This is a genomic window from Bombilactobacillus sp. ESL1094, assembly GCF_058107425.1.
The window spans coordinates 230,687-346,029 of record NZ_JBYLUM010000001.1; the positions used below are offsets into that span (position 1 = coordinate 230,687).

The window sequence follows — 115,343 nt, forward strand, 5'->3', positions numbered from 1 at the left end:
TATGATTTCAACCACGGCCATGATTGAAGCGGGCAAAGTTTATGGCAACTTAATGGTTGACGTCCAACCAACCAATGAAAAGTTAGTCGATCGCGCTCAAAGAATTATCTGCGAAGCTACTGACTGCGACCAAGAAACCGCCATCCAGACCTTTGAACAGGCGCACCATCGCCCTAAAGTGGCTATTGTCATGATCTTAACTGGCTTAGATGAAATGGCTGCCTTAAAAGCGCTCAAAGCTAACGAGGGGCGGATTGCCAAAACAGTGCAAGCAATTTTAAATTAGGGGGAACATTATGAGTGTCCAAAGAAATATTGATGGAATTTATTCTAAACTGTCTAAATCTGAACGCCGATTAGCTGATTATTTAAAACAATTTCCCCAAGAAGTCATCACGATGAATGTGCACGACTTTGCGCAAGTCGCACAGACTAGTCCCGCTACTGTCAGCCGCTTTGCTCGAAATCTAAGCTTCGACAATTATAATCAGTTAAAATTACAATTAGCCTATGATCTCTCACAAGATGTTGATGCTGACCAAATTATTCAGGCTGATATTCAAGAAAACGAAAGTATTCTTTCCATTAAAAATAAACTCTTACACGATACACAGCGTTCTTTGAAAGAAACCGTTGAGCAGATTCGCAGTAAAGTAGTCTTAAACTTAGTTGAAGAATTAAGTAAAACTCAAAAAATTATGGTTTTTGGTGTCGGCGCTTCTAATTTAGTGGCTCAAGATATTGCTCAGAAATGGGCACGCCTTGGCATCGCCACCAGTTATAACGATGATATTAACCAATTTTTACCACTGGTCGTTAACTCTAACGAGCAAAATAGTTTACTCTGGCTAGTTTCCAATTCAGGCGAATCACCAGAAGCCATTGCCATGGCGCAGTATGCCCGCAAATCGCACATTCCTGTCGTCACGATGACGGCTTTTGGCAAAAACACTTTGACTAAATATGCCGATATTGGGCTGCAAACTTCGCATCCGATTGAAAGTAGTATGCGGATTGCTGCCACCGATTCACTGCAAACTCAGCTGTTTTTGGTCAATATCATTTATTACGCTTATGTCAGTCAAAATTATACCCCAGCTAAATTAAGTGTGGAGCGTTCACGGACAGCTATTGATACATATAAGGCTGCCGTCAAATATACTTTAAAAAGATAAATTCTGCTTGACTAATTGACTAAAAAAGCAACTTTCAAACTTGAAAGTTGCCTTTTTTATTAGCTGACTTTAATTAATCAACAATCACTAATGATTTAATAGCTTGGCGTTGATCCATTGCCTGATAAGCTGCATCAATTTGATCCAAATCAAACCGCTTGGTAAACACTTTTCCTGGATGAATATCCCCATCTAAGACTGCTTTTAATAAGAATTGTTTATCATAAGTGGTTACGGATGCCGGACCACCAGCCACATTAACATTACTAAAGAAATAATCAGAAAATTGTAAATCACCGTCATGTGGTACCCCAACGCGGCCGACAGTTGCCCCGGGACGCGCAACTTGCATGGCTGTCGTCATGGATAATTTAGTCCCCACACATTCTAAAACAGCATCAGCTCCCGTTTGATGGGTTAATTCCAGCACTTTCGCCACAGCTTGCTCACCACGTTCAGCCACAATATCCGTGGCGCCAAATTCTAGAGCTAATTTTTGCCGATCTTCATGTCGACTCATAGCAATAATCTGCTTAGCACCCCGCATTTTGGCCGCAATCACACCGCATAAACCGACCGCACCATCACCAACAACCACAGCGCTATCACCCGGTTTAACCCGCGCACTCTTGGCAGCATGATAACCGGTCGCCATGACATCAGCCAACGCTAACAAGGAATTCAACATTCCATCACTGTAATCTTCATATTTACCTGGAACTTTAATCAAATTCCATTCACTGTGCTGACTTAAAATATATTGCCCCTGCATTCCGTTTCTTAATTGCCCGTGATTAACTTGACAACTAGCATCATAACCTGCTAAACAAGCCGCGCAATGGCCACAACCATGCGTAAACGGCACAATAACAAAATCACCAGGTTTAACAGTCGTAATAGCATTACCCGTAGCTTCCACCACGCCTAAAGCTTCATGACCAGTATTATCAGAATTGGCTGGCCGAGGATCTAAACCGCGATATTTCCACAAGTCCGAACCGCAAACACAAGCTCGTTTAACTTTGATTAAAACATCATCATCCGCTTGAACTTGAGGTGTGGGTACCTCTTGCACTTCCACGTGTCCTGGTTTCACAAAAATTGTTGTTTTCATAAACGCCATTCTCCTTTAATTATAATTAATGATAGTTTAAACCTTAGAGCTGGCTCCAAGTCAACTATTATTCTGCTTTGGACTTCATTTTAAAGGCAAAAAATGCCCGCAACACTTTTGCGGACATTTTCGAGATTTAATATTAAATTTAAAAGCGTTTCAGGTATTGATCACGTTCCCATTGCGAAACTGTTTGGCGATAAGCGCCCCATTCTAACTCACGGGAATCAATAAAGCTCTTATATAAATGATCACCCATTGATTGCTTAACCACTGGGTCTTTTTTCAATGCCTTCACTGCATTATGCAAAGTTGATGGCAAATCAAAAATTTGATTATCCTGCCGCTCGGCTTCCGTCATTTTGTAGATATTACGGTTCACTGGCGGAACTGGTGTCGTTTGCTTTTGAATACCTGATAAACCACTATACAAAATAGCAGCAATCGCTAAATACGGATTAGCTGTTGGATCAACACTCCGCATTTCTAAGCGAGTTCCATTACCACGAGCCATTGGTACCCGGATTAATGGTGAACGATTCTTTCCAGACCAAGCAATATAAACTGGGGCCTCAAAACCAGGAACCAAGCGTTTGTAGGAATTAACTGTTGGATTATTAATCGCTGTTAGTGCTTGGGCATGTTGCAACAAGCCACCTAAGAAATACATTGCAGTTTGTGACAATTGATTTTGCGTACTTGGATCGTAAAAGGCATTACCATCTTGATTAAACAAAGACATATTAATATGCATACCGGAACCATTAATGCCTTCAAGTGGTTTTGGCATGAAGGTGGCATGTAAGCCATGTTTCCTGGCAACGGTACGCACAACTAATTTAAAAGTTTGAATGTTATCTGCTGCTTCAATAGCATCAGCATATTTAAAATCAATTTCGTGTTGACCAGGAGCAACTTCATGGTGACTAGCCTCAACTTCAAAGCCCATCTTTTCTAATTCCAGCACAATTTCGCGCCGACAATTTTCACCTAAATCTACCGGTTCAAAATCAAAATAGCCGCCGTTATCATTTAAGTTCAACGTCGGTTGGCCCTGATCATCTAATTTGAATAAGAAGAACTCTGGTTCTGGTCCAATATTAAAACTCGTGAAGCCCATATCATGCATTTTTTGGACAATGCGGCGTAAGTTATTGCGTGGATCACCAGCAAACTCTTCGCCATCAGCCGTATGAACATCACAAATTAAGCGTGCTACTTTACCATGTTCTGATCCCCAAGGGAAAACTAACCAAGTGTCCAAATCAGGATATAGTAACATATCACTCTCTTCAATGCGCACAAAGCCATCAATTGAAGAACCATCTAAAGTGGCCTTATTATCTAAAATCATATCCAATTGATCAACTGGCATTTCCACATTTTTTAAAATACCGTTAATATCTGTAAACATTAATCGTAAAAATTCGACATGTTCTTCTTTTGCCATTTGGCGAATATCTTGAGCAGTATACTTCTTTGACACCATAAAACCAATCGTCTCCTTAATTAAAATGAATTATTCGAGTCTTGGTTATTCAAGCGACCCACTTGTAACATTTCCTGTGACAAGATTTTGCGGACAGCTGAATCACTCATTGTCTCAGTAGCAGATAAGCAATAATTTTCCGGTTCCTTTTTAGTTAGGACACGAACCACCTCGTGCATATTCATCCCCGAAGACAAATAATCTTTGACTTCTAGCAAGCGATCAACATCATTAAGCGAATACTGTCTTTGATTTCCCGCACTTCGCTGTGGTTTAACCAATTGAAAATCTTCATAGTATCGTAACTGTCGTGGTGTTAATCCTGTTAACTTAGTGACTGTGCCTACCGTTAATACTGCTAAGTTGCGCCGAATACTTTTCTCACTCATGCTTTACAACCTCGAACATATAGCTACCTTATCAATTAAAAAAAGCCTTGTCAACATTTCATGTTAGCAAAGCTTACATCTATTAAAAATATTACAAAATTTCGGCACAAGCATGCGCAATGGCAATCTTCGCATGCGCATAAGTCAAACCACCTTGTAAATAAATCGCATACGGTGGCCGTAGAGGGCCATCAGCTGATAGTTCAATCGTTGATCCTTGCACAAAAGTTCCTGCGGCCATCACAATTTGGTCTTCATAGCCATCCATGGCACTTGGTACTGGATCAACAAAGGAATCAATCGGTGAATATTTTTGAATCGCTTTCGCAAATTGGACCATTTTCTCAGGGCTACCTAAGATAATCGTTTGAATCAAATCCGTGCGCGGTTCATCAAAGCGCGGGGTCACTTGAAAACCTAATTCTTCTAGCAAGGCCGCCGCAAAAATCGCCCCTTTAATCGCATTACCAGTTGCTTGTGGTGCTAAGAAAAAGCCTTCAATCATCCAACGTAAATTACTCCCCGTGGCGCCCTCATGACGCCCAATACCCGGAGCAGTTAAGCGAATAGCACTGCGTTCAATTAAATCTTCACGTCCCGCTAAATAACCACCTGTCGTTGCTAAGCCCGCACCAGCATTTTTAAATAAAGAGCCCGCCATTAAATCGGCACCGACTTGCGTAGGTTCAATTTCTTCCGAAAATTCACCATAACAATTATCCACAAAAACAATTACTTCTGGAAGACGTTGTTTGACAAAGGAAATCATTTCCTTAATTTCCGCAACTAAAAAACTCGGCCGTGGATCGTAACCCCGTGAGCGTTGAATCGCAACCACATCCGGTTGAAATGTTGTTAACTTTTGCGTCAACTTTTGATAATCAACTTTTCCCTCGGCAGTTAAGGTCACATAATCAAATTGCACACCGTACTCTTTTAAACTGCCAACGCCACTGCCCGTTAAACCCACTACTTCTTGCAACGTGTCATAGGGTTTACCTGTGATATACAATAACTTTTGCCCTGGCTTTAAGCAGCCAAAGAGCCCCACTGCTAACGTATGCGTACCCGAAACAAATTGCGGACGCACCAAAGCTGCTGGCGCCTGAAAAACTTGCGCATAAACAGCATCCAAGACTTCGCGCCCTTCATCATTATTGCCGTACCCTGTGGAACCAAATAAATGACTCTCAGCAACTTGTTGGTCTTGAAAAGCCTGCAAAACTTTGGCTTGGTTATTTTCCATGCGTTGATCAATGACTTGTAAATATGGTTGAATTTTTTGATCAACTTGTTGTATTGCGCTTTGAACTTTTTGTGGTAATTCTTCTGTCCAATTCATTCTCATTCCTCCAAAAAATGTTGTATTACTTGTTGTACCACCGATACTTGTTGTGGATTTTGCAACAAATCGTACCACTGTAGCGTTAATTGATGCCGAAAATAGGTTAATTGGCGTTTGGCAAAGCGCCGTGAATTACGCTTAATTAACTCAATCGCCGTTGGTCGGGAAATTTCACCTTGAAAATAAGAAAACCATTCTTTATAACCGATAGCGGCCTGCGCCTGTGGCACCTGTTCTTGTTGTTGATACAACCAGTCAGCTTCTTGTTCTAAACCTTGCTCAACCATCAAATCAACCCGATGATTAATTCGTTGATACAAAACCGGACGGGCCGTCGTCAAGCCAATAATTAAAAAGCGTTGTGGCACAGCTGCTTGCTGTTGCTGACTAAACTGATGCCCAGTTAAATCATAAACCTCCAAAGCGCGGATGACTCTACGAGTATTAGCCGGAGCAATTTGTTTGGCAGCCAGTCGATCTCGTTGTGCCAACAAGTCCCACAAATATGTAGCTCCAAAACGCGCTAGTAGTTGCTCATAATGCTGTCTAATCTTCAAAGACTGCTCCCGACTCGCTGCTCCTCCCAATTGTAAGTTCTGTGTCAAGGCTTTAATATAAAAACCAGTTCCGCCTACCACCACTGGAACATGCTGCCGTTGATTTATTTCAGTAATTAACTGTTGAGCAGCTTGTTGAAACTCGTAAACCGTGTAACTTTGTTGCACATCACGAATATTCAATAAATGATGCGGAATTCCCTGCTGTTGCTCTGGTAAAATTTTAGCGGTACCGATATCCAAATGCCGATAAATTTGCATCGAATCACCAGAAATAATCTCACCATGAACTTGGTGGGCTAACTGTAAACTCAGATCAGTTTTCCCCACCGCAGTAGGACCGACAATGACGATTGCTTTTTGAACCATTATTACTCCTTGGTCTCCAAAATTAATCAGGAATTTTAGTTGAAATTGCAACAGAGTTTGTTAATAATTAAGAGTAGATAAAAGGAGGTCAAGCTGATGAAAAGAAAAGGTATCGTTCCAGGTATTATAATTGGTTCCTTAGCCACTGCAGGAGCCGTGGTGGGTTCAGCATTAACTTATCATCATAAAGTTATCCAACCGATCGATCAAGCAGAAGATCGAATTGATGAAAACCGGCGTAAAGCCAACCGCAAAGCACATTCTGCCCATATTAGTTAAAAAGGAACTATTATAAAGAAAAAATGTTCGTAGCAATACGAGCATTTTTTTGTACCAGCTTTATTTTTTTATCCTAGACAAAAGCTAATCTGAACCTCCTGGCTTAAGTATCAACCTAAAACTATTACAACTTCGTAGTCTTTTTGGTTTTGCCATTCCATTCATTAAAACCATGTTTCAACCATTTAACATTACTGAAACCTTGTTTCTTAAGTTTAATAGCCGCCCGAATGCTTAACGTGTTTCCTTGTTCATAAAGATAAACTGGTAAATCGGGACGTAATTCTGAAATTAACATTTTTAACTGTGTATAAGGTAGATTGCGCGCTCCCAAGATATGTCCTGAATCAAAATATTTTTTTTCACGCAAATCAATCAGCTGTGCTTTACGCATAGTGGCTTCAAACTCTTCTTCTTCCAAGGCACCACCTAATTGTCGGGCGCGCAACCAATAATACAACCATGAGATTCCATAATATAGAGCAATAACAACAATAACTAACAGTAATGAATTTAAAAACGACACATCTACACCTCACACAATAATTATGATTAAATACTAATAATGTTGTTACAAGCACACATTAATTAAACTAATGTGGTTGCACAACTAACGATGCCGCACCAATAACCCCAGCTTCATTACCTAAAGTAGCTAACCGTAATGAAGTAGTCCTTTTAACAGCCGGAAAAACAAACCGTTCATAAGCAGCTTGCACTTGTTCTAATAAATAATTACCGGCATTAGAAACACCACCGCCAATAATAATATACTTGGGATTTAACGTCATTGCAACATTGGCCAAAGCTAATCCCAGTTGTTCACACACTTGGTGGACAACCATTTGTGCCAAGGGGTCCGCTTTCTGGGCTAAATCAAAAACATCTTTAGAAGAAATCATTTGCCCATCATCAATTAAAGCTTTTAACTGCGCAGGCCCCGCATACTCTTGTGATAACTTTTGCGCCGTGCGCACAATTCCCGTGGCGGAAGCCACAGTTTCCAAGCAACCTTTTTTACCACAAGTACATAAAAAGCCGTTCGGATCAATTGTTAGGTGACCAATTTCACCAGCGGCGCCACCAACACCATGCACGATTTGGTTATTAACGATCATGCCGCCGCCAACACCAGTTCCTAAAGTAACAAACGCCACGTCAGCTGCATTATCGCCTGCTCCTTGCCACCGTTCGCCTAAAGCTGCCACATTAGCATCATTTTCAACAACGACTTTTAAGTCCGTTTCCCGTTCCAGCTGTTCCTTTAACGGCATGGGACGGTCCCAATTTAAGTTAAACGCACTATCAACTTGACCAGTCTCATAATTGACACTACCCGGCGTACCAATGCCAATTCCTAAAAATTGGTCAGCAGACATTTGATATAACTGCAAATGCTCATTAATGGAAGCACTAATACTCGGAATAATATTATTACCATCATTCAAAATATCGGTCTGAATACTCCAACGTTGTTGAATCTCACCTTGTGGCGTTAAGATAGCAAACTTGATAGTCGTTCCACCTAAATCCACGCCAATTACCTTTTGATCAATCATATTAGCCTTTCCCTTCTTCAATTCGATGTTCCCGATGTAAAACTGCTTTACAAGTAATGAAAGTTGGTTGATCAATTACTTGTTCATGGTATAAGCGATCCAATTCAATTGCCATTAACTCAATATCCCAAATCCGTTTACCAACATAGACATAGATGCCAAAACGTTTTAACACTTGTTGCACATCGTACAGTGTTTGAATATTCGTTTCCTTCATCCGCGTTGCACTCCTAAATAGCTCAAACCAAGGGCCAAAATAACTAACAATCCACCACAAAATAATCTTTTACTGAGTGCTAAACCACTGGTCTGATGAGGCACGGGGATCAATCCAGCTAATAAAATACCACTAATCACGCCGCCGATATGACCCCAAAGATCAATTTGCCCCATGAACAGATCCGTAATTAAATTCAAAACAATTAAAACGATAAATTGTTTGGACCACGATTTCACAGCCGGATTATTGGCAAAAATAAAGCCCAAGGCTGCAAAAATCCCAAACAAACCAAATAAACTCGTACTAGCACCTGCAGCTAGAGCATTAGCATTACCAAAGGCCCAACCAAATAAATTGCCACCAATTCCACTCACTAAGTACATTATTAAAAAACGTCCTGAACCATAGAGGCGTTCTAACTGAACCCCTACAAAATAGAGTGTTAACGAATTAATAATTAAATGTGACCAGCCGATATGGACAAAAATGGGCGTTAGCAAACGCCACCATTGGCCTTGGGCAATGAGACCGTTAAACCGTGCTCCCGCACTGATCAGAGTTTGCGTATTAAAGCTTCCACCATTGAATGTTTCCCATAAAAAAACACCAATCTGCACAGTCAGTAGACCATAAGTTGCCCATGTAAGCTGCCGCCAATTTGGTTTCAAGATAGTTACCTCATTTATTATTTCCAGACTATCAATAGTTTAGCATAGAATGAGCACAATAATTTAATTATTCTAATTAGATAGCGATTACAATTCTCAAAAAGAAAAAACAACAGGTTAAACCTGCTGTTGTTTTACTTAGTTTCCCGATGTAAAGTTGTTTTACGTTCACGAGGGCAATATTTCTTTAATTCCAAGCGATCAGGATTGTTCCGCTTATTCTTGCTAGTTAAATAATTGCGTTCGTGACATTCAGTACATTCAAGTGTAATATTTACGCGCATAATTCATGAACTCCTTTTGTCTACATTTGCTAAACGACTCTCTTATGATACCACTTAGTTACTAATTTGACCAGGGTTTTACTGGGAATCTTTCGCGTTCGTCCCGAAATAACTCGTCACCATACTGCGCACTAAATCTAAGTTATAGTCGCCTTTTTCACTACTCAAATTAGGGAAAACAACGGCAAAGGCGATTTGTGGATTATTAGATGGCGCATAGCCAACCATACTTAACGTAATAGTTTGTGGCGGATTAGGATTATTCGGATGCTCGGCATCATAATAAAAGGACTGTGCGGTTCCCGTTTTAGCAGAAATCGACGGTGTTACATTCCCTAATGGCTTCGCTGTCGTCCAACCACCGGAGCCATGAACAACATTATAGAAACCAGTTTGCACAACATTTAATTGACTGCTGGTAAAACCAACGCGATTTAACGCTTGTGGTTGCGTTGTGTGCACGACCGCACCTTTAGAGCCATCCCGATTGGTTTTTTGGATCGAACCGACCACATAAGGACGCATCCGATAACCGCCATTAGCAATCGTGGAAACGTATTGGGCCATCTGCATTAACGTATAAGCATCGTAGTTACCGTATGATTCATCTAAAGCTGAACCAACTTTCACTAAACCGCCCGACTTACTTGGACCTTCAATCCCACTAGCTTCACCAGGCAAATCAATTCCAGTTTTCACACCTAAGCCAAATTGGTTAAAGTTAGCTCGCATTTTTTGAAAAATATCTTGATCAATATGAATGTAACTATTGGGCACATACTTGGCATGACCTTCACGCATCGTTAAGCGCATCATATAAATGTTCGAAGACACTTCGAGCGCTTGTTCAGCGCCAAGGGCACCAAAGGTTCCTACTGGATACACGGATTTTTTAACTGGTGTACTTGGTAAATAAATGGGATCGTCTGATAAAACATTATTATCAGGCGTAATCGCATTACTCATCAAGCCGCCCAAAACCGTCGCACCCTTGACTGCTGACCCCATAACAAAAGTCCGATTAATCACACCCAACGAATCGTCCGACAATTTGTCCGTTTTAGGATTATAGTGTACTCCTGACATGGCCAAAATAGCCCCCGTTTTGGGATTCATTGCCACCGCATAAGCCCCATCGGAATACTGTGCAACACCATTTGCTTGGGCGGACGCAAAGGTACTACGTAAAGCAGCATCGACCTTCTTTTGATAATCAGCATCAATTGTCAAATTAAGATTATCGCCCTTGGCTCCCGCATACTTTTGGACCGAATCCGTTAATTTATTATTTGGACTCACCGCAATCTGCGTTTGTGACTTACTACCCTTTAAGATGGGTTCATATTCTTGCTCTAAATAACTAGTTCCCACACGATCATTACGGGAATAGCCCTGGGCCAACAATTCATTAACCTGGCTATCCGGCAAACCTTGTTTTTCCGTGGAAACTTGCCCAATGATACTCGTCATCGAATCGCCCATTGGATAGGAACGTTGCGAATCAATACCGACTTGCACTCCGGGTAATTCAATTTGGTGCTCACTAACTTCCGCAACTTCTTTAGGTGTCGCATTATAACTCTTAATATACACCGTTGAATATTGATAGGCCGAACTCATTCGTTGAAAAATGCTGGCTGCTTGTTGTTGAGCCCAAGTTAAATTAAGATGCATTTTTTTAACATAATTCACAGCCTTATTATATTGCTGGCTTTGACTTTGTTCTTGAACTTTTTCATCACTTAGTCCCTTATTAACTACTTTTAAGACGCGATTATAGTTTTTCGTATTAGCCAAATAATAATCAGCTTTGTCTCGTGGCGTCAACTTGGCATCATCAATAGTGATAAATTTTTGCAAACGATTGGCAATTTGTAACATATCAGCAGTCTTAACCGAAGAACTTCTTGTATAAGTAATCGCACTGCTGGCTTGATTATCAACAATCAAGCGTCCCTTAGAATCATAGATCAAGCCCCGTGGGACGTCACCGTTAATAATGGTCTTATCCGAACGGTCAACTTCCGCTTGAAATTTATTGCCATTTAATAATTGTAGATAAGCTAATTGCCCGATTAATAAAGCAAATAAGGCAAAGACAATCAATAACAGCACATTCAACCGAAAAGGCAAAATTGATTGTGTTGATTTTGATCGATTTAATCGTTGAAAAAATTTCAAAATAATAGTTCTCCTCAATTTGACGTTACTGAATTATTATATCAAAAAAAGCAGCTTACCTGACAACAATTTATCAGTAAACTACTTTTTAATCCGCAGCCACAAAAGTATAAACTGGACTATCAATTTGTGGGTCATAATCAATTTGCAAGTCTAAATCCTTAAAAAACCAAACATCATTATCCGTGAAGAAATATGTGATCTCTTGATTTGTTAAAGAGTAATATTCATCATGTGGTTTTTCTTTAATAAAAGCTAGCGAAAAACCCTGATGCACATTGGTCTTACCGTAAACTTTGCCATAAAAATGTAACCCATCACCTGGTTTTAAGTCCAAGTTATCTTGATACCATTGATGTGCCTGGGGCGTTATCATAAATTTCATCTTCATCACCATTATTATGATAACCTATGCTCCTCTTTAACGCTAGCAATTAGTTTTCGACAGCTGTAATTTTCACAGTGAAAGAGCCACCTGGTGTTTCAATAACCACATCATCGCCAACTTTTTTGCCTAATAAAGACTTGGCAATTGGTGAGTCATTACTAATCTTACCCTGCATTGGGTCAGATTCAGCGGCACCAACAATTTGATAGGTTTCCGGATCATCATCATCTTCTTGAAAAGTCACCGTTTTGCCGACCGAAACTTCATTCGCATCAACTTGACTAACATCTACTACATCGGCGTACTGCAACATGGTATTAATTTCAGAGATACGTGATTCCACAACACTTTGTTCATCTTTAGCAGAAGAATACTCTGAGTTTTCAGATAAGTCCCCAAAACCACGAGCAATTTTAATACGTTCAATAATTTCCGGACGCTTTTTTAATTTTAAATCTTCCAGTTCTTGTTCTAATTTCTTTTTACCTTCAGCTGTCATTGGATATCTTTGTTCAGCCACAACTAACACCTCATTTAAGATTGATTAGACAACAAAGTTCACTGCTGTTGTCGTTTTTGATGCAAAAGATACTTAATTTTGGAAGTTAATAAATCAATTGCCACTTCATTGGCGCCACCTTCAGGAATAATCACATTAGCAAAACGCTTGGTGGGTTCGATAAATTGTTGATACATTGGACGCACATGATCCAAGTACTGGGTAAACACCGTATCTAAAGTATAGCCCCGTTCTTCGACATCCCGCTTAATACGCCGAATTAAGCGAATATCATCATCAGTATCAACAAAAACCTTAATGTCCATCAGATCACGTAAATCTTTTTCATATAAAGTCAAGATTCCTTCTAGAACAATGACATCGGCAGGTTCTTGGTGCCGCGTGCGATTCGTTCGATTACTATCGACAAAATCATAAATTGGCACCTCAATACTTTGAAAAGCCCGCAATTTCTTTAAATCAGCAACTAATAAGTCCGTATCAAATGATAACGGATGATCAAAATTTTGTTGTTTACGCTGTTCATAAGGTAAGTCTAGTTGTTTATAATAAGAATCCATTTGTAATAAAGCAATTGATTCTTGTGGTAATTCTGTGATTAAGCGTTGGGCAATAGTGGTTTTACCACTTCCAGAGCCTCCACTAACTCCAATAATTAACGGCTTGTTACCTGCAGTCATTTATTTCTCCTTATCAAAAGGGACTGACTTTGCGTCAGTCCACTAAATTATTGACCAATTTTTGAATTGGTATCCAAATGTTGCGAGTAATTTGTTGAATAGTAAACTTTACCAGTCTTCAAATTAGCTACAAAATAGAGATACCCTTTATCACGATCAGCAGGATTCAAAACTGCTTGGATCGAGCCTAAACTAGGTGAGTTAAATGGACCAGGCCCAAAACCTTTATTCTTGTAAAGGTTATAAGGCGATTTTACACTCGTATCTTTATTTGTCAAACTGTGTTTATGCTTGTTTAAAGCGTACATAACGGAAATATCCGATTGTAGTGGCATATTTGCATCTAAACGATTAAAGAACACGCCCGAAATCTTGCGGCGATCAATATTTGTTACCCCTTCGCGTTCTGTTAGAGAAGCTAAAGTTAACAGTTGTTGCACGGTCAGATTTTTAGCCTTAATTTGCTCATAATAAGGTGCAAGTTCTTGATTAGTTTTACCAACCATTTCGCTCACTAGTCGTTTCAAAGATGTCCCGGAATAATAAGGATAAGTTGCTGGGAACAAATAGCCTTCTAAGTGATAACGAACACGCTTAGACTGTAAAGAAGAAGCCAACAATTTCGGATACTTTTGCTCTAATTGCTTCATAAAGGCTTGATCTTTCATCAAATGCAGAAAATCAGCCTTTGAGTACGGCGTCTTTTTCGCAATCACACTACCAATCTGATCAATGGTCACCCCTTCGCGCACTAGCACTGTATTACCGGGTTGACCAACTTGATCTAAACTACCACCCTTTTGCAAACGAGCAACAATTTGAGTCAACGTCATTGACGGTTTAAACGTATAGTAACCGGCTTGAAAGTCGGTATAATTATGGGATTTAACATAATAATTAAAAATTGTCGCGCTACGAATAATATGTTTATTCTGCAACTTTGAAGCAATTTCTTTATTAGAAGATCCAATCGGAATTTTCACTTCTACAGCCTGATGATCCTTGTGGTTATAAGGCTGCAGTGATTCTTGCACATAATTATAGCCTAAAACACCAAACGTTAAAATCAGAATTGCCAAAATACCAACAATCCAATAAACAATATGGTTAACTACTCTTTGTTCAGACTCGCGCACTTGCTTTTTGTGACGAATAGATTCCTGATCATCACGATACTGACTACGATTTTTATCTGACTTAGTCAAGAATGGTTCCTCCAACATTTAATCTCAACTGTTAATTATACACAACTTTTTCTTAAATGCTGGATTTTTTAACGAATTTGTGCGTTAAACAAATCAATTAAAGCTTGTTGCACATTAGCAAAATCCTGATTAACTTCATCGTCTGTTAATGTAGCTTGCGGATTTTGGAAAGTCAAATTATAAGCCAATGACTTATGACCCGCAGCAATGCCCTTACCTGCATAAACATCAAATAGTTTAATATCAGCCAAATATTTACCAGCCGCTTTTTGAATAGCTAATTCTAACGCTTCATTAGTAATAACTTCTGGAACAATTACCGCAATATCACGACTAATTGCAGGATACTTACCAGCTGGAACATAAATTTCGGAAGCTTTAGGATAGGCCATGACTTTTTCCAAATCAATTTGGAAAACTACCGTTGGCGCTAAGCGTAATTTTTTGGCTAAAGTTGGATGTAGCGTACCGATAAACCCAACCGGCTGTTGATCCATTAAAATAACTGCTGTTTGTCCAGGATGCAATTGCTTAATCGCACTCGTGGCTTGGTAAACAATCGTGGCTTTTCTTTGGAAACTTTGTAATAAGCGCTCCACATCACCTTTAATGTCATAAAAATTAACATCGCGGGCCGTTTGATCCCAACTATCCTGGATTACTTGCCCACTATAAGCCCCGGCAATCATTTCGACTTCCTTAGGCCGCACTACGTTTGCGTCATTCTTCAAGAACACACGTCCTTGCTCAAACAAGGCTACATTCGTTTGCTTACGCGCAGCATTATAAGCTAAATCATCTAACAAACCGCTAACTAAGTTGGCCCGTAAATACTCATGATCTTGGGTCATTGGCCAATCAACTTTGGTTAACACTGCGGGCTTCAAGCAGAAGGCTGCCGCTTTTTCTTGAGTGGTCAAAGAATAACTGATGGCTTCATCATAACCCAATGACCGCAAAGTTTGCCGACTTTGGCGAATGAATTTTTGTCTAGGGGTATAGCCACCAATCGTTTGGGTAACTGCTGGTAAAGTGCTCGGAATTTTATCGAAACCATAAATTCGAGCCACTTCTTCAATTAAATCTGAATCAATAAAAATATCCCACCGACGTAATGGTACCGTGACAATTAACTCTGAATCTTTAACCTCTACCTCAAAGCCTAACCGTTCAAAAATCGCAATAATTTCCGCTTGTGAAATTTCCGTCCCCAAAGCATGATTAATCCGATCCGTGGTTATTTTGACTACCGTTGGCTTCAAAACTGATTGACTACCAACTACTTGGTCTTTTAATACTGTTCCGTCAGCTAATTGTTGCACTAATTGCGCTGCCATATCTAATGCTTCAGCAATGGCGGATAGATCCACCCCTTTTTCAAAGCGAGCCGAAGCATCCGTTCGTAAATTATGACGCTGCGCAGTTTTGCGGATTTTCGTAGGGTTAAACACGGCTGATTCTAAAACTACTGTGTGGGTTTGCTCAGTCACCGAAGTAGCCAAACCACCCATAACTCCAGCTAAACCAACGGCTTGTTCGTCATTAGAAATCACAATATCTTGATCCGTTAAATCATATTGTTTTTCATTTAACGCTGTAAAAGATTCTCCCGCAGCCGCTAGGCGCACGGTTAATTTTTTGGAGCCCAATTTGTCGTAATCGTAAGCATGTAATGGTTGACCATAATCTAACATAATGTAATTAGTAATATCGACAATATTATTAATTGGTTTGATACCGTTATTCCACAAATGAACTTGCAACCAGAGCGGGCTTGGTTTAATGTGAATATCCTTAATCACCCGTGTCCGATAAGTCGGGGCCAATTGTTCATCAGTCACGTCAATACTTAATTGTTGTTCTGCTGAAGCTGCATCCTCACTAACACTGGGCTGTTCAAAATGGGGCTGTTCATCATACATTGAAGCCACTTCCCAAGCGGCACCATGCATTCCAAGTGTATCCGCCCGATTAGGCGTAATATCAAAATCTAAAACAGTGTCATCCAAGCCTAAATAAGAATAAACCGGTTGACCTAAGGGAATATTTTCGGTTTCTGGAAAAACATAAATTCCATTTTTAAAAGCATCAGGAACGACGGAATCATCGAAGCCAATTTCTTGCAAGGCACACAGCATACCATTGGAGGCCACACCACGGAATTTACCTTTTTTAATTTTTTCGTTGTTAGCAATTCTGGCACCAGGTAAAGCCACAATAACCGTTTCACCCACAGCCACATTCGGCGCACCACAGACAATCTGGGCCAATTCTTCGGCACCCACATCCACTTGACAAATATTTAAGTGGTCCGCATCGGGGTGCTTGGTGACCGTCTTAATTTGACCAGTGACTAAATTCTTTAACCCAGCGCCTGATTTAATTATTTCATCAACTTCAATGCCGGTAACCGTCTCCCGATCAGCTAATTGTTCTGGTGTTTCTGGTAGATCAACATATTCTGCTAACCAATTAGTAGAAATCTTCATTAATTTATTCCCCCTGAAATTGTTCTAAAACCCGAACATCATCTTGATAAAAATCGCGGATATCATTAATGCCGTATTTTAACATGGCAAACCGATCTGGCCCTAGACCAAAGGCAAAGCCACCATAAATAGTCGAGTCAACGCCAGCATTTTCTAAAACATTCGGATGCACCATGCCCGCACCTAACACTTCTACCCAGCCGGTGTATTTGCAAACTTTGCAGCCTTCACCACCGCAGGCAAAGCAGGAAACGTCAACTTCCACTGATGGTTCCGTAAATGGAAAATAACTCGGACGTAAGCGAATTTCGCGTTCTTTACCAAAAATATGACGCGCTGTTAATTCCAAAGTACCCTTCAAATCCGCCATCGTAATATGCTTATCAATGACTAAACCTTCAATTTGATTGAATTGGTGTGAATGTGTGGCATCGTCAGTATCGCGACGATAAACTTTACCCGGACTAATCATCTTCAAAGGACCTTTCGAAAAATCATGTTTTTCCAAAGTCCGCGCTTGCACAGGTGAAGTCTGCGTCCGCATCAAAATTTCATCCGTAATATAGAAAGTATCTTGCATATCACGCGCAGGATGATCTTTGGGAAGGTTCATCATTTCAAAATTGTAGTGATCTTCTTCGACTTCGGGACCATTGACCACTTCATAACCTAAACCAATAAACAAGGCTTCAATATCATCCATTACCTGATAAATCACATGCTTGGTTCCAATGTGACGTTGGTGTCCAGGTAAAGTGACATCAATTTTTTCATTGGCTAATTTGGCTGCAGTCGCTTGACTTTCTAATTGTTCCTTGGCTTGATCCAAAGCTGTTTGTAAATCATCGCGGACACTGTTGGCTAAAGCACCAACCTTAGGGCGTTGTTCCGCGCTTAAATCCTTCATTCCCCGTAAAGCTTGGTTCAACGGACCTTTTTTACCCAAAAAATGAATTCTAATTTCATTTAAATGTTCGATTTTTTGTGCATCATGAATCTGTTGTAGACCTTTTTGCCGCAAATCGTTTAATAAATCTTTTAAATCCATCACTACCTGCTCCTCTAAATAAATAATTTCAACAATAAAAAAAGCCCCATCCCTAAAAGGGACGAAGCTTCGCGGTACCACCCTGCTTGAGTTCAGTCCAGCTTGATAGCTGCACCTAAACTCCACTTATCTGTCATATAACGCTGACTAATGACGTTTAGACTCCAGAGTGAATTCACATCATCTGGCTTCAATTGTTCTCACTTACCCAATTGTCCCTGTGAATCCAGACCTTGATGCTACTACTTTCTTTCATCGTCGTTAAAACCAGTTTAAAACTTTCATGCATAAATTTCAATTAAATTTTAATTCGATTGCTTCAAATGTAATTTTTGGCGCCACAATGCCAACTTGGGCAAGCAAGCTTCCTGCACGGCACACTGATCATCAACTAAGTTAACAATTAAGCTTTCGAGATATTTCGGTGGCGTGGACGTCGCACCAAACATATGCTTGACAATAATGTCAGCTTCAATTGGTCTTAAATCGGTTAATTGTTGCGCATTATTTAGCGCAACATGTGCGTGAATATCGGCGTGCGCCCGAAAACTCAATTGCTTGCGATCCCAAGTGTAATAAAACAAGTCATGCAACAAACCGCCACGTGCCAAAGCGCGGGTATCTAAATGCAACTTCTTGCCAATTAAATAACTGCGATAAGAAACGCTAATTGAATGATCCAAACGATTAGAATAATGATGTTGTGGAATTTGACTTAACTTTTGCACCTCGGGTTTAGCTAATAAATCAGAAACTTGAGCTAAATAAGCTGCATCAGTCTGCCAATTTAATTCTCGAGCCAAAAAGTATCCTCCTTAAAGACTGAGTCTATACATAATAATACCAGCTGCTACTGCCACGTTCAATGATTCTGCGGATCCTAAAATGGGAATATATAAATTTGTATCCGTTAAAGCTGCTAATTCAGGCGCCAAGCCGTGCGCCTCATTGCCCATAATTAAAGCAAAATCTTTTGGCTTGGCTACAGTTTGATACTCTTGGGCCTGATCATTCACCAAAGTTCCGTATACTGGAATTTGTTGTGCTTTGAACTCACTGACTGCTGACTGTAGATCCAATGACTGAACGGGTAAATGAAATTGACTACCTTGCATAGCACGTTGCACTTTTGGTGCATAAAAGTCGACCGAATCTTCGCTGAGTAAGACGCCACTGAACCCAGCAGCATCAGCTGTGCGAATCATGGTTCCCACGTTACCCGGGTCCTGAATTTGTGATAATAATAACCACTTTCCATGGCTTAAGTCAATAGTTTCCGGTTGCGGTATTGGTAATTCCGCAACAATGCCTTGGGGTGACACGGTGTCGGTAATCGCCTGCGCAATTTCCGGAGTGATTTCCACTACTTGGTCCATGTGATCACGCACTAAATGTTTGGGATCACGATTGAGATAATCCGTCGTTGCATAAATAGCATTTAGCTTAACTTGATGGGCCAACGCCTCAAAAATCAAGTGCTCGCCTTCTAACAAGTAACGTTGTTGCTTTTTACGTCCCCGGTGACTTTGTAATTTCTTCAAATCTTTAATTTTACTATTTTGCCCTGAACTAATATACTCCATAGCTAACCTCTCTAAATCTAATCTTCTTACTTATCATATCATTTTTTGGACATTTTCTTGGCAAAATTAATAGAATGCTTTTGGCTTCAACTATATTTTCCGCTATACTAGAGAAGTATCATTTAGAACAAGGACGAAGGAGGTTTTGATTTTGACTCAAAAACATGTTGCAGCAGATATTTATGGTCATGTACAAGGTGTGGGCTTTCGTTATGCAACCTACTCCGTCGCACAAACTTACCAAATTACTGGCATTGTCAAAAATTGTGACGATGGTAGCGTCCATCTAGAAGCTCAAGGCGACACTTTAGACTTGGAACATTTTATGAAAGTGATGCAGCAAAGTCCGAGTAAATTTGCTAAGATTGATCATATTAATTGGCAAGAAAAACCTCTCGCTAATTATTCTAAATTTTCAATGATGTAACGAGATGGAGAAATTTATGAAAAAGACAACTAAACGTTTACTTTTATGGGGTGGTTGTTTAAGTCTATTACTCTTAGTCACCGCCTGCTCTCGCAGTGGTATCAATGCAAATCTTAAGCCGCCAACTCATGGTCCTTACGGCTGGATCTACCAATATATTGGCGTACCTTTCCAAAACTTAATGCTCTACGTTTCTAAAACTATTGGTGGCAAAAGTGGCTATGCCTGGGGCATTATCCTCATTTCCTTTGTGGTGCGGTTAGTTTTATTACCATTAAGTTTGATGCAACAAAAGAAATCAATCGTGCAACAGGAAAAAATGAAGGGCATTCAACCCCAACTGCAATTAATTCAACAACAGCAAAAAAAGGCAACTACGCAAGAAGAACAAACGCAAATCAGTCAATTAATGATGCAAGTCTATTCCAAAAACGACATCAAATTAACTGGGGGCCTGGGTTGCTTACCTTTGTTGTTACAATTTCCAATTTTTATTGCCATCTATCAAGCCGTGCAATACTCACCGGAAATTTCGAAAGCTAACTTTTTAGGAGCACCATTATCAAAACCTAGCATTCTGATCTCAGTCGTGGCGACAATTTTTTACGTGGTTCAAAGCTGGATGACTTTAAAGAGTGTGCCACCAGAACAAAAGAAGCAAATGCAAACTATGATGTGGCTCAGTCCAGCCATGACTTTCTTCATTAGTATTGCATCCTCAGCTGCTTTAGGTCTGTACTTCTTAATTGGCGGGATCATCGTCGTCTTACAGCAATTGATTAGCGATTATATCATCACGCCAAAGGTGCGTAAGCAAGTCGATCAAGAATTAAAAGACAAGCCGATTGTGCAAGTAGTTACCGAAAAAACTTTTGCCCAACAAGCAGCACCAACAAAGGACAATGCAAAACAAGTTGGTCAAACTAAGCAACAACATCAAAAAAATCGCCAACGTAATGCTGGTAAGCAACAGCATCATAAGTAAATTTTTGCAATAGTACCTTACTAAAAATGCTCCCATCGTTAGACATCATATCTAATGGTGAGGAGCATTTTTTAATGAAAGATTGAATAATCCTGATAAGCTACCACCAACCGTATTAATAACTTAGAAAATTGTATTACTAAAGTAATAACCTACTGATCAACTGTTGCCGAAATCTGCAAAATAGCAGCTGACGTGTATTACTAACAGTTGGGCTCACACGTGGTATCTGTTATCCGCGTTAAATCATATTGTAAGCTATAAGATTGTTGAGCTGTTTGTACAAACTTGATTCCAAAATCTAACGTTTCAAACACACTCAATAATTTTTTAATAACCAGTTAACTAATGTCGCTTTTGATTTTTGAAATCAACATAAAAAAGCCTTGCAAACAACCAATGTTATTTACAAGGCTTTCAGTCTTCTAAAACTACTTTAATTTTTTTGATTCAACCAGTGGCAGATTGATTCGGAAAATGGTTCCTGAACCCACCGCACTTTCGGCGGTAATGGTTCCCTTATACATCTCAACAATCTTTTTGGCAATTGACAAGCCCAAACCATTGCCCCCGCTTTCGCGTGAGCGAGCTTTATCAACACGGTAAAAGCGGTTAAAAATGCGTTGTAAATCTGTTTGGGTAATGCCCACACCAAAATCTTGTACCGCAATATTTAACATGCCATCTTCAGTCGAAGCCGACAAGTTAATCTCTTTACGATCTTTAGAATATTTGACGGCATTATCTAATAAAATGACCAAGATTTGCATCAAATGGTTGCGGTAGATTTGTACCATGGTATGATCTGGCACCGTATCATCAAAATCAATTTCAAAGTCAGGGTGTAACATCACAAAATCGCCATAGGCTTGCTTAATCGTTTCATTAGCTTCTGTGACTTCATTGGTGTAATTGACTTCAATTTGTTCTGCCCGCGTTAAATCCAACATTTCTTGAATCAATTTTTTCATCCGCGAAATTTCACTCACAGATGCTTCAATGGATTCATCAAGCACTTTGGGGTCATCTTTGCCCCAGCGTTGAAGCATCTTGAGATGGCCTTCAATGACCGCCACGGGCGTCCGTAATTCGTGTGAAACATCTTCCACAAACTCTTTTTGCTGATTGGTATACTCTTGCAGGCGGTCTAACATATGGTTAAAGCGGTCGACCAAGTCCGTAATTTCATCATTAGACGACTGCTTGGGAATCCGCGATTGCGAATCAGGATCTTCGTTAATCTCATCAATCGTACGGTTAACTTGGTTAATGCGCCGCACTAACGGTTGGGTTAAAACATAGCCCAAAAAGACACTTAACAATAATGCAAAAATAATGACCACAATCATCCAGCGATTAAGTTCGCGAAAAGCACGGTGATAACCGCGCAGACCGTCGTTAATTTTGACGTAGCCAATCACTTTATGATTACGACTTGAGTGAATCGGCACCGTCGTTTCTAAAAAGCTCAATTTTCTGGGAACTTTTTTGACCGTAATCTTCGTGGTGCCAGTAAAGTTAGGATCAATTGCCCCATCTTTAAACAAAACCATCCCGTGCAAATCATATAACACAATGGCTAAATCACCACGCGCCAATTGCTTGGATAAACTGTCATGGTAAAATTTTTCTGGATTTTCAGCCACTAAATTCCCATTGGCATCCCGTTCCACCGTTTTTTGATTTAAGCGCGGTGCTAAACGATTTTGCACTTGCTGCTTATTCAAAGGACCTTGGTAAACATTAAAGCGACTATCCACTGCGGAAATAGTATCCCGCACATTATTTTCTTCACTACGTAATAAAGCTTGATTGACTGAAGTATAGATTAAAGTTGAAAAAAGACCAAACACTAAAAAAATAGCTAAACTCAAAAAACACGTCCACTTAAATTGAATAGTAATTCGTAAATTAGCTAATTTTTGCTTCATGGGCGAACAACGTAACCAGTACCACGAACCGTCTGGATATAACTTTCTTTATCAGGTACATCAATTTTATTACGTAGATAACGCACATAAACATCAACAATATTGGTCTCACTTTGCGTGGATTCACTGCCCCAAACACTCTTCAATAATTGTTCCCGACTTAAAACTTTTCCCATGTTATTCAATAAAGTTAAGAATAAGTCGTATTCGCGCCGAGTTAATTCAATGACTTGACCGTTGCGACTCAAAGTATGTGCTTCTTTATCCATAATTAAATCCCGGTATTCAATCTTGGTTGAATGTGGCGCCATCTTCTGGTCTTCGATATCAATCCGCCGCAACAATGCTCGTAAACGTGCCAATAATTCTTCAATCGCAAACGGTTTGACGATATAATCATCAGCACCATGATCTAAACCAGATACGCGATCAATAATAGAATCCCGTGCCGTCATCATAATAATGGGGGTACTCTTTTCTTGACGAATGCGGCGGCAAACTTCTAGACCATTTAAAGTTGGTAACATTAAGTCTAACAAAATAGCGTCCCAATCTTCACCTAAAGCGGCGTCTAAACCTTTGCGCCCGTCTAGTTCCACGCGGGTATCATAACCTTCGTGTTGTAACTCTAATTCTACAAAGCGGGCTAAATTTTTTTCATCTTCAATGATTAATATTTTTGACATTTATAAGACTCCAGTTCTTAATTAGATTAATTTTTTCTAAATCTCGCTATCATTAGTGTATCACGTTTATTTAACCTTTGGCTAATAATACAGAAACTTAAAATCTATGATTAACATTTTAACGATACCACTAATTTTAAAACGCTCTGAGTACCTGTTCCCCCAATTCCAACAAACCTCATTTTTTCTAATAAGCATGATTAATTTGATTGCTTTCAAGTATTAACTATTGGGAACAGGACTACTATAATAATACATTTATACAATCTGCGCTATTTTAATGCTCAAAAAGAAGCTAAACAGTAGGAAAACTCGGCAATAAAATTACCGAGTTTTCTAACTTATCTCTATATTAATTACATTTTAATACTACAGATTATTGCTCTTCATACCATGGATAATGGAAGATACCAGCACGGTCAACGCGTTGATAAGTATGAGCACCAAAGTAATCTCTTTGTGCTTGAATCAGACTAGCTGGTAAAACAGCTGCGCGATAAGAATCATAATAAGCAATCGCCGCAGATAAAGCTGGAACCGGAATTCCCGCTTGTACGGCCCAAGCTACGACTTGACGCGCAGAATCTTGATATTTAGCACAAATATCTTTAAAGTAATCGTCTAACAATAAGTTATCTAAATCAGGTTGGTTCTGATAAGCCGCCGTTATCTTTTGCAAAAATTGCGCTCTAATAATGCAACCTTCACGCCAAATATTAGCGATCTTACCGTACTGCAAATTCCAATCATAATGATCAGAAGCTGCTTTTAACTGCGCAAAGCCTTGCGCATAACTCATGATCTTGCTAAAGTACAAAGCTTCCCGAATTTTTTCAGTAAAGTCATCTGGAACTTTCATTTCTAACTTGGACGCTGGTAGCTGTTCACTGGCTTTAACCCGTTCATCCTTAAAGGTTGAGATATAACGGCCATAAACAGCTTCAGTAATCAATGATTGCGGCACACCTAATTCAAGAGCACTTTGTGAACTCCATTTACCCGTACCTTTATTACCTGCAGCATCTAAAATTACATCAATAATCGGTTGATCACTACCTAAATCATCTTTACGCGTCAAAATATCAGCAGTAATCTCAATCAAGTAACTAGAAAGTTCGCCTTCGTTCCATTGACTAAAAATTTCTGCTAATTGTTCTGGTGTTAATTGACCTAAATTACGCATCAAGTTATAACTTTCAGCAATCAACTCCATATCGCCATATTCAATGCCGTTATGCACCATTTTGACGTAATGTCCCGCACCATTTGGACCAATATAGGTAACACATGGCTGACCATCATCGGTTTTAGCCGCAATTTGTTCCAAAACTGGCGCTACCAAATCGTAAGCTTCTTTTTGGCCACCAGGCATTAAAGAAGGACCCTTCAAAGCACCTAATTCACCACCAGAAGTGCCCATGCCAATAAAGTTAATGCCAGACTTATCAAGTCGCTTATTACGTGCCATAGTGTCTTCAAAGAATGTATTACCACCATCAATTAAGACATCACCTTGATCAAGTAATGGTAATAATTCATCAATCACAGCATCCGTCGCCTTACCAGCCTTCACCATCATCACAATCCGGCGTGGTTTTTCCAGAGAATTGACGAAATCTTCAATCGTAAAGCTAGGAACTAAACTTTTGTCCGGATGATCTTCAATTACTTGCTTGGTTTTCGCCGTGGTCCGATTATAAATAGCAACCGTATATCCCCGACTTTCAATATTTAAAGCTAAATTCTTACCCATGACAGCCATACCAATGACACCAATGGTTGGTTTATTCATCTTCATGTGCCTCCTGTTGATCATTTGTCTAACAATACCCTATCACAACTCGCAACGATTGATAATCCTTAATTATTTAATCTTGCTTATCATCAGCAAAAAAATCTTTTAACTTGGATAATTCTTCACTAGCTTCTAGATTGGGTGTGGCTTTTTTTTCATAATCATCTTCTGAAATAACCGTCCACTCATTGCCCTGTGGCATAGCCCCGGTCGCTTGTTCTTGGGGCGTTAAAACCTGAGTTGGAATATTCAATAATAGATTATCTTCAATCGCTTGTTGTAAGTCTAAAGTTTGGTCCGTCAATGAAATAATTAAATCGTATTGCTCTTTTTGTTCTGGGGTAATTTGATCATCTGTTAAATTCGTATATGTTTCATGAAAAGTAAAATCAATTGGTAAAACAACCGGCTCTAAACTCCGTGTTGACGGATAAGTCATAGAACCTGTCAGGTGAAGATCTCCGAAAATAAATTGCCCATCTAAACTAATCGCGCCTTGAACCTGAATTGGGCTCACTTCCATGATTTGTGGGTCACGTTGCTTTAGATCGGCACTAACATCCAGCGTTTGTTTTAAAATTAATGGTTCTTGGCGATACTTTTCTAATTCTCGAGTTTTAAAAACTAACATTATAATCACCTACTTTCGTAATGGTTGTCGTCCAAAGTTTTGCTCCGGTAAATCAAATAACGTTAACAAACGATCTATTTGCACAGCATCAGCCATAATTCCCGGCTTGTTACCCAATTTTTGCGTAACTTTCGTAATTAACGGCCAACTCACTTGCTTGCGTAAATAATGCAAATGTTGTTGACCACTGACATTAAAGCCCAAAACCTGCAAATACGGTTGCGCCAACATTTGCTGCATTTGACTAGTAGAAATATTCAATAATACATACAGGCATAGCCGGCGCAAGCGCGCAAACGTATACCTTTTACTCTTAATACGATACAAAAAATCCGAAAAATTCGTACTGGTAACTACTGCTTGTTTGAGCTTATACTGCAAGCCCTCATTCATCTGGTAAATTTGCCCTAATTCTTCCAAACTACTCGTCAACAACCGATATTTTAAATACGGAAAAAGCTGCTGCCAACTGAGAAATGGTGGCTTTAACAAGTCAGTCACAAAGTCTGGAATTGCTAATTGATAAGACTGGTCTTGCAATATTGCTTGGCGAATGGCACTAGCACTAGAAAACTTTCCCGACAAATCACTTTGATCATGTTGCCCCAAGCCTTGCCTCGGCAGAGCAACCAGTTGCACCGCATAATTTAACTCAAACGCCGCCTGGGCGTAAGCAACACCTAGTAGCTCATTGGGATTAGTTAATGTTAAACCCAACTGTGATTGTAAGACTTGATTAAATTGTGTGGCATAGGTCTGACGATAATCTGTAAATGTTTCTTTAGATGGATTTATTTGGGCAATTTTTTGACCTAATGTTTGATAATCTAATTGTGCATTCTCTGTGCTAAAAACCAGGTGCGAAACTGCTAATTGTTGACACAGTTTCAGAGCTTCTCGGGCAAAAATATCTGCTGGTTGAACGGCACCATAAAACGGCAACTCAACCACCAAATCTACTCCCGCTGCCAACGCCATTTGCGCCCGCTGCCATTTATCAACCAGCGCAATCGCACCACGTTGAACAAAATTACCTGACATAATCACTATTAACACATCAGGCTGTAATTGCTGGCGAATTTGTTGCAGCTGCCATAAATGACCATTATGAAACGGATTATACTCAGCGATTACTCCACAAACGCGCATTATTTTTTCAGTAAGGGAGCAACTTCAACAACTGGTGCTTGTGACCATAGCTTTTCCAATTGATAAAATTCACGCGTTTCTTGAGTAAAGACGTGCACAATGACATCACCTAAATCCAACAAAATCCACGGTGAATTTTTTGAGCCCTCAATTTGTTTAATCGTTAAACCGTGATTTTCTTCGGCTTCAACCACCGCATCCACAATAGCATCAACTTGGCGCTGACTATTAGCATCCACGATGACAAAATAATCCGCAACCAAACTAACTTGCTGCATGTTTAAAACAGTAATCGCATGCCCGTGTTTGGAATCTGCTGCTTGAACTGCAATTTGCATTATTTGTTGACTATTCAATCGTAAACCTCACTTTTTGGCTGCTACAACCCATTGATTATAGCTATCAATTGTTTTCGGATAAATTTGCTGTTTCTGACTCAATAACAGTTGCAAGGTATGTTCAATCTGATAACTAACCCCGGCATCTAAATCTTGATCGGTAATTTGCCGAGCTTCTTCGACTCCCGGAAAATCCCGCCCTGCTTCTGTATAATCAGCCATAAAAACAATCTTATCTAAAGTCGTCATTTTCACGGCTGCCGTAGTATGATTACGCACCGCGTTTAGAATTTCTTCATCATAAATGCCCAGTTCTTTTTGAATAAAATAAGCACCTACAACGCCATGCCAAATCGCGTTCCCATAATTTAACAAATCAGGATCCAAATTTTCTTGTTTAATCACTTGAATAAATTCATCGGCACTACGTTCTTTGGCATAATCATGAACTAGTCCCGCCACTTTAGCTTTAGTTATATCACTGTGATTTAACTGGGCCAGCTCTACACTGCGTTGACTCGTGCGCACACAATGTTCGAAACGATAAGGTGACAATTTAGCTTGAACTTGCTGTTTTAAAGCAACAAAATCATAATCAGTTTGAACGATCATTACTATAAAGCCCCTTTTCTTCAATATATTGACGTACTAGATCAGGAACAAAATACCGAATTGAGCCTTGGGTCTGCACGGTTTGGCGAATCCACGTGGAACTAACATCAATTTCGGGCATATTAATCCAAATCAGCGGATATGGTGAACTTTTTTCATAACCTTTGCGACAAACACCGACAAATTGCACCATTTTCGTTAATTCATCAATTTTATGCCATTTCGGCAAATATTCGACCATATCGCCGCCAATAATAAAATAATATTCATTTTCTGGGTGCATTAATTTTAATTGACGCATCGTATCATAGGTATAACTAATACCACCCCGTTTTGCTTCAATCAAACACAAATCAAAATTTTGATGATCAATGATGGCTCGTCGCACCATCTCAACACGATGTTCAATCGAAATAGCGGTTTTCACATCAACATGTGGTGGTTTAGCATCTGGAATAAACAAAATCTTATCTAAACCCAATTGGGCAAAAACTTGATCCGCAATCATCAGATGCCCAATATGTGGTGGATTGAAAGTTCCACCTAAAATACCAATGCGCTCTTTTTTCGTTGTGGAAGCCATTTGAGTTTGTGGCTTGATAACTACTTGCTTAGTAGTTAAGGTCTGCGCCATTTTGATCACCTATCCTTTGATTTTTGCCACCTCAAGACTTAATTGTTGGTGTTCTTTTTGTGTAGCAGGTCGATAAAAAACCGCAGTATGACCGATTTGTTGCACTAAAGTAATTTGACTATCCGCTTGGGTAATTGTGGCAACGACTTCGGTCCGATTAACTGGTGCCATTTGTAACCAATTAATTTTAATTAATTCTTGTAATTCTATTTGGTCTTGCAGTTGTTTCAGAAAATTAGCACTGAGACCATTCTTGCCGATTTGAAGACTAGGTGTCAAGGATTGCGCTTGACCTTTCAAAAATTTTAATTGCTTTTTATTTAACATAATTTACTCCACTTAATTAATCAAAGCGGGCCGCACATTAACTTTAATCCCAGCGGGTAAATAAGCCTTGACGACCACATGAGCTGGGACACAAACCCAGCCTAAACCAGAAAACACAATATCACTTTTTTCGGTAGTTTGAATTGTGTGAGCTACTAATTGTTCAATTGGCTCCTTCGTTTGGGGATGCGCCAACAAGTCGCTTCGGTGAGCTTGATAAAATTCATCTGCATGGCTTAACTTAGTGCGGTGAACATACAATTGATTATTCACAAAAGCCGCAAAGGAACCCGCAGCACCTTCTAAAAAATCTAACCGGCCTAACCCCGCTAAAAACAAGGTTTGCTGGGGCTTTAATTGAAAAACTTTCGGATGCAATTCACTTTGTGGTGCTAGATATTTGAGATCTTTGGCCGTTAACAAATTAGCAATTTGACCGGGATGGATAATTCCTGGTGTATCAATCAAATCACCACCACCAGCTAACGGAATTCGAATTTCATTTAAAGTAGTTCCCGGATAACTAGAGGTCGTAATTAAATTTTTTAATTCACTGTTAGCTTGTAAAATGGCATTAATCAGTGTTGACTTGCCAACATTAGTAGAACCGACGACATAGACATCTTGACCATGACGTAATTGATCAATTTGGTACATCAATTGGTCAACATGCGTTAATTTTTGAGCACTAACCAGTTGCGTACCAACGGGATGCAAGCCCATTTGTTTGACCTGTTGTTGCAGCCAATTAACTAATTTATTTTGATTATAGGAATTAGGAATTAAGTCCAGCTTGTTACCAACAATTAACACCGGATTATTTTTAATATACGATTTTAAGTTGCTGACAATACTTCCCGAGAAATTAAAAATATCCATCACGTAAACAACTAGCGCCGCTTTTTGACCAATGCTTTTTAACAGTTTTTGAAAGGAACGATTATCTAACGGAACTTCCGCTACTTCATTATAGTGTCGCAAACGAAAACAACGTTGACAATAAAGTTCTTGGTCATCCAAAGCTGATTCGGCCTTTTTCAGGGCACTACTAGGAACAAAACCGGCTAACTGGGAATTAGTACTTTGTAATTGTGCCCCACAGCCTACACAAGATAATACTTCATCAGTCACGTAAATGCCGCCTCCAATCTAGTTGTGGATACAGAAAATGATTAATCCTTAAAATGGGACGTTCAATCATCCGATTAATCCGAGTTTTTTTAGAATCCGTCGTCACTAACGGTTTGACTAAGATTGTTTGCACTCCGGCCAAATTACCTGCCAAAACATCAGTCATTAACTGGTCACCAACCATCACCACTTCTTGCTTACGATAAGAATTAGATTTGAGATATTTGCGTAAAGCAAACGGTAATGGTTTCAAGGCTCGTGCAACTATTTTAATTGGTAATCCCGCCACGGCCCGACTAACCCGCTCTTCATTATTATTTGACACAATAACTAATTGAATTCCATGAGCGGTTAATGCCTTTAACCAATTAGCTAACTGCGCATTTTGGCGATCCTTTTGATTCCAAGGAATCAAAGTATTATCTAAATCCGATAAAATCACTTTAATCCCTGCCGCCATAAATTCTTCAGGGAGAATTTGTGTGATTTGTTCAATCATCATGTTTGGCTTGAAGATTCCCAGAGTGTTCACTTCCTCTATATTATCCGTAAAAAAGTTGAGATTTAACGTAGATATCAATTATCTATCATAATAAACTCTACATAACACTCAACTTTTAGTAACTTTTTTATTTTTAAACTCATTCGATGAAAAACACGTAACTAGCTAAGCTAGTTACGTGTTTATTTTAACGCATCTTTAGCTAAATCAACTAACTTCTTAAAAGCACGTTGGTCATTAACTGCTAAATCTGCTAACATCTTCCGATTGATATCAACTTGAGCTAACTTCAAACCATGCATTAATTTGCTATAACTCAGATCATACATCCGAGCACCAGCATTAATCCGGGCAATCCACAATTTGCGGTAATCACGCTTAACTTGCTTACGATCCCGAAAAGCATAATGATAAGAATTAAATAACTGTGTTGATGCTGCTTTAAATTGAATATGTTTAGAACCGCGGTAACCCTTGGCTAACTTAAGAACTTTCTTCCGACGTTTGCGAGTTACTGTTCCACCTTTAACACGTGGCATAAAGATTCCTCCTAAAAATTATTAAATAAAATAATGTTATTTGTAAGTAGTCAACATTTGTTTGATACGTTTCATATCACTGGAGCTGACCATTGCTGATTTAGCTAATTGACGACGTTGTTTCTTAGTCTTACCGTGGAAACGGTGACTAGTATAACCATGATCACGCTTCAAACCACCATTAGCAGTAAATTTAAAACGTTTTGCTGATGCACGATGTGTTTTTTGCTTAGGCATAATAAAATCCTCCTGCGTTGTTATTTTTTCTTATTGTCATTAATTGGAGCAAGCATTAAGAACATACTACGACCATCCATCTTTGGCCGCGTAATTACGGTTGCAACATCTTTCGTTGCATCTGCCATACGTTCCAAAACATCCCGACCGATTTCTTTGTGAGTGATAGCACGACCACGGAAGCGAATCGAGATTTTAACTTTTGAACCCTTTTCGAGAAATTTACGAGCATTCTTGAGTTTGGTATCAAAATCATTTTGCTCAATAGTTGGACTCAAGCGAATCTCTTTGATGCTAACAGTCTTCTGTTTTTTACGAGATTCGCGGTCCTTTTTTTGTAACTCAAACCGATATTTTCCATAATCCATAATTCTAGCTACTGGAGGTTTGGCATTAGGCGAAACCAATACCAAATCCAAGTCTGCTTGTTCGGCCAAGCGTAATGCTTCCTGCTTAGTCTTAACACCTAATTGTTCTCCATTAACTGAAATTACACGCAATTCACGTGAACGAATGCGATCATTCACGATCATATTGTTTTTGCTATTATTAGCTATGGGTATCCACCTCCGAAAAATTATCACTCACAAAAAATGCGGGTGCCGAAGCACCCGCAATCAATTATCGATTATTATTATCTAACCCAGTGGCTTCAAGCTTGGGTGAGAAGCGGGAGCTTCTGCTTGTTTCAACACTTAAACAGTATAGTTTTCATTTAAGCAGAAGTCAAGAATTATTTTTTAACTGCTTGTTGAATCCAAAAAATCATCTTTTCCATTGTTTGTTCTTCTTGACGAGCATCAATGCCATTAGGATCTTGCAATTTGTAATTTTGAATAAAAGTAACTAACAATTGGCCAACGATTAAATGGGTTAAATCAGTAGCCGTCACTTCTGAACTGACCTGCTGATCCGTTTTTAACAATTGTGTTAAGATCTCTAACGCTTTGTTTAACTTAGGCTGCACTATGTCTAACACCTGCGTGCGAAAGTTCTGATTGACTAAAATTTGATCCAACACAATCAAAATAATTTGCCAGTTATTAGCCATAAACTGATAACGATCACGCATAATATATGCTATCAAATCTCTAACATTAGTGGCCTGCTGCTGAATTTGTTGCAAAAAATGATCACTGATCTTGGGAACCATTTGTTGCATCAACGGCGTAATAATTGCCTGCAACAAGTCAGATTTATTTTTAAAATGTTTAAACATCGTTGCATCACTTAGACCGGCTTCTCGTGCAATAGCCGCAGTCGTGGTTGCTTGATAACCTTTTTGTGCAAATAGCTTAACTGCTGCTTGAAAGATTTTCTTTTTACCAGCCGGAATCTTTTCATCAGCTAACCAAGAATCAACAATTTTTTGAGTCATATGACTTTAAACCTTTCTGTAACGTTTTAATCCTATTATATTACCAACAGTTAGTGCTAAAAGAAAGACAACGAGAACTAAAAGATCACCACTAATCTGATTCAAAGTAAATCCTTTCATAATCACATTTGTCAGAGCTTCAGAAGCATACTTTAATGGTAAAATATCAGACAACCATTGCGCCCATTTAGCCATGGAAGTTAATGGTACAATTCCGGAAAAGAAAATTTGGGGAATGACGATTACTGGAATGAACTGCATCATTTGAAATTCGGATTTGGCAAAAGTGGACATAAAAATTCCGGATGACAAAGCCACTAAAGCCAAAAGTAGAGTGATTAATAAAACTAACCATAAAGAACCAACGACTTGCACTTTCAAAATACCTACCGTAAACAAAACAATTAAAATAGTTTGCAAAATAGCGATTAGTCCATAACTCAACATATAACCCCAAACGATTTCGGAACGCTTTACTGGAGTGGCTAACAAGCGATTCAACGTTCCTGAGGTCCGTTCACTTAACAACGCCATTCCTGAAATCAAGAAAACAAAGAAAAAGACAAAGGCTGCCATCAGAATCGGCATTAATTTGTCAAAAAATGTCGAATCTTTCGTACCGTAGTTATAAGCATTATGAATTTTTAGTTTTTTAGATTGACCTAGCACTGTTGGTTGTTGCAATGTGGGCGGCAAAACTTTTTGAAGAGTTTGAAATGATGATTTTAATTGATTTATATTTTTTTGATTCAAGGCCACTTGTAAAGCTGACTTAGCTAATTTGGTTTTGCCCGCATCAACATTCGCGTAAGTGACCACCAACTTATTTTTACGTTGAACAATGATATTATCCACCTGTTCTTTTTTCAAAGCAGCCTTAGCTGATTGAGAGGACTGATAAGTTTTAACATGAACATGCTGGACCTGATTTAAATTATGTTTTAAACTTTGCGAAACTTCTACGGTGCCAATTGTAACATTAGTTGTAGTATTAACATTAAAAATATAATTCATTAAAGCTAAGACAATTAACGGCGCAATAAACATGAGCGCCAAAGTCTTTTTATCACGAAATAATTCCTTTAATACACGTTTGGTAATAGCCCATGTTCTCATTTCAAGTCACCTTCTGCTTTCAAAAAGACTTCTTCTACTGTTTGAACATTGTATTGTTTTTCTAAATTCCTGGGATGATCATTAGCAATAATTTGCCCATCAGATAATAAAGCTACTCGATCCGTCAATTCCGCTTCATCCATGACATGAGTGGTAATTAAAATGGTCCGACCACTATCGCGCAAGCGCATCAATTCCTGCCAAATTTGCTGGCGCAATGCTGGATCAATCCCCACTGTCGGTTCATCTAAAACTAATAATGGCGGATTACCTAATAAAGAAATCGCTAAAGATAACCGCCGCTTCATCCCGCCAGAATAACCACTAACTCGTTTCTTTAGATCTGACGTCAAATCAACTACTGCCGCCGCATGTTGAATTTGTTCATCAATTTGTTGTTTCACAATGCCTTTCATCTGTGCAAAAAATTGTAGATTCTCATAAGCGGTTAAAGAATCATATAACGCATCCGTCTGAGCCATGTAACCAATATCTTTTAGTAAAACGCGATTGGGCATAACAGTATCAAACACCGTGGCTTGGCCGGCATCGGCTTTTTCCATACCTAAAGTAATTTTAATGATCGTGGATTTACCAGCACCAGAGGGACCGATCAAGCCCACTATTTCACCAGCTTGTACTTGAAAACTCACATCATCCAAAACTGTTTGTGGGCCAAACTTTTTTTGAATATCAATTAATTGAATAACTTCTTGAGTCATGGCAACCTCCATAATTTTAGTAAGTTAGTAATTACTTACTTACAAAATTTATTGTAGCATTGTCACTGGAATTTACAAGTTAACTCACTAAAAAAGGCTGAAACAACGATGATTGTTCCAACCTCTTTTTTTATTGCTACTATTAATTTGACTTTATTCGGACCATACTTGACTAGCCACGTGATTCATCAAATCAATTTTGGCCCATTGCTGTTCTCCAGTTAAATCATTGCCTTCTTTAGTTGAAGCAAAGCCACATTGTGGTGACAACGCCAAATTATTTAATGGCACAAAATGGGCCGCGGTTTGAATTTGCGCAATAAGTTCTGCCGCTGTTTCCATTTGCCCAGTTTTTGTCGTAATTAATCCCAAAACAAAAACGGCTTGCGGTTGTTCTTGATGAATTTGCGCTAAGGGAGCAAAATCCCCATCAGCTTGCTGATCATCATATTCTAAGAAAAAGGCATCATAGGGTAATTGTGTCAAAATATCAACAATATCTTGATAAGTTCCCCCACCTAACGGTGCTGAATGAAAATTACCGCGACAAATATGAGTTGTTACGATTAAATCGGCCGGTAAACTGGCTAGTAAATCTTGCAGCAGTTGCACGATTTCTTGTGTTAATTTTTGTGCTGCTTCTGGTTGCTCTTGTAACCCAGCAAACGGCAATGTAATTCCCAATAACCAAGGATCATCTAATTGTAAATACCGTAAACCTAAATCATAGAAGTGCTGAATTGTGCGTTGATACGTAATCAAAATATCGTGCAAATATTCTGCGCGCGTCGCATAAAATTGTTCTACATTATTAATTACTGCAAAATTACCTGTAAATAAGAGTGGCGTTGGTGCTGGAATGGTCACCTTGGCTTGTTCATCATCGTGTAAGAGGCTATTTAAATACAAATAATCCGCAAAAAAAGGATGTTGCGCATTGTACTGAATTCTACCAGCCAATTGTAAACCATCATCAACTAACTGTTGCCCACTAAAGTTCAATTGAAAACCTTGTGGCACAACCGCAATTCCGGTTAACCCCGCCAAAAAATCCAAGAAAAAATTTTCACGGTTAAATTCACCATCATTCAGCACCGCCAAATGATGCTGGCGTTGCTTGGTTACTAACTGTTTGACTGCTTGTTGTTGCAGTGCTTGAAATTTTTCTGGTGTTAAACTGTGATCTTTTGCTTGTTGGTAAGCCACTTTTAAAGTTGCTGGTCGTAAAAAGCTCCCCACAACATCAGCATGATAAGGATACTTATTGATTTTCATAATTGCTTCAGACCTCTTTTGCTTAATTTAATTCTAGTCTACACCCGTTGCATTAAAATTCTAGAAATGTTGTTGACAAATATGAGTTTTATTTTATATTAAGACTATTAATGTAACTTTGAAGGGAAACAATTAAGTATGCAAATTGAACCAGTTAATTTTCGTGACATCGGCGGTATTGCAACGGCAACCGGTCATTTAAAAAAGAATACTTTTTTTCGTAGTGGCCAATTAATTAATTTAACACCAGCAACAAGTGCTTTTTTGGCCAATACTTGTCAAATCAAAACAATTTACGATTTTCGCAGTACTAAAGAAACAGAACAAATGCCGGATACTCCAATTAAAGCTATTACTTGGAAACATTTGGACATCTTGGCTGACGCCACGGCCAATTACGCTTCTATGAATAAGATGGTAGAAAACTCTGGTGATACCCACCAACATATGCTCGAAACTTACGAGCAATTGGTTACCAGTCATTCTGCTCAAGTTGGTTATCACGCTTTTATGATGGATTTAATTGAACAGCCACAACCAATTATTTTTCATTGTTTTGCTGGCAAAGATCGCACTGGTTTTGCAGCTGCTTTAATTTTAAAAGCGGCTGGTGCTAGTGACGAAGCCATTATGGATGACTATTTAAAAACCAACGAATTACGAAAAGAAGCCAACCAAGAAATTGTGGAGCAGCATCGCGATGAAATTACTGATTACCAAGTACAACAATTATTGATTGCTCTGCAAGTGGCACCAGAATATTTACAACATGCCCAAACGGTTTTGATTGCCAAATATGGTAATTTTGATAACTATCTTCAAGCAGGTTTGAATTTACCTGCAGATTATATCACTCAATTTCGAAAACTATATGTAGAATCCTAAAATATTTCAAAAGACACTGAGCTCACAATTAAGCAATTAAAAAAGCCAACTTTTCAACAAAAGTTGGCTTTTTTAATCACTAAAATATTATAGAACAAACTTTTCAAAGGCTTGCGCAATGCCATCTTGATCATTAGATTGGGTAACATAAGTAGCGTGTTGTTTGGCTAAGTCCGAGCCATTCCCCATCGCCACTGCTGTTTGCGCAAAATCGAACATCGGAATATCATTTTGTTCATCACCCATTGCCATCACTTCTTGCGGAGTAAAACCTAATTTTTGACTCAAAGTCTTTAAAGCAATCCCTTTGTTAACATCAGCGTGCATAATTTCCAAAAAGTTAGCTGCAGCCCGTACTACATAATTATCCTGACCAAAAGTTTGCTTAACTTCAGCTTCCTGGCGATCTAATTCAGATTTGTCACCCACAAACACTGCTTTAATCATCGTAGTATCATCCGAAACCGCTTGCGGTTGACGAATTAAAATTCCCGCCTGATTTTCCCAAGCTTGAATGACAGTTACCCAATTTACATCTTGGTTACTAGTGTAAATCTGACTGTCAGCATCCAGGACATTATAGGCCAAGTGATGTTCTTGGGAATAAGTATCGACCAGTTGATAAGTAGCTTTCGTCAAACCTTTTTGACTAAGTTTTTCACCAGTTACCGATTCAATTACCGCACCATTAAATGTAATAACATATTGATCTGGTTGTTGAATCTTTAATTGGTTTAAAAATCCTTGCACACCAGCTAAGGGGCGGCCCGAGCATAAGACAACTTTCACGCCGTTATTAACTGCTTGACCAATCACTTGAATCGTTGACGCCAATAATTCACCTTTACTATTTAATAACGTATCATCAACATCAATTGCGACTAATTTAATCATTGCTTTCTCCTTGAATTGTATTTTGCATCTGCTTTTGTGCTTGCCAATAATCGCTGCGCTGCTGGCGCCAATACTGATAGTCTTGCGCATTGATCGTTCGCAGCACGCGAGCAGGGTTACCAACTGCGACACTATTTTCCGGAATATCTTTCGTAACTACTGAACCCGCACCAATCACGGAATTCTTGCCAATAGTTACTCCAGGTAAAACACTAACACTCCCACCCAACCAAACATTGTCTTGAATAACGATTGGTTGACCAAACTCCAGTCCTTCTTTACGTACTGTCGGATCCACCGGATGCCCTGCAGTGTACAAGCTGGTATTTGGCCCGATTAGTACATCATTGCCAATTGTAATCGAATTAACATCTAAAAAAGTACAATTTTGATTAGCATAAAAATTATCACCAATGAAGACATGGCGCCCATAATCAACATAAACTGGCGGATTAACATACAGATTCTGTCCGGCTTTGCCAAACAGCTGATGTTCTAAGGCCACAATTTGTTCAGTTTGATTTAAAGGAACTTGATTAATTTTTTGAGCAATCAATTTGCCCGCCATGGATTGATGTTCTGGCAAAATTTGATCAGAACGATAAAGTTTACCTTGCTGTAATTGTTCATAATCAAAATCAGATTGCATTTTTACACCTCCTATGGCTAATTATGGCATAAATTGAGACATTATGAAAACGTCATTATAGTAGTATTAATACTTTCTTAATCTTTTTTTCTTAAAAGACCGTTTTACGTTTTAATATATAATATAATGATATTAATCATAAATAGTAAGGAGGATTATGATGACAACTTATCAAGAACAAGATCCCCAGTTATGGCAGCTCATTGCTCAAGAACAAGATCGTCAAGAACACAATATTGAACTGATTGCTTCGGAAAATATTGTTTCAAAAGGAGTTTTAGCCGCACAAGGATCCGTTTTAACCAACAAATACGCCGAAGGTTATCCAGGCAAACGCTACTATGGTGGCAATGAATACATTGACCAAATTGAACAATTGGCCATTGACCGCGTGAAAAAGCTTTATCACGCTGATTACGCTAATGTCCAACCACATTCCGGTTCCCAGGCTAATGAAGCTGCTTATCGTGCCCTAATTAAACCTGGTGATCGCGTACTAGGCATGGACTTAGATGCGGGCGGTCACTTAACTCATGGTTCGAAAGTTAATTTTTCTGGTAAAACTTATGACTTCTATAGTTATGGTGTCGATGACAACGGCTTTTTAGATTATGATCAAGTCCTAAAAGTTGCACAAGAAGTTCAGCCCAAATTAATTGTTGCTGGCGCTTCCGCCTATAGTCGCGTAATTGATTTTCAAAAATTCCGCGATATTGCCGATCAAGTCGGCGCCTTATTAATGGTCGATATGGCTCACATTGCTGGCTTAGTAGCGGTGGGGTTACATCCTAGCCCGGTTGGCGTAGCCGACATTGTAACTTCAACTACACATAAAACGTTACGTGGTCCACGAGGCGGCTTTATTTTAGCCAAGGAACAATATGCCAAAAAAGTTAAAAGCGCAGTTTTCCCAGGAACCCAGGGTGGTCCTTTAGAACACGTCATTGCTGCTAAAGCAGTAGCCTTTGGTGAAGCCAGTCAACCGAGTTTTAAAACTTACCAGCAACAAATTCTCAATAATGCCCAAGCTATGGCAGCTGTCTTTAATGCTGATGAGCAAGTCAAAGTCTTAACTGGTGGTACTGACAATCACTTAATGACCTTAGATTTAAGTCAAACCAAGTTAAATGGTGCTCAAGTCCAAGACTTATTAGATCAAGTACGCATTACTACTAATAAAGAAGCAATTCCTAATGATCCGCTACCCCCTTCTAAAACATCGGGTCTACGTTTAGGGACACCAGCGATTACTAGTCGCGGTTTTGATGAACAAGATAGCCAATTAACCGCCCAATTAATCTTGCAGGTCATTCACAACGCTGATGATCCCGCAAAATTAGACCAAGTCAAACAACAAGTCCAAACATTGACTGCCAAGCATCCAATTCAACGTTAAACTAAATTTAAATTACAGACAATGAAGCCCCCGAAGTTCGAATAACTCCGAGGGTCTTTTTACATTGGACTACGATAGTAAGCATATCAATTTTAAAAATCAAATAATAATCTTATATCGTAAAAGTATATTCCACTCGATCACAACGAACAATTGAACTAGAAAAATGCATCACCTTTTTATCAGCTGAATAGCCTAATTTATCAACTACAAACAAGGGATCACCAATCAAGCAATCTAATTTTTTAGCCAAATATTCATTTGCCGAGATCCCACTAATATTAAGCTTCGATTTAGCTATTTTTACCCCATATTTTAAGTCAAAGACCTTATATAGATCATTTAGCGATATCATATTTTCAATGAATTTTGGAAAAATATTGGCTGATACATAAATATTATCAATGCCTACTGGTAAGTCATTTTCACTTATTAAGCGTTGTACATAGTACAGAGGAAAAGAAATATTCTTCACTACTGCTGAAGGTAGACTATCACTCTTATCATTAATGATTTTGGTTTGTAAAAAGTCATTCTTGACTCGATGCCCCTTTGAAGAATAAAAATCATAAAAACCCATCGGCGTTTTTCCAATTTCTTTAACTTCTTTGACGTATTGTACAAAAGTTCCTTTTCCCTGAATCTTTTTGACTAATCCTTGTTTTTCCAACATTTGTATCGCTTTGCGTACAGTTATTTTACTCACAGAAAATCTGTCACATAATTCATTTTCAGTAGGCAACTTTTCACCAAAAACGTATTTTTCAGAATAAATTTCACTTCGCATCAATGAAGCTATTTGTACATATAATGCTTGGTTCTTTTGTAACTCCGTCATTAATTGATTCCTTTCAAAATTTAGATATAAAAAGCCCACGCATCCCTACGAGGATTTCCCGTCGAAATGGTGAGCATTTCAGGACTGAAATTAAAGAATTCCAAGCGCTCCAATAATTATTCCAAAAACAATAATGCCTATTAGTAGGGTATTAGTATTTACTTTTTTCTTTATTAGGTAGTATATCACAAGAGTAAAAATTATTGGCAACAATTTCGGAAAGATCTGATTGATCATGCTCTGTAATTTTAATTTGGTACCACCCGCTGCAAATTTCAGAGGAGTTGTAATATCAATCATACTAGCAACCATGCCACCAACAACTGATAAACCAATGATAGAAGCAAACTCCATTATCCGATCCATCAAACCTTCTTCATACAGTTTGGTTAGATATTTATTACCAGAATTATAGCCTAAAAATGTGCCATAATACGAGGCCAACAATGATGGAATTGCAAATAAACCAACGGCAAGAATTGGGCCCAACAAACTACCTTGCTTAGCAAAAGACAATCCTATACCAAAAGTAATTATTCTAATTGTTCCTTGAAAAAAAGAATCTCCAATACCAGCAAATGGCCCCATTAAACTAGTTTTAATCATCGAAATAGAGTCGGCATCATAATTATCAGGATCCTTAGCATTTTGTTCTTCCATTGAAGCAGAAATTCCCATAATAAATGACGTCATCTGCGGAGTACAGTTATAAAACTGCATATGCCGTTTATAAGCTTTTTTCTTGCCATCTAAATCATCAGCATATAGCTTATCTAAAATAGGCGCCATACCATACATAAAGCCCATATTCATCTGACGTTCATAGTTCCAAGAACACATAATCGCCATTGATCTCAGAAAAACTTTGCGCAAATCTTTTTTAGTAATTAAACTGCCAGATTTATCTGTAACGTCAGTTTTATCAGTCATTTTGCTTCCTCCCTTTACCATAGTTAACTTTGTCCATAATAAACGCTAGTAATACTGAGAAACATGTTAACCCGATAAGACTCAAATGAGAGTACGCCACAACTAAAAAACCAAACAAGAAATAAGGAAATAGCTTCTTGCTAAGCATCGTACTCAACAACATCGCAAAACCTAAAGCAGAAAGTAAATTACCAGCAACAGTTAAACCATGTGTAATTGCGTTAGGAATACTATCAACTATTGGCTTAATAGATGATGCACCAAAGTAAATAGTCACGAATATTAATGTAAAGTATAGAATACAATTTAATGCTAGCGACCACCATATATGAACATGTTGTGCGCGTTTAAAATCGCCCCGATCAATTGACTTATCAGCAGAATGGCTGAATTGCGAAATTAACATCCGCATTAAAATATCAATAAATTCTGCTGCTACGGCTACTGGTAAAGCAATAGCTAGCGCTGATTCAGTACTGGAACCTGATAAAATCGAAAATGCCGTAGCAATAACGCTTCCAATTTGCATATTAGGTGGAGCTGCTGCACCGATTGCAACAAAGCCCATTGAAATCAATTCCATGGAAGCACCTAAAATAATTCCCTGTTTTAAATCACCTAACACCAAACCTGTTAATGTACTTAAGATTAATGGTCGCCCAAGATTTTGACGTCCAAATATTCTTGAATCAAACACACCAAAGATAGAAACCAAGCCTAAGAGAACCGATTTTAAAAGCATTTAATTTTCCTCCTAAACAAAGCTAACTTTTTCAGGTGATACCGATGGGACTTGCTGTACAACAATCTTGATACCACTCTGAATAATGTTTTGTGTTGCTGCTAATTCATCACTATTCAAAAAAATTGTTTTAGCGTACTGTTTAGAACCATCTTTTTTAGCTACACCACCATAATTGATTTCTTTTACTTCATCTGGAATAATTTTAGCAACTTCATACGCTTCTTCAGGTCCTTTTACTAGAATCATAATTTGATCATTACTATTTTTTTCAATCGTATCTTTTATTTTAGCGATGGGAATAATATCTAGTTCACAATCAGTTGGTTTGGCCATTGATAAGGCCATCTTACTCATTTGATTATTGATAACTTTGTTATCAGCCACAATAATACGATTAATTGAATATTGTTTTACCCAAGAAAAAACAACTTGGCCGTGAATCAAGCGATGATCCACTCTGAATAGTTTAATCATTAAGCTTAACCTTCCTTCTCCTACATTGACTCAATTTTTTTGTTAACTGATAATATCCCTTCTCGACTTTCCTTTATCATCTTAGCAATATCCACATTAGATAATAAAGTGCCATTATTTCTTGCAATAATAACTTCAATTAATAGTTGTAAATTTAAACCTGAAATAATCTCAATTTTTTTATTTGAAGTTAATGCTTTAATAGCTTCATTGGCAGGCGTTCCTCCAAAGATATCAGTTAAAATTAAAATATCTTTTTTTTGACACTTGTTCATAATCAAATCTTTTAATAAATCTTCATAACTGTCAACGGACATATTTTCGACAAATGATGCAGTATAAAGTTTTAAATCAGTATTACCTAAAATTAAAGAAGCAGCTTGTATAAAACCATCACATAAACTACTATGAGTTGCTAAAATAATATCAAAATTCATTAAATCACCTGATTATTTAGTATTTCAAATGCCACATGTAACGTCGTACATCTAAGGAATGACCTCTTTCATAGGCTAAAGATTCCACAAGTTGTCTGATCAATACTCCAGATAAAATAGCAGCAATATATTCTTTAGCAGTATCATCTACAGAGTCTAATGGTAGTTCAGCTTGGTCAATAACTGTTAAGCAATCAGTATGTTGTTGAGCAAATTTTTCAACACGTTCATCCAAGAAACGTGTATTACCAATACTTTTCACTAATAAAAATGGCATATCGTAATCCGTTACTTCAAATGGGCCGTGGAAGTATTCACCTGAATGAATAACACCAGAGTTAATCCACTGCATTTCCATAAACCAGCACAGCGCTGTTGAATAAACTTCGCCATAATTAATACCGCTACCAATGGTATATATAGTAGAACTTCTTTTATATTTTTGTCCCCAAGCCGTAGCTGACTTAGAATGCTCCGCTTTGACTTTCACAGTTAAATCTTGTAATTTATTTAATTCATTAAAGCAAATATCCCATTTACCATCTCCAGTAAAATGTTTCAATAACTTAAAAATTAATCCATAAAAGACTGGCTTATTTAAATCGCTAGCATCTGCTTCAGTACCCCAATCATAATGAATCGGATACTCACTTGTTTCCCATAAAGGTGAACTATCATCATGTGAAAAGCTAATAGTTAAAGCTCCACTTTCTCTAGCCATTTTTGTAGCTTGAACAGTTTCCGGCGTAGTTCCAGAGTGTGACATGGAAACTACAATCGAATTTTCACCTAACATTTTAGGCTTATCATAAATAAATTCATTAGCAGTATAAACCTGATTAATTAAGGTAGATTGCTTGTCAAAAAGATACTGTCCCGGCATAAGAACTGCTTGTGATCCTCCGCATGCTACAAAGAAAATACTATTAAATGATCTCTTCGAAACAGCTGCTACTGCATTTTCAATTTGTGATACGTGCTCTTTTCTCATCTGCAAAACTTCCTTTATCTAGTTTAAAGATTATATAACATTATATAACCTTGTATTAAGTATACAATGATAGCGTTTTATAAAGCAAGTATATTTATTAAATAATTCAAATTAATTTAAATTTTACAAACAAAAAAGAAGCTAGGACCAAAAATATCGCTAATCTAAACGACATTTTTGATAATCCTAGCTTCAAAGCAAATTTGTCTCAACGTATTAAAACCTATAAACTTTTAAAATTTTATCATAAATTCAAATCGGTTTGGTAATTTAACGGCGACAAAGCGGTAGACCGCGTCACTAATTCGGCAATCAATTGTCGATACTGTTGCGCCGCATACTGCGCATTTTCTTGTGAACACTTGGTTAAATAATTTGCTAACATGGACTGATCACTAAACTCCTGCGCTGTACGGTCACTCTGGTGCAAAGCATAATTCAAGTGGGCTGTAATCTTTGTTTGATAATCTTTTAAAAGTGAACCAAATTCATGATAGTGACTATCAACCAAGACACCTGCCAATTTATAAAGCCAATAAGCAGACACACTATCATACTTCAGATCGCCTACTTGATAAAAATCGGGTGTTTCATTCATTCCTAAATAAAATGGCACATAAACACTTTGAGCACTAACCCCCATAGCCAACCACTGAACACAAGCAATGGCTGGACGCCAATTGGGACGAATTTGCAGTAAATGGGATTCTTGAGTTTTCGCCAAACTAATTGGACGGAATGGATGTTCCTGCTGATTTAAAATGTCATACGGTGTTTTTTCATAGTGCGAAGAGAGATACATTTTTGCGTCATCAATACTCAATTTATGTTGCGGCTGATGTAAGAAGGACAAGTTTTCACTCGTAGGCTGTTCATCAGTAACTCCGGAAAATTGTTGCTGTCCCCACCAAACACGGGGTGTATTATAATGTTCATCAAAAGCGGTCTGTGTTCCAAAAATTTGTCGAAAATTAAATCCAGATGTTGCAGGATTCAACTGATGCTCAATCACAAACTCTTTGAGATCATCTTTAAACATAAAATTATAATTATCTTCAAAATCAATTTCTTGAATGGCAACTTGATTGGCGACAACAGCATAACTATCATCAGGAATTCGTTGGGCGGCCCATTGATGACCGCAAACAATTTCCATATACCAAGCTTCTTGTTGGTCAGCAAATAAAACGCCATTGGATTCACAAGTGCCATATTTTTCCACAATACTGCCTAGACGTTCCACTCCTGCCCGGGCGGTTTTGACGTATGGCAAGACACAAGTTACCATTGCTTCTTCACCAATACCATCAGTCACCAAGGGATCGGCTCCTAAAGCGGTCGCATTGGTATAAGTACTTTCGGTGGCGCTCATAGCGACCCCAAATTCATTAAAACCATCCTCTTCAAATAGACCGTTCTTTGAGGTACATTCTGGAGTCGCTGTATATTTAAAGCGTTTTTTAGGCAACGGCATTTGAAAATGATTGGCTTGTGAAACAAATTGTTGTGCAGTCGTAAACTGTTGATGCTGATGTACTAGAAAATGTTTCGGTAACGCGGTATTAGCATCTTCATTGCGTCCAATAATAATTGAACCATCCAGGCTAGCATTTTTACCAATTAAAATACTAGTACAAGCACTGGTTCTATGTGGGGTTTCCATTGTTTGACCTTCTATCTAACATTATTTAATCAACTTATTTTAATTGTAGGCATGTTTATGCAGCAGTGCAACTAATCCCCCAATTAATCTTTAATTTTTCAAATTGCTATTGACACAAACGCCATATTTCGATAGTATATTAATGTTGATTCATTGGGTATTCGCCAAATCGGTAAGGCAACGGACTCTGAATCCGTAATTTGTAGGTTCGAGCCCTACATACCCAATCAGTTCTAAAACATCAAAATACCAACCAAAAGGTTGGTATTTTTTTATGTTATTAAATTTTTAAAATAAAATGAGCATTAGGTATCATAAAATTGGTTAGTACGCACGATGCTAGTTAAAAAATAATTGAAATAAAAAGCCCGATCTCTAAACTATTTATACTATCATAATACCTCTTCTTTTTGTCCATAACATTTCCTTCAGATTTCCCCCAGATCACGAAATATAATTTTTAACGGCAACTCGGGTGCCATCATGTTTAAAGACGTCTTTATCACAATTATTGCACCAATAATTGTGAGTATAACCAGCCAGTTGTTTTCTGAACTATTGCACAGCAAACACAATAAAAAGTGAGTTGCTAATTACAACAGCACAAAAAAAGCCATTCCTACCAGCATAGGAATGGCTTTTGTGTCATCATGCAGACGTCTTTATCTACATGTCAATTATAACACGACTATTTAAAAACTAACAACCTGCCGTTTTGGTAAACTTCAAAGAATTCAATTAACGCCTGATCAAACTGATTTTGCATCATTCGCACCAAAATTAAATTGTGGTAAATCCGTTCAGCAATTAAAACCAAAAAATGATATGCTTTGCAAACAGCAGCTTCCTTTGCAAAGCATATCATTTTTAAATTAAGAAAATATTCTATAGCTCAATACTTAATCATGCTTTTCATCACAGCCATTATTATTTAGTAAATTCTGGTTCATTTAAAGCATGTTGGGCAGCTAGATTGAGTAAGCTCCATTGCCGATCGAATCCGGGCTGGAAGAAGAAGTCCGCTTCTGCTAAATCTTCGACCGTCAATTGGTGTTGAATGGCTAAGGCTAAGACGTTAGCTTGTGCTGTAATATCATAAGTTGACAAGACTGCCCCTCCTAATAGCACATGACTTTGCGGATCAAAGAATAATTGCACGTAGACAGCTGGATTGTCGACACCACTAGGAACATAACTTGGCCGCAAAGTATCTTGGTAAAATGAACTAGCTAGCTGAACTCCTGCACGCTCGGCCGTGCTACTATTCAAACCACTTTGGGCAAAATGATAGTCAAACACACTCAAAGCTGACGAACCCACTACGCCCTTGAACGGCTGTGCCGGTTGTTCTTCAAATAAGTGTTGCACCACATAACGAGCTTCGCGCCGGGCTACCGTCGCTAAGGCAATGGGCATTTTTTGTCTAGCAGCTACCGAGTAAGCTAAGGTTGCATCCCCGATTGCATAAACATCTGGCAAATTAGTCCGCAAATATTCATCCGTCTGAATAAAACCACGTTCATCTAAAGCAACCGTACCTTGTAACCAGTCAGTTACCGGTTTGACACCTGCTGCTTGAATGACTAAATCACTGGGATAAGTAGCTTGCTTACTTTTGACGGCCTGAACTTGACCCGCTTGACCACTAAATTCCGTAATCTGGACATTAGTTTGAACATTAACACCTTGATCAGCTAAATGTTGACTTAAGATATCTGTTAACGGGGCATCTAAATACATTCCCAAAGGGCGCGCAATCACGTCTAATAAAGTAACTTTTTTACCAGCTTTCATGGCGGCTTCCGCAGCTTCAATCCCGATATAACCGGCACCAATGACCGTTACATTTTTAACCATTGGATCTGCTAATTTAGCCTTGATTTTGGTAGCCCAATCTAAGCCCCGCATCAAATAAACATTATCTAAATCAGTTCCTGGAACTGGCAGTGATTTGGGTTGGACACCGGAACTCAAGATTAGTTTATCATAAGCAACCGTTTGACTTTGCCCCGTTGTTACATCTGTTACTGCTACTGTTTTTTGATCACTATTAATCTGAGTCACCTGGTGATTACTTAAAATGTGCACGTTATCTTGCGGGAAACTCTCCGCGCTAAAGTTGCGGACATCATGAACATCAGTCACGCTGTCTTCCAAATACAATTCCATACCGCAAGACATAAACGAAATAAAATCGCCGGCCTCAAATAACGTAATCTCGACCTGATCATGATAACGATTGAGTAATTCCAAGATGGACTGATGACCACCATGAGAAGCACCAACAATTACAACTCTCTTTTTTTTCATAAAAAATCTTCCTTTGAAAAATTAAATTAGTGATCCCATCAAATTGCTATTATTGTAGCAATAATTATTCAATTTAATAACAATTTGAACACCACCATTAAAGTTAGCACATTGAATTATAGTTTTCAAAGTTAAATTGGCCTAACAATTTAACTAGGACCGTTTAAAAGCTAAATTAACCAGTAAAAACAATAGCTTAATTTTTATTTTTAAAAATTCATTTAGCTTATTTCACTGTTACTCTATAATAAGAAGCATAACTAACTTGAAAGGAATTTTGGCAATGAAACTTAATCAATTTGGTATTCAACCTACTACTACTGAACAAGAAATTAAAGAACTGCAACAAATCAAATTTCTGTCCAACAGCCAACTACAAAAACCAGCAGCCACACTTTTTGCAGAATTAATCGGTAACTGCTTTCCTGAATTAACTAATCCTACATTAAAAATGCAACAATTAGAGAACCTCATGGCTACCCCCAACTTGACTGTTGCCCAATATCTTCAGCAGTACGATTTTGTCTCACCCAATGTTTTTTATAATGTCTACTTTCAATTACTAGGTTTAGAAATTGACCAAGATTTCACCTTAGCGACACCGCAAAAAACGACAGTCAAATTAAATTACCCCGCTTTTGCGCATAATCATTTAACCACTGCGGAAGTTATTCATGGCTTTTACCAACTGTTAATTACACATACCGTCAACGGGCAAACGTATCTCGATGAATTAGCTAGTCGGGGGTACTTTGTTGAATTAATGAAGGAGCAGCAAGTGCCCCAACCGTTATTTTTTAACGGCAAAGCCCAGCCTGTATTTGACACAACACAATTAATTAACGAAGTCGTTTATGTCGAATCTAGTCAAGACACCGACCACGATGGCCAGCGCGATTTACTCAAAGTCGAAATTACGCGTCCTGCGGAAACCAATAACGGACTTAAAGTCCCTGTTTTGTACACGGCTTCACCTTACAACCAAGGTACTAATGATGCCGCCGGTCAAAAATTAACGCACGAAAATATGGGCTATCAAGAACCCAAACAGCCACAAAAATCTACACTTTCAAATACTCTACCGCAAAATCCACCCATTCCTGCCCCCCGTAAAATCCTGGGCCACACTACTCAAGTGGAACAGAGTTTCGGTAACCATTTTACGTACAGTTTAAATGATTATTTTCTGGCACGCGGCTTTGCGGTTGTTTATGCTGCTGGTATTGGCACCAAAGATTCCGATGGTTTTCGCACCTGCGGTGATCAACAAGAAACCATCTCGACCACTGCTGTCATTGAGTGGCTTACCGAAACACGTACTGCTTTCACCAATAAAACAGACCAAATTCAAATTAAAGCTTGGTGGTCCAACCATAAGATTGCCATGACGGGCCGGTCATATTTAGGAACCTTAGCGACTGCTGCGGCCACCACTGGCGTTAAAGGCCTAAAAACCATTATTAGTGAAGCTGCAATTTCCAGCTGGTATGACTATTACCGTGAACACGGTCTGGTCGTGGCTCCTGGCGGTTTTCAAGGCGAAGATTGTGACGTTTTAGCTGAGGAAACTTTTTCTCGGCAAAAACAAGCGGGTGATTATCACAAAGTTCAACAGCGCTGGCAACAACATTTACAACAAATCACCCAGGGTCAAGAACGCGAAACTGGTAATTATACTGATTTTTGGGAACAACGCAATTACCGCCATCAAGCCCAAAATATTAAAGCTGACGTTATTTTAGTGCACGGCTTAAATGATTGGAATGTCAAACCTAAAAATGTACAAAAATTGTGGGCCAAATTACGTGATTTGCCAATTACCAAGAAGTTGATTTTACATCAGGGACCCCACATTTATATCAATAATAATCGTTCGCTAGATTTTAACGATATGATGAATCTCTGGTTATCCTACAAACTTTATGATGTGGATAATCAAGCTGACCAGATTTTACCAACTGTGCTCATTCAAGATAATACAGTTCCAGAAACGTGGCACACCTATGAAGACTGGTGCAGTCCAGCTAATCCTGTACAAACTTACTATTTATCAGATCATTATTTAACCAAGCACCAACCACAAGCCATTGAAAAAGCAAGCTTTACTGATCGTTCACATTGTTTTTTGACCTATTACAATAATGCCAAACAATGGCATGACAACTTAATGAATCTCAACTATTCGACCTTAGCCAACAACCGACTAATCTTTTTGAGCGATAACCCTAATGATCAACTAATTATTGATGGTCGTCCCACAGTTCACTTACGGGTTGCTAGTTCTGATAAGCAAGGCTTCTTAAGTTTGCGCTTAGTCGATTTTGGCACCGCACAACGGCTCAAACCACTCCCCACTACTTTGGCTGCCCAAGCCTATGATCAGGGTTATCATTATCATTCAGAAGATTTAAAAGAATACGAATTAGATTCCCAACGAAGCGACTATCAATTAATTTCTTTAGCACATATTAATTTACAAAACCGCCACAGCCCGAGCCAAGTCGAAAGAGTAACTCCCAATCATTTTTATGATATTGACGTGCAGTTGCAACCTACTCATTATAAATTAAGCAAATTTCATCAACTGGGATTAATAATTTATTCCAGTGATTTTGAAATGACCAATCGTCCTAATAGTATTATTGACTATACCTTTGAGTTAAGTCATTGCTCTTTAGATATTCCCCACTTATAATAATGATAATTATATTTTAAAGGGGTCATTTAGTATGCCAACTCATTACTTGCTTTGGGGTCTCTGGTTGATTGTTGTCGGCAGTCTAGTCGGCTTAAGTATTAGTCTGGCTCAAAATAAGTTTCGCTTATTAAACGGTGCCTTGGCTAATATTCTCGTTTTTACGCTCGGAATTGCTTTAATCTTAACCGTTGAAACCATGCATAACCCTTTGCTGTACCAAATCGTCTACTGGATTGTCGCTGCTATCACTACTGCAATTCTGATCTTTTACGCTTCTTTAGGATTGTTACTCCTTTGGAATGCGGTTATTGTCTGGCAACACGAAAGTCATTCATTGGCTAATAATTTGACATTAATTTTAGGACTAGTACTTGTTAGCATTCCTATTATTAAATTATGTACGCGCCATTTTCTATCGCCGACTTTCTTTAATTTATATAAGCACATTGTTATACCCATCGTTGGCTATGTTGTTTTTTGGTTTTTAGCCTTTGTAACTTCTTTTTTAATCACAAGGCTCTATCGACCACGCTTCAATCAAGATTACATTATTATTTTAGGTGCGGGATTATTACACGGTGATCAAGTTTCGCCCCTGTTAGCAGCGCGAATCAATGTAGCTTTAAATTTTGCGCAGAAACAATTTCAAAAAACAGGCTACTTTCCGTTAATCATTTGTTCCGGCGGCCAAGGAACAGACGAAACGATCCCTGAAGGTCGTGCTATGAAAAATTATGTTTTACACCAAGGTATTGCGCCGCAAAATGTGCTGAGTGAGGAACAATCACGTACTACGTATGAGAATATGCTTTTTTCGAAAAAAATTTTACAAGCCAAACACATCAATTTACAAAATGGTATTTTTGCCACCAGTGACTATCATACCTTTCGTGCAGCCGGTTACGCTCGTTATGTTGGCTTAAATATCACTGGTATTGGTGCGAAAACGAGTCACTTTTTTGTGCCAAATGCTTTTTTACGGGAATATTTGGCCCTGTTAAATAATCATAAAAAATTTCATATTATTTGTTTGAGTTTGATTTTAGTAGGTTCACTTTTTGATGTTTGGGCAGTCCTAACCAATTAACCATTAACCCAAATATTTGCTTCAAAGCTGAACATTTAATCATATGTAATAAAAAGTAGCTAGTAACAATCATCATCCTGTGACTGTTACTAGCTACTTTTTATCGCTTAACTTATAACAATTGATCTTCAATCAAACATTGCGCAATTTGGACAGCATTCCAAGCAGCACCCTTTAATAGATTGTCAGCAACCACCCACAAGTTAAAGGCTCCCGGATTTTCTGAATCTGCACGCAAGCGTCCAACAAACGTTTCCCGCTTACCAGCAGCCGTAAGTGGCTGCGGATAAAGTTGCTGTTGAGGATCATCTTGGACAACCACACCGGGTGCTTGTACTAACAGTTCACGTAATTGGTTCGCAGTAGCACTTGTATCTTTGACAGTGAAATAGACTGATTCACCATGACCAATCGCTACCGGTACCCGAACACAAGTTGCTGTGACTTTGAGTTGAGAATCGTCCATATCTTCTCGTAAAATCTTTTTAGTTTCATGAATCATTTTCCATTCTTCATGGGTATAACCAGAGTCCTCAAATACATCAATCTGTGGTAATAAATTAAACGCTTGCGGATAATGTTTACGATCACCCTTGGTTGGTAAAATTTCCGCGGTTAAAGGTTCATTATTTAAATACTGTCGAGTTTGGGTTAATAACTCATTTAAAGCGGATTGTCCCGCACCAGAAACTGCTTGATAAGTGGAAACAATCACTTGTTGCAAACCAAATTTTCGATCAATGGGAGCTAAAGCCATTAACATTTGAATCGTGGAGCAATTAGGATTAGCAATAATGCCATGGTGATGCGCCAAAGCAGTTCGATTAACTTCTGGAATCACCAGAGGTACCTCGGGATCCATCCGAAAGGCACTGGTATTATCTACACAAATCGCTCCAGCAGCTACCGCATGCGGCAGTAAACGTTTGGAGACTGCGCCACCAGCTGAAGATAAAACCAAATCAACGTTTTTAAACGAATCTTCGGTCGCTTCTTGAACGGAACATGTGGTCTCACGAAAATGTAATTTTTTACCAACTGAGCGTTTAGAAGCTAATAATTTTAAATTTTTTACTGGAATTTGTGTTTGTGCTAATTGTTCAATCATTCTGGTACCCACGGCACCAGTAGCTCCTAAAATTGCTACATTGTACTCTTTCATCTTTTCAATCTCCTAATTACTTTTTACTTCAGTAACCAATCACGCATTTGCTGGACCGCTTGCTGTAATTTCTCTTGACTAGCAGCAAAGGAAAAGCGAATGTAGCCTTGACCTGCTTGGCCAAATGCTCGCCCGGGCGTACAGCCAACTTTGGCTTTTTGCGCTAACAACCGCGCAAATGCTAAATCATCATCACCAAAGCGAGCCGGTATTTTGGCAAACATATAAAATGCTCCTTGCGGTTTGATTGGGGTAAAACCCAAATTAGTTAACTCTTGGAACAAGTAATCGCGCCGCTGTTGGTACAAGTTTACTGCTTGCTGGGGATCTGCATCGCCTTGAATTTGCAGTGCTTCAGTCGCCGCCGCTTGTGACGGATTGGGCGGACAAGTTACTAAAAAGCCGTGCATTTTGGCAATTAATTGAATCCAAGGTGCTGGTGCTACCACATATCCAGCCCGGTAACCGGTCATCGCATGTGATTTTGATAAACCATTAACTAACACGGTGCGTTCACTAGCAAATTGGGCAATTGACTCGTGTTGACAGTGGTCATACGTCAATTCACTATAAATTTCATCAGCAATAATCCCTAGATGATAGTTGCGACTAAGCTGCGCCAATTGCTGCAATTGTTGATGTGAATATTCTTGACCAGTAGGATTTCCCGGGTAATTTAAAATTAAAAATTTAGCATTCGGATGTTTATTTAGAGTAGCTGCTAATTGCTCCATTGCCAAAGTAAAATTAGTGGGCGCAGTGTTAATTTCTATCATCTTGGCTCCTGCCAATTTTAATAGTGGAAAATACAATGCGTATGTGGGTGTTGGGATTAAGACTTCATCACCTGGATTAACTAAAGCAAAAATCGTTGCTGTCAACGCCTCGGTTGCCCCAACTGTGGCAATGATTTCCGTTTCTGGGTCGTACTCTAATTCGTATTTGCGTTTTAAATATGCACTAATAGCTTGCCGCAATGCAACTGTCCCTTTTTGTGGCGAATAATGTGATTCATTTCGTTGAATACTAGCAATTGCCGCTTGTTGTACATGCAATGGTGTATCCAAATCTGGTTCGCCTAACGTTAATTTCAAAATTCCCGGAATATCGGAAATTTCTTGATCAAATTGTCGAATTGCTGAAGGTTCAATGGCCGCTAAGGTTTGATTACCTGCTGATTGTAAATCATCTGCTAATTGTGGCATGCTATTAACTTCCTCTATAAAATATTTTCTAAGCCCCAAACTAGTTGAGTCAATTGTGGCACCTTGTCTAAGGCCACATCAACGCCGCGCATAAATGAACTGCGATCAAACGAATCTTGACGAATACTCAAAGCTTCACCTGGTCCGCCAAATAAAACTTCCTCGTGAGCTACATAACCCGGTAAGCGAACTGCATGAATGGCTACGCCCTCATGATCTAACCCTCGAGCCGCTTGGGCAAAAGTTGGATTAGAACGTGCTACTTTACGACCAGCTTGAATCTTGCGTGCCGTATTCAAAGCGGTGGCTGAAGGAGCATCTTTTTTATCTGCATGATGCAGTTCAATCACTTCTGCGTCTGGGAAATATTCAGCCGCCATTTGGGCAAAACGTAACAACAACACCGCCGATAAACCAAAATTAGGGGCAATCAAACCGCCTAAACTTTGTTGTTGTGCTAAATTTGTGAGTTCTTGAACTTGTTGTTCATCTAAACCACTAGTTCCAATAATTGGTCGCATTTGGTGATTTAATGCAAATTGCGTATTTTCAAAGACGGCTTGCGGCGTCGTAAAATCTAGCCATAAATCATAAGTTTGGTCAATTTGTTCCAATTTAGTAAAGCGTTGCGTCGTGGAACTGAGTTCTAAATCAGTTGTGTCAGCTTGGGGCGCCAAAATGGCCGACACTTCATAATTGGACTTATTTTGAACTAATTGAACTGCTTGTTGACCCATTTTGCCCGTCGCACCAGCTACTAAAACTTTATACATTATTTATCCTCTTCCAAGTCAAAACTTAAATTATCACTTAATTGCTGAACTCCTAACGCTTGGGCCACCTGCGCTTCTTGATCAGACGTTAAAGTTGCAATTGGTAACCGACAACTCCCCGTTGTAAAACCTTGAGCATTTAAACTAGCTTTAACAGCAGACGGTGATGGATACATAAATAACGCATGCATCTTAGGGGTTAACAACCGTTGCCAAGCTCCAGCTTGCGCCACATCACCCGCAGCTAAAGCCGCATACATTTTTGTCATTTCTCTTCCATATAAATGGCTGGCTACTGAAATAACTCCTTTGGCGCCTAATACTTTTGCTGTCAAAGCTTGTTCATCTTCGCCAGTGTAAACGGCAAAGTCTTGGGGTACTGCTTGAATAATGGCTTGTAAATCCGTTAAGTTTTCACATTCCTTAACGCCAATAATATTCTTATTATGTGCTAAATGAATAACGGTTTCTGGTCGCATGCTAACACCAGTCCGCCCTGGAATATTGTAAATCACAATTGGTAACGGACTTTGAGCTGCTATGGCCTCATAATGGGCAATCATGCCGCGTTGGTCAGGCTTATTGTAATAAGGAACTACTACTAAAACGGCATCAATTCCGGGAATTTGCCCGACTTGCTTGGTAAAATCAATCGTCGCTTGTGTGTCATTAGAACCACTACCAGCCACAATCGGTACGCGACCATTGATGGTCTGACTAAAATGTCGGTACAAAGCTAATTTTTCTTCATTAGACATCGTAGCTAATTCGCCCGTAGTTCCGCCAACAATGAAACCTTGACTACCAGTCTGTAGTAAATGCTCAATCAATTGATCCAAACCGTCAAAATCAATTTGATTATCTTCAGTAAAAGGTGTCACAATCGCTGTCATTAATTCTACTTGTTCAAACATTATTCTTCCTCCTATTGTCCCATTCTCTGTTCCAAAAACTTCCGGCCCACGCGTACACCTACTGCCAAAGCCGCTTCATTCGGCTGCAATTGGGCAGTATGTAAACTCGCAGAACTCTGCACTCCCAACCAAAACATTACACCAGGAAAATGATGCAACAAATACCCAAAATCTTCACCAGTCATAGCTGGTTTGGTTTCTACCAATTCAATCTGTGAATCGCTTTGGCAAGAATCCATAAACAATTTGGTTAACTGCGGATCATTGACTACTGGCAAATAGCCCCCTTGATTAAGTTTTAACTGAACTTGCACATCAAAACTTCGCGCAATGCCATGAGCTATATCATCTAGCCGTTGCCCAATTTTTACAATCATGGGTTGATCCAACCCCCGAATTGTCCCAGCTAAATGGGCACGACCAGCAATAATATTCCGAATTGTTCCAGCGTTCAGCTGACCAAAAGTAACTACCCCACTGGCTAGGGGATCAATATTGCGAGCTACTATTGTTTGAGCTTGGTTAACAAACTCTGCGGCCGCCACAATCGCATCATGAGCTTTTTGGGGAGCAGCTGCATGCCCACCTTTGCCAATAAAATCAACATCAACCTCGGTAGTTCCAGCAAATAATGTGCCCTGGCAACAACCGATTTGGCCGACTTTCAAATCGGGATTAACATGCAAGGCATAAAATTCGTCTGGCCGAAATTGCCCGGTAAATACACCTGATTTTTCTGCTATAACTGCACCACTATCACTTTCTTCCGCTGGTTGAAAGAAGAATACTAAATTATCTTGTGGTTGATGCTCCGCAAAATATGCTAAAATCCCCAAAGCAATCGTTAAATGAAAATCATGCCCACAAGCATGCATGACACCAGCATGCTTAGATTGATAGCTTAAGTTAGTTGCTTCGGTCAATGGTAAGCCATCCATATCTGCCCGATAACCCAAAGTTCTTTTCGGATCCGTACCTTGAACATGAACCAAAATGGCCGTTGGTAATTGACTAATCGTTTGTACTGTTAGATATTGCTGTGGTAATTGCGCAATAATTTGTCTTAAGTAGGCAGACGTTTGCGTTTCTTTTAAAGCTAGTTCGGGGATTTGGTGCAAGTGGCGCCGAATTTGAATTAAATCTTCATTTAATAGCATTAATTTCACAACTTTCGTAAGTCAGATTCTAAACCGGTTTTTTGCTGTGTTTGAGTATCAACTTGTTTAATCACTTTCGCCGGTACTCCCGCTACCACACTATTGGCAGCCACATCCTGGGTCACTATTGCTCCGGCTGCTACAACTGCATGCGATCCAATTTTCACCCCCTCTAAAACTACAGCATTAGCACCAATTAAAACATCATCACCGATAACAACGGGCTGGGCAGAAGCCGGTTCAATCACACCAGCAATCACAGCGTTGGCTCCGACATGAACCCGTTGACCGATCTGAGCGCGCCCACCGATGACTGTGCCCATATCAATCATGGTTTCGGCACCAATTTGAGCACCAATATTGATCACGGCACCCATCATCACCACGGCCTGATCACCAATTTGTACGTGATCACGAATCAAAGCTCCAGGTTCAATCCGCGCATTAACATTCTGAATATCTAACAAAGGCACCGCTGAGTTACGCGCTGTTACTGTTAAATGTTGAGCTGTAATGACGCTTTGGTTAACTTGTAAAAATTCTTGCACCTGAGCATAATCGCCATAAATAACTCCGACTTGCTCGCCAACAAAACTTTCAACCCCAGCTATCGCTTGTAACTTAGATAAATCGCCCTTAATTACTACTTGCACCGGCGTTTTCTTGGGTGCTTGACTAATAAAATTAATAATTTCTTGTGTATTCATCACAAATCACTCTTCTCCAGTTACTTGATAATCTTGATCTAAACGAAGTAAATCCATCGGTGTTTCTCGTTTGACAACTACTTGGCTATGCCCACGTTCGGCAAAAACCACTGCCGGACGTGCTACGCGGTTATAGTTGGAAGCCATTGAATAACCATAAGCACCCGTATCTAAGATTGCTACAATATCGCCCGGCTGCGTTGGCGGTAAAGGTTGATTCTTAACTAAGATATCACCAGATTCACAATAACGTCCTGCAATAGTTACCGTTTGCGTCGTTTTAGCTTGTGGTGCTTTAGCTAACACAGCAGTATAATCCGCTTGGTATAAAGCGGGGCGAATATTATCACCCATGCCCCCATCTACCGTGACAAAATTACAAATCCCAGCCACTTTTTTATGGGTTCCAATTGAATAAAGACTGACTCCGGCGGCCCCGACTAAAGAACGTCCCGGTTCAATCCAAATTTCTGGTAAAGGTTGTGAAGCTAATGGCCAAGCTTGTTGTAATGTTTGAACAATGGCTTGAACAAATTGCTTAGGCGCCAAATCCTCGTCACTTGCAACATACTGAATACCAAAGCCGCCGCCAAGATTTAAGACTTGTGGTACAAATTGAAATTTTTGGTACCAACTGGCGACTAACTGACATAACTTTTTAACTAACAATTCAAAACCTTCAACAGCCATGATTTGGGAACCGATATGGGCATGTAAACCAATAACTTGTAATTGTGGTTCTGCCAAAGCCTGTTGTAAGGCAGCTTGTGCTTGCTGTGATTGCACATCAAAGCCAAACTTGCTGTCAATTTGCCCAGTTTGATCATATTCATGGGTATGTGCTGAAATGCCGGGCGTAATGCGTAGCATAATCGCCACTTTTCGCTGAGGATAACTTTCGTGTAGCAATTGTGTCAACATGTTTAATTCATCAAAATTGTCAACAATGATGACTCCAATCTGATTTTGCACGGCGTAATTTAATTCTGCTAATGATTTATTATTACCATGAAAACTAATCTGCGCGGCGGGAAATCCGGCTTGTAATGCCGTCATCATTTCTCCTAAAGAAACTACATCAACATGTACTTGTTCTTGTTGCATCACTTGATAAATAGCTTTCACAGCAAAAGCTTTGCTGGCATAACTAATCGTGGCGTTAACGCCGGCTTGTTGAAAAGCTTGCTTAAATTGATGAACTTGTTGCCGAATTTGGGCGACATCATACACAACCAATGGTGTTTGATATTTATGTGCTAAATCCAGGGCATCGCAGCCCCCGATTGTCAAATGTCCTTGCGCGTTTAATGCCATTGCTGACTGCATGATTGCGACCTCCAGTAAAAATAAAAATTAATAATAAAAAAGGTCCTTTTGCTCGCTTTCGAACAAAAGAACCCATCATTCATTGCTAAAATTATGGCATTAGTTTGTCGTAAGCGCTCCGTAGAGATATTTTTCTACGACAGTCCATAATTTATTCAATTATGTCCCAGAATTTAAGCCCCGGCCTTTGGACTTAATCCTTCGGCAATCGCCCCTTTCACTATATTCTCAGCTGACCAGCTCCTATAGTTACTCTTGTTGATTGCGACCTCTTCGATATGTAAAATATTATAATTAATTAAAATATTTGTCAAGCTATTTTAATTTATTTCGGCAGATAGTTAAAAAATAAGTAGTTGCAGATTAAAAAATAAATGTTAGAATGCAAATTAATCCCCTAATAATTTTAATAATTGGGTAATAATTGATCAAGCAGAGAGGAATTCGTTAGTTATGAAAGTTATTAAATTTGGTGGTAGTTCGCTAGCCACTGGTTCACAATTTCAAAAAATTATTGCCATTATTCGAGCTGATCCTCAGCGCCGCATTATCGTTACTTCCGCTCCCGGTAAAAGATTTTCCCAAGATACCAAAGTAACCGATTTGCTAATCAAATACAGTCAATTAGTTATTAACCATCAGGATTTTACCCCCATTGTGACCGAAATTTGGCAACGTTACGTCGAAATTGCCCAAACTTTTGGTTTATCGAGTCTGCAAATTGCTGACTTAAAGCACCAATTAGACATTTTACCCACTACCACTTTCGCCAATAATGATTATTTAACCGCCGCGTTTAAAGCCCATGGTGAAAAGTTAACCGCCCAATTATTAGCCCTGATCTTGCAACATCAAAATCTTGATGCCCAATACATATCACCGCAAGATCTCGGTTTATTAGTTAGTGATCAACCTCATGATGCTGAAGTTTTACCGCAAACTTATCTTAACCTCAAAAAAATTAAGCTCCAACACCAATATTATATTGTGCCCGGTTTTTATGGCCTCACGGAAAAGCAACAAATTGCGACCTTTTCCCGCGGCGGTTCTGATATTACTGGGGCCATTTTAGCTAAGGGATTTCAAGCTGATCTTTATGAAAATTTCACAGATGTTGACGCTATCTATGCGGCTAATCCCCAAATCGTTGAGCATCCTCAAGCTATCAAAACTATGACTTACCGGGAATTACGTGAATTATCCTATGCTGGTTTTTCTGTTTTTCATGATGAAGCGCTCATTCCGGCCATTCAAGCCCAAATTCCGATTAATGTCAAAAATACTAATCATCCCGATTTACCAGGAACTTTAATTGTACCTGAAAAAGACTTTCACCCTCAACAATTAATGACGGGGGTGGCCACGTCCAACCATTTTGTGGCTCTCTATTTGCACCGTTATTTACTCAACAAAGAAGTGGGCTTCACACTCAAATTACTACAAATTTTTTATAAATATCATATCTCTTACGAACATATGCCTTCTGGAATTGATGATGTTACAATCATCTTTGATCAACGCCAATTTACACCTCAAATCGCCAAACAAATGTGTCAAGAAATTCAAGACACGCTTCATCCCGATCAATTAGAATGGATCGATGATTACGCCATTACAATGATTGTTGGCGAAGGTTTCCGCCAAAAAATTGGGGTCTTAAAAAAGATTATTGATCCGTTAGCACACGCCCATATTGGTTTACACATGATTAATCAGGGGGCTTCCCGTATTTCCATTATGATCGGTACCAAACAATCAGACGCTGATAAGGCCGTGCGGGCCATTTATCGTAGTTTTTTCGAATAGGAGACTTTAATATGGTGCAATTACTCAAAGTTCATGGTTCACTCAATCAATTCTTATTGCTGGACCAAACCCTTTTACAACAACCATTAACTACTCAAGAATTACAATTATTAGTCCAAACTTTAACCCAGATTCCCGCTTTGCAGCCGGTTGACGGTTTGCTTGTCGTGGACCAAGCAACTGAGCCAACAGCCTTAGGTCAAATGCAAATTTTTAATGCGGACGGTTCAACAGCTTTAATGTGCGGCAATGGTTTACGAACAGTGGCCCGCTATTTAGCAGATAAATTTCAGCAAGATGATTTCACTGTGGAAACTTCACAAAAAAGTTTACACGTCAAACGTTACCCCAATTTGGCACCCAACGTGCCAGCCTTTGGCGTGGAAATCTCCCCCGTCAGTTTTGAACCACAGACTGTCGGTTTAACTACTCCAACAGAGCCAGTCATCAATCAGGTCATTCCCACGATTGATCCTGACTTAAAATTTACCGCTTTAGCCGTTCCCAATCCGCACTTGATTACTTTTGTACCAGAAATTGATACAACTCGTTTGCAACAGCTCGGCCAACAATTAAATGACCACAATCCTGAATTACCTGACGGAGTTAATCTAAGCTTTGTTAAAATTTTGGGACCGCAAACAATTTTTGTGCAAACTTTTGAACGCGGTGTCGGTTTAACCAACGCGTGTGGGACCGCAATGTCTGCGGCCAGCTTAGCTTTAGTCTTAAATTATCCGCAAAAAGCCCAGTTAGAACAACTACTTCAAGTTTACAATCCGGGCGGTATGGTTCAAACCAAAGTTCATCACCAAGCCGATCAATACTGGATGGAATTAATTGGTAATGCGACCATCATGGGCCAAACGCAGTTGTCAGAAGCTTGGTTACATCAGCCCCAAGCTACGGACAAGATTAGTTTGCAAAATGACAGTGAAGCCATTGCATACCGTAATTGGACTCAACAGCTAAAACTTTAAAATAACAATAAAATGAGGCTAGAACAATAAGATTACGCTCTTATTATTCCAGCCTTATTTTTGTTTTAATTTAAAATAATTGAGTTTTTAAGATTTGGCTTTTTGGTTCAAATACGAATGCCGAATACCATAACAGAAATAAACAATTAAGCCAATGATAAACCAACCTAAGGCATACCACTTAGCTTCTTTACTCAAGCCCCAAAAGACTAAGAGTGAACCTAAAAAGCCTAGTAATGGCATAACTGGGTAAAAGGGCATCTTAAATCCAGGTTCCGGCAAATCTTTGCCTTCGCGCTTCCGTAAGCCGTAAATTCCTAATGTAACAAACATAAATGCAATTAAAGTTCCGGCCGAAACTAATTGTGACAAAATACCAAATGGGAAAATAGCGCCCACGATTACATCAACAATCGTCAAGACTAAAACAGCATGATTAGGCCGATTTTTTTGATCCAAATGACCAATCCACTTAGGTAACAAACCATCACGGCCAAAAGAATACAATAACCGTGAACCGGCCATCATCATTCCAATTAAAGCGGTAAACATACCAATAACCGCCACGGCTTGCACAATAGCTGCCACTAAACTATGACCGCTATGCCGTAACGCCCAACCAACCGGTTCAGCATTATTAGCATATGCAGTATACTTAAACATCCCCACCAAAACTAACGAAACACAAACAAACAAAAACACCGCAATTAATAACGAGCCTAAAATGCCCCGCGGCATAGTTTTTTGTGGATCCTTAGCTTCGGCTGAATTAGCTGCAATTGAATCAAAACCAATATAAGCTAAGAAGATCATCGAAACACCCGCATAAATACCACGCCAACCGCCAAAGGCACTACCATCAGGGTTTAAGTGATACTTAGGAATAAACGGTACATAATTGTGCGGATGAATTGCAGTTAAACCAACGACAATAAATAACAAGATTGCTAAAACCTTGCACACGACTAACACATTTTCTACTCTAGAAGCTTGAGATGCACCTAACGATAACAAAAGAGCAACCGCAATAATTACCACAGCAGCAATTAAGTCAATGCCGCCACCGGCGGTTCCAATCGGATTCGCTAAAAATTTGGGCAATTGCAAACCTAAAGGTTCAATCAATCCCCTAAAATTGGCCGAAAGACCAGAACCAACAAAGGCCACCGCAATGAAATACTCTGCTAATAATGCCCAACCGGCAACCCAACCAAAAAATTCACCAAAAATCACATTAATCCACGAATAAGCGGAACCCGCAAAGGGCATGGCTGAAGCCATTTCTGAATAAGCAAAGGCCACTAATCCAGCAACAATCGCCGCTGCTAGGAACGATAACACTACCGCCGGTCCAGCATGTAAAGCTGCCACATCACCAGGTAAAGTAAAAATGGCCGTCGATACAATGGTTCCCACTCCTAGAGCCAAAAAGTCCTTTGTTGTTAAAGATTTAACTAAGTGTGAATCCTTTGATTCATAAACACTCGGATCTTCTTTTCGAAAAATCCGCTCCTTAATACTCGCCATAAAAATGCCTCCCATAACTTTGTTGCTTTAATGAAACTTCATTAGAGTATGGTTAACATTTTCTAACAAAAATATAAATTTGTCAATCTTTCATTTCTACTTTTAGCTATTTATTCAAAAATAGTATTTTACGGATAATTTAATGTGCATGAAGCATAGAGAAAGGCCTAATTATTAGGCCTTTCTGAGATTAATTCTTAACTTCTTTACATTTCGTGCATTGCGTGTAAATGGTAAGTTCGTGGTTGCTTAGGATCGTAAACTTCAATTTGCGCCATCATGCCGGTATCTTCATGCTCCAAAATATGACAGTGGTACATAAAAATACCTAAAACATCAAAGCGAACTCGAATGCGCACCGTTTCGCCAGCATTAACACCCACTGTATCCTTAAAACCGGTTTCGTTAGGATACGGGGCTTGACCATTACGACTAATTACTTGAAAATGACAACCATGCATGTGAAATGGGTGAATCATCCCCCCACAAGTATCATTAGTATTCGTAATTTCCCAATCAACGGTTTGTCCTAATAATTGTTTGCGATCAATTCGCGTCATATCAAAGCGCCGACCATCAAGCAAGACCTCATCATCCATTCCCGACATTACAACCTTTTGAACCGGAGCTTGTTCATCAGCTTGCCACTGCGGAACATCGAATAACTGATCAGGAATAGTTTGTTTTGCTTTAGTCATGGCACCAATTTCAAAAGTACATAAAACCGTATCATCAGACAGCAACTGTACTTGATCGCCAACTTGACAATCACTAAAATCAACCACAATTTCAGCTCGTTCAGGAACAGTTAACATTAAACGATCTAAATCAATAGTTTGTTTTAAGAAACCACAGTCTCCCGCAATTTGCGTAAAACGGCGCCCATCATTAAAGTGCAACCGAAACTCACGTCGATTAGCAGCATTTAATAAGCGTAACCGCACTTGCGGAGTCGTCACCTTAAACACACCATTGATCGTACCGTTCACTAACGGATACTCACCTAAAGTCCCATCCACATCATAATCGGCTTGATAATCCAATTGATTATCATGATAGGAGCGATCTTGCAGAATTAGTGGTAAATCATCGACACCGTATTCTTGAGGCAGTGGTAAGGTTTTAGCATGTTCATCAGTAACAATTACCATGGCTGCTAAACCATTCCAGACTTGGCGGGCTGTATTGGGACACGGATGTGGATGCATCCAATCTGTTTGCGCCCCTTCTTGATGCAATGTAAATTCAATATCACGTGCTTGACCAGGCAAAATAGGAGCATGGGGACCACCATCAGTAATGGGACCCGGAATGTTTAACCCATGCCAATGTAACGTCGTGGTTTCGGGTAAGTGATTTTCAATATGCACATGATAATGCCAACCATCATGCAAGACAACCGTTTGTCCCAAAATCTCAGCATTATAGCCCCAGGTCTTGGTTAATTCACCTGGTAAAATCGCAGCTTGTGACTCCTGAGCCACTATGGTATACCATACCTCATGATCTTGAACTTTATCTGGCTTTAAAATTGGCGGAATCCTGAGCGCCTTACTAGGCACCTGCGGCAACGTCAGTTTTTTATAACCACCATCATGTAGGTCATAGACGTTTTCATCATAAAAATATTCTTGATAAAATGGTCGTTGACTCAAATTAATCACTCCTTTTCACAATTTGATCATAACACACTCTGCATTTAGGAGAAATCAAACTGAACGCTTCATCGTGACATCGGTTACCTGAAAGCCCAACTTTTGATAGAGATGCTGTGCCTTATGATTAATTCCAAATACGTGCAAGCCGAGCTCTTGATAACCCAAATCATGTGCCTGATGAATCACCAAGTTTAAAGCTTCTTGCCCCAAACCTTGGTCTTGAAAAGTATCCAAGATGGCAAAATCATATAAAAACAAATACGGTTGTGCTGAGTAATCACTATCCATGACTTCCGCTAGCCAAACGTAACCCACTGTTTGCTCAATATTTTGCACCACATACAAAAAATTGTGGTAAGTATGTTGTTGATCCGGTAGCAATAATTTAAACTCTTCCTCCGCTCGAAATAATGCTTCCTGCTTCGTCCAAGCGTGATTTAACATCTTTTGCTGTGCATATTCTTTTGTTTGCGAACTAAAAAAGCTTTGAAATTGTTGATCATCCATTGTCTTTAATACTAAATCTGTCATATTCATTGACCTTCCTTGCCAAATTCTAAATAAATAGTAGCTTTTATATTTTTTTAAAGTTAAAATATTACTGATATTCAAGGGGGTTCTTTGATGGCGACAAAAATTAGCATTATTGTACCATGCTTTAACGAAGAAGAAACGGTGGAGCTATTTTATCAAGCTATCGTTCATACTTTTCAAAAATTACCAGCATATGAGCCGGATATTTTATTTATTAACGATGGCTCAACCGATCACACCTTACAAAAATTACGCCAATTACACGAAGAGCCAACCATTGAAAGCCACTATTTATCTTTTTCCCGGCAATTTGGGAAAGAAGCCGGCATTTATGCAGGGCTGAAAAACGTTGACGGCGAATTAGTGACAATTATGGATGCTGATCTACAAGATCCCCCCAGCATGTTGATTCAGATGGTCCACCTCTTAGAAACCACGGATTACGATTGTATTGGTACTATGCGCCAAGATCGTAGTGGTGAACCACCGATTCGTTCCTTCTTTTCCAACCTTTTTTACCGCATCATCAATAAAATTTCCGATACGCAAATCATTCCGGGTGCCCGCGATTTTCGCCTAATGCGCCGCGATATGGTCAATGCCATATTAGAGATGACTGAATACAATCGCTTTTCGAAAGGAATTTTTTCTTGGGTTGGCTTTAAAACTAAATATTTACCATATAAAAATGTCGAACGAGTTGCTGGCAAAACTAGTTGGAATTTTTGGAGTTTATTTAAATATTCTGTCGAAGGCATTACTGATTTTTCCACAGTGCCCTTAATTGTAGCGGTTTGGCTCGGCTTAATTGTCATGTTCTTAGCTTTTGTAGCTCTATTATTTATCGTCGTGCGTTCTTCGATTTTTGGCAACCCGACCAAAGGTTGGTCTTCTTTAATTTCCATCATCCTCTTTTTAGGCGGTATGCAATTATTTTTCCTAGGGATTATTGGTAATTATATTGGCAAAATCTTCTTGGAAGTGAAACGCCGTCCGCTATATATTGTGAAAGAAAAAAAGTAGATTGCAAATAAAACCACTTTTTTATGCAATAAAAAAAGCCTAGAAAATTCTAGACTTTTTTTGTTGACGCAAAAACATTAAAAATTTTATAACCGTTGATTCAATTCTTGGCCTAATTCTTCAAAACCAGGTTTACCTAACAAAGCAAACATGTTCTTCTTATAAGCTTCAACACCTGGTTGATTAAACGGATTGATACCGTTCAAATAACCTGAAATAGCGATCGCAATTTCAAAGAAGTAAATTAAATAACCTAAAGTATAAGCATCTTGTTCTGGAATATGCACACTCATTACAGGCACACCACCATCAGTATGCGCTAAGACGACCCCTTCATAGGCCTTCTTGTTAACGTAATCCATGGTCTTACCTTCCAAGTATTGTAAACCATCTAAATTATCGCTTTCTTGTGGAATAGCAACGTCTTGACGTGGCTTGTCAATCATAATCACTGTTTCCATCAAGTTACGCTTACCTTCTTGGATATATTGGCCTAAAGAATGTAAATCCGTGGAGAAATTAGCAGAAGCAGGGAAAATACCTTTTTGGTCTTTACCTTCAGACTCACCAGCTAATTGCTTCCACCATTCACCAAAGTACTGTAAGTTGGGTTCATAATTTTCCAATAATTCAACCGTATAGCCTTTACGATATAAAATATTGCGCAAAGCAGCATATTTATAAGCTTCATTTTGTTGCACATCAGGATTTTGATAGTCATTACGTGCACTAGCTGCACCTTGCATTAATTGATCTAAATCAATGCCAGCCACTGCAATTGGTAACAAGCCGACCGCTGTTAAGACTGAGAAACGACCACCGATATCATCAGGAACAACAAATTCTTCATAGCCTTGAGCATCAGATTCTGTCTTTAAAGCACCCTTTTGCCGATCAGTCGTTGCATAAATCCGCTTCTTAGCTTCGGCTTCACCATATTTAGCAATTAATTTTGCCTTCAAAACTCGAAAAGCAATTGAAGGTTCGGTCGTAGTACCTGATTTGGAAATAACATTAATACTAAAGTCCCGATCGCCAATAACCGCTAACAAGTCACTTAAATAATTAGGGCTAATAGAATTACCACAGAAGTAAATTTCTGGTACTGCTTTTTCATTTTTGATATTGTAAAAACTGCTACTCAAAAAATCAATCGCTGCCCGCGCTCCTAAATAAGAACCGCCAATCCCAATAGCTACGAAAACTTCGGAATCTTTTTGAATCTTTGCTGCGGCGGCTTTAATCCGGGCAAATTCTTCTTTATCATAATCAACTGGCAAATCTAAAAAACCCCGAAAGTCATTGCCAGCACCAGTTCCTTGCCGCAATTCTTGATCTGCAGCAGTCACTAACGGTTGCATTTCAGATAGTTCATTTTCATGAACAAATTTGCCCAATTTTGAGTCATCAAATTTGATATGTGTCAATGTACATTCCTCCAAATTTTGCTTGATTTTCTTAATAAGTACTACGAACAAATTATAGCATATTCAATTGCGAACAAGCCTTGCGATTTCAGAAAATTTTCTGACCCAACCAGTAAATCATATAACCACAAATCACCCCCAAAGTGTTAAAAATAACATCATCAACATCACTCACACCCGTTAACAAAACAAATTGTAAACTTTCAATTCCAATCGATAATAAGCTGCCTTCAATAATTGTTTTCAAAGCTGCAGATTGTCCCCGACTAATTAAAGGACGCAATAATCCAAACGGAACAAACCACAAAATATTGCCTAATGAATTATATAAAAAATCAATCATTGATTTACCGGCAGTTAATTTCCACGTTTCCACTAAGGGCACCCAATTGATGGCCGTTAAGGAACGATGCCAATAAAAATGAAAATCCCACGGAAAATAACCCTGCCGAAAAACCGTCAAAAAGAGCAGTAACAAAAAATAAATCACAAACAGATTAACTAATAATTCGTGCCCCAAACTGGTCGCCTGCCGAAAAATAGCTAACCACAGTATTCGACAAAGTAAGAATACTAAAAAATAAAAAATAGTTTTATCAAGGCTTAAAAAAATCAGCCGAATTAACGGAAAATGATTAATACGTCCTGCCAAATGCTGATAAACTTGTTGATATATTGAATTTAAGAAAATCATGTCTAACCTCACTGTTACCATAATTAAATGGTAAAATTATGAATGATACTATTATGGAGAGAAATTAATTCATGAAAATGCACAACCAAATGAACACTCGGCGCAGTGGCTGGTTATTAATCTTAACCGGAGGTCTCTGGTTAAAAACCGTCATTGCTTATTACTTAGATTTTAATATGGGCGCCGCTGATCCTTTTCAGCATTTTTTACTCATTATGAATCCCATTGCTACAAGTTTACTCTTATTGAGCTTGCCACTTTATTTCAAAAAAGCGAAACCATATTATTGGACCACTCTAGCCATTTATGTTTTAGAAACAATATTACTATATAGCAATATTTTATATTACCGCGAATTTAGTGATTTTATTAGTATTAACACCATTTTAAGTGTGGGCAAAGTTGCTAAAGGCCTTGGCAGCAGTGCCATTGCCATGATTAAAGTACACGATTGGATTTATTTTATTGATTTTCCAATTTTTGCTTTGTTATGGATTACTAAAAAAGTTACTGCCGACCCCAAGCCCACTAGTAAGTTACAAGCTTTTTTAATTACCAGTCTGAGTTTAACCATGTTAGCCGCTAACGTTTTTTTAGCCGAATTAAGTCGACCACAATTATTAATGCGGACCTTTGATCGCACCTATATTGTTAAATATTTGGGACTGAATTCTTTTTTAGCATATGATAGTTTTAAAACCGCCCAAAGTAACAATCTCCGCTCCGGAGCGCAAGGAGCTAATATGGATCCGGTCTTATCTTACGTCAAACAACATTACGCCACACCTAATCCCAAGTATCAAGGCATTGCTAAAGGCAAAAATGTTATCATCATTCATCTCGAAAGTTTTCAACAATTCCTGATCGATAGTAAAGTGAAGGGTCAAGAAGTAACTCCCTTTTTAAATAGTCTTTATCATTCCGATAATACCCTAGCTTTTTCCAATTTCTTCCACGAAGTTGGTCAAGGCAAGACAAGTGACGCAGAAACTATGTTAGAAACGGGGCTTTTTGGCTTACCTGAAGGATCTTTTTTTACTAGTTTAGGATCTAACAATACCTTCCAAGCCGCACCGGCCATTTTAAATCAACAACAAGGTTACACCTCGGCGGCGTTTCATGGTAATATTGGTTCTTTTTGGAGTCGCGACACTGTTTACAAAAATATGGGCTACAATTATTTCTTTGATCAAAAGTATTTTCAACAAACTGCCGATAGTAACACTTATTGGGGCAGCAAAGATAAACTGTTATTTGCGGAAAGTACCAAATATTTAGAACAGCTGCAACAGCCATTTTACGCTAAATTTTTGACAGTCACTAATCACAACCCCTTTGAATTAGCCAATGATGACCTCGGTGGTTTTCAAAAACCGGATACTAATAATACAATGGTCAATAATTATTTTGGCACTGCACATTATCTTGATGAAGCTGTTCACGAATTCTTCGACTATTTAAAGGCTAGTGGTTTGTATGACAATTCGATTATCATTCTTTATGGTGATCACTTTGGACTAAGTGAAGGTGATGAAAAAGACGTTGCGCCGGTCATTGGGCATGATCCGAAAACTTGGAGTCAATTCGATCATATTCAACTGCAACGTGTTCCGTTTATGATTCATATGCCCGGATTGAAGGGAGGAATTCAAAAACAATATGGTGGAGAAATTGATGTTTTGCCCACTTTATTAAATCTCTTGGGTGTCAATACTAAACCTTACATCTTTATGGGCAATGACCTCTTATCTAAGCAACATGACCAAAATGTCATTTTCCGTAACCATACGTTCGTGACACCTAAGTATACCGTGATTAATAATAGTAATAACAAAATGACCATTTATCAAAACAGTAATGGTCAATTAATCACTGATCCAACACCAGAATTGAAAAGTAAACTACGCCAAATTGCCCAAAAGAAGGATACTGAACTGAGTTTATCAGATTCCGTCAATAAAACTAATCTCTTGCGCTTTTACACTCCCAAGGGCTTTACCCCTGTCAATCCTAAGGACTATAACTATCAAAACGAATTTCAACACTTAATGAAAACACGCGATGCTTTGGGGGATAAATCAACGAGTCTTTATTCCAAAAATAATAATAAAACGACTACTGATTTATATAAGAGCAATGCCCCTGAACTAGATGGTAATGATAATTTTCTCTATGAAGTTCCCCAAAAATAAGCTAAACAAACTAACTAAAAAAGCATTAGTTCAACATTCTAGTAACGAATTCACAGTTGAACCAATGCTTTTTGTTTTATTCTCAACTTAACTATAAAATAGCATTCACAATTAAATCTAATAAAAATAAACCACTTAAAACTAGCAATGTGGCATTTAATTGCTGACCTTGCTTAGTGGCCCATTTAACCACAGGATAACTCACAAAACCAAAAGCTAACCCCGTGGCAATACTACCAGTTAGCGGAATCAACGTAATAATCAAAAACGCCGGAAACCATTCACTAAAATCTTGTAAATTTAAAGTTTGCAATTGTTGCATCATCATAGCCCCTGTCAAGATCAAAGCCGGTGCAATCGCGGCTTGAGGGATATATTTTAAACCACCGACTACAAACAACGAAGCACTAAATAAAATAGCTGCTACTAAAGATACAATCCCACTGCGACCCCCACTTTCAATTCCCGCAGCACTTTCCGCCGCGGCAACAGTCGGACTACTGCCTAGAATTCCAGATAATACAGCTGTAATGGAACTACTTTGAAAGGCTCGCGGAAATTTTTTCTGGTCAGGTAAAATGCCAGTCAATAGCCCCATGGATTCAAATACTAAAATCATGGTCAAAGAAAAGACCGCCAACCAAAATTTCAAATTTCCAATTTGACTAAAATTAGCTTGATTAATTAACTGTGACATTTGGGTTAATTGACTTAATTTGACTGGGGGAGCAGCTGCTTGTAAATGAAAAATAACCGCTAAGATACTGCTCGTAATAATACCGATAATAAAATAACCTGGAACTTTTTTTAAATATAAAACTAACGTTAATACTAAGCCAAATAAGGCCAGTAACGTTATTGGCGCAGCTAAGTTGCCTCCTGCTACTAAGGAACCATTATGACCTGCTACAATGAGTCCCGCCTTTTTTAACCCCAGCTCGACCAAGAACAAGCCGATCCCAACGCTAATCCCTGTTTTTAAACTAGCTGGAATTGTTTTAGCTAACAAGTGTACTAGTGGTGTAAAAGCAATCACTAAATACGCCAAACTGCTTAAGATAGAAACTGCTAAGGCCTCTCGCCAACTAAATTTGAGGTTAACTACTAAGGTATACGTAAAAAAGGCATTGACGCCCATTCCTGGGGTCAAGATCACCGGTGCATCTGCCCAAAAAGCCATAATTAAACAGCCGATTGCCGAGATAATAATCGTCGCAAACACACTCAGATTAACTGGCATGCCGGCATCCTTTAAAATTAGCGGGTTAACAATAATAATATAAGAAATGGCGAAAAAACTGGTAACCCCCGCTAACAGTTCAGTCTTTAATTGCTGTGGTTGCTTGAATATTTTAAACAAAATGATCTTACTCCTCATTAATTTCTTTCGGAATGCCATCAAAACAGCAAAGAAGCCAAGAAAAAAATCGCTGAGTATGATTATAACTTTCTTAAGTGTTAGTAACACCAAAATTGAATCGCAATAATCAGCTTTGAGCGACTTTGATCTCAGCCTCTAACTTCAGCTTTAAAATGATGCTAAAATTAATTCCTTGATTGCTGTTTGCACTCCTTGTTGTTGCTCTTGAACTAAAGCGACGCGACCAGCAATGGCTTTTTCATCCATAGTAATTTCTCGACCTAAACCGGGCACAGCCACTTTGGGCTCAAAAAATTGTTGAAATTCTGCTAAACGCTCTGGTGTATGAAAGGCATTCGCGGTCACCGTAATAAACGCAGTAAATTCCATGTCGCCACCTAAGCTTTGTTCCAGCCAACTCCAATCGCTGCGTAACCAATCCCAAGCTAGTTGTTGCCCCTGAGGATTAAGTAACACGCCCCGATACCAAGCCCGTAAGTCTTGCGGTTTAATTGTTTGACTATCTTCAAATAAAGCGATCATCTGGTGTAATAATGATGGATCTGCTATTTTGGGCATCGCAGCAGCGATATCACTCTTTAAATCAGCCACACTAGTTTGCCGATATAAAGTCATTAATTGCTCAAACAACGCCGCATTGCCATAGTTTTGCACTTCATTAACTAACAAACTTGCTCGCGTGGCAGCTGGAAAACTAGCCAAATTAGCTTGATACTGACCGAATAATTGATGCCCTTGTTGAATGAGAGCTGGATTTTCACCATAAAGACCCGCTTGTATCAAAATTGGGCGACTTAACTGATCATCTAGACTTTCTTGTTCTTGAGGTAGCCACCCTAAACGATTGATTTCCGCCGCACTAAATTGGCGATAAACTTGTTTTAATGCAGTTTCGGCAGCTGTTTGTGGTTGGACAAATTTTTGCAATTGACGCAAAATTTGGTAAAATTCGGCATTCACAATATTAGAAGTACTATGACTAAACTGCGGTAAAATCTGAATAACTGCAGCATAAGGCTTTTGTTGCCCTTCGGCCAATAACGCCGCATCTTGTAAAATTTGTAATTGAGTCACCGCATCTAATTCGCTAACGTTTTGAACCAAATCGGCTAAGAGTTGATCATCATAAGCTACAATAAAGTGTGATTCATTTTCCACGTTCAACTGTAATGGCTGCTGAGCTGCTTGCCGTAACTCGGTATAATGCGGAATTTCTATGGTGGCTGTCGTCATCAACTGAGGTACGGCTGTAAAATTACTCTTTAACGGAATTTGCCACTGCCGCTGTTGGTCTTGACTTTCGCCAATAAAAAATTGTTGTTGATGTAAGACTAATGTATCAGCCTGCAGTTTAACTGTCACGACTGGATACCCCGGCTGCTCCAACCAAGTATCCATAATCTTTTTTAAATCCATATGGGCAGCATTACCCAAAGCTTGCCACAGATCATCGCCAGTCGCATTAGCATACTGGTGCTGGTCAAAATAGGCTTTGAGACCTTGCCGTAACGCTTGATCACCAATCAAAGCGCGCACCATCACTAACATGCGTGCCCCCTTGGCATAAACAATCGCACTATCAAAGATCGCGTCAATTTCGGCGGGCTGTTCAACTTGCACGTGAACTGACTGGACCCCAGCAGTGGCATCTCGCTTTAGTGCTGCCGGCACTTCGGCTGTTTGAAACAATTCCCAGATATGCCAATCCGGTTGCAAGGCATCAATCGCCACGTATTCCATCATATTAGCAAAACTTTCATTTAACCAGAGATCATCCCACCACTGCATGGTTACCAAATCGCCAAACCATTGGTGAGCCAATTCGTGGGCGATCACTGTCGCTACATATTGCTGATTTTCTAAAGCGGCGTTTTGCGGATCAACTAGTAAACAGGTTTCCCGATAAGTGATTAAGCCCCAGTTTTCCATGGCACCTGCTGAAAAGTCTGGCAAGGCCAAATGCCAAGAATGTGGCAAGGGATATGGTGTTTGATAATAATCCTCATAAAATTCAATTGAACGTTTGGCGATGTCTAAAGCAAAAGTTAATTCCTGAGCTGAATGGGCTTTGGTAGCAAAGACGCCTACCTCTACCCCACTTTTCGTCGTGGTCGTCACTTTTTGTAACTCACCAAAAGCAAAGGCTACTAAATAAGTCGACATTTTAACTGTCGTTTCAAAATAGTGCACCCCTTGCTGCACTTGTTTTTCAGGCATATTGCTAATAATTGTTTCACCAGGGTGTTCATCAAATTTAATAGCTAAACTAAAAGTTGCCTTGGCCGCTGGTTCATCGACACAAGGAAAAGCTTGCCGCGCAGCTGTCGTTTCAAACTGAGTCCCAATTAATTGCTTGGTTTGGCCGGCCACTTGATAATAAGAGGGGTAAATGCCCATCATTGAATCAGTTAAAGGTGCCTCATAAGCAATTGTTACCGTCGTAGCTCCTGCTTGCGGCAATTCAATCGTCACAGTTTCTTTTTGTTCATCAACACTAAAAGTTAAGTTTTGATCGGCTGCGGTCACATTTTGAATAGTTAAATATTTTTGATGCAATTTAATAGTTGAAGTCACAGCCCAACCGCGCACTGTCGTTTGCCCATGAATCATTTTAGTTTCTCGATTAATGTCTAAATACAAATCATAATGCTCGGGTTGAAATTGTGCGTATAATCTAGTCTTATCTGTCATTATTAATCCACCTAACATGAGAATAATTTCATTATAATTTATCTATTCTGCAGAAACTAGTAAAAATTTTTTCAGGTATTCATCCAAGTTGTTATCTAGTCGGCTACTAAGCGCCTTGGGGATTGCTTTTCTTGGCTGCAGCCAACTTATCTTCATCATAAAAAGTCAGCGTAAACGTCGTGCCTTTTTCTAATCGGCTATGGACTTGGATTTTACCTTGATGTTGTTGCATTAACTGGTGCACAATGGCTAGCCCTAACCCTGATTCGCCATATTTGGTATTTTTGCGGGATGGGTCAGCTTTATAATAGCGTTCCCAAATGTTTTTCACTTGGTCTTCACTCATGCCAATGCCATTATCACTAATCGTAATCATGACGGCCTGTTGTTGGTCATCATGCCAAGCCGTCATTTTAATCCAACCTTGTTGGGTAAATTGAATAGCATTTTGGGTAATATTAAAAACTACTTGAATAAACCGATCATAATCCGCATAAACATCTAACTTCTCCGGTGCTTGCAAAATTAATTGATCTTGTGCCGATTCCGCCTTTTCTTTTAATTGCGCAATAATATTATTTAGACAATCCGTGGCATTAAAAGTTCGTTGATGCAACGGAATTTGGTTAGTCCGAATTTTTTCATAATCCAAATTCTCATTAACTAAGCGAATCAAACGTTTAGTTTCATTGCGCATTAATTGGATACTATGCTCACGCTGATCCTCGGGAATAGCATCATAAGCCAAGCCCTCTAATAACCCATTAATTGTCGTTAACGGTGTGCGCATCTCATGCGAAGCATCGGCCATAAACTCTTTGCGACGTTGTTCTTGGCGTTTAATTTCTTGATCAGACTCTTGTAATGATAAAGTCATCGCATTAAAATCATTAGCCAAATCATCCAGTTCATCTTGACCATCCGCAGCAATTTGAACATCAAAATCGCCACCCGCGACTTGTTTAGTCGCGCGCCGTAATTTATCAATCCGTTTGACTTGCCAATTAGCCAAATACCAACTCATAACCAAAGCAATTAACACTGAAATTAATAATGCTATTAATAAGTTATGTTTAATCGTATTAATACTGGTTTGAATCGCTGATACTTCAGAACCAGCCAATAACACCGCCACTAATTTATTATTATGATCAAACCAAGGCTTCATAATATAAGTCATCGGCTGCTTATTATAAACTCGCGGCCGTTCGTTTTCATGACTATTGCGCTCGCGAATAACGTTTCCCGCTTTTAATAATTTTAACGTGTGGTGATCAATTACCGGCCGTTGCGTTCGGTTCGGATAAATCTCACTCCCCGTTTTATCAAACATGACAAAATTAACCTTTTGGTCTGCCAAAACTTCTTGCATTGATTCTAAAGTGTCTGCGGTAATGTTATCAATATTGCCCGTGCGGGGATTCACTTTGAGCGCCATTTTTTGTAAGTTATCTGAATAGCCCTCCAATTGCACCCAGGTTTGACGATAAGCCATATTTTCACTATAGCTATAAACTGCAATGGAGATAACTCCTAGACAAGTTCCCACGACGATCAAAAAACCTAACATATATTGATAGATTAATTTCATGATGCACCTAAATCCGAATCGTCAAACTTATAACCTACTCCCCAAACAGTTTGAATCACTTGGGGACCGACTTGTTCAATTTTTTGGCGTAATTTTTTAATATGGGCATCAACCGTCCGCTCATCACCAAAATAATCATAGCCCCAAACTTGTTGTAACAATTGTTCCCGCGAAAAGACTTGGCGCGGCTTATTAGCCAAAGTTTTCAACAAATCAAACTCTTTAGGAGTTAGATTAGGAATTTCTTGTTGCATTAAATAAGCTTCACGAGTATTACTATTCAGTTTGAAATATTTAGTTTGAATATCAAAATTTTTATCACTAGCCGTGGAAGTTTCGGTATCAGTTAATTCACTGCGCCGATGCAAGGCTTTAATCCGAGCAATTAAGGTAATCGGGCTAAACGGTTTCGTGACATATTCATCCGCATATTCCAAACCTAAAACTTGATCACTTTCAGAATCACGGGCCGTCAACATAATAATGGGCACACTGGCCGATTTTTGGCGAATCTCTTTAGCCACTTCTAAGCCATCTTTACCGGGTAAATTCAGATCCAAAGTAATCAAATCCCAGGAATTCGGCTCTTGATTAAACATCTCTACCGCTTCATTACCATCATAAGCAAAATGAACGTCCCAATTTTCTTTTTGAAAAAACATCGACATCATTTCGGAAACAGATTTATTATCCTCAATCATTAATAATTTCATAAATTATCTCCACATCAATTATTCAAATCTTACTTATAGAATACAGTTTAAGGCTTACCATACGTCAACACAACCTTTCCCGTGGTATGTTGACTTTCTACCAGCTGGGTTGCGTGTTGCAAACTCGCAACTTCAAACCCAGTGATTTCTTTGGTTAACGTGGAGTGCAGTAAACCTTGATCTAGCCAAGCTGCAATTTGGCGCAAATACTGACCTTGTGAAGCCAAATTTGAAGTTTGATAATAACTTTTCGCAAACATCCACTCCCAGCAAAAGCTAACACTTAACCGTTTTAAATCGTTAATCTGGTGCTGACTCATATTAGTAATTGTGCCAATCATGCCAGTTGCTGGTTGAATGAGTTGAATAATCTCTTGCCAATGCGCATCGACATCACTCAAAACTAAAATATAGTCAAACTGTTGCTGGTGTGCTTGCGACACTAAATCTTGATGATGATCTAAAACATGATCCGCTCCTAACTTTTGGACCCAAGCGACAGCTTCTGGGCGTGAAGCCGTCGCCCAAACCTGCAAGCCACACAACTTAGCTAATTGAATCGCACTTGAACCAACACCACCAGCACCGTTAATAATAAGAATAGATTTAGCTTGATTAGCTAAGGTATTCAACGTTAAATGTAATTTTTCAAAAAGTAATTCGTAGGCTGTCAGAGCAGTTAAAGGCATAGCAGCACTTTGAGCCACGGACAATTTTTGGGGAGCTAACGCTACTAAGCGCTGATCGACCACTTGTAATTGGGCATTACTACCCGGTCGCTTCAGATCGCCGGCGTAAAAGACCCGCTCTCCAGGATAAAAATCTCGAACGGCGGAACCAACTTGTTGAATAATACCAACAGCATCAAATCCCAAAACGCGAGGTTGCTTTAAAGCGTGTAATGTTTTACGCGTCGCAATATCAATCGGATTGACAGCAGTCGCTAAGACTTCCACCAACAAATCATTCGCTTTTATCGTTGGCAAAGTCAACTCCGTCTTTTGAAAACACCGGTCATCTGTAACTGGGTAATAATTATCTGAACCCATTGCTAAACTTAACATCGCAATTCCTCCTTAAAATACTACTTAAAATTTTAATAACTAACGTTGATTAAACAATTGCTACTCCAAATTTTTCTTTTAGCACAACCGCATGGTTTTTTGACTAAAATACGCTATAATTAATTCATTATACTTAATTTATCTTGATAGGAGTTTTCTCATGACCCAAAAAAAATCACTCTACTTGGCTTGTTCTTGGTTTAGTCCGGAAGAAGAACAATATATGCAACAAGGTCAAGCCGCTTTAGCACAAAACCCAACGGTTGATTGGGAAAATAGTTTTCGACCACTGGAACACCAATTTAATGATGTCGATGTGACCAAACAACCAGAAATGTTGGCTGATCCTTTATGGCAAATTGGCACTTTTCGTGGTGATCTCGCAGGAATTGATCGTTCTGACGTAGTCTGTGGCATGTTTTTACCAACACATGCAGACACTGGGATGGCTTTTGAATACGGTTATGCCTATGCTAATCACAAACCTATTGTCGCCGTCATTCCCGACGATAATCAAGAAGCCATCAACTTAATGCTGATTCCTAGTGCCACTTGTTATATTACGTTGAGTCAATTAGCAACCTTTGACTTTAATAACATCACTTATCAAGTTTATCCTGGAACCTGTTATTAACTTTTCAAAAATTCATAACATTAAAAGAGCCCCTTGGTAATTAGATTACAACAAATCTAATAATTAAGGGACTTTTTTTACTTTGTAAATTAAGTTATGAACAAAATTCGACCACCCAATATCAATAACAGAATGGCCAACACTAAGTTACCAATTTGGGCCACTCGCCAAATCATTTGAAATTGTTTACCTATGGGCCGCTTAGCATTTTGATAAATCCGGTAGAATTGCCAAATGCTTAAACTAATAATAAAAATTGCACTTAATATTTTTAACATCTGTGCCTCAATTACTTAATCGGCGACCAAAATCTGGTTTAAACCATTTAAATTGGCCTACCCGAACCTTTTCTCCTGGCTGAGGAGCATGAATATACTCACCATTACCGGCATAAATTCCCACATGTTCAGCACTCCCGGGTGCGCCCCAAAAGATGAGGTCACCAACCTGTAATTGATCTAATGGCACATACTGTCCCACTAAACTCTGTTCTTGCGAAGTTCGTGGCAAAGCTAGACCCAACTGGCGCCCCACATATTGAACTAATCCAGAACAATCAAATCCTGCAGGTGTAGTACCCCCATAAACATATGGCACTCCAATATAGCGATTAGCTAATTGAACAAACTCGTTATTTTGCGCCATCGGTGGCAATTGTAAATTAGGAATATCGGTAATCTCGCCCCGCATTTGCTTTTCGTGAATTTGATAATCAGTCGAATTAACATTAATTTCCGGAACTGGTAAAGTTTGCGTTTGTGCTAACGTATTTTCAACTTTAATAATTGGTGTTGTGCCTGTCTCTGCATGAACAACAGAACCACTGACACCAGCAACTCCTAAAATTGTGATTAAAACTGACCGTCTAATAAATTTTTTTAATATCATTAAATCATAAACCCCTTAATGATTTATTTAAGTTCAGTTTATAATTTAACAAGCATCGGTGCAAGCTTTTTCACAAATAATTTGCAGCTAATTTTTGTTTATATCCACGCTAGCTGTATTAAAAATAACCACAGATCCTTTAACAGCAAAATAGCGTGTTCAGCGCCTACAAACGACGCAGCAATACGCTATTAAATGATTGAACTTTATTTCTGAGCTGAATAATTAATTTTAGCTAATTCATCAATCTTGTCGTAGAAAGCTTCGGCATCAACATTCGTTACGAACGTTACTTCGCGACCTTGGTCCGTTTGATAAGTTCGACCTTGGGAAGCTCCAGTGGTGGAAACGTCTGACTTAACCACTTTAGAATCCGCCAATTCAGGATAATTGCTTAACAATGTGGTCAGCACATCCCATAAGTAATAGATTGAATTAGCTTCAAACGAGTGCACCAAAGAATAGCCCTGACCAATTAAATCTAAAATTGGATACTGGCGCTGTTTTGCCCAACGTAACCGCAACTCTTTTGTCAAAGGAACTTGATCCGTACTATCTAAACCAACCATTGTAATTTTTAAATCAGAATCCCAGACTTTTTTGACAGCAATCGGATCCCAATAAGCATTCCATTCCATCGTATCATCAGCGCCGGGTTCAAAAACATTACCTTGACTATTCAAAGCTCCGCCCATCCAATATAACCGGTCAATCTTATTAACAATGCTGGGATCTGCATCTAATGCCCGCGCTAAATCGGATAACGGACCGGTCATGACCAACGTAATTGGTGCACTAGCAGCTTGAATCTTGTCAATCATATCCAAATGCGCTGGCTTAGCAGCAATGGGCGTTTTGGGTGCGCCATGTTCATTTAAAATTGGAAAATCATCAAACGAAAAAGCACTCAAGCGCCACTCTTTAGGAAATTGATGAGCCGCCCGGGAGTCTGATTTAGCAACTGCTGCTGGTCGGCGTCCGGCTTGTCCAAACGTATCAATGATTTTCTGTGAAGCACTAGCAGCGGGATCCACATAACCATCGGCATCGGTGACACCAACGCCAATGACATTAACATCGGGCATTTGTAAGAGCAGTAACAATGAAACTAAATCATCAACATTACCATCGTGATTTAAATAAACATTACGCATGAATGAAAGCCTCCTAATTATTTAAGATAAGAATGACACAGGTCTCATAAAATCGTCAAGTAAAATCTTTTTGAGGTTAAACTTTAGATCATTAAGGTGCTTTAAGAAAGTTGTTTGGAATTAAATGTAAATATCATGATATATTAGTAATTAGCAAAAACATTTGTATTATTCGTGAATTAATTGAATTAAGGTAAATAAATAGAGTTTTATTTGAATTTATATGTAAGCGTTATTTTAGATTATATTAATGATAAGCTAAAAATCATTAGAATTAATAACTATGATAGTCCAAAACTGATTGACTTTAAAAGCTGTATTGAGGGGGAATTTAAGTGAAGAATGGATTAAAAGCATCAGTCATAGGTTTAATGGCTGCTAGCATATTAGCTGGTTGTGGCAGTAATAACAGCCAACAGCAAGAAACAAAAATCAGCAAGAGCGAATTGAAAGAAATAGTTTACAAAGACACCAATTTAACTGGTGCTGTTTATGAAAAGTACGCCGATAGCATGCAAACAAACCAAAATTTAACTAAGCCATCCGCAGAGAAAGCAAAAAAATTCACTAGCAAAACGATTAAAAAACTTAAGAATAGTGAACAAACAAAAACAGAAAAAAATGTACTTAAGTTAAATAAATATCTCCATAATTCATCTGTTGCATTTGAAGAGTCTGATTTTAAGGAAGCAAACGCTGAGATTAATGCAATGGCACCTTACTTAGGCAAATCTCGTAAAGCGCTAGGAATTAATATTAAAGATAAAAAGTTGTCTCCTTATAGAAGGTCTATGGCACATTTTGGTAAAGTTGCTGATGAAATTAAAAAAACTATGCCAATGATTGATAAGAAAAGCATGACCGTACGAACTTCTGATGAGAAAATTCAGTTTACTAGTGCTCAAATAGTACCGGGATATGAAGGTAAATCCACTATTTTAGTTTATTACAATGCCACTAATTTATCAGATGAACCTCAGGATGCTTATTCATTGATGCTTGATGCTGGCGATTGGCAACAAGATGATGGAGATTCGTATAAAGACTTGGATATGGGTATAGTGGATAGTGATTGGGAAGATGCACACCCAGATTATGAACAATTAGATAAGGATAGCTCTGAATCAAAATTAAAACCGAAAACCCAAGCACAAGGTGTTGCAGTTTTAGAACTAGCAAACAACGAAAGTCCTTTATTATTTAATGCCAAAGATGAAGAAAGCGACACCAAATTAGGCACAATCAAAATCCCTCTGAATTATAACAATCAATAATGTATCGTTATTTTTTTGAAATTTAGTAAATGTTACGGAGGCAACCACATGAAGAAAATATGTACAGTATTAACTGCTACCTTAATCACACTAGGTTTAGTAGGCTGCTCTTCAACTAAATCTAGCACCAAGACGAACCAATCAAAAACTGAACACGTTAAAAAATCAAAAAGTAGTAATAGAATACACAAAGAGAAAACTAAAACAGTCAGAAAAAAAGCTAAGAAAACCAATAAACAAGCTCAACAGTCGGCTGATAATCAAACTGCACAAAATCAGCAAGCTAATGATAATAGTCAAGCTCAGACTCAACAGCCACAGCAAGACCAACAACAGAATAGTGGTCAGCAAAGCCAGCAACAGCAACCGTTAACTCAAAGTCAAATAAATATGCAACGCGGTTACGATCCAAACGGCAATCCACTATTACCCGGTCAAGACCATGCGGCTGGTTCCAATCCCGATGGTAGTCCCGACGCTTGGGTTCAAGGACAGATTGACTGGGAGAAACAGAATGGTTATTTGAATGCTGACGGTACACCAACAGATAAAGGACAGCAAGCTATTGATGAAGTGAATGCTAACGCTAGTTATGACTATGACGATACTAACGGATATTAAAGGATAACTCCCCTTTCGGGGATTACATACGTCCAAAACTAACTAATTAATTACGAGGTAAGGTTAATGCACATAGGCGAACAGACAGTTGACAAGCACGAGATTTTGACACAAATGAAAAAAGAATACTCAGAACAATTACAATATATCGGAATATCTGACGATGATTTAACGCGCTTTAGCTGGTCACAAGATAAAAAGCTTAAATTTTATATGATCAAAGTTAACGATTCTTTATCGAACAAAATGTACTTTAATGCTTATCTTATATTTGCAATGGATAATAAAGAAGATGACTTTATTTATATAGATCTATTGAAAGAAACAAAGAATTTTGAATTTGAAAATTTAAAAACACACAAAAAAGCTTATGTATATATTAGAAAACAGCATAAAATTAAAAGTTAATTCTGAAAATATTGTATAAAACAGCATTGACCTCAGATTTAGTCTCATGAACATGAACATCTATACAATCAAAAAAAATTTTCAAGAGAATTTATTTGAGTTTTTAAAAGAATATATTAAAAGCTTTGTAACTATGGAATTTAATAATTCTAAAAAGAATCTAGAAAAAAGAAACAGTATTGAAAGCTTTCCTTTTTCAAATAAACAAATATTTGTAGATAAATATCATTTTAATGACATGCTTAAATCTATAAATGATGATCAATTTACCGATGAATTTAATCAATGTCTTTTTGCTTATGAACATGAAAAATGGTTTATTTGTGCTACAGGTATAGGCAGCTGTTTGGAGCATCTGATGTTACTTATTATTTATAATTATAAATTAGAGAGAAAATTAAACAGTAGAAATCCAACCGCATCGGATTATCTTAAAGTATTTACTCAACCAACTATTAATATTGATTCGCGTCAACAAACATTCTTCGATGCTCTTTTTCACTTAAGAAATTCTGTCGATCACCATAACTCTGGCTATACATCTAAGGGGATCTGTGATCAACTATTAAATGGAATAACTGATGTTTTTAATGAATATTACTTACCATCAGTTAAAAAATGAGATTAAACGTGATAATTGGTTAGCCATATTAACTTCTGGCGTGTCATAAACCATATTTCCATCATCATCTAAGTAATCCAAGTCTTCATCCTGCCACCCAAAAGTTAAGACTCTATCTAGTAGAATAATAGTTTTGGACTCCGTAACCGTAAATTTGTTAAATTAATGATGCAAAAAACTCAAAAATAACTCAATTTAGATATTATGCAAGTCAATTGATTAACCATTTCCTAAAACATGAGCCTATATTCGCTAAGTAAAGTTTAAAAAATTATTGCTTTGTAAAAGGTGACACAAATGAAATCTGTAACACTCACGCCAACCTGTTATATAATAAGAATCCGTGCATTACCCCTAATTCTAATAATGTTTGAGACACTCTAACACATAAATAATCATGAATATTTATAAACACGCAACTGATCATTCAAACCAAAAAATAAACAATAGCCAACTAAAGTAACTCAAAATTCAAAATAAAATTAAACCGATTGACATTTATAAATGTAACAAAAAAACACCCTCAAATATTGAATTTGAAGGTGTTTTTATAAAATTGAAAAAGTTGCAATGGAGATGAGGAGAATCGAACTCCTGTCCATACATACTGCCACATTAGTCTCTACATCCATAGCTACACTATTTAAAGTTCACCGTTAAGCGCGCCGTGTAACGAGGCTAACCTTAACGGCTAACCTACTAATCTCTTTTTAATTGCTCAGGTGGCACAATCAAACGTAGCCTAATTATTTGAGACCCAGGATCAACCCTTAGGCAAAATTGACTGGATCACACTTTAAACTGTGATTAAGCAGCTAAAGCGTAAGAATTGTTATTATTTTTTGCAGTTATAATTTAACTGTAACGTTTTTCCGTAGCCGTAACCTACGAGATGCAACCAATGCTCAACTACATATGTCGAATCCATAACATCCCCTTAATTTTAATAATCAAATTTTATCACGTTTTAGAACCAATTTCAATTTTCAAACATCAAAAAAGATGAGACCTCACTTAAGATCTCATCTTTCATCAAATTCAATATTTAAATAACTATTTAACTAACCGCGCAAACTCCCGCGCAATCATTAACTCTTCATCAGTTGGAACGACTAACGCTTTAATCTTTGAATCAGGAGCAGAAATTACTCGGGCCCCATGACCATCGTAATTGGCGTCATGATCAGCTTTGACACCCATAAAGCTAAAGGCATTCATAACTTTTTCACGAATATGGGGATTATTTTCGCCCATCCCAGCGGTAAAGACTAAGACATCAACGCCCTGCATCTCAGCAATATAACTCCCAACATATTTCACAATGCGGTTAATAAAGACATCAATCGCTAATTGGGCATCTGGGTTTGTCTTGCGCGCCGCAATCAAATCCCGCATATCGGGTGAAATTCCAGAAATACCCTTTAAACCAGATTCATTATTTAACAGGTTAATCATCTCTTGCATATCAGTAATTTGCAATTTTTCCATTAAGAACGCCACCAATGATACATCAATATCACCAGCACGCGAACTCATTGTCACTCCAGCAATTGGTGTAAAGCCCATTGATGTATCAAAGGCTTGCCCATCTTTAATGGCTGTGACTGAAACACCGCTCCCCATATGCAAAGTAATCATCTTTAATTTATCATAATCAACATTTAACAGTTTGGCTGTTTCGTGTGAGACGTAATTATGGCTAGTTCCGTGAGCACCATAACGATGAGCACCATACTTTTTATCTAATTCACGGGGAATTGAGTAAATCTTATTCATTTCAGGTAAGTTATGATAGAAAGTTGTATCAAACACTGCCACCTGGGGTACTCCTGGTAGGATTTGGTTAAAAGCTTCCACACCTTTACGTTCCGCTGGATTGTGTAATGGCGCGTATTCATCAATTGTGGCTAATTTAGCCAAGTTATCTTCTGACAAAACAACTGAATCACTGAACACCGGACCACCAGAAACCACACGGTGACCAACTCCTGAAATATCTTGGATACTATCAATTACCTTCAATGCTAACAATTGTTTGATTAGTAAATCAACTGCTGCACTGTGCGACTTAATTGGTAATTGTTGCGTATGCTTTTGACCATCATAAGTAATTTCAAATGTTGATTGATCACTACCTAACCGGTCAACCATTCCTTTCGCAACAACTTGTTCATCTGGCATATTAAACAACTTAAACTTCAAAGTTGAACTACCAGAATTAACTACTAAGACTTTACGCATAACACTACTCTCCCCACTGAAAAGTTTTCTGACTCCAAGTTTGCAATTGTTGTTTAAATTGTGTTAAATCTTGCGCATCATCTAAATTAGGAATTTGCCCCATCAAAACTTCGGGAGATTGTTGTGCCAAAGCACCGTGCCGTTGCAACACTACCAGTGATTTGGCAGCTTCTGCGCTCGCAAACAATTTCGTAGGTAAGCTTAAAACTGCTTGTAAGTATACATCTTGAACCATCCACTCTGCCAAGTGTTTGGCTTGTTCTGTTTGAAAAATTTGCGACGGCACAACAAAGATACCGATTCCACCAGGCTGCACATTTTTCATTGCCTGCTCCATCAAAAGATGATGAGCATACGAATGTCCTTTTTGGGCCTTAGTTTGAAAATTAACAACATTATCATCAACCGGATAATAACCTACCGGTAAATCCGACAAGATCAAGTCAAAATCGCTCAATAACCAATCAGCAACCGCATCTTGATGATATAAGTCAACAGAAACTTTAATTGCTTGACTAACCGCATCAGCCAGCATCAACATTTGATCATCATTGTCCAAGCCATACATTTGTAAACTCAGCTCTGTGCTGTGCTGTAATTCATGATTAGTTTGGTACAGCAAATTACCCGTGCCAATCGCTGGATCCATGGTCTGCAAAACTTTTTTCGGATACTGCTGAAACACTTCTGTAATTACTAAGGAACAAAGAGTGGCAATAATATTAGGTGTCATTAAATGATTGACATCGACTTGATCCAACCGCTGTGCCTTAATAATTGCTAAATCTAGTGCTTCCTTGACTTCCTTAGTACTAAAAGTCGTTAAATCAAAACTTTGATATTGTTGATTTAAACTCTTAGCCTGCTCTTCATTCGGAAAACCATCCTCAATAAAAGTTGCTTGACTCAAAATATTTAAAATATTTTCGGATAAGGCATCTTGATAAGTCACCCGTAAATCTTGTTTTAATTCTTGCGTCGTTTGATCCACAAATTGATAAATTTGTTGAATCCGAGCTTGAGTTTGACTCATAGTCGTCTTCCTTTCACTTCACACTTCCATAATATCTTAGCGGAAGTTACTTCAATTAGCAAAGTTTATAATTTTTTCCGTATAAAGCTGATCTAATTGACGTTGTGTGTGTAATTCCGACTGGTAAAAATTCAAATAGACTATCAAGAATAAACATTCAACATTCAATAAAAAAATTGCACTAATTGATACCATAGCCTGCTGTTTTAAATGATGTTGCTTATTGGAAGTCAACATAATATTCCCACTTTCGACGATACTGGTCAATGGCTTTTATTTGTAAAATTTGATTTTTAACTTCTAAATGCAAATTTTTTTGCTTAATTAATAATGGCATGTGACCCTGGCTCACACCGGTGAGTCGTAACATATCATGATAAATCTGTAATTGATAAATTTTGTGCGGCAATTTAGCCTGCTCATCCGTTTTTATCACTACTTTAGTAGGCGTTGCTTGTTGGATACTAGCATGCTGGCTAATTTCCTCCAGTTCCAGCATCGCTACCACCCAATCACTACTAGCCCGAAACAAACTGACTTTTTGTTCATGATAAGTTGTTAGAAAATAAGCAATGCAAGAAAAAGTCAACATTGAAATAAATAAGGAGACTAATACTTCACTGAGTAAAAAAGCGGAATGTCTTTGTTTGAGTATCATAAGTTAAACCTACATTTTGACAAGATACTTTAATTAAATCCGTTCGTTGATTAAACGTATACTGTCGATTATCAAGTGTAATTTGTTGTAAATTTGGTTGTTGTAATTTTTGATACAGCGCGATTTTCAGACCCGTCTGACGCTGTGTTTCATGCAATTTCGTTTGCGTTGGTAAAATGCACAAGGGGATAATACTAATCGCTTGCAAAACTAAGAAGAACCCCAGCATACTATCAAGTAATAAAAAAGCGGCCTGCCGTTTATGTGGCAATTAATTGCCCCCATCCCATTTGAATTTTATAAATATACTTTTTATTTTTGGTGAAAAAAACAATCGTTGCTGGTGAAACTATCGCATCACCAGCGATTTCTAACTTTAATGCTCGCCCATGATTCGTATCAAACTCAAAAGTCATACTCTGCGGAAAATCTTGAATGATTGTTTGACCATTGGGCAAACCAATGCTGCGAAAATAAATTCGATGAGCTTGATTATCTAACAAAATGGTACATGAATGCTTCGTTATAAAGACCATTTTTAAGGCAGTGTGCCAATTATATTCAAACTTAGCTAAGGCTAATTGTTCTTGTTGGTCGACTAATTGTTCATGATAGTCATTAGTCGGAATTAACAAAATAGTGCACACTAAACCTAACGTGATGACTGCTTCTAACAAGGTAAAAGCTGCTTGACTATTTCTTAGGTCCTTGAACGGTGCCATTTTCAATGGTATAGCCATCTCCCTTGGCTTTTTTAGCTTGTGCTGCTGATAAATAATGATCTTGTTCTAATTGATCCCAACTAACATTGTTACCATCGTCGTACATATCAACCTGAGTTTGTAAAGTTGATTTAAAGGCATTATCAGTTTTGGACTGCGCCGAGTGTTTTTGCGTATTAATATTTGGAATAATGATTAATAATAATAGCGAAATAATAAACAAGACGATCACCATTTCGATCAAGGTAAAGGCAGACTGCTTTTTCGTCAATTTTTTCTTCATGATCTACAATCCTTTCATCATGGCATAAATTGGTAAGAGAATGCTTAAATATGTTCCTAGGATCATGACCGCAACTATTATGAAAAAGAAGGGCTGGATTTGATTAATTAACCGTTGAATTTGTTGTTGAACTTGTTGATACTTTAATTCAGCAATAGTTTGTAATTCAATCGCTAATTGTAATGTCGCATGCCCCAGATTCACGGCAATATTAATCTCTTTCGGTAATAGCGGACTCGTTTTAACAATTTCGTTCAAAGAAAGACCGTGAATGATTTGCTGTTGAATCTGCTGGGCCAAATCATATTGAATCGATCCGGGTGTTAACTTTTGGGCTGCTTGCAAAATTTCTTGCAAGGACAAACCACTTTTTAAAAAAGTCGCTAAAGACGTCAACAAAACATACTGATAATAATTTTGATAAATACGTCCTACAATTGGCCAGTGTAATTTATGCAAAGCTTGCTTTAATTCTGGCAATCGCCGTAAATAAAACAATTCTGTTAATAAACCACCAACAATTATTAAACCTAAAATTCCGAGAATTACCTTACTCCAGATAGATAAATGAATTTTAGGTAATTGTTGGGCCAATTCCACTTTTAAAAAAACTAATAATGTTGCTAAACTAATCAACAAAAATATTGGATAAGCTAATAAATTCAAAATTGTCCGAGTATTTTTTTGCCGCGTCTTTAAGGTTGCGGCATTTTCTTCTAAGCAGCGCACCAAATTACCGTGAATATCCGCAATCGTTATTTGACTAATAATTGTTTTGGATAGTCCTGTCACAATTAAAGCTTGATCTAACAGCATTCCCGCGTTTAACCGTTGCAAAACTTGGTTCAAAACCTGCTTTTGTTGCGGATAAATTATTTTTAACGATAGTAGTGCAATTTCTATCGAAAAGCCATTTTTAACTAATTTAGCCAATGTGGATAAAAATTGTGCTTGTTGGGCTACCGTCAATTTAACCGGTCTGTAATTGTTCAAAAACTTCATCACTAATCAATCCCTTTTGATAATCATGGTGTAATAATTGCTGCCAATCTTCAAAATTACTTTGCGGAATTTTAATGGCTTGCACCAAGTCATCATCTAACAAAACATCTTGATAAACTTTGACCGTTTGACTAACTAGGGGCACTAACCGCTGGTAAACCACGCAGTTTAAGACGGAATACATTTCACTTTGACTAATTCCGAGTTCCATCATCCGCCCAATGACGGCATACTTATTGCGTGCATGTACCGTTGATAAAACCAAATGTCCACTCAAAGCAGCCCTTAAAGCCATGCGTGCTGTGGTTTCATCTCTAATTTCTCCTAGTATTAAAACATCTGGTCGGTGTCGCAATGAAGTTTTGATTAAGTCTGCGTAACTCATTTGTGCTTGATTATTGACTTGAATTTGTAAAAAACTCGGTTCGATGATTTCAATGGGATCTTCAATCGTCAATACAATTTTCTGAGCGGCATATTGTTTCGTTAATTGATACATTGACGTTGTCTTCCCCGAACCAGTTGGACCACTAAATAAAATTAAGCCCCGGCGATTCATTACTTTAGCCCATTGCTTACGTAAAAGTGTCGGACTAGTATCAGACTTTAAAGGGTACAGTAAGCGAATCACTAAAGATTCCTGATTGGAAAAATTGCCGACTGTTGACAATCGTAAATTTAATTGTTGCTTTCGATAAGAGAAACTTCGAGCTCCTACTTGGGGCCGGCGGTGTTCACTGATATCCATATCCGAGCTAAATTTTAAATAATTAATCACACCTTGAGCAAACGCCGCATCCAAAATTTGATAATCATGTAAACCATCGAGTTCACGCATTTTCACTGCAAACTTGGAACCATGGGGCAGGAAAAAAATATCCGAAACTTCGCGTTGACAAGCAAATTCTAACAACTGTTGGGTATAAACTTCTGGTTGCATCTTTAACCTCCTTTCAGTTTAAAAATACCCGGAAAAACAAAAAAACTTTTCTTAAAATTAAGAAAAGTTTTTTATCGGAAATTTGTAATTTTTAGTTAATTAATAATTTAATCTTCTTCAGCAGCCGCCGTAAAGACTTCTGAAACATCATCATCATCTTCTAATTGATCAATCATGTGTTCAAATTGTTCTTGCTTATCTGCGGGAACTGGTACCGTGTTCTTAGGAATCATCGTTAAAGTAGCATTAGCTAATTGGTAACCCATTTTTTCCAAAGCATCCCGGACCTGCGTAAACTCTTTGGCTTCCGTATAGATTTCAAAAGCGTCATCACTAACTTCCAAGTCGTCAGCGCCAGCTTCCATCAAATCTTCTAGCATCTTATCTTCATCAGCATCCGTTGTTGAACGATCAATGACGATGTAACCTTTACGATCAAATAAATAAGACACTGAGCCAGCAGAGCCCATACTACCACCATTGCGGGTAATGGCTACTCGCACAGAAGTGGCAGTCCGATTCTTATTATCAGTCAATGTATTAACTAAGACTGCCACACCACCCGGAGCATAGCCTTCATAAGTGATTTCTTCATAGTTAGCGCCACCAGCACCGGAAGCTTTATCGATCGCCCGTTTAATATTATCTTTCGGCATATTAGCTGCACGAGCTTTATCCATCACCAAACGTAAGGAAGCATTGTTCGCTGGGTCAGGATCACCACCCTTTGCTGCCATGTAGATTTCACGTGACAGCTTTTGAAAAATTTTACCACGCTTTGCATCTTGAGCGTTTTTCCGCCCTTGAATGTTATGCCATTTAGAATGTCCTGACATTCGCTTACTCCTTCTTTCCGATTAGTATAATTAATAGACAAAACCTTTATAATCATACCAAATTTAACGTCTATCAGCAACGTTTTCTCCATAATTGCCAAAGCCATAAGAAAATATAGGTTAATCCGGCGCCAATAAAAGCTCCCAAACTATCCAACATGACATCTTGAATTAAGGGACTGCGGCCACTCGTCAACAATTGATGAAATTCATCTAACCCCGCTAAACCAGTAGTACTTAACCAACTCAGCCACGGAGCTAGGTGCCAATGCTTAACTTCATTTTTTAAAAATAAAGTTCCCACTATGCCTAACATTCCAAAGACACTCAAATGTGCTAATTTGCGAATGCCAAATTCAATTAATTTGTAATAACCAACCGTTGCCACTGCTTGGCGCTTATGACCATAAACAAAATCAATGTTTTGTAAAAACCGATTGCCTGGACGATTAGGTAAATAGTGCTTTAAGAAAGGTACTAGTGACTGCTGATGATAAGTCATGGATGAACTAATAAAAATTCCAATAATCAATACTACAATTAAAATTAACCACCAAATTTGTCGTAAGTGTACTTTTTTCATCTTAACCTCAACTAACGCTTTGCTGCATTAATTTTAATATATTCTCAAGATTTATTCCACCGTCACACTTTTGGCCAAATTACGGGGTTGGTCAACATCATTGCCTCGGTTTTTAGCAGTATAGTAAGCCAACAATTGAGCAGGAACAATCGCTACCAACACATTTAACAGCTCGCTTAACTCACTAAAAACAATTTGATCTGTAGCTAAGGCCAAATTACTTTGACTAATCACTAACGGCTTCGCGCCCCGACTGACAACTTCTTGAATATTACTTCTCGTATGACTAGCCGTCTCTTTTTCCGTGATAAAAGCAATGACGGGAGTCTCTTGTTCAATTAAAGCGATGGTTCCATGTTTCAATTCACCAGCGGCAAAACCTTCCGCGTGTAAGTAAGAAACTTCCTTTAATTTTAAAGCGGCTTCCAAAGAAACATAATAACCGTTACCACGGCCAATAAAGAAAGCGGCTGCTTGGTGATCAAAATACTGTTGCGCCAATTGGGCAATCTGATCTTTTTCATCGACAATGGTTTGCATGCCATTAGCTGCTAAAGCTAATTGTTGTTGTACATCAAAAGTTTGCGCTGCACTCAGTTGCTTACTTTCACCTACTGCTTGCGCTAAAATGGCTTGGACAGCAATTTGAGCTGTATAAGCTTTGGTTGATGCCACTGCAATTTCAGGGCCCGCATGTAACAACAAAGTAAAGTCTGCTTCACGTGATAATGTAGAATTGGCAACATTAGTCATTGTTAACGTCGGATAACCTAAGGCTTTAATCTTAACCAAAACTTGTCGACTGTCAGCTGTTTCGCCACTTTGACTTAAAAATAAGAAAAAGGGTTTGGCAGATAATTTGGGAATGTGATAACCGAACTCGCTGGCTAAAGCTACTTCCACTGGGATATCAGCCAAAGTTTCAAATAATTGCTTTCCAATTAACCCAGCATGATAACTTGTTCCGGCCGCCACAATATAAAGGCGATCGCTTTGTTTGAGCGCTGTCAATAACTGCGGGTCCATTTGAATTTGTTTTTGCTCAAAATAATGAGCCACAATTCGGCGCAAAACAGCGGGTTGTTCATCAATTTCTTTTAACATATAACTATCATACGTACCCTTAGACAAGTCATCGGCCGCTATCTGAACTTGATAAGTTGCTCGCTCAATAGGTTGATTGTCAATATCAAATAACTGCACTTGATCTTGTGTAATAATCCCCGTTTCGCCATCGTTAATTTCCATAAAATTACTCGTTTGCTTCAACATTGCCAAGGCATCCGAGCATAAATAGTTGGCAGTAGTTCCGACGCCGATTAATAATGGACTTTTATTTTTAGCAAAGAAGATCTGTTGGGGATTTTGGCGGTCCATTAAAGCAATCGCATAAGAACCCGACAATAATTGCACTGTCTGTTGTAACGCTTGTAAAGTTGTTAATTGTTTGGTCTGGACAAAGTAAGCAACTAATTGCACAATCACCTCGGTGTCCGTTTCACTATGAAACACCACATCAGCTAAGTATTTTTGCTTCAAGTCTGCACTATTGTTAATGACCCCATTGTGCACTAAATAAAAGCGTTCATCATTAGAAAATTGTGGATGGGCATTTGCTTGCGACGGCTGGCCATGTGTGGCCCAACGTGTATGTCCAATCCCCGTAGTTCCCTGAGGATAACTGGCAACTGCTTGTTTCAGATTATTAATTTTTCCCGAGCGTTTACATAAAAAGTCTTGCTGATCCGTGGTTGTTAAATAAATTCCGGCAGAATCATAACCCCGATATTCTAATTTTTCCAAACCTTCTAATAAGATTGTTTTTGCTTGTTCAGCTCCGGCAACGCCGACAATTCCACACATAAATGTTACTCCTTAAAAATTGGTATAGTCCTAAATCCGTTTTTTGATTGATTAGAACAGCTGAAATAATAGCTTTTTTTAAAGATTATGTCAACTTATTGAAAAATTGGTATACACCGATTGCTGATAAAATTAAGTTGCTTTTCTAAAATTAAATGTTTATCATTTAAATGTAAGCTTTAATACCTAAAAATAACTAATTAATTGCGTGAGGTGAAGGATTTATGCCCTTAGGAATCAAAATTATCGCCCAAAATTGTCAAGGCTTAGTGACCACCTTTGGCAAATATAAACGTAGCGTAACCCCTGGTTTACATTTTTATGTACCTTTAGCTCAAAAAATAACTTCGGTCAGTTTGGCCATGCGTCCCATCGAACTGCCCCACTACTCCATCATCACTAGTGATAACGCCGAGGTTTCAACTTCGGTAACTTTAAATTTCCACGTCACAGATGCAATCAAGTTTGAATACAACAATACTGATTCAGTTGAATCGATGGCCCAATTAGTACGCGGGCACCTCCGGGATATTATCGGGCGGATGGATTTAAACGCCGCTTTAGGTTCTACTGCACGTATTAATTCTGACCTCTCCAAAGCCATCGGTGACTTAACCAATATTTACGGCATTACAGTCGATCGTATTAACATTGACGAATTGTTGCCTTCCCAAGAAATTCAAAAGGCTATGGATAAACAATTAACCGCTGATCGGGAACGGATTGCCGCAATTGCTAAAGCGCAAGGTGAAGCAGAATCCATTCGTTTAACTAATGAAGCCGAAAATAACGCGTTAATTGCCACTGCTAAAGCCAAAGCACAAGCAACCAGAACACGGGCCAACGCTGAACAATATCGCATTGATACTATTCAAAAGGGATTAGATCATGTTGACGATAAATTCTTTCAAAACCAATCGATCGCTGCCTATCAAACATTAGCCACATCAGATACTAACTTAGTCGTCGTGCCTAACGACAGTAGCAACGATTTTGGTCAAACTGCTTTGTTAGCGCAAGCCATTCAAAAAAAGCAACCTTCGGCATCGGAACAAACTGAGAGTTGATTTTCATTAAATAATATCCAAACTAAAAAGACGAGGTGGGAGAATAAGCTGCACAAGCTTATCGTAATTGCCACCTCGTCTTTTTATCATAATGGTAATAATACGGTCACTGTCGTTCCTTGATTTAACCGACTAGTAAGGGTAATTTGCCCCTGTAATGCTTCGACGGCTTGTTGTGTAATAGCTAAACCTAAGCCTGTCCCACTAATCTGGTGATTACGTGATTTATCAGCACGGTAAAAGCGTTCAAAAACATGTTGTTGATCCTGCTTTGCAATACCGCTGCCAGTATCGCCAATTTTTATTCGTAACTGCTTGTTAATTGCATCATGTTGTATTTGAACATGAATCTGACCATTGAGGCGGTTATATTTCACTGCATTAGTAATTAAATTTTCCAAAATTTGCCGTAACTCCGCCCCAGCCAGCTTCACCCAAACATCCCCTTGAAATTTGGTCGTCACTTGTAACTGTAATTGCGCAATTTGGGGCTGTTGTTGCCGCAAAATTTGTTCGACTAGTGCTTGAACATTTACACGTTGACTATTTAACTGCGAAGTTTGTTCTAAACGAACTAGTGTCAGAGCATCTTCAATCAAATCCACTAAGCGCTGAGCTTCTTCTTGAATAATTTGAATAAATTGGGTATTTTTGACTGGATCATCTTGGGCGCCATTCAATAGCGTCTCGGCAAAACCTAAGATCGCTGTAATCGGCGTTTTCAATTCATGGCTAATATTCGCAATGAAATTTTTTTGCTGTTGTTCCAGTTGATGCACATGCGTTAAATCATACAAAATAACTATGACTTGGCGTTCTGTTAATGCTTGATCGCGGGCAATTTCAATAACATTGGCATCAACAAAACAATTGGAATCACCGATTAATTGAATTTCTTGATGATGATTTTGATTTTTGCGCAGCGTGTGTTCAATCATCCGACTTAAGGCGTAGGTTTTAATATCTTCAACAAAAGGATGTGGCTGATCAGCAATCTCTTTGCCTAAAATATCCACCAGCGCTTGATTATGCAAAATAACGTCTCCTTGTGCATCTAGCAACATAATTCCTAATGGCAAATGGCGTAATAAACTAAAAAAGCTTTGCTCCAACAGTTGATTAGTTGCTTCTAATTGGGTAGTGTATTGTGTCACGGCATTGACAGTTTTAATTAAATCTGTATATGGCGTATTATCTAAGGCAATTAAAGCCGGTGTGTGGCGCTTTTGGTTTAAGCGTTTTAACTTATCAATCGCGGCCTGCAGATATATTTTTTGATTGCGATCAGCTCGGAGTTGACTCGCCAACAAAATCAATAATAAAAACAAATAGCCACCGGAAAAAAGCCCAACTAAATTTGATCTAGCCCACACAGAAAGATATTTTTTGACAATCACTTTTCGCTTGGTTACCGCTGATGGTGTTAATAAATAAAAAATATATTTTTGTCCGTGAACTTTTTGAATCCGGTAAAGATGATTACTATCCAAGACATCTTGGTTCAATAACGTCAGCGCTTGCTTTTGTAAATCATTCTGCGGTCGTCCTTTTTTAATCGTCAACACCCGTAACTGATGATCGTCAGCCCAAGTAGCCAGCAATTGTGGTTTATTATCCTGATTTAAAACTTGATAATCTGCTTTTAAAGCCGTGATATGGTTGATTTGTTCTTGCTTATTGAATTGAATTAATATAAATAAACAAAAACCATAAATTAAGCCACCAAAAACCATTGTTCCTAAGATCAACTGCCGCTGTCGTTTCATATTATTCTCCTGAATTAATCATGGATTAAACGAAAAATTATCAGCTGTTTTACTTATTAATCATTAGACATTAATTGAAGATTTAACGAAATCATAGCAATACTTCTTGAATGATTTTAAATTGTTAAACGATAACCAAATCCGCGGATGGTTTGTAAATATTGTGGATCTTTGGGATTTTGTTCAATTTTATCACGCAAATGACTTACTTGGATATCAATTGCTCGAGAATCTCGATCAAGCTCAGCAGCCGTTCCCCAAAGATGTTCTCTTAACTGCTCTCGAGTTAAAGTGTGATTGGCATTGCTGTAGAAATAGTCAAATAATTTATACTCCGTTTTAGTTAACGCAATAGCTTGTTGGTTGACAATTACTTGAAAATTAGCCCGATCTAACTTTAACTTGTCAGACGTTACCGTTGTCGATTGCCGCCGCAAAATAGCATTAATCCGAGCGATTAATTCTGATAAGTTGAACGGCTTCGTAATATAATCATCTGCCCCCAGATTCAGACCTTGTACTTTGGTTTGTGCATCATCACGCGCTGTAATCAAGATGACTGGAATTTGATTATGTTGTGCTCGCAATTGCTCTAACACCTGTAAGCCATTAAATTGGGGCAGCATTAAATCTAGTAGCACTAAATCAAACGCTTGTTCTGCAATTTTTTGTAACGCATGTTGGCCATCAGTAGCTGTTTGCACCAGAAAATCATTTTGTTCCAAATTATATTTCACTAATTCTACAATTGCACGTTCGTCATCAACTACCAAGATTCTCTTCATGAGTTAATTACCCTTTTTCATTTAAATCCTGCTGACTTAACTTCCATTGCAAGTAAGCATTCATAAATTCATCTAAGTCACCATCTAAAACCGCTTGACCATTACCCGTTTCCATATTAGTACGGTGATCTTTGACCATCGTATACGGATGAAAAACATACGACCGAATTTGTGAACCCCAACCAATATCTAATTGTTCACCTTTGAGTGCCGCTTGCTGTTGGGCCTGCTGTTCCTGTTCACGTTGATACAATTTGGCACGTAACATATTCATAGCCGTCTCCCGGTTTTGTAATTGGGAGCGCTGAGCTTGCGAGCTCGTAACAATGCCTGTTGGCAAATGGGTGATGCGCACTGCCGAGGATGTTTTATTAATATGCTGGCCACCAGCTCCACTTGATCGGAAAACATCTACCCGTAAATCATCCGGATTAATCTCAATATTAATCGTTTGGTCTAACTCAGGCATAACTTCTACCGAAGCAAAAGACGTATGGCGCCTTCCAGCGGCATCAAACGGTGAAATCCGAACTAAGCGATGCACTCCATGCTCAGAACGTAAAAGGCCATAGGCATTATGACCTTTAATAATTAACGTCACACTTTTCAGACCGGCTTCATCACCAGCTTGGTAATCCGCCAATTCTACGGCAAAACTATGCTTTTTAGCCCATCGTTCATACATGCGTAATAGCATCGCTCCCCAATCTTGGGATTCTGTCCCACCCGCACCCGGATGAATTTCCAAAATTGCATTATGACTATCATAAGGTTCACTTAACAGTAAGGCAGTTTCATATTGTTGCAGTTGCTGCTGTAAATCCGTTAAATCTGTAACAGTGGTAGTCAATAATTCCTGATCGGTAGGATCTGCTTGCAGTAATTCGAGTGCAATCTGTAGATCCGCCAATTTCGTTTGCAGCTGGCGAAAATTATCATACTTTTCTTTTAAGACATTATTTTGAGCAATAATGGTCTGCGCGTGAACGCGATCTTGCCAAAAATCTGCTTGAGCCATGGCGTGTTCATTTAAAGCAATACTCTCTTGTAACTCGTCTAAGTCAAAGAGACCTCCCGAATTGCTCAATTTTTGTAGCTGCTTGACTTAGTTGTTCTTTAATATCCGCAAGTTCCATCTTTAAACTCCTATATTTCATTTCTAAAAAAACAGGCCGCAGCCTGTTTTTTATCTTTGTGCATTTTGGCGAATTTCCGCCTTCATAAATAATCGTGTCACATCATATTCAATATCAGCAACCATGCTTTCGAACATCCGAAAACCTTCTTCTTGATATTCAACTAACGGGTTCATCTGACCATAGCCACGTAAACCAATTGATTGCCGTAACTGATCCATTTCATCAATATGATTAGTCCAGTGTTCATCAACAACCCGCAAAATAACTACTTTTTGAAATTCTAACATTTGTTGCGGATCTTGGAGCTGCTGTTGTTTTTGTTCATAATTTTCTTGAACAAATTGTTTAAACAACTCTTTTAATTGATCCACCGTTTTGCCATCCAAATCGGAACGTTGTAATTGTTTTGGACTAACTAAAACGTTAATCGCAAAGTCGTAAATACCATCTAAATCCCAATCTTTGGCATCCCCGTACGTGCGTGAATCAATCGCACTGGCAATGGTACGTTGCATCATTGGTACCAAAACATCTTGTAAACTATTTTCTTCAGTAATTACTTGCATGCGTTGCTTATAAATAACTTCACGTTGTTCCCGCATCACATCATCGTATTGCAAGGTATTTTTCCGCGTATCGTAGTTATTACCTTCAACCCGCTTTTGTGCAGATTCAACCTGACGAGTAATCATGCGACTTTGAATAATAGCATCATCATCATCAATTTTCATCGACTGCAAGAAGTTCTTGATACGCTCTGAACCAAAACGCTTCATTAAGTCATCTTCTAAAGACATATAGAAGATCGTCTCACCGGGATCACCTTGTCGTCCGGACCGGCCCCGTAACTGGTTATCAATCCGCCGCGATTCATGCCGCTCGGTACCAATCACACATAAACCGCCTACTTCACGGACACCAGGTCCCAATTTAATATCAGTTCCCCGACCAGCCATGTTCGTTGCAATTGTCACAGCGCCTTTTTGACCAGCACGTGAAATAATATCAGCTTCTTTAGCATGATTCTTCGCATTCAAAACAGCATGAGGAATGTGAGCCTTATTTAATTGCTGCGATAAATATTCAGACGTTTCCACCGCAACTGTCCCGACTAATAATGGCTGCCCTTTTTTATGGCGCTCAATAATATCTTCAATAACCGCTTTGAATTTATTCTTGAGTGTTGGATACAACACATCGGGATAATCAATCCGGGCAATTGGTTTATTGGTCGGAATTGTAATAACTTCCATGTTATAAATTTCCCGAAATTCTTCTTCTTCAGTTTTCGCTGTTCCGGTCATACCCGACAACTTGTCGTACATTCTAAAGAAGTTTTGGTAAGTGATATTGGCCATGGTCTTGGTTTCATCTTGAATGGGGACACCTTCCTTGGCTTCAATAGCCTGGTGCAAACCATCTGAGAACCGACGTCCTTCCATTACCCGACCAGTAAAGGAATCAACAATCATAACCTTTTTATCACTAACCACATAATCTTTATCTAATTCCATAATATAATTAGCTCGTAAAGCTTGATCAATATGGTGATTCAATAAAGTGTTATCAATATCATAAAGATTTTTTAACGCAAAAGTTTGTTCACCTTTTTTAATACCACTTTCAGTTAAACCAATGGTCTTAGTCGGCCAGTCAATCTTATAATCAGCTTCATTCAAAGATTTGACAAACCGATCAGCTCGCAGATAAAGTGCTGTCGATTGCTCAGCTTGTCCAGAAATAATCAATGGAGTTCTCGCTTCATCAATTAAAATGGAGTCCACTTCATCGACAATGGCGTAATTTAACGGCCGTTGCACCATTTGCTCTTTATAAACAACCATATTATCCCGCAAATAGTCAAAACCTAATTCACTATTCGTCGAGTACGTAATATCACAGTTATAAGCAGCCCGTTTTTCTTCTGCACTTTTAGAATTTAAGTTTAAACCAACGCTCAGTCCCAGCCAATTATATAATTGCCCCATTTCTGTAGCATCACGTTGTGATAAATATTCGTTAACCGTCACAACGTGCACACCCTTACCAGTCAAAGCATTGAGGTAAACCGGTAATGTCGCGGTTAAAGTCTTTCCTTCACCAGTTTTCATTTCAGCAATATTACCTTCATGTAAGGTAATACCACCAATAATTTGTACACGAAATGGATACAATCCTAAAACGCGTTTAGCAGCTTCTCGTGCAGTAGCAAAAGCTTCTGGCAACAGATCATCTAAAGTTTCACCTTTGGTTAATCGCTCTTGAAAAGCCGGAGTTTTAGCCTGTAAATCTTCATCCGAAAGTTTCGCGTATTCATCAGCGTAGGCTTCTACCTTATCCGCGATCTTGCCCATACGCTTAACTTCACGTTTGTCACTTTCTACCCATTTTTTAATTGGATTCGTCATTTATTAAATCTCTCCTGTACTTTCAATCTGGTACATCTATAATATCTTATCATTTTAGTAGCAATAATTAAACTCTAACTTAATTAACGAAAAAGGTGCTCGGAAGTTCAGATTCCGACCACCAATCAAAACGATTATTAAAATTCAATCAAACTCATTCATCAGTTTCAATTAAACCATAGCGTCCATCATTTCGCTTATAGACAATACTTGTTCCATTAGTTTGAGCATCTTCAAAAACAAAAAAGTTATGTCCTAACATATCCATTTGCAAAACTGCTTCTTGAGCATCCATCGGCTTTAAAGCAACGCGCTTTGTCCGGACAATCGGCAAATCCTGTGAATCATTAGCTGATTCATCGCTCGGACCAGTTAAATCAAAATCTTTAATCCCCTTTTCGCGCGACTTCCGATTGATTCTAGTTTTATATTTTCTAATTTGTCGTTCCAATTTTTCAAAAACATCATCAATACTTTTATACATATCCTTATCCGTTTTTTCGGCTCGTAAAATCAAATAAGGCAATGGGATAGTAACTTCGACCTTAGCATTTTTATTACTATAAACTTTTAAATTAACATGAGCAATCGGATGATCAGTATCTTTAAAATACTTATTTAAATTATTTAAACGTTTCTCAATATAGCTTCTAATTGCCTCTGTTACTTCGATATTTTCTCCACGAACATTAATTGTCAACATGAAGAGCACCCCTTTTCATTTGCCAATTAGACTTCTATTGGTCTACTTACATTATAATGATTTTATTAATAAAAAGCCAATCATCTGGCCAAAGAAAACGAAGAAATTTCTCCCTGATAACCCGCTTGTCGTAAACAATCATAGGCGTGCAAAATGGTGCGCCCTGTTGTATAAATATCATCCACCACTAAGATTTGTTTGACTGATAAGATAGAATCATATTGATGATTAAATTGCAAAAACTGAGTCGTTTGCAATCTTTCTCGGCGATTTTTTTGCGCTTGTGCTTGCTGGGTGGGTAACTTAATCAATGCTGGTGTTAAATCGACTACTTCCTTGAAAAGACCGACAACTGGATCAAAATGTCGTTGCTGCAAATGCTCCGTTGAACTAGGAATATAAACTACTGTGCCTTGAAAAGACCGTAATTTTTGGTGGATTAGGCTTTGAAAGCAAGCCCTTAAAGCATAATCGCCATAGCGCTTATATCGTTTAAAATAATCATGCATGGCATTATTATATTTAAACAAAGCACGATGGCGCACATTTAGATAACCTTGTTTTTGCCATAATTGACAATCTGAACACAGTTTACTGGAACCCATTTTATAACATTGCGGACAATGTGGTGACGTAATTGGCGCAAATTCTTGTAAACAACGCTGACAAATCGCGGGTGGATCAATTAGCTGAATTCCTAAAACTTGCATCGGTGTCAGCTCAAAAACAATCGCTTCTTGGCATAATAAACATTGCTTAAGCACAATTCAACCGCCGAATTTGGTGAATTGCCTGGGCAATATTAGTTGTATAATGTGTTCCAAAAAACCAAACTTGATTATCCGGATGACTACTACTGCGCCCGGCTCTCCCAGCAATCTGAACCAATGCTTGTTGGGTAAAGCGCTTGGAATCGGCCTGCCAAACTAAGACATCAATATTATCAAACGTTACTCCTCGTTCCAAAACGGTGGTTGTCACCAGTGCTTGCCACTGACCAGCGCGAAACTTTTGCACTTTGATTTGTCGCATTGCATCTTTGGCGTGCACATAAGTTTGTTGTAAGTCAGGATAGGTTTGCTGTAACAACTGTGATAATTGTTCAGCTTGCCGAATACTATCCACAAACAATAAAAAGCGTTGTTGTTTGTCCAAAAGTTCACGAATTTGCCGTTTTAGGCGCCAATGAAGTTGCCGCATCGAAATATGATTGACCCAACAATATTTAGGTTCTGGTAAATCATGTCCATGAAATCGGCGGCTTAGTAAGCTATAGGATAATTTTTGCTTCTTGATCAATTGTAAATATTCTAAACTAGGCGTGGCAGACAAAGAAATTAGTGAATGCTTTGGCTTCAAAGCGTTTTTAACGGCATTATGCAACATTAAATTATTAACATATGGATACGAATCACATTCATCCAGAACTATCAAATCAAACGCTTGGTAAAATTTTAATAGCTGATGGACTGTACAAACTAAGATTTGTGAATAATAATATTGGCTAGCACCTTGTCCATGTAATAGTGCCAAACTAACTGGTTGAAAAGCTGCTTGCAATCGTGGATAGATTTCATTACAAACATCCACTCGCGGAGCAACCCAAGCAATCCGTTCTTTCTGAATAACCGCTTGCTGTAAAACTTTAAATAACATTTCAGTTTTACCACTACCAGTTACTGCCCACACCAAATGATCCTGTTTGGCTCGTTCTATTTGACAAAGTTTGTGCGAAATGATTGTTTGAGCAGCTGTTAATTGCCCAGTCCACGTCAACGGTTGCTGAATTGCTGGAAATTGATTCTGCTCAGCAATCGCAATTAGATAATTATGATTAGTTAAACGTCCTAAGCTTAGACAGGCTGGACAATAAAAATTATCACCTGGCAAACTATAAACTCGCCAGTCATTAACCATCTGGCACCGACGACAACAAAATTGATTTCCATCAAGTTTATATAGTGCAGGAATAGCTTTAGTATAAGTTGTCGGTGAATCTAGAACTAATAGTCGTCCAGATAATTGTTTTACATCCATCAATTACTCACCTTAAATTAATTACGATAAAAAGGAGAATTTTTTTGCCAAAAATTACAATTGCGCAAGATTTTACGAATGAACTAGTTATTAAAAAATCTCGGTTCATTACTTCACTTAAACGCGTGCAAAGCGTTAATGAAGCGCAAGATTTTTTAACAGACATCAAAAAAAAGACTAGCAAAGCTAGTCATCATTGTAGTGCTTATATTATTGATAATTTACAGCAACACGCCAGTGACGATGGTGAGCCCCGAGGCACTGCGGGAATACCTATGTTAGAAACTTTACAAGCTATGCAAGTTCAAAATACACTAGCCGTAGTCACCCGTTTTTTTGGTGGAATTAAACTCGGTAGCGGTGGTTTGATTCGCGCTTATCGTCAAAGTGTTGCAGATGCTATTAACCAAGCAGGACGTGTGCAAATTGTGTTGCAACAACAGCTGCTTGTTACCTTAACTTATAAACAGCTAGACCTGATCAATTACTGGCTCAAACAGCAACCTGTTAATCTAGTTAATACCAATTATGCCGCTCAAGTCCAACTAACATTACTACTCGATCAACAACAGACCCCGAATTTTCTCACCGATCTTAATAACCAACTACACGCGCAAATCCCCGTGCAAATGGGACCTACTACTTTTCATGAGATTCCTTATTTAAAGTAACTTCATCATCTTTTTTCAGATCATCTTTTTCCAAACGTTTAACTAATTTTTGAATTGCATGTAACAGAGGTTGGCGATTCTCTCCAACTAAACCAATTGACTCCACAAAGAGCTCCAAGCCAATTAAAACAGCAATAGTTAGTAAAATACTACCCCAAAAAGAGGAAACCGGATATAGTAAGGCAATAAAAGAAAAGACTAATGATAAACCATAAATGACTAACACCGTTTGGCGATGGCTCAAACCCAATTGCATCAAACGATGATGTAAGTGATGTCTGTCCGCCTGAGAAATGGGCTTGTTATTCAAAAACCGTCTTAACATGGCATAGACCGTATCACTAATTGGCACTCCTAAAATCACAATCGGAATGACTAAAGAAATAAAAGTGACGTTCTTTAAGCCCTTTAAAGAAAAGACAGCAATCATAAAGCCCACAAACAGTGCACCAGTATCTCCCAAAAAAATTTTTGCCGGATGAAAATTATGTGGCAAAAAGCCCACTAAGGAAGCCACCATCGCAAAAATCCAGATCGTCACATAAGTATTACCCACAGATGAAAAAAAGTAACCAATTACACCCATGGTAAACAGTGCAATGATCGAAACGCCAGTGGCCAACCCATCCAATCCATCAATTAAGTTAACCGCATTCGTAATTGCCAAAATCCAAAACACTGTCACTGGCAAACCGAGCCAACCTAATTGAAAAGAACCTACAAAAGGCAAGACAACATAAGTCATTTTAATTCCGGCCAAGAAATAAACTACTAATGCTGCAATTAAAATCCCAAACATTTTTTGCATCGGCTTTAATTCTCGAATATCGTCAATCAAACCCGTCAATAAAATAATACATTCTGCTAAAAAAACACTAAACAATTCATGTGTGGGAAATTGGGCACGTAATAAGACAAAAGTCGAAAAATTAAACGCTAAAAAAATAGCTAAACCGCCCAGTGTGGGCATTGGCTTTTTATTAACTCGCCGCGCATTAGGATTATCAACAGCTCCCAATACCAGGGCCAATTTACGAACAAAAGGAGTTATTACTGCTGCAATAATCATTGTTAAAACCAATTTTACAATCACACTTAACATCGTTGGTAGCGACTCCTTTCACATACAAAGGAAATTATAATATTTGCTCTACTTGAATACAACTTTTATTAATTTTTTACTTAAAAAAAGCTTATGCCTTATTTAGCATAAGCAATTTTTCGAGTTTCACGAATCACTGTTACTTTGATATGACCCGGATATTCTAATTCTTTTTCAATTTGATTGCGAATTTTCCGCGACAAAATTGTTGCTTGATTATCGGAAATTTGTTCTGGCTTTACCATAATCCGAATCTCACGTCCTGCTTGAATTGCATAACTATGATCAACGCCATCATAACTATTAGCAATATTTTCCAGCTTTTCCAATCGATGAATATAATTTTCCATTGATTCAGAACGAGCTCCAGGACGAGCAGCAGAAATCGCATCTGCCGCAGCCACCAATACTGCAATCATCGATTGTGGTTCAACATCACCATGATGCGAAGCAATCGTATTAACTACCACTTTGGGTTCTTTGTACTTACTTGTAATATCGACACCAATTTCAACATGTGATCCTTCAATTTCATGATCTAATGCTTTGCCAATATCATGTAGCAATCCTGCACGCCGCGCCAAAGTCTCATCTTCACCTAATTCAGCAGCCATAGTTCCTGCTAATTTTGCAACTTCAATTGAATGACTCAAGACATTTTGACCATAACTAGTCCGGAAATTCAATCGTCCGATAATCTTAATTAAATCGGGATTAATACTATGAATTCCCAAATCGTAAACAGTCTGCTCACCTAATTCACGAATACGTGTATCCATTTCTTTACGTGACTTATCAACCATCTCTTCAATACGAGCTGGATGAATTCGTCCGTCGGAAATTAATTTTTCCAATGACAACCGCGCAATTTCACGCCGAATGGGATCAAAGCCACTCAAAGCCACCGCCTGTGGTGTGTCATCAATAATTACATCAATTCCTGTTAAAGATTCTAAAGTACGAATATTGCGACCTTCACGCCCAATGATTCGACCCTTCATTTCTTCATTAGGTAAAGAAACAGTTGTAACTGTGGATTCAGAAACAGTATCCGCTGCACTTTGCTGAATAGCATCAACAATAATTTGTTTAGCACACTTATCAGCATCTTGCTTGGCTGCTTCTTCACTATTACGAATCAAACGGGCTTTTTCTTGAACTAAATGTTCATCAATTTGTTTTAAAAGATAGTTACGGGCCTGTTCATGTGTCATGGCCGCAACTTCTTCTAATTTATTTTGTTGCTGAGTTAAGGTAGAAGAAATTTGCTTTGTCTGTTGTTCTAATTGTTGTTCTGTAGTATCAATCTTTTGTTCACGTTTCTCTAAAGAATGTTCACGTTGATCCAGCGAGTTATCTTTGCGATCTAAAGTTTCTTCTCGCTGCAACATTCGATTTTCTTGCCGTTGTAATTCCTTACGGCGATCACGCAGATCATCTTCTTGTTCCTGACGATACTTGTGACTTTCCTCACGTGCTTCGATCAATGCCTCTTTTTTGGCAGATGCAGCAGCTTTTTTAGCATCCACAATAATTTGTGCTGCCGATTGTCCTGCCTGCTCTAAACTTTTTTCGTAGACATTTTTTCTAATCAAAAAACCAACTACAGTACCAATAACTAATAACCCCAGCGCGACTATTAGGGCGATTAAAACTGCCATTTAAATCCCTCCAGCCACACTAATGACTTCAGAGACTGAAATAAAACGGCTTACCATCAAGCAAGTTAATTTTTTAGAAAGTAACTAAAAAATTTCAACCTGACTATTAAACTTAAAACATTCAAATAAGCACATTCGTTTCAGTTTCTTTTTCTATTTTATTGGCACCTAGATAAAGCACTTAATTAAATTACTGCTTTAAAACTCGGTACATATTAATATTATTGTTTATTGGGCAAACTGTCAACGAATGTTTATTTGAATCAGAACTTTAACGTTAAAAAGTTTCGATAATAGGCAAATCTTTCCAATCAGCAAATTTTAGCCAAAATTATTGATCTGTTAAATTAAGATCAGTTTTATTGTTTTTAGAATCGGCAGCAGTTTTTTCTACTGATTGATCTTCAGTACTAGATTGTTTAATATCATCCATTTGATAAGCATCACGAACCTGCTGTTTAATATCGGCTTTCATCTCTGGATGATCATCTAGATATGCTTTAGCATTTTCGCGGCCTTGACCGATACGTTCATTTTGATAAGAGTACCAAGAACCACTCTTGTTAATAATTTCTTGATCAGCAGCCATATCTAAAATCTCACCTGTTTGTGAAATTCCGTGACCATACATAATATCTACTAGTGCTAATTTAAAGGGCGGTGCTACCTTATTTTTAACCACTTTAATTTTAACTTTATTACCAATAACGTCAGAGCCCTCTTTGATCTGTTCAGAACGGCGAACCTCTAAGCGCACTGTCGCGTAAAACTTTAAAGCACGACCACCGGGAGTAGTTTCCGGATTACCAAACATAACGCCCACTTTTTCACGAATTTGATTAATGAATAAAGCAATCGTTTTGGTTTTATTAATATTACCAGACAGCTTCCGTAAAGCTTGCGACATCATCCGCGCCTGCAAGCCGACATGTGAGTCACCCATTTCACCATCAATTTCTGCCTTAGGAACCAAGGCAGCTACTGAATCAATGACCAAGATATCAATCGCACCACTTTTAATTAAAGCATCAGCAATTTCCAGTCCTTGTTCTCCAGTATCTGGCTGTGACAATAACAAATTGTCAATATCAACCCCCAAAGCCTTAGCATAATCTGGATCCATCGCATTTTCAGCATCAATATAAGCTGCGGTTCCCCCGTTCTTTTGCACTTCTGCCACAGCATGTAAGGCCACAGTTGTTTTACCAGAACTTTCTGGACCATATATTTCCACAATTCTGCCGCGCGGATAACCACCAATGCCCAACGCATTATCCAAAGCCAAAGAACCACTTGAAATAGAAGAAACTTTAGTTTTAGGACTTTCTCCCAAACGCATAATAGCTCCTTTACCAAAATCTTTTTCAATTTTCTTTAGAGCTTTATTCAGCGCTTCCTCGCGACCAGCTTCATCTTCTTTATTATCTTTAGCCACTTTAATACCTCCATACCAAACGTTTGTTCTCTCAATCAAGATTATAACTGATTTAAAATCATAATAAAAGCAGCAATTACACTTTTTTGGCGAATGACTTGTCTGGTTCCTTGAAACGCAAACCGCCGAACTTGCACATCTTTGGGTGACTTAACTCCTAGATAAACGGTCCCTGGTTGTTGTTGCTCCAATAAACCTGGTCCAGCCACACCTGTTAAGCCGACCCCCCAATCACTACCAATAATCCGAGCACTATTTTGCGCCATTTGTTCGGCAGTCCAAGCACTCACCACTCCATAATGTTCTAATAAATCTGCATCAATAGCTAATAATTGAGCTTTCATGGCTAGCGAGTAAGTCACAAAACCACCCGCAAAAACTTGCGAAGCACCAGGTACGGTCGCTAAGGTTGCTTGAAATAAACCAGCGCTTAAACTTTCTGCTGCCGTAATGGTTTGCTTATTATGTTGCAATCCACGTACCACTTGTGCTATTAAAGGTTGATAATCAGCCCAATTAAATTGGGGCGGATTCCCTTGACACATCCAAAATTGTTTTATTTCTTCTGACATCCAATCACCCTTTTATTAATTACAAAATTATCTTACTAAATAACTTAAAAAAGCAAAAAACGTCCTATTAACTAACAGGACGTTTCAATTATTTAAAATCAGAATAAAACTGACGATTCTGCCATAAATAATCATATGCCGAATAAACGGTAAAGATTAAACAAATATATAACATAATTAAACCAAACGGAATATTCCAATAAGCAAAAATCGGATCTTTTAACATTAAGAAAACAATTGCCAACATTTGGGTTGCAGTTTTAATTTTACCGGGCATCTGTGCTGCCATGACGGAACCACCCTGTTCCACAATCAATAATCTTAATGTCGTAATCAATAACTCGCGACAAGCAATAATTGCCACAATCCAAGCCGGGGCTTGGTGCCGAGCTGCCAAATACACGAACGCTGTTAAAACCAACATTTTATCAGCTAATGGATCCATATATTTACCAAAATTGGTCACCAAATGACGTCCACGCGCAATTTTACCATCAATAAAATCTGTAATAGAAGCTACTATAAAGATAATTGTAGCGATTAATGATTGCCACGTAATGGTCGTTGCTAAAAAACTCACCTGTCCTAAATGAAAATCAATCGACATAAAAATCATAAAGATGGGAATTAAAATAATCCGTAATAAAGTTAATTTATTGGGTAAATTCATTCAGATTACTCCTTAATTTGCATTGTATAGGTATGAACCGTACCAGTTTGATTATCTGGAACTGGCAAGTTTTGATTATTAATCAAAACTTTAGTTACCGCAGCATTACCAGTTTGTACTTGAAATTGTTTTAAATTACTACTCAATTGAACCGTTTGTTCAGAATTAGGCTGTAAAGCTCCCTGCCAAACAGTTTGTCCATTAGCCCGTACCGCAATCCAAGCCTGGGCAGAAGTAGCTTGTAATTTAACTTCGTGCTGCGGTTGTTGTGACCAATTTTGAATGGTAAAATGATCGGCCACATCAGCATCTGCCTTTAAAACTAGATTTTTATTGTTGGCAGTTGTTTTTTTAGTTGACTGCTTAGCTACTGGCTTTTTAATATGCTTCTTCGGCTTTTTAGTCGTTGTTTGTTCCACTTTTTGATGCGAAGTTGGAATTGGATTAGCATTTTGCTTGTGAACTTTCGCTGCCACTAAACAAATTAAAATCACAATAATTAGCACTACTGCTAAAATTACAATCTGTGGCCAATGCCGTTTTAAATTAGGAGCCAAAGCTTCTTTTTTAACCGTTGGTGACTGGACGGGTGTCTCTTCTGGTTGTACTTTAGGAATTTCCGACTGATAGTCCTCAATTAAAGCTTGGCTATCTAACCCAACACTATCCGCATACTGTTTGACAAAAGCACGCACATAAAAATCACCGGGTAATTGATCTAATCGTCCTTCTTCAATTGCCGTTAAATAACGTTTTTGAATTTTAGTTATTTTTTGTAGATCATCAATTGTATAACCCTTTTCCAGCCGTGCATCACGTAATTTATCGCCTAATTCACTCATTGCTCAACCACCATTATATTGAAATTTAAATAACTAATTAATTTAACCAACCACCAGTTACGTACAAAGTTTGACCTGTCAAGTATTGGGCTTTAGGATCCAAAATCGTTCTAATCCAATAACTTAAATCTTGTGGAGTCGCCATTCTTCCTAGCGGAATCTGTTCCACTAGTTGCTGTTTAGCCGGTGGAGTTAGCATTTGATTCATAGTAGTATCCACTGCCCCAGGAGCCAAAACATTGACTGTGATGCCTAAACTAGCAACTTCTTTTGCATAAGCTTTCGCAAAAGCGGTCAAAGCACCTTTAGTGGTACTATACATCACTTCCATTGCACTACCTTGAGCGCCATATACTGAACCTAATAAAACAATTCTGCCACAATGACTGACCGCCAACTTATCTTGCAATTGTTGGATCAAGTGCAATGGAAAAACCACATTAACACGCAAAACTTCCTGCATTTGTGTCAAACTCAACTGATCAAATAACTGATAATTAGTAATTCCTTGTGCCGCAATCAGGGCATCTAAACTAAAGATATTATCAACTATTTGGGCAGTATTTTCAAGCTTCTTGAAATCGGATTTTAAAACCAAAAAATCTTGTTGGGGATATTGCTGCTGTAATTGTTGTTGATCCTGTTGTAATTGCGCAATATGTTCGTTACCTTGAAGATACAATGACCAGCCTGCTTGTGCTAAATCAGCAGCAATAGCTTGGCCCATTCCTCCACTTGCTCCTAAAATTAACGCCCACTTCATTTAATTCATCTCCGGCTGTAAATAAGTAATGATCATATTATCTGCTTGAAAAATTGTGGTCGCTAAAGTTTGCAACTTTTCCAAAGAAACCTGATTAATTAATGATGGCATTTGTTCATAACTCAAATCATAAAAAGCCAACTCTGCTGATTCTGTAGCCAAATTTTCCATATAGTCACTCGCAAACAAATAGCTCCCAATACTATCAGCTTTAACCATCTCTAAAGCTGCCGCTGTTAATTCTGCCATAAACTTCTGCTTGAGTAAATACGTGCGTAAAACTTCTCCTAAATGATGGGGCTGGTCAGTTTCTGCACTAATCAAAATAAAGGCATATTGCCGTTCTACAATGACACTATAACCAAAGCTATCATCAATCAAGTGCTGTTCTAATAAAGATTGTCTGAATGAGGAGGTTTCGCCTAAAATCAATTCGAATAACAATTCCAATTGATTTTGTAAAACAATCATCTCGGATAAACTAGCTTGGATCATAATTCGTAAACCAATCATCATATGCGGCCGCTGCGCTTTAAAGACAATCTCTTGTGCACTTTTGACAGGATAGTCCACTGGCCGATACCGCAAAATAGGTTGCTTAGTTCGGTGCGCAAACTGTTGGATAGCCTGATTATGAGCAATAATTTCGTCCAACTGAAATTCTAACTTTTGTTGATCAATAGCACCAGCTAAATAAATCTGAAAATTACTAGGCACATAATATTGTTGGTAAATCGCTAATAAATTAGCGGCGGTGATTTCTTGAATTGAGCTTAAAGTACCCGCAATATCTTGTGTAATGGGATCATGGGGAAACAAGTTATTTAAAGTAGCTTGTTCCAAGACCCAATCCGGGTTATCGGCATACATCTGAATTTCCTGGGCAATAATCTTTTGTTCTTTTAAAACATTCGCTGCCGTAAAATACGGTCGACTGATCAAATCTAGCAATACTCCCAGATTATTGGCTACTTGTCCTACAGTTTGAAATAAATAAGCTGTTTTGGTATAACTCGTAAAAGCATTGGAATTAGCACCAAATTTAGCAAAAGCTTCGGCACTATCAAAATTAGGTTTGGCAAATAACTTATGTTCAAGAAAATGAGCCGAACCCGGGATAATATTTGATTGATTAGTTATCGTCGAATCTAAGGAACCAAAATCAACCATGGCTAAAGCATAAGTTTGATGAAAATCAGGTTTAATGATTGCTTTAATTGGTAAATTGGCGGAATTATGAATTGTAGTAATTTCTAAAGAACTCATTTATTATCACCTATTAATTGATATTGGGCACTTAACTGTAATTGTGCCGCTAAAGCTTGAACCTCAGCTAATTGCACCGCTTGAATTTGGTGAGCATAGTCACTATCAGGCCAAATAAAGTGGGAGTTAAGCGCCTTTAACAGTAACCGCTCACTTTGGTGAGCAATATTATCAGAATCAATCAGTCGTTGATTAACTAACGCTAATTTTGCATGCTGTAACAACTGCTCATGATCTTGTTCGGCCAATTGCGTGATTTGTTGTTGAATTAGCTCTTGAGCAGTTGCAATTTGCGCGGCTGAAACGCCCGCTTGAATTGTTACCAATCCTTCAAAAGCATTCACTGTACTATAAATTGAGTAAGCTAAGCCCTTTTGCTCCCGGACATTAATGAACAATAACGATTGGTCATCACCACCCAACATCATATTGAAGACTTGCCAAACAGCCGCTGCGTGCTTTGTAGAACTATGGTAAGCCATCACTAATTGACTCTGCTGAATGGGTTCATGTTGTTGGATACAGACAGGATGTTTTGGTAAAGTTAATAACTGCTGCGCCTTCAAGTTAATTGATTGTGCGCGGGCCGTTAAAAAATCCAGTTGCTGTAAAAAGGTAGTAGTTGCCTGATCGTGCGGATCACCCACCAACGTCATAATTAATCGATCTTGTTTCATTAAGTCATGATATTGTTGACTAACTTGCTCATTGGTCAATTGGTGTAACTGTGTCGAAGACCCAAATGCTGGCACTTGATAATCGGCACTGGCTAATATTTGCTTTAACCCTAAGCTAGCTTTCAACGCATAATCATCTTGCAGTGATTGATAAAAATTAGCTAAATTAGTTTGCTCAAGCTGAAACGCGGATTCCATAAAAAGTTGGTGGTTCGCTTGCAAATTAGGAGCCGCAATTAATTCTGACAATAATTTCAATCCTGGTTGTATTAAACTAGTTGTTTGAAAAGCTGCTGGGGCTGTCACAGCTAACGATAATATATTTAAATTTCGTAAAATACTCGTTTTTCCTGTAATCTCTGCCCCATATAATAAAGATAACTGCCGGGCCAACTGTGCTTGTGTCGTATATCGTTTACTAGAGCGTTGTAATAAGTTGACCAACAATTTACGTTGAGTAGTTTGTGCTTTTTTTTGCGGCGTAACAAAATTAAATTCCCAACGAAACACTTGAAATTTATCAGTCGGTAACCACCACAACTCCACCCCCGGGCGTAATTGTATAATTTTAGGTTCATTCATCTTTTCTAATATCCTCAATTTCTGGGCGATCAATCAATACTTTACGTGACTTAGATCCTTGGGCGGGTCCCACAATTCCACGTTCTTCCATCGCATCAACTAAGCGGGCGGCGCGATTATAACCAATTTGAAACCGCCGTTGTAACATTGATACACTCGCTTTTTGTTCCCGAGCAACTAATTCGACCGCTTCTTGCCAATACTCATCATCAACTTGCTGACTATTAGTCGCTTCTGCTTGGTCACTTGGTAATAGCTGTTCATCATATGCTGCGGCCTGCTGCTGCTTAACAAAATCAACGACGCGTTCCACTTCTTCTGTCGAAATGTATGCTCCTTGAATTCGGCTAGGCTTATTTTGCCCAATGGGTTCAAATAACATATCTCCCCGTCCTAGCAATTTTTCCGCGCCAGGTGAATCTAAAATTGTGCGTGAATCAATATTGCTAGAAACAGCAAACGCCATTCGGGAAGGAATGTTGGCCTTAATTAAACCGGTAATCACATCAACTGATGGTCTTTGTGTTGCTAAAATCAGGTGCATTCCAGCTGCGCGCGCTTTTTGGGCTAGCCGCACAATTGAATTTTCTACATCACGGCCAGCAACCATCATCAAATCGGACAATTCATCAACTACAATAATAATATAAGGTAATTTTTCCTTGACGGGTTTAGTTTTATCTTGATTATTTTGTTCAACAGCTTGATTATACTCCTCAATCTTGCGATAACCGGTTTGTTCAAATAATTGGTACCGGCGTTCCATTTCTTGGACCGCTTTTTGAAGAGCACTATTAGCTTTTTTAGCATCGGTCACTACCGGGATTAATAAATGCGGAATGCCATTATACATACTTAACTCAACTATTTTGGGATCAATTAGAATCATTTTCACTACCTGCGGACTAGCTTGCATTAATAGACCCGTAATAATCGTATTAATCGCCACTGATTTA

At 38.5% G+C, this 115,343-nt stretch carries 114 protein-coding genes, 1 tRNA gene, 1 other RNA gene, 1 pseudogene, 1 riboswitch and 2 other annotated features (2 of these 120 running past the window's edge); of the genes and pseudogenes, 21 read left to right on the forward strand and 96 right to left on the reverse strand.

The features are described from left to right. Together murQ and AC3B5S_RS01245 are read left to right on the forward strand one after the other, a co-directional pair. A protein-coding gene (gene murQ, locus AC3B5S_RS01240; RefSeq protein WP_489774899.1) for an N-acetylmuramic acid 6-phosphate etherase crosses the window boundary here: on the forward strand, positions 1-286 show its 3' end. It extends 611 nt beyond the left edge of the window; 286 of the gene's 897 nt are visible here — the last part of the coding sequence; the start codon falls outside the window, past its left edge; it ends in the stop codon at positions 284-286. A 10-nt stretch (positions 287-296) separates the two neighbouring features. Then, positions 297-1,175 carry a MurR/RpiR family transcriptional regulator gene (locus tag AC3B5S_RS01245; RefSeq protein ID WP_489757463.1) on the forward strand — a complete coding sequence of 293 codons (879 nt, stop codon included), beginning with the start codon at positions 297-299 and terminating at the stop codon, positions 1,173-1,175. A gap of 73 nt (positions 1,176-1,248) precedes the next feature. On the opposite strand, the gene AC3B5S_RS01250 is transcribed toward AC3B5S_RS01245, so the two are convergent. The 5 genes from AC3B5S_RS01250 to miaA form a co-directional block, all read right to left on the reverse strand. Next, on the reverse strand, positions 1,249-2,289 hold the full coding sequence (locus tag AC3B5S_RS01250; protein WP_489757462.1) for a zinc-dependent alcohol dehydrogenase family protein: 1,041 nt from the start codon (positions 2,287-2,289) through the stop codon (positions 1,249-1,251). Positions 2,290-2,437: 148 nt separating this feature from the next. Further along, entirely contained in the window at positions 2,438-3,778 is a 1,341-nt protein-coding gene (locus AC3B5S_RS01255; RefSeq protein ID WP_489757461.1) for a glutamine synthetase family protein, read from the reverse strand. A gap of 20 nt (positions 3,779-3,798) precedes the next feature. After that, a complete protein-coding gene (locus AC3B5S_RS01260; RefSeq protein WP_489757460.1) occupies positions 3,799-4,167 on the reverse strand; it encodes a MerR family transcriptional regulator in 369 nt (122 codons plus the stop codon). A gap of 91 nt (positions 4,168-4,258) precedes the next feature. Next, on the reverse strand, positions 4,259-5,509 hold the full coding sequence (locus tag AC3B5S_RS01265) for a methionine gamma-lyase family protein (protein ID WP_489757459.1): 1,251 nt from the start codon (positions 5,507-5,509) through the stop codon (positions 4,259-4,261). A gap of 2 nt (positions 5,510-5,511) precedes the next feature. After that, positions 5,512-6,438 (reverse strand): tRNA (adenosine(37)-N6)-dimethylallyltransferase MiaA, encoded by a 927-nt coding sequence (miaA, locus tag AC3B5S_RS01270; protein WP_489789986.1) that lies wholly within the window; start codon positions 6,436-6,438, stop codon positions 5,512-5,514. A gap of 96 nt (positions 6,439-6,534) precedes the next feature. Between miaA and AC3B5S_RS01275 the strand changes: the two genes are divergently transcribed. Next, the gene (locus tag AC3B5S_RS01275; protein WP_489757457.1) at positions 6,535-6,717 is read left to right on the forward strand and encodes a DUF3042 family protein; all 183 of its coding nucleotides are present in this window, start codon (positions 6,535-6,537) and stop codon (positions 6,715-6,717) included. Between the two features lie 124 nt (positions 6,718-6,841). Here AC3B5S_RS01275 and AC3B5S_RS01280 read toward each other — a convergent pair whose 3' ends face one another. From AC3B5S_RS01280 to AC3B5S_RS01345, 14 genes are all read right to left on the reverse strand, one after another. Continuing rightward, positions 6,842-7,243, reverse strand: a complete 402-nt coding sequence (locus AC3B5S_RS01280; protein WP_489757456.1) for a rhodanese-like domain-containing protein — start codon at positions 7,241-7,243, stop codon at positions 6,842-6,844. A gap of 67 nt (positions 7,244-7,310) precedes the next feature. Then, on the reverse strand, positions 7,311-8,273 hold the full coding sequence (locus tag AC3B5S_RS01285) for an ROK family glucokinase (RefSeq protein WP_489774997.1): 963 nt from the start codon (positions 8,271-8,273) through the stop codon (positions 7,311-7,313). Between the two features lie 4 nt (positions 8,274-8,277). After that, the gene (locus AC3B5S_RS01290; RefSeq protein ID WP_489769839.1) at positions 8,278-8,478 is read right to left on the reverse strand and encodes a YqgQ family protein; all 201 of its coding nucleotides are present in this window, start codon (positions 8,476-8,478) and stop codon (positions 8,278-8,280) included. Between the two features lie 11 nt (positions 8,479-8,489). Continuing rightward, entirely contained in the window at positions 8,490-9,164 is a 675-nt protein-coding gene (locus tag AC3B5S_RS01295; protein WP_489769055.1) for a rhomboid family intramembrane serine protease, read from the reverse strand. Between the two features lie 134 nt (positions 9,165-9,298). After that, positions 9,299-9,448 (reverse strand): 50S ribosomal protein L33, encoded by a 150-nt coding sequence (gene rpmG / locus AC3B5S_RS01300; protein ID WP_249514839.1) that lies wholly within the window; start codon positions 9,446-9,448, stop codon positions 9,299-9,301. Between the two features lie 78 nt (positions 9,449-9,526). Then, on the reverse strand, positions 9,527-11,629 hold the full coding sequence (locus tag AC3B5S_RS01305) for a peptidoglycan D,D-transpeptidase FtsI family protein (RefSeq protein WP_489757454.1): 2,103 nt from the start codon (positions 11,627-11,629) through the stop codon (positions 9,527-9,529). Between the two features lie 88 nt (positions 11,630-11,717). Then, positions 11,718-12,014, reverse strand: coding sequence for a HesB/YadR/YfhF family protein (locus AC3B5S_RS01310; RefSeq protein ID WP_489769056.1), 297 nt, complete (start codon positions 12,012-12,014; stop codon positions 11,718-11,720). A 49-nt stretch (positions 12,015-12,063) separates the two neighbouring features. Next, a complete protein-coding gene (gene greA / locus AC3B5S_RS01315) occupies positions 12,064-12,537 on the reverse strand; it encodes a transcription elongation factor GreA (RefSeq protein WP_489774893.1) in 474 nt (157 codons plus the stop codon). Positions 12,538-12,575: 38 nt separating this feature from the next. Beyond that, positions 12,576-13,217, reverse strand: a complete 642-nt coding sequence (gene udk, locus AC3B5S_RS01320) for a uridine kinase (RefSeq protein ID WP_489757451.1) — start codon at positions 13,215-13,217, stop codon at positions 12,576-12,578. A 47-nt stretch (positions 13,218-13,264) separates the two neighbouring features. Further along, positions 13,265-14,422 carry an endolytic transglycosylase MltG gene (mltG, locus tag AC3B5S_RS01325; protein ID WP_489789987.1) on the reverse strand — a complete coding sequence of 386 codons (1,158 nt, stop codon included), beginning with the start codon at positions 14,420-14,422 and terminating at the stop codon, positions 13,265-13,267. Between the two features lie 68 nt (positions 14,423-14,490). Continuing rightward, positions 14,491-16,911 (reverse strand): phenylalanine--tRNA ligase subunit beta, encoded by a 2,421-nt coding sequence (pheT, locus tag AC3B5S_RS01330; protein ID WP_489757449.1) that lies wholly within the window; start codon positions 16,909-16,911, stop codon positions 14,491-14,493. Between the two features lie 4 nt (positions 16,912-16,915). Beyond that, positions 16,916-17,959, reverse strand: a complete 1,044-nt coding sequence (gene pheS, locus AC3B5S_RS01335) for a phenylalanine--tRNA ligase subunit alpha (protein ID WP_489757448.1) — start codon at positions 17,957-17,959, stop codon at positions 16,916-16,918. 54 nt (positions 17,960-18,013) lie between these two features. Further along, positions 18,014-18,224, reverse strand: a binding site (T-box leader). A gap of 40 nt (positions 18,225-18,264) precedes the next feature. Then, entirely contained in the window at positions 18,265-18,762 is a 498-nt protein-coding gene (locus AC3B5S_RS01340; RefSeq protein WP_489757447.1) for an HD domain-containing protein, read from the reverse strand. A 12-nt stretch (positions 18,763-18,774) separates the two neighbouring features. Continuing rightward, complete coding sequence (locus tag AC3B5S_RS01345; protein ID WP_489757446.1) at positions 18,775-19,542, reverse strand: TrmH family RNA methyltransferase; 768 nt, start codon at positions 19,540-19,542, stop codon at positions 18,775-18,777. Positions 19,543-19,693: 151 nt separating this feature from the next. On the opposite strand from AC3B5S_RS01345, the gene AC3B5S_RS01350 reads away from it, so the two are divergent. Together AC3B5S_RS01350 and yidC are read left to right on the forward strand one after the other, a co-directional pair. Further along, the gene (locus tag AC3B5S_RS01350; protein ID WP_489757445.1) at positions 19,694-19,969 is read left to right on the forward strand and encodes an acylphosphatase; all 276 of its coding nucleotides are present in this window, start codon (positions 19,694-19,696) and stop codon (positions 19,967-19,969) included. A 16-nt stretch (positions 19,970-19,985) separates the two neighbouring features. Further along, complete coding sequence (yidC, locus tag AC3B5S_RS01355) at positions 19,986-20,954, forward strand: membrane protein insertase YidC (RefSeq protein WP_489789988.1); 969 nt, start codon at positions 19,986-19,988, stop codon at positions 20,952-20,954. A 431-nt stretch (positions 20,955-21,385) separates the two neighbouring features. Here yidC and AC3B5S_RS01360 read toward each other — a convergent pair whose 3' ends face one another. From AC3B5S_RS01360 to AC3B5S_RS01445, 18 genes are all read right to left on the reverse strand, one after another. Further along, positions 21,386-22,885, reverse strand: coding sequence for a HAMP domain-containing sensor histidine kinase (locus AC3B5S_RS01360; protein ID WP_489757442.1), 1,500 nt, complete (start codon positions 22,883-22,885; stop codon positions 21,386-21,388). Beyond that, a complete protein-coding gene (locus tag AC3B5S_RS01365) occupies positions 22,882-23,571 on the reverse strand; it encodes a response regulator transcription factor (protein WP_489757441.1) in 690 nt (229 codons plus the stop codon). The genes AC3B5S_RS01360 and AC3B5S_RS01365 overlap by 4 nt, the downstream gene beginning before the upstream one ends. A 376-nt stretch (positions 23,572-23,947) precedes the next feature. Beyond that, positions 23,948-25,363, reverse strand: a complete 1,416-nt coding sequence (gene gndA / locus AC3B5S_RS01370) for an NADP-dependent phosphogluconate dehydrogenase (RefSeq protein WP_489769064.1) — start codon at positions 25,361-25,363, stop codon at positions 23,948-23,950. Between the two features lie 76 nt (positions 25,364-25,439). After that, positions 25,440-25,997, reverse strand: a complete 558-nt coding sequence (locus AC3B5S_RS01375) for a DUF177 domain-containing protein (protein ID WP_489757439.1) — start codon at positions 25,995-25,997, stop codon at positions 25,440-25,442. 9 nt (positions 25,998-26,006) lie between these two features. Next, a complete protein-coding gene (locus AC3B5S_RS01380) occupies positions 26,007-27,146 on the reverse strand; it encodes a nucleotidyltransferase (RefSeq protein ID WP_489774891.1) in 1,140 nt (379 codons plus the stop codon). After that, positions 27,146-27,502, reverse strand: coding sequence for a ribosome silencing factor (rsfS, locus tag AC3B5S_RS01385; protein ID WP_489757437.1), 357 nt, complete (start codon positions 27,500-27,502; stop codon positions 27,146-27,148). Before rsfS ends, AC3B5S_RS01380 begins: the two co-directional genes overlap by 1 nt. A gap of 9 nt (positions 27,503-27,511) precedes the next feature. Then, positions 27,512-28,096, reverse strand: coding sequence for a bis(5'-nucleosyl)-tetraphosphatase (symmetrical) YqeK (yqeK, locus tag AC3B5S_RS01390; RefSeq protein WP_489789989.1), 585 nt, complete (start codon positions 28,094-28,096; stop codon positions 27,512-27,514). Further along, entirely contained in the window at positions 28,080-28,730 is a 651-nt protein-coding gene (locus AC3B5S_RS01395) for a nicotinate-nucleotide adenylyltransferase (RefSeq protein ID WP_489789990.1), read from the reverse strand. Before AC3B5S_RS01395 ends, yqeK begins: the two co-directional genes overlap by 17 nt. A gap of 9 nt (positions 28,731-28,739) precedes the next feature. Next, positions 28,740-29,057, reverse strand: coding sequence for a YhbY family RNA-binding protein (locus tag AC3B5S_RS01400; protein ID WP_489789991.1), 318 nt, complete (start codon positions 29,055-29,057; stop codon positions 28,740-28,742). 12 nt (positions 29,058-29,069) lie between these two features. Beyond that, the gene (gene yqeH / locus AC3B5S_RS01405; protein ID WP_489789992.1) at positions 29,070-30,188 is read right to left on the reverse strand and encodes a ribosome biogenesis GTPase YqeH; all 1,119 of its coding nucleotides are present in this window, start codon (positions 30,186-30,188) and stop codon (positions 29,070-29,072) included. Next, positions 30,181-30,720, reverse strand: coding sequence for a YqeG family HAD IIIA-type phosphatase (locus AC3B5S_RS01410; protein WP_489789993.1), 540 nt, complete (start codon positions 30,718-30,720; stop codon positions 30,181-30,183). The genes yqeH and AC3B5S_RS01410 overlap by 8 nt, the downstream gene beginning before the upstream one ends. A gap of 152 nt (positions 30,721-30,872) precedes the next feature. Further along, entirely contained in the window at positions 30,873-31,229 is a 357-nt protein-coding gene (rplT, locus tag AC3B5S_RS01415) for a 50S ribosomal protein L20 (protein ID WP_489757431.1), read from the reverse strand. A gap of 36 nt (positions 31,230-31,265) precedes the next feature. Continuing rightward, entirely contained in the window at positions 31,266-31,466 is a 201-nt protein-coding gene (gene rpmI / locus AC3B5S_RS01420) for a 50S ribosomal protein L35 (protein WP_489757430.1), read from the reverse strand. Between the two features lie 20 nt (positions 31,467-31,486). Next, positions 31,487-31,999 (reverse strand): translation initiation factor IF-3, encoded by a 513-nt coding sequence (gene infC, locus AC3B5S_RS01425; RefSeq protein ID WP_489757429.1) that lies wholly within the window; start codon positions 31,997-31,999, stop codon positions 31,487-31,489. A 48-nt stretch (positions 32,000-32,047) separates the two neighbouring features. Beyond that, positions 32,048-32,157: a sequence feature (ribosomal protein L20 leader region), on the reverse strand. A 42-nt stretch (positions 32,158-32,199) separates the two neighbouring features. After that, positions 32,200-32,844 carry a TetR/AcrR family transcriptional regulator gene (locus AC3B5S_RS01430; protein ID WP_489769070.1) on the reverse strand — a complete coding sequence of 215 codons (645 nt, stop codon included), beginning with the start codon at positions 32,842-32,844 and terminating at the stop codon, positions 32,200-32,202. A 6-nt stretch (positions 32,845-32,850) separates the two neighbouring features. After that, positions 32,851-33,960 carry an ABC transporter permease gene (locus tag AC3B5S_RS01435; protein WP_489769071.1) on the reverse strand — a complete coding sequence of 370 codons (1,110 nt, stop codon included), beginning with the start codon at positions 33,958-33,960 and terminating at the stop codon, positions 32,851-32,853. Continuing rightward, positions 33,957-34,682, reverse strand: a complete 726-nt coding sequence (locus AC3B5S_RS01440) for an ABC transporter ATP-binding protein (protein ID WP_489757426.1) — start codon at positions 34,680-34,682, stop codon at positions 33,957-33,959. The genes AC3B5S_RS01435 and AC3B5S_RS01440 overlap by 4 nt, the downstream gene beginning before the upstream one ends. A gap of 153 nt (positions 34,683-34,835) precedes the next feature. Beyond that, positions 34,836-35,957: a uroporphyrinogen decarboxylase/cobalamine-independent methonine synthase family protein gene (locus AC3B5S_RS01445; RefSeq protein ID WP_489757425.1), complete on the reverse strand. Its 1,122-nt coding sequence runs from the start codon at positions 35,955-35,957 to the stop codon at positions 34,836-34,838. Positions 35,958-36,095: 138 nt separating this feature from the next. On the opposite strand from AC3B5S_RS01445, the gene AC3B5S_RS01450 reads away from it, so the two are divergent. Continuing rightward, the gene (locus tag AC3B5S_RS01450) at positions 36,096-36,842 is read left to right on the forward strand and encodes a tyrosine-protein phosphatase (protein ID WP_489757424.1); all 747 of its coding nucleotides are present in this window, start codon (positions 36,096-36,098) and stop codon (positions 36,840-36,842) included. An 87-nt stretch (positions 36,843-36,929) separates the two neighbouring features. On the opposite strand, the gene AC3B5S_RS01455 is transcribed toward AC3B5S_RS01450, so the two are convergent. Both AC3B5S_RS01455 and AC3B5S_RS01460 read right to left on the reverse strand, forming a co-directional pair. Then, positions 36,930-37,736, reverse strand: coding sequence for a Cof-type HAD-IIB family hydrolase (locus tag AC3B5S_RS01455; RefSeq protein ID WP_489757423.1), 807 nt, complete (start codon positions 37,734-37,736; stop codon positions 36,930-36,932). Next, positions 37,729-38,385: a sugar O-acetyltransferase gene (locus AC3B5S_RS01460; RefSeq protein WP_489757422.1), complete on the reverse strand. Its 657-nt coding sequence runs from the start codon at positions 38,383-38,385 to the stop codon at positions 37,729-37,731. Before AC3B5S_RS01460 ends, AC3B5S_RS01455 begins: the two co-directional genes overlap by 8 nt. Before the next feature lie 160 nt (positions 38,386-38,545). On the opposite strand from AC3B5S_RS01460, the gene glyA reads away from it, so the two are divergent. Then, positions 38,546-39,781 (forward strand): serine hydroxymethyltransferase, encoded by a 1,236-nt coding sequence (glyA, locus tag AC3B5S_RS01465; protein WP_489757421.1) that lies wholly within the window; start codon positions 38,546-38,548, stop codon positions 39,779-39,781. A 112-nt stretch (positions 39,782-39,893) separates the two neighbouring features. Here the strand turns inward: glyA and AC3B5S_RS01470 are convergent, their stop codons facing one another. The 7 genes from AC3B5S_RS01470 to AC3B5S_RS01500 all read right to left on the reverse strand — a co-directional run bounded on the left by AC3B5S_RS01470 (position 39,894) and on the right by AC3B5S_RS01500 (position 45,859). After that, positions 39,894-40,619, reverse strand: a complete 726-nt coding sequence (locus tag AC3B5S_RS01470; protein ID WP_489757420.1) for a GntR family transcriptional regulator — start codon at positions 40,617-40,619, stop codon at positions 39,894-39,896. Positions 40,620-40,709: 90 nt separating this feature from the next. Further along, complete coding sequence (locus AC3B5S_RS01475) at positions 40,710-41,549, reverse strand: PTS system mannose/fructose/sorbose family transporter subunit IID (RefSeq protein WP_489757419.1); 840 nt, start codon at positions 41,547-41,549, stop codon at positions 40,710-40,712. Then, complete coding sequence (locus AC3B5S_RS01480) at positions 41,542-42,291, reverse strand: PTS mannose/fructose/sorbose/N-acetylgalactosamine transporter subunit IIC (RefSeq protein ID WP_489757418.1); 750 nt, start codon at positions 42,289-42,291, stop codon at positions 41,542-41,544. Before AC3B5S_RS01480 ends, AC3B5S_RS01475 begins: the two co-directional genes overlap by 8 nt. A 12-nt stretch (positions 42,292-42,303) precedes the next feature. Further along, the gene (locus AC3B5S_RS01485; protein WP_489757417.1) at positions 42,304-42,768 is read right to left on the reverse strand and encodes a PTS sugar transporter subunit IIB; all 465 of its coding nucleotides are present in this window, start codon (positions 42,766-42,768) and stop codon (positions 42,304-42,306) included. A gap of 20 nt (positions 42,769-42,788) precedes the next feature. Beyond that, positions 42,789-43,205: a PTS sugar transporter subunit IIA gene (locus AC3B5S_RS01490; protein WP_489757416.1), complete on the reverse strand. Its 417-nt coding sequence runs from the start codon at positions 43,203-43,205 to the stop codon at positions 42,789-42,791. Between the two features lie 16 nt (positions 43,206-43,221). Then, positions 43,222-44,196, reverse strand: a complete 975-nt coding sequence (locus AC3B5S_RS01495) for an SIS domain-containing protein (protein WP_489757415.1) — start codon at positions 44,194-44,196, stop codon at positions 43,222-43,224. Between the two features lie 244 nt (positions 44,197-44,440). Then, entirely contained in the window at positions 44,441-45,859 is a 1,419-nt protein-coding gene (locus tag AC3B5S_RS01500) for a C69 family dipeptidase (protein WP_489789994.1), read from the reverse strand. Positions 45,860-46,013: 154 nt separating this feature from the next. Here AC3B5S_RS01500 and AC3B5S_RS01505 point away from each other — a divergent pair. Beyond that, a tRNA-Gln gene (locus tag AC3B5S_RS01505) sits at positions 46,014-46,086 on the forward strand. A gap of 700 nt (positions 46,087-46,786) precedes the next feature. On the opposite strand, the gene AC3B5S_RS01510 is transcribed toward AC3B5S_RS01505, so the two are convergent. Further along, positions 46,787-48,169, reverse strand: a complete 1,383-nt coding sequence (locus AC3B5S_RS01510; protein ID WP_489757413.1) for an NAD(P)/FAD-dependent oxidoreductase — start codon at positions 48,167-48,169, stop codon at positions 46,787-46,789. Positions 48,170-48,452: 283 nt separating this feature from the next. On the opposite strand from AC3B5S_RS01510, the gene AC3B5S_RS01515 reads away from it, so the two are divergent. Then, a complete protein-coding gene (locus AC3B5S_RS01515; protein ID WP_489757412.1) occupies positions 48,453-50,864 on the forward strand; it encodes a Xaa-Pro dipeptidyl-peptidase in 2,412 nt (803 codons plus the stop codon). A 34-nt stretch (positions 50,865-50,898) separates the two neighbouring features. Continuing rightward, a complete protein-coding gene (locus AC3B5S_RS01520; protein WP_489757411.1) occupies positions 50,899-51,954 on the forward strand; it encodes a YdcF family protein in 1,056 nt (351 codons plus the stop codon). 112 nt (positions 51,955-52,066) lie between these two features. Here the strand turns inward: AC3B5S_RS01520 and AC3B5S_RS01525 are convergent, their stop codons facing one another. Genes AC3B5S_RS01525 through lysA form a run of 7 tightly spaced genes read right to left on the reverse strand, consistent with a single transcriptional unit; the run spans position 52,067 to position 59,198 of the window. After that, positions 52,067-53,116, reverse strand: coding sequence for an aspartate-semialdehyde dehydrogenase (locus AC3B5S_RS01525; RefSeq protein WP_489757410.1), 1,050 nt, complete (start codon positions 53,114-53,116; stop codon positions 52,067-52,069). A gap of 23 nt (positions 53,117-53,139) precedes the next feature. Beyond that, positions 53,140-54,321: an aminotransferase class I/II-fold pyridoxal phosphate-dependent enzyme gene (locus tag AC3B5S_RS01530; protein ID WP_489769080.1), complete on the reverse strand. Its 1,182-nt coding sequence runs from the start codon at positions 54,319-54,321 to the stop codon at positions 53,140-53,142. A 14-nt stretch (positions 54,322-54,335) separates the two neighbouring features. Next, positions 54,336-55,094 carry a 4-hydroxy-tetrahydrodipicolinate reductase gene (dapB, locus tag AC3B5S_RS01535; protein ID WP_489769081.1) on the reverse strand — a complete coding sequence of 253 codons (759 nt, stop codon included), beginning with the start codon at positions 55,092-55,094 and terminating at the stop codon, positions 54,336-54,338. Next, positions 55,094-56,008: a 4-hydroxy-tetrahydrodipicolinate synthase gene (gene dapA / locus AC3B5S_RS01540; RefSeq protein WP_489789995.1), complete on the reverse strand. Its 915-nt coding sequence runs from the start codon at positions 56,006-56,008 to the stop codon at positions 55,094-55,096. Before dapA ends, dapB begins: the two co-directional genes overlap by 1 nt. A gap of 11 nt (positions 56,009-56,019) precedes the next feature. After that, positions 56,020-57,165: an N-acetyldiaminopimelate deacetylase gene (locus AC3B5S_RS01545; RefSeq protein ID WP_489789996.1), complete on the reverse strand. Its 1,146-nt coding sequence runs from the start codon at positions 57,163-57,165 to the stop codon at positions 56,020-56,022. A 5-nt stretch (positions 57,166-57,170) separates the two neighbouring features. Next, the gene (gene dapD / locus AC3B5S_RS01550; protein ID WP_489769083.1) at positions 57,171-57,872 is read right to left on the reverse strand and encodes a 2,3,4,5-tetrahydropyridine-2,6-dicarboxylate N-acetyltransferase; all 702 of its coding nucleotides are present in this window, start codon (positions 57,870-57,872) and stop codon (positions 57,171-57,173) included. 6 nt (positions 57,873-57,878) lie between these two features. Further along, on the reverse strand, positions 57,879-59,198 hold the full coding sequence (gene lysA / locus AC3B5S_RS01555; protein ID WP_489769084.1) for a diaminopimelate decarboxylase: 1,320 nt from the start codon (positions 59,196-59,198) through the stop codon (positions 57,879-57,881). 102 nt (positions 59,199-59,300) lie between these two features. Beyond that, positions 59,301-59,480: riboswitch (Lysine riboswitch) on the reverse strand. Positions 59,481-59,651: 171 nt separating this feature from the next. On the opposite strand from lysA, the gene AC3B5S_RS01560 reads away from it, so the two are divergent. Both AC3B5S_RS01560 and dapF read left to right on the forward strand, forming a co-directional pair. After that, positions 59,652-61,004, forward strand: coding sequence for an aspartate kinase (locus tag AC3B5S_RS01560; RefSeq protein WP_489769085.1), 1,353 nt, complete (start codon positions 59,652-59,654; stop codon positions 61,002-61,004). Positions 61,005-61,015: 11 nt separating this feature from the next. After that, on the forward strand, positions 61,016-61,984 hold the full coding sequence (gene dapF, locus AC3B5S_RS01565) for a diaminopimelate epimerase (protein ID WP_489789997.1): 969 nt from the start codon (positions 61,016-61,018) through the stop codon (positions 61,982-61,984). Between the two features lie 87 nt (positions 61,985-62,071). Here dapF and AC3B5S_RS01570 read toward each other — a convergent pair whose 3' ends face one another. The 3 genes from AC3B5S_RS01570 to AC3B5S_RS01580 form a co-directional block, all read right to left on the reverse strand. Beyond that, complete coding sequence (locus AC3B5S_RS01570; protein WP_489757401.1) at positions 62,072-63,511, reverse strand: APC family permease; 1,440 nt, start codon at positions 63,509-63,511, stop codon at positions 62,072-62,074. A gap of 206 nt (positions 63,512-63,717) precedes the next feature. After that, positions 63,718-65,175, reverse strand: a complete 1,458-nt coding sequence (locus AC3B5S_RS01575; protein WP_489769087.1) for a multicopper oxidase family protein — start codon at positions 65,173-65,175, stop codon at positions 63,718-63,720. 45 nt (positions 65,176-65,220) lie between these two features. Beyond that, the gene (locus AC3B5S_RS01580; RefSeq protein WP_489769088.1) at positions 65,221-65,700 is read right to left on the reverse strand and encodes a GNAT family N-acetyltransferase; all 480 of its coding nucleotides are present in this window, start codon (positions 65,698-65,700) and stop codon (positions 65,221-65,223) included. Positions 65,701-65,793: 93 nt separating this feature from the next. Here AC3B5S_RS01580 and AC3B5S_RS01585 point away from each other — a divergent pair, with 93 nt between their 5' ends. Continuing rightward, a complete protein-coding gene (locus AC3B5S_RS01585) occupies positions 65,794-66,726 on the forward strand; it encodes a glycosyltransferase family 2 protein (RefSeq protein ID WP_489757398.1) in 933 nt (310 codons plus the stop codon). A gap of 86 nt (positions 66,727-66,812) precedes the next feature. Here the strand turns inward: AC3B5S_RS01585 and AC3B5S_RS01590 are convergent, their stop codons facing one another. Continuing rightward, positions 66,813-68,153, reverse strand: coding sequence for a glucose-6-phosphate isomerase (locus AC3B5S_RS01590; protein WP_489757397.1), 1,341 nt, complete (start codon positions 68,151-68,153; stop codon positions 66,813-66,815). Between the two features lie 88 nt (positions 68,154-68,241). After that, positions 68,242-68,847, reverse strand: coding sequence for a VanZ family protein (locus tag AC3B5S_RS01595; protein WP_489757396.1), 606 nt, complete (start codon positions 68,845-68,847; stop codon positions 68,242-68,244). A 71-nt stretch (positions 68,848-68,918) separates the two neighbouring features. Between AC3B5S_RS01595 and AC3B5S_RS01600 the strand changes: the two genes are divergently transcribed. After that, positions 68,919-71,039 carry an LTA synthase family protein gene (locus AC3B5S_RS01600; RefSeq protein WP_489774866.1) on the forward strand — a complete coding sequence of 707 codons (2,121 nt, stop codon included), beginning with the start codon at positions 68,919-68,921 and terminating at the stop codon, positions 71,037-71,039. A gap of 91 nt (positions 71,040-71,130) precedes the next feature. Here AC3B5S_RS01600 and AC3B5S_RS01605 read toward each other — a convergent pair whose 3' ends face one another. The 5 genes from AC3B5S_RS01605 to AC3B5S_RS01625 form a co-directional block, all read right to left on the reverse strand. Then, a complete protein-coding gene (locus AC3B5S_RS01605) occupies positions 71,131-72,417 on the reverse strand; it encodes an NCS2 family permease (RefSeq protein ID WP_489789998.1) in 1,287 nt (428 codons plus the stop codon). 150 nt (positions 72,418-72,567) lie between these two features. After that, positions 72,568-75,111, reverse strand: a complete 2,544-nt coding sequence (locus AC3B5S_RS01610; protein ID WP_489789999.1) for a M1 family metallopeptidase — start codon at positions 75,109-75,111, stop codon at positions 72,568-72,570. 106 nt (positions 75,112-75,217) lie between these two features. After that, entirely contained in the window at positions 75,218-76,702 is a 1,485-nt protein-coding gene (locus AC3B5S_RS01615) for an ATP-binding protein (RefSeq protein ID WP_489769090.1), read from the reverse strand. After that, positions 76,699-77,415 carry a winged helix-turn-helix domain-containing protein gene (locus AC3B5S_RS01620; protein WP_489769091.1) on the reverse strand — a complete coding sequence of 239 codons (717 nt, stop codon included), beginning with the start codon at positions 77,413-77,415 and terminating at the stop codon, positions 76,699-76,701. The genes AC3B5S_RS01615 and AC3B5S_RS01620 overlap by 4 nt, the downstream gene beginning before the upstream one ends. 47 nt (positions 77,416-77,462) lie before the next feature. Further along, entirely contained in the window at positions 77,463-78,479 is a 1,017-nt protein-coding gene (locus AC3B5S_RS01625) for a zinc-binding alcohol dehydrogenase family protein (protein ID WP_489774864.1), read from the reverse strand. A 160-nt stretch (positions 78,480-78,639) separates the two neighbouring features. Between AC3B5S_RS01625 and AC3B5S_RS01630 the strand changes: the two genes are divergently transcribed. Then, positions 78,640-79,113 (forward strand): nucleoside 2-deoxyribosyltransferase, encoded by a 474-nt coding sequence (locus AC3B5S_RS01630; protein ID WP_489757389.1) that lies wholly within the window; start codon positions 78,640-78,642, stop codon positions 79,111-79,113. 89 nt (positions 79,114-79,202) lie between these two features. On the opposite strand, the gene AC3B5S_RS01635 is transcribed toward AC3B5S_RS01630, so the two are convergent. The 3 genes and pseudogenes from AC3B5S_RS01635 to AC3B5S_RS01645 form a co-directional block, all read right to left on the reverse strand. Continuing rightward, positions 79,203-79,391, reverse strand: a complete 189-nt coding sequence (locus AC3B5S_RS01635) for a hypothetical protein (protein ID WP_489757388.1) — start codon at positions 79,389-79,391, stop codon at positions 79,203-79,205. Positions 79,392-79,398: 7 nt separating this feature from the next. Continuing rightward, a pseudogene (locus AC3B5S_RS01640) lies at positions 79,399-79,728 on the reverse strand (C40 family peptidase); the annotation flags it as partial. 479 nt (positions 79,729-80,207) lie between these two features. Further along, positions 80,208-81,155, reverse strand: a complete 948-nt coding sequence (locus AC3B5S_RS01645) for a nucleoside hydrolase (protein WP_489757387.1) — start codon at positions 81,153-81,155, stop codon at positions 80,208-80,210. Between the two features lie 335 nt (positions 81,156-81,490). Here AC3B5S_RS01645 and AC3B5S_RS01650 point away from each other — a divergent pair, with 335 nt between their 5' ends. The 4 genes from AC3B5S_RS01650 (at position 81,491) to AC3B5S_RS01665 (ending at position 84,080) form a co-directional block, all read left to right on the forward strand. Beyond that, a complete protein-coding gene (locus tag AC3B5S_RS01650; protein ID WP_489790000.1) occupies positions 81,491-82,429 on the forward strand; it encodes a DUF5067 domain-containing protein in 939 nt (312 codons plus the stop codon). Positions 82,430-82,477: 48 nt separating this feature from the next. After that, the gene (locus AC3B5S_RS01655) at positions 82,478-83,050 is read left to right on the forward strand and encodes a hypothetical protein (RefSeq protein ID WP_489790001.1); all 573 of its coding nucleotides are present in this window, start codon (positions 82,478-82,480) and stop codon (positions 83,048-83,050) included. Positions 83,051-83,164: 114 nt separating this feature from the next. Then, a complete protein-coding gene (locus AC3B5S_RS01660) occupies positions 83,165-83,458 on the forward strand; it encodes a hypothetical protein (protein ID WP_489790002.1) in 294 nt (97 codons plus the stop codon). Positions 83,459-83,510: 52 nt separating this feature from the next. After that, a complete protein-coding gene (locus AC3B5S_RS01665) occupies positions 83,511-84,080 on the forward strand; it encodes a hypothetical protein (RefSeq protein ID WP_489774859.1) in 570 nt (189 codons plus the stop codon). A gap of 568 nt (positions 84,081-84,648) precedes the next feature. Here the strand turns inward: AC3B5S_RS01665 and ssrA are convergent. The 12 genes from ssrA to glmS all read right to left on the reverse strand — a co-directional run bounded on the left by ssrA (position 84,649) and on the right by glmS (position 94,241). Then, positions 84,649-85,017, reverse strand: a transfer-messenger RNA (tmRNA) gene (ssrA, locus tag AC3B5S_RS01670). A 116-nt stretch (positions 85,018-85,133) separates the two neighbouring features. Beyond that, positions 85,134-86,321, reverse strand: a complete 1,188-nt coding sequence (locus tag AC3B5S_RS01675; RefSeq protein WP_489757377.1) for an acetate/propionate family kinase — start codon at positions 86,319-86,321, stop codon at positions 85,134-85,136. A 4-nt stretch (positions 86,322-86,325) separates the two neighbouring features. Continuing rightward, on the reverse strand, positions 86,326-87,354 hold the full coding sequence (locus AC3B5S_RS01680; RefSeq protein WP_489774857.1) for a class I SAM-dependent methyltransferase: 1,029 nt from the start codon (positions 87,352-87,354) through the stop codon (positions 86,326-86,328). A gap of 220 nt (positions 87,355-87,574) precedes the next feature. Further along, complete coding sequence (locus tag AC3B5S_RS01685) at positions 87,575-88,012, reverse strand: hypothetical protein (protein ID WP_489774856.1); 438 nt, start codon at positions 88,010-88,012, stop codon at positions 87,575-87,577. Beyond that, entirely contained in the window at positions 87,972-88,283 is a 312-nt protein-coding gene (locus AC3B5S_RS01690) for a hypothetical protein (RefSeq protein WP_489774855.1), read from the reverse strand. Before AC3B5S_RS01690 ends, AC3B5S_RS01685 begins: the two co-directional genes overlap by 41 nt. Beyond that, a complete protein-coding gene (locus tag AC3B5S_RS01695) occupies positions 88,273-88,740 on the reverse strand; it encodes a hypothetical protein (RefSeq protein ID WP_489774854.1) in 468 nt (155 codons plus the stop codon). Before AC3B5S_RS01695 ends, AC3B5S_RS01690 begins: the two co-directional genes overlap by 11 nt. Next, positions 88,706-89,017, reverse strand: a complete 312-nt coding sequence (comGC, locus tag AC3B5S_RS01700) for a competence type IV pilus major pilin ComGC (protein ID WP_489757372.1) — start codon at positions 89,015-89,017, stop codon at positions 88,706-88,708. Before comGC ends, AC3B5S_RS01695 begins: the two co-directional genes overlap by 35 nt. A 3-nt stretch (positions 89,018-89,020) precedes the next feature. Beyond that, positions 89,021-90,019 carry a type II secretion system F family protein gene (locus AC3B5S_RS01705; protein WP_489757371.1) on the reverse strand — a complete coding sequence of 333 codons (999 nt, stop codon included), beginning with the start codon at positions 90,017-90,019 and terminating at the stop codon, positions 89,021-89,023. Beyond that, positions 89,988-90,959, reverse strand: coding sequence for a competence type IV pilus ATPase ComGA (gene comGA, locus AC3B5S_RS01710; protein WP_489757370.1), 972 nt, complete (start codon positions 90,957-90,959; stop codon positions 89,988-89,990). The genes AC3B5S_RS01705 and comGA overlap by 32 nt, the downstream gene beginning before the upstream one ends. Positions 90,960-91,066: 107 nt before the next feature. After that, positions 91,067-91,795, reverse strand: a complete 729-nt coding sequence (locus AC3B5S_RS01715; protein ID WP_489757369.1) for a YebC/PmpR family DNA-binding transcriptional regulator — start codon at positions 91,793-91,795, stop codon at positions 91,067-91,069. A gap of 73 nt (positions 91,796-91,868) precedes the next feature. Next, the gene (locus tag AC3B5S_RS01720) at positions 91,869-92,378 is read right to left on the reverse strand and encodes a VanZ family protein (RefSeq protein WP_489774852.1); all 510 of its coding nucleotides are present in this window, start codon (positions 92,376-92,378) and stop codon (positions 91,869-91,871) included. Positions 92,379-92,429: 51 nt separating this feature from the next. Beyond that, positions 92,430-94,241: a glutamine--fructose-6-phosphate transaminase (isomerizing) gene (gene glmS / locus AC3B5S_RS01725; protein ID WP_489774851.1), complete on the reverse strand. Its 1,812-nt coding sequence runs from the start codon at positions 94,239-94,241 to the stop codon at positions 92,430-92,432. A gap of 224 nt (positions 94,242-94,465) precedes the next feature. Between glmS and AC3B5S_RS01730 the strand changes: the two genes are divergently transcribed. After that, positions 94,466-95,308: an SPFH domain-containing protein gene (locus AC3B5S_RS01730; RefSeq protein WP_489790003.1), complete on the forward strand. Its 843-nt coding sequence runs from the start codon at positions 94,466-94,468 to the stop codon at positions 95,306-95,308. An 86-nt stretch (positions 95,309-95,394) separates the two neighbouring features. On the opposite strand, the gene AC3B5S_RS01735 is transcribed toward AC3B5S_RS01730, so the two are convergent. The 7 genes from AC3B5S_RS01735 to AC3B5S_RS01765 all read right to left on the reverse strand — a co-directional run bounded on the left by AC3B5S_RS01735 (position 95,395) and on the right by AC3B5S_RS01765 (position 104,146). Next, the gene (locus tag AC3B5S_RS01735) at positions 95,395-97,074 is read right to left on the reverse strand and encodes a sensor histidine kinase (RefSeq protein WP_489757365.1); all 1,680 of its coding nucleotides are present in this window, start codon (positions 97,072-97,074) and stop codon (positions 95,395-95,397) included. Between the two features lie 116 nt (positions 97,075-97,190). Next, positions 97,191-97,859, reverse strand: a complete 669-nt coding sequence (locus AC3B5S_RS01740; protein ID WP_489790004.1) for a response regulator transcription factor — start codon at positions 97,857-97,859, stop codon at positions 97,191-97,193. A 7-nt stretch (positions 97,860-97,866) separates the two neighbouring features. Beyond that, a protein-coding gene (gene prfB / locus AC3B5S_RS01745; RefSeq protein ID WP_489774848.1) for a peptide chain release factor 2 occupies positions 97,867-98,995 on the reverse strand; the annotation gives its coding sequence in 2 pieces (ribosomal slippage) (positions 97,867-98,922 and positions 98,924-98,995; 1,128 coding nt in all). Positions 98,996-99,045: 50 nt separating this feature from the next. Then, complete coding sequence (gene secA, locus AC3B5S_RS01750) at positions 99,046-101,406, reverse strand: preprotein translocase subunit SecA (protein WP_489757362.1); 2,361 nt, start codon at positions 101,404-101,406, stop codon at positions 99,046-99,048. Between the two features lie 154 nt (positions 101,407-101,560). Then, positions 101,561-102,109 (reverse strand): ribosome hibernation-promoting factor, HPF/YfiA family, encoded by a 549-nt coding sequence (gene hpf, locus AC3B5S_RS01755; RefSeq protein WP_489757361.1) that lies wholly within the window; start codon positions 102,107-102,109, stop codon positions 101,561-101,563. Between the two features lie 80 nt (positions 102,110-102,189). Further along, entirely contained in the window at positions 102,190-102,873 is a 684-nt protein-coding gene (locus AC3B5S_RS01760; protein WP_489769099.1) for a ComF family protein, read from the reverse strand. Continuing rightward, on the reverse strand, positions 102,866-104,146 hold the full coding sequence (locus tag AC3B5S_RS01765; RefSeq protein WP_489769100.1) for a DEAD/DEAH box helicase family protein: 1,281 nt from the start codon (positions 104,144-104,146) through the stop codon (positions 102,866-102,868). The genes AC3B5S_RS01760 and AC3B5S_RS01765 overlap by 8 nt, the downstream gene beginning before the upstream one ends. Before the next feature lie 44 nt (positions 104,147-104,190). Here AC3B5S_RS01765 and AC3B5S_RS01770 point away from each other — a divergent pair, with 44 nt between their 5' ends. After that, positions 104,191-104,817: a YigZ family protein gene (locus AC3B5S_RS01770; protein WP_489757358.1), complete on the forward strand. Its 627-nt coding sequence runs from the start codon at positions 104,191-104,193 to the stop codon at positions 104,815-104,817. Here the strand turns inward: AC3B5S_RS01770 and AC3B5S_RS01775 are convergent. The 10 genes from AC3B5S_RS01775 to AC3B5S_RS01820 all read right to left on the reverse strand — a co-directional run. Then, positions 104,786-105,919: a glycosyltransferase family 4 protein gene (locus AC3B5S_RS01775; RefSeq protein ID WP_489757357.1), complete on the reverse strand. Its 1,134-nt coding sequence runs from the start codon at positions 105,917-105,919 to the stop codon at positions 104,786-104,788. The genes AC3B5S_RS01770 and AC3B5S_RS01775 overlap by 32 nt on opposite strands. Before the next feature lie 98 nt (positions 105,920-106,017). Next, positions 106,018-107,580 carry a ribonuclease Y gene (rny, locus tag AC3B5S_RS01780; RefSeq protein WP_489757356.1) on the reverse strand — a complete coding sequence of 521 codons (1,563 nt, stop codon included), beginning with the start codon at positions 107,578-107,580 and terminating at the stop codon, positions 106,018-106,020. 331 nt (positions 107,581-107,911) lie between these two features. Beyond that, a complete protein-coding gene (recA, locus tag AC3B5S_RS01785; protein WP_489757355.1) occupies positions 107,912-109,015 on the reverse strand; it encodes a recombinase RecA in 1,104 nt (367 codons plus the stop codon). Between the two features lie 41 nt (positions 109,016-109,056). Beyond that, complete coding sequence (locus tag AC3B5S_RS01790) at positions 109,057-109,587, reverse strand: CinA family protein (RefSeq protein ID WP_489757354.1); 531 nt, start codon at positions 109,585-109,587, stop codon at positions 109,057-109,059. Positions 109,588-109,675: 88 nt separating this feature from the next. Continuing rightward, complete coding sequence (gene pgsA / locus AC3B5S_RS01795) at positions 109,676-110,257, reverse strand: CDP-diacylglycerol--glycerol-3-phosphate 3-phosphatidyltransferase (RefSeq protein WP_489757353.1); 582 nt, start codon at positions 110,255-110,257, stop codon at positions 109,676-109,678. Between the two features lie 5 nt (positions 110,258-110,262). Then, a complete protein-coding gene (locus AC3B5S_RS01800; protein ID WP_489757352.1) occupies positions 110,263-111,099 on the reverse strand; it encodes a helix-turn-helix domain-containing protein in 837 nt (278 codons plus the stop codon). A gap of 37 nt (positions 111,100-111,136) precedes the next feature. After that, entirely contained in the window at positions 111,137-111,862 is a 726-nt protein-coding gene (gene ymfI / locus AC3B5S_RS01805; RefSeq protein ID WP_489790005.1) for an elongation factor P 5-aminopentanone reductase, read from the reverse strand. Further along, positions 111,863-113,128, reverse strand: coding sequence for an EF-P 5-aminopentanol modification-associated protein YfmH (yfmH, locus tag AC3B5S_RS01810; protein ID WP_489757350.1), 1,266 nt, complete (start codon positions 113,126-113,128; stop codon positions 111,863-111,865). Continuing rightward, on the reverse strand, positions 113,125-114,387 hold the full coding sequence (locus AC3B5S_RS01815) for a M16 family metallopeptidase (protein ID WP_489757349.1): 1,263 nt from the start codon (positions 114,385-114,387) through the stop codon (positions 113,125-113,127). The genes yfmH and AC3B5S_RS01815 overlap by 4 nt, the downstream gene beginning before the upstream one ends. Then, positions 114,380-115,343, reverse strand: partial view of a DNA translocase FtsK gene (locus AC3B5S_RS01820; protein WP_489790006.1) — the final stretch only. It continues 1,310 nt past the right edge of the window; 964 of the gene's 2,274 nt are visible here — the last part of the coding sequence; the start codon falls outside the window, past its right edge; the stop codon is at positions 114,380-114,382. Before AC3B5S_RS01820 ends, AC3B5S_RS01815 begins: the two co-directional genes overlap by 8 nt.

Excerpts from the sequence above, each read along its gene's own strand:
- AC3B5S_RS01255 (WP_489757461.1), bottom strand. The coding sequence starts at position 3,778 with ATGGTGTCAAAGAAGTATACTGCTCAAGATATTCGCCAAATGGCAAAA.
- AC3B5S_RS01460 (WP_489757422.1), bottom strand. The coding sequence starts at position 38,385 with ATGCAATCTGATTTTGATTATGAACAATTACAGCAAGGTAAACTTTAT.
- AC3B5S_RS01430 (WP_489769070.1), bottom strand. The coding sequence starts at position 32,844 with ATGACTCAAAAAATTGTTGATTCTTGGTTAGCTGATGAAAAGATTCCG.
- AC3B5S_RS01685 (WP_489774856.1), bottom strand. The coding sequence starts at position 88,012 with ATGATACTCAAACAAAGACATTCCGCTTTTTTACTCAGTGAAGTATTA.
- AC3B5S_RS01455 (WP_489757423.1), bottom strand. The coding sequence starts at position 37,736 with ATGATTAAATTAGTCGCAATTGATGTTGATGATACGTTATTAAATAGT.
- AC3B5S_RS01530 (WP_489769080.1), bottom strand. The coding sequence starts at position 54,321 with ATGCCACAATTAGCAGATGATTTACAATCAGCAGGTAATCAAACCTTA.
- AC3B5S_RS01570 (WP_489757401.1), bottom strand. The coding sequence starts at position 63,511 with ATGGCGAGTATTAAGGAGCGGATTTTTCGAAAAGAAGATCCGAGTGTT.
- AC3B5S_RS01655 (WP_489790001.1), top strand. The coding sequence starts at position 82,478 with ATGAAGAAAATATGTACAGTATTAACTGCTACCTTAATCACACTAGGT.
- pgsA (WP_489757353.1), bottom strand. The coding sequence starts at position 110,257 with ATGAATTTACCCAATAAATTAACTTTATTACGGATTATTTTAATTCCC.
- dapA (WP_489789995.1), bottom strand. The coding sequence starts at position 56,008 with ATGTTTGAACAAGTAGAATTAATGACAGCGATTGTGACACCTTTTACT.
- glyA (WP_489757421.1), top strand. The coding sequence starts at position 38,546 with ATGACAACTTATCAAGAACAAGATCCCCAGTTATGGCAGCTCATTGCT.
- yqeK (WP_489789989.1), bottom strand. The coding sequence starts at position 28,096 with ATGATCGTTCAAACTGATTATGATTTTGTTGCTTTAAAACAGCAAGTT.
- AC3B5S_RS01705 (WP_489757371.1), bottom strand. The coding sequence starts at position 90,019 with ATGAAGTTTTTGAACAATTACAGACCGGTTAAATTGACGGTAGCCCAA.
- AC3B5S_RS01735 (WP_489757365.1), bottom strand. The coding sequence starts at position 97,074 with ATGAAACGACAGCGGCAGTTGATCTTAGGAACAATGGTTTTTGGTGGC.
- AC3B5S_RS01730 (WP_489790003.1), top strand. The coding sequence starts at position 94,466 with ATGCCCTTAGGAATCAAAATTATCGCCCAAAATTGTCAAGGCTTAGTG.
- AC3B5S_RS01515 (WP_489757412.1), top strand. The coding sequence starts at position 48,453 with ATGAAACTTAATCAATTTGGTATTCAACCTACTACTACTGAACAAGAA.
- AC3B5S_RS01715 (WP_489757369.1), bottom strand. The coding sequence starts at position 91,795 with ATGTCAGGACATTCTAAATGGCATAACATTCAAGGGCGGAAAAACGCT.
- AC3B5S_RS01765 (WP_489769100.1), bottom strand. The coding sequence starts at position 104,146 with ATGGATGTAAAACAATTATCTGGACGACTATTAGTTCTAGATTCACCG.
- AC3B5S_RS01470 (WP_489757420.1), bottom strand. The coding sequence starts at position 40,619 with ATGACGGAGTTACAAAAGAACCAAGCATTATATGTACAAATAGCTTCA.
- AC3B5S_RS01435 (WP_489769071.1), bottom strand. The coding sequence starts at position 33,960 with ATGAGAACATGGGCTATTACCAAACGTGTATTAAAGGAATTATTTCGT.
- AC3B5S_RS01485 (WP_489757417.1), bottom strand. The coding sequence starts at position 42,768 with ATGATTAAACTATTCAGAGTGGATCATCGCTTGATTCACGGCCAAGTT.
- AC3B5S_RS01595 (WP_489757396.1), bottom strand. The coding sequence starts at position 68,847 with ATGATTTTCTTAAATTCAATATATCAACAAGTTTATCAGCATTTGGCA.
- AC3B5S_RS01265 (WP_489757459.1), bottom strand. The coding sequence starts at position 5,509 with ATGAATTGGACAGAAGAATTACCACAAAAAGTTCAAAGCGCAATACAA.
- AC3B5S_RS01560 (WP_489769085.1), top strand. The coding sequence starts at position 59,652 with ATGAAAGTTATTAAATTTGGTGGTAGTTCGCTAGCCACTGGTTCACAA.
- rplT (WP_489757431.1), bottom strand. The coding sequence starts at position 31,229 with ATGCCACGTGTTAAAGGTGGAACAGTAACTCGCAAACGTCGGAAGAAA.
- AC3B5S_RS01625 (WP_489774864.1), bottom strand. The coding sequence starts at position 78,479 with ATGTTAAGTTTAGCAATGGGTTCAGATAATTATTACCCAGTTACAGAT.
- AC3B5S_RS01790 (WP_489757354.1), bottom strand. The coding sequence starts at position 109,587 with ATGTCAGAAGAAATAAAACAATTTTGGATGTGTCAAGGGAATCCGCCC.
- AC3B5S_RS01740 (WP_489790004.1), bottom strand. The coding sequence starts at position 97,859 with ATGAAGAGAATCTTGGTAGTTGATGACGAACGTGCAATTGTAGAATTA.
- AC3B5S_RS01345 (WP_489757446.1), bottom strand. The coding sequence starts at position 19,542 with ATGGAGTATATTAGTTCAGGGCAAAATAGTAAAATTAAAGATTTGAAG.
- secA (WP_489757362.1), bottom strand. The coding sequence starts at position 101,406 with ATGACGAATCCAATTAAAAAATGGGTAGAAAGTGACAAACGTGAAGTT.
- AC3B5S_RS01635 (WP_489757388.1), bottom strand. The coding sequence starts at position 79,391 with ATGTTAAAAATATTAAGTGCAATTTTTATTATTAGTTTAAGCATTTGG.
- AC3B5S_RS01450 (WP_489757424.1), top strand. The coding sequence starts at position 36,096 with ATGCAAATTGAACCAGTTAATTTTCGTGACATCGGCGGTATTGCAACG.
- AC3B5S_RS01525 (WP_489757410.1), bottom strand. The coding sequence starts at position 53,116 with ATGAAAGAGTACAATGTAGCAATTTTAGGAGCTACTGGTGCCGTGGGT.
- infC (WP_489757429.1), bottom strand. The coding sequence starts at position 31,999 with ATGATCGTGAATGATCGCATTCGTTCACGTGAATTGCGTGTAATTTCA.
- ymfI (WP_489790005.1), bottom strand. The coding sequence starts at position 111,862 with ATGAAGTGGGCGTTAATTTTAGGAGCAAGTGGAGGAATGGGCCAAGCT.
- AC3B5S_RS01445 (WP_489757425.1), bottom strand. The coding sequence starts at position 35,957 with ATGAAAATCAATAAGTATCCTTATCATGCTGATGTTGTGGGGAGCTTT.
- gndA (WP_489769064.1), bottom strand. The coding sequence starts at position 25,363 with ATGAATAAACCAACCATTGGTGTCATTGGTATGGCTGTCATGGGTAAG.
- AC3B5S_RS01660 (WP_489790002.1), top strand. The coding sequence starts at position 83,165 with ATGAAAAAAGAATACTCAGAACAATTACAATATATCGGAATATCTGAC.
- AC3B5S_RS01400 (WP_489789991.1), bottom strand. The coding sequence starts at position 29,057 with ATGTTAAATAAAAAGCAATTAAAATTTTTGAAAGGTCAAGCGCAATCC.
- AC3B5S_RS01365 (WP_489757441.1), bottom strand. The coding sequence starts at position 23,571 with ATGTCAAAAATATTAATCATTGAAGATGAAAAAAATTTAGCCCGCTTT.
- pheT (WP_489757449.1), bottom strand. The coding sequence starts at position 16,911 with ATGAAGATTTCTACTAATTGGTTAGCAGAATATGTTGATCTACCAGAA.
- AC3B5S_RS01815 (WP_489757349.1), bottom strand. The coding sequence starts at position 114,387 with ATGAATGAACCTAAAATTATACAATTACGCCCGGGGGTGGAGTTGTGG.
- AC3B5S_RS01600 (WP_489774866.1), top strand. The coding sequence starts at position 68,919 with ATGAAAATGCACAACCAAATGAACACTCGGCGCAGTGGCTGGTTATTA.
- AC3B5S_RS01260 (WP_489757460.1), bottom strand. The coding sequence starts at position 4,167 with ATGAGTGAGAAAAGTATTCGGCGCAACTTAGCAGTATTAACGGTAGGC.
- glmS (WP_489774851.1), bottom strand. The coding sequence starts at position 94,241 with ATGTGTGGAATTGTCGGCGTTGCCGGAGCTGAACAAGCAAAAACAATC.
- AC3B5S_RS01495 (WP_489757415.1), bottom strand. The coding sequence starts at position 44,196 with ATGAGAAAAGAGCACGTATCACAAATTGAAAATGCAGTAGCAGCTGTT.
- AC3B5S_RS01675 (WP_489757377.1), bottom strand. The coding sequence starts at position 86,321 with ATGCGTAAAGTCTTAGTAGTTAATTCTGGTAGTTCAACTTTGAAGTTT.
- hpf (WP_489757361.1), bottom strand. The coding sequence starts at position 102,109 with ATGTTGACAATTAATGTTCGTGGAGAAAATATCGAAGTAACAGAGGCA.
- dapB (WP_489769081.1), bottom strand. The coding sequence starts at position 55,094 with ATGTATAAAGTTTTAGTAGCTGGTGCGACGGGCAAAATGGGTCAACAA.
- AC3B5S_RS01800 (WP_489757352.1), bottom strand. The coding sequence starts at position 111,099 with ATGAGTGAATTAGGCGATAAATTACGTGATGCACGGCTGGAAAAGGGT.
- AC3B5S_RS01250 (WP_489757462.1), bottom strand. The coding sequence starts at position 2,289 with ATGAAAACAACAATTTTTGTGAAACCAGGACACGTGGAAGTGCAAGAG.
- yfmH (WP_489757350.1), bottom strand. The coding sequence starts at position 113,128 with ATGAGTTCTTTAGAAATTACTACAATTCATAATTCCGCCAATTTACCA.
- lysA (WP_489769084.1), bottom strand. The coding sequence starts at position 59,198 with ATGCAGTCAGCAATGGCATTAAACGCGCAAGGACATTTGACAATCGGG.
- AC3B5S_RS01490 (WP_489757416.1), bottom strand. The coding sequence starts at position 43,205 with ATGAATTTTGATATTATTTTAGCAACTCATAGTAGTTTATGTGATGGT.
- rny (WP_489757356.1), bottom strand. The coding sequence starts at position 107,580 with ATGGCAGTTTTAATCGCCCTAATAGTCGCGCTGGGGTTATTAGTTATT.
- AC3B5S_RS01610 (WP_489789999.1), bottom strand. The coding sequence starts at position 75,111 with ATGACAGATAAGACTAGATTATACGCACAATTTCAACCCGAGCATTAT.
- rpmI (WP_489757430.1), bottom strand. The coding sequence starts at position 31,466 with ATGCCTAAGCAAAAAACACATCGTGCATCAGCAAAACGTTTTAAATTT.
- AC3B5S_RS01630 (WP_489757389.1), top strand. The coding sequence starts at position 78,640 with ATGACCCAAAAAAAATCACTCTACTTGGCTTGTTCTTGGTTTAGTCCG.
- AC3B5S_RS01680 (WP_489774857.1), bottom strand. The coding sequence starts at position 87,354 with ATGAGTCAAACTCAAGCTCGGATTCAACAAATTTATCAATTTGTGGAT.
- AC3B5S_RS01510 (WP_489757413.1), bottom strand. The coding sequence starts at position 48,169 with ATGAAAAAAAAGAGAGTTGTAATTGTTGGTGCTTCTCATGGTGGTCAT.
- yidC (WP_489789988.1), top strand. The coding sequence starts at position 19,986 with ATGAAAAAGACAACTAAACGTTTACTTTTATGGGGTGGTTGTTTAAGT.
- AC3B5S_RS01380 (WP_489774891.1), bottom strand. The coding sequence starts at position 27,146 with ATGCGCGTTTGTGGAGTAATCGCTGAGTATAATCCGTTTCATAATGGT.
- AC3B5S_RS01665 (WP_489774859.1), top strand. The coding sequence starts at position 83,511 with ATGAACATCTATACAATCAAAAAAAATTTTCAAGAGAATTTATTTGAG.
- AC3B5S_RS01245 (WP_489757463.1), top strand. The coding sequence starts at position 297 with ATGAGTGTCCAAAGAAATATTGATGGAATTTATTCTAAACTGTCTAAA.
- AC3B5S_RS01395 (WP_489789990.1), bottom strand. The coding sequence starts at position 28,730 with ATGGCGCAGACCTTAACTACTAAGCAAGTAGTTATCAAGCCACAAACT.
- AC3B5S_RS01615 (WP_489769090.1), bottom strand. The coding sequence starts at position 76,702 with ATGAAATTAATCTATCAATATATGTTAGGTTTTTTGATCGTCGTGGGA.
- dapD (WP_489769083.1), bottom strand. The coding sequence starts at position 57,872 with ATGAATACACAAGAAATTATTAATTTTATTAGTCAAGCACCCAAGAAA.
- rpmG (WP_249514839.1), bottom strand. The coding sequence starts at position 9,448 with ATGCGCGTAAATATTACACTTGAATGTACTGAATGTCACGAACGCAAT.
- AC3B5S_RS01605 (WP_489789998.1), bottom strand. The coding sequence starts at position 72,417 with ATGAGGAGTAAGATCATTTTGTTTAAAATATTCAAGCAACCACAGCAA.
- AC3B5S_RS01585 (WP_489757398.1), top strand. The coding sequence starts at position 65,794 with ATGGCGACAAAAATTAGCATTATTGTACCATGCTTTAACGAAGAAGAA.
- comGA (WP_489757370.1), bottom strand. The coding sequence starts at position 90,959 with ATGCAACCAGAAGTTTATACCCAACAGTTGTTAGAATTTGCTTGTCAA.
- AC3B5S_RS01520 (WP_489757411.1), top strand. The coding sequence starts at position 50,899 with ATGCCAACTCATTACTTGCTTTGGGGTCTCTGGTTGATTGTTGTCGGC.
- AC3B5S_RS01475 (WP_489757419.1), bottom strand. The coding sequence starts at position 41,549 with ATGACTGATAAAACTGACGTTACAGATAAATCTGGCAGTTTAATTACT.
- AC3B5S_RS01775 (WP_489757357.1), bottom strand. The coding sequence starts at position 105,919 with ATGTTAAGTGTGATTGTAAAATTGGTTTTAACAATGATTATTGCAGCA.
- AC3B5S_RS01580 (WP_489769088.1), bottom strand. The coding sequence starts at position 65,700 with ATGACAGATTTAGTATTAAAGACAATGGATGATCAACAATTTCAAAGC.
- dapF (WP_489789997.1), top strand. The coding sequence starts at position 61,016 with ATGGTGCAATTACTCAAAGTTCATGGTTCACTCAATCAATTCTTATTG.
- udk (WP_489757451.1), bottom strand. The coding sequence starts at position 13,217 with ATGACTGCAGGTAACAAGCCGTTAATTATTGGAGTTAGTGGAGGCTCT.
- AC3B5S_RS01720 (WP_489774852.1), bottom strand. The coding sequence starts at position 92,378 with ATGAAAAAAGTACACTTACGACAAATTTGGTGGTTAATTTTAATTGTA.
- AC3B5S_RS01360 (WP_489757442.1), bottom strand. The coding sequence starts at position 22,885 with ATGAAGCAAAAATTAGCTAATTTACGAATTACTATTCAATTTAAGTGG.
- AC3B5S_RS01645 (WP_489757387.1), bottom strand. The coding sequence starts at position 81,155 with ATGCGTAATGTTTATTTAAATCACGATGGTAATGTTGATGATTTAGTT.
- comGC (WP_489757372.1), bottom strand. The coding sequence starts at position 89,017 with ATGAAGAAAAAATTGACGAAAAAGCAGTCTGCCTTTACCTTGATCGAA.
- AC3B5S_RS01375 (WP_489757439.1), bottom strand. The coding sequence starts at position 25,997 with ATGTTAGTTTTTAAAACTCGAGAATTAGAAAAGTATCGCCAAGAACCA.
- AC3B5S_RS01275 (WP_489757457.1), top strand. The coding sequence starts at position 6,535 with ATGAAAAGAAAAGGTATCGTTCCAGGTATTATAATTGGTTCCTTAGCC.
- pheS (WP_489757448.1), bottom strand. The coding sequence starts at position 17,959 with ATGGATTTAAAAGATTTATTAAACGATTTGCGGCAAAAAGGTCTACAA.
- AC3B5S_RS01480 (WP_489757418.1), bottom strand. The coding sequence starts at position 42,291 with ATGCTTTTAAAATCGGTTCTCTTAGGCTTGGTTTCTATCTTTGGTGTG.
- miaA (WP_489789986.1), bottom strand. The coding sequence starts at position 6,438 with ATGGTTCAAAAAGCAATCGTCATTGTCGGTCCTACTGCGGTGGGGAAA.
- AC3B5S_RS01310 (WP_489769056.1), bottom strand. The coding sequence starts at position 12,014 with ATGAAATTTATGATAACGCCCCAGGCACATCAATGGTATCAAGATAAC.
- AC3B5S_RS01440 (WP_489757426.1), bottom strand. The coding sequence starts at position 34,682 with ATGACTCAAGAAGTTATTCAATTAATTGATATTCAAAAAAAGTTTGGC.
- AC3B5S_RS01545 (WP_489789996.1), bottom strand. The coding sequence starts at position 57,165 with ATGCTATTAAATGAAGATTTAATTCAAATTCGGCGCCACTTGCACCAA.
- AC3B5S_RS01620 (WP_489769091.1), bottom strand. The coding sequence starts at position 77,415 with ATGAAATTATTAATGATTGAGGATAATAAATCTGTTTCCGAAATGATG.
- AC3B5S_RS01500 (WP_489789994.1), bottom strand. The coding sequence starts at position 45,859 with ATGGAAACCCCACATAGAACCAGTGCTTGTACTAGTATTTTAATTGGT.